This window comes from Bacteroides faecis MAJ27 (genome assembly GCF_900106755.1).
Lineage (GTDB): Bacteria > Bacteroidota > Bacteroidia > Bacteroidales > Bacteroidaceae > Bacteroides > Bacteroides faecis.
Genome location: NZ_FNNN01000023.1, coordinates 1 through 94563 on the forward strand (window position 1 = coordinate 1; position 94563 = coordinate 94563).

General features: G+C 41.2%; 65 protein-coding genes, 3 tRNA genes and 1 pseudogene. 26 read left to right on the forward strand and 43 right to left on the reverse strand.

Features of this window, described 5'->3' with window-relative positions:
- Nucleotides 1-466 precede the first annotated feature (466 nt).
- The 23 genes from BLW31_RS17770 to BLW31_RS17880 form a co-directional block, all read right to left on the reverse strand.
- Complete coding sequence (locus BLW31_RS17770; protein ID WP_029425078.1) at nucleotides 467-1510, reverse strand: glycosyl hydrolase family 18 protein; 1044 nt, start codon at nucleotides 1508-1510, stop codon at nucleotides 467-469.
- 39 nt (nucleotides 1511-1549) lie between these two features.
- Nucleotides 1550-3499 (reverse strand): discoidin/SUN/FTP domain-containing protein, encoded by a 1950-nt coding sequence (locus BLW31_RS17775; protein ID WP_143040765.1) that lies wholly within the window; start codon nucleotides 3497-3499, stop codon nucleotides 1550-1552.
- Nucleotides 3500-3556: 57 nt separating this feature from the next.
- Nucleotides 3557-4030 (reverse strand): hypothetical protein, encoded by a 474-nt coding sequence (locus BLW31_RS17780; protein WP_010535660.1) that lies wholly within the window; start codon nucleotides 4028-4030, stop codon nucleotides 3557-3559.
- A 116-nt stretch (nucleotides 4031-4146) separates the two neighbouring features.
- Complete coding sequence (locus tag BLW31_RS17785) at nucleotides 4147-4695, reverse strand: DUF5043 domain-containing protein (protein ID WP_010535659.1); 549 nt, start codon at nucleotides 4693-4695, stop codon at nucleotides 4147-4149.
- Nucleotides 4696-4708: 13 nt separating this feature from the next.
- Entirely contained in the window at nucleotides 4709-6226 is a 1518-nt protein-coding gene (locus tag BLW31_RS17790) for a hypothetical protein (RefSeq protein WP_010535658.1), read from the reverse strand.
- A gap of 69 nt (nucleotides 6227-6295) precedes the next feature.
- Nucleotides 6296-6841, reverse strand: a complete 546-nt coding sequence (locus BLW31_RS17795) for a DUF5043 domain-containing protein (RefSeq protein WP_010535657.1) — start codon at nucleotides 6839-6841, stop codon at nucleotides 6296-6298.
- A gap of 173 nt (nucleotides 6842-7014) precedes the next feature.
- Nucleotides 7015-7533, reverse strand: coding sequence for a hypothetical protein (locus BLW31_RS17800; protein WP_010535656.1), 519 nt, complete (start codon nucleotides 7531-7533; stop codon nucleotides 7015-7017).
- 83 nt (nucleotides 7534-7616) lie between these two features.
- Nucleotides 7617-8159, reverse strand: a complete 543-nt coding sequence (locus BLW31_RS17805; RefSeq protein ID WP_010535655.1) for a DUF5043 domain-containing protein — start codon at nucleotides 8157-8159, stop codon at nucleotides 7617-7619.
- Nucleotides 8160-8161: 2 nt separating this feature from the next.
- Nucleotides 8162-9706: a hypothetical protein gene (locus BLW31_RS17810; protein ID WP_010535654.1), complete on the reverse strand. Its 1545-nt coding sequence runs from the start codon at nucleotides 9704-9706 to the stop codon at nucleotides 8162-8164.
- A gap of 132 nt (nucleotides 9707-9838) precedes the next feature.
- Entirely contained in the window at nucleotides 9839-10381 is a 543-nt protein-coding gene (locus BLW31_RS17815; protein WP_010535653.1) for a DUF5043 domain-containing protein, read from the reverse strand.
- A 1-nt stretch (nucleotide 10382) separates the two neighbouring features.
- On the reverse strand, nucleotides 10383-10790 hold the full coding sequence (locus BLW31_RS17820; protein ID WP_010535652.1) for a hypothetical protein: 408 nt from the start codon (nucleotides 10788-10790) through the stop codon (nucleotides 10383-10385).
- Nucleotides 10791-10798: 8 nt separating this feature from the next.
- A complete protein-coding gene (locus BLW31_RS17825) occupies nucleotides 10799-11935 on the reverse strand; it encodes a hypothetical protein (protein WP_229035661.1) in 1137 nt (378 codons plus the stop codon).
- A gap of 22 nt (nucleotides 11936-11957) precedes the next feature.
- The gene (locus BLW31_RS17830) at nucleotides 11958-13679 is read right to left on the reverse strand and encodes an O-antigen ligase family protein (RefSeq protein ID WP_010535650.1); all 1722 of its coding nucleotides are present in this window, start codon (nucleotides 13677-13679) and stop codon (nucleotides 11958-11960) included.
- Between the two features lie 145 nt (nucleotides 13680-13824).
- The gene (locus BLW31_RS17835; protein ID WP_010535649.1) at nucleotides 13825-14946 is read right to left on the reverse strand and encodes a DUF4971 domain-containing protein; all 1122 of its coding nucleotides are present in this window, start codon (nucleotides 14944-14946) and stop codon (nucleotides 13825-13827) included.
- Nucleotides 14947-15031: 85 nt separating this feature from the next.
- Nucleotides 15032-16513, reverse strand: coding sequence for a BACON domain-containing protein (locus BLW31_RS17840; protein ID WP_010535648.1), 1482 nt, complete (start codon nucleotides 16511-16513; stop codon nucleotides 15032-15034).
- Nucleotides 16514-16538: 25 nt separating this feature from the next.
- The gene (locus BLW31_RS17845; RefSeq protein WP_029425074.1) at nucleotides 16539-18008 is read right to left on the reverse strand and encodes a BACON domain-containing protein; all 1470 of its coding nucleotides are present in this window, start codon (nucleotides 18006-18008) and stop codon (nucleotides 16539-16541) included.
- A gap of 31 nt (nucleotides 18009-18039) precedes the next feature.
- On the reverse strand, nucleotides 18040-19761 hold the full coding sequence (locus BLW31_RS17850) for a RagB/SusD family nutrient uptake outer membrane protein (RefSeq protein ID WP_029425073.1): 1722 nt from the start codon (nucleotides 19759-19761) through the stop codon (nucleotides 18040-18042).
- Nucleotides 19762-19783: 22 nt separating this feature from the next.
- Nucleotides 19784-22564, reverse strand: coding sequence for a SusC/RagA family TonB-linked outer membrane protein (locus tag BLW31_RS17855; protein ID WP_010535645.1), 2781 nt, complete (start codon nucleotides 22562-22564; stop codon nucleotides 19784-19786).
- A gap of 29 nt (nucleotides 22565-22593) precedes the next feature.
- Nucleotides 22594-24351, reverse strand: coding sequence for a RagB/SusD family nutrient uptake outer membrane protein (locus BLW31_RS17860; protein ID WP_010535644.1), 1758 nt, complete (start codon nucleotides 24349-24351; stop codon nucleotides 22594-22596).
- 11 nt (nucleotides 24352-24362) lie between these two features.
- On the reverse strand, nucleotides 24363-27536 hold the full coding sequence (locus BLW31_RS17865; RefSeq protein ID WP_022301067.1) for a SusC/RagA family TonB-linked outer membrane protein: 3174 nt from the start codon (nucleotides 27534-27536) through the stop codon (nucleotides 24363-24365).
- Between the two features lie 388 nt (nucleotides 27537-27924).
- Entirely contained in the window at nucleotides 27925-29646 is a 1722-nt protein-coding gene (locus BLW31_RS17870; protein ID WP_010535642.1) for a TonB-dependent receptor, read from the reverse strand.
- A gap of 12 nt (nucleotides 29647-29658) precedes the next feature.
- Entirely contained in the window at nucleotides 29659-32670 is a 3012-nt protein-coding gene (locus BLW31_RS17875; protein ID WP_022301065.1) for a tetratricopeptide repeat protein, read from the reverse strand.
- A 292-nt stretch (nucleotides 32671-32962) separates the two neighbouring features.
- On the reverse strand, nucleotides 32963-33487 hold the full coding sequence (locus BLW31_RS17880; RefSeq protein WP_010535640.1) for an NUDIX hydrolase: 525 nt from the start codon (nucleotides 33485-33487) through the stop codon (nucleotides 32963-32965).
- 148 nt (nucleotides 33488-33635) lie between these two features.
- On the opposite strand from BLW31_RS17880, the gene BLW31_RS17885 reads away from it, so the two are divergent.
- The 5 genes and pseudogenes from BLW31_RS17885 (at nucleotide 33636) to BLW31_RS17905 (ending at nucleotide 40396) form a co-directional block, all read left to right on the forward strand.
- Complete coding sequence (locus BLW31_RS17885) at nucleotides 33636-34565, forward strand: dihydrodipicolinate synthase family protein (protein WP_010535639.1); 930 nt, start codon at nucleotides 33636-33638, stop codon at nucleotides 34563-34565.
- A gap of 25 nt (nucleotides 34566-34590) precedes the next feature.
- Nucleotides 34591-36060 carry a sodium:solute symporter family protein gene (locus tag BLW31_RS17890; protein ID WP_010535638.1) on the forward strand — a complete coding sequence of 490 codons (1470 nt, stop codon included), beginning with the start codon at nucleotides 34591-34593 and terminating at the stop codon, nucleotides 36058-36060.
- A 182-nt stretch (nucleotides 36061-36242) separates the two neighbouring features.
- The gene (gene ahpC, locus BLW31_RS17895) at nucleotides 36243-36809 is read left to right on the forward strand and encodes an alkyl hydroperoxide reductase subunit C (RefSeq protein ID WP_010535637.1); all 567 of its coding nucleotides are present in this window, start codon (nucleotides 36243-36245) and stop codon (nucleotides 36807-36809) included.
- Nucleotides 36810-36891: 82 nt separating this feature from the next.
- Nucleotides 36892-38442, forward strand: a complete 1551-nt coding sequence (gene ahpF, locus BLW31_RS17900; protein ID WP_010535636.1) for an alkyl hydroperoxide reductase subunit F — start codon at nucleotides 36892-36894, stop codon at nucleotides 38440-38442.
- Nucleotides 38443-38570: 128 nt separating this feature from the next.
- Nucleotides 38571-40396: pseudogene (locus BLW31_RS17905) on the forward strand (endonuclease/exonuclease/phosphatase family protein).
- 122 nt (nucleotides 40397-40518) lie between these two features.
- Here the strand turns inward: BLW31_RS17905 and BLW31_RS17910 are convergent.
- The 8 genes from BLW31_RS17910 to BLW31_RS17945 all read right to left on the reverse strand — a co-directional run bounded on the left by BLW31_RS17910 (nucleotide 40519) and on the right by BLW31_RS17945 (nucleotide 53170).
- Nucleotides 40519-41523 (reverse strand): GRP family sugar transporter, encoded by a 1005-nt coding sequence (locus BLW31_RS17910; RefSeq protein WP_010535635.1) that lies wholly within the window; start codon nucleotides 41521-41523, stop codon nucleotides 40519-40521.
- Nucleotides 41524-41543: 20 nt separating this feature from the next.
- Nucleotides 41544-42560, reverse strand: coding sequence for a nucleoside hydrolase (locus tag BLW31_RS17915; RefSeq protein WP_010535634.1), 1017 nt, complete (start codon nucleotides 42558-42560; stop codon nucleotides 41544-41546).
- An 11-nt stretch (nucleotides 42561-42571) separates the two neighbouring features.
- Complete coding sequence (locus BLW31_RS17920; RefSeq protein WP_229035663.1) at nucleotides 42572-44179, reverse strand: DUF4969 domain-containing protein; 1608 nt, start codon at nucleotides 44177-44179, stop codon at nucleotides 42572-42574.
- 45 nt (nucleotides 44180-44224) lie between these two features.
- Nucleotides 44225-46225: a RagB/SusD family nutrient uptake outer membrane protein gene (locus BLW31_RS17925; protein WP_010535632.1), complete on the reverse strand. Its 2001-nt coding sequence runs from the start codon at nucleotides 46223-46225 to the stop codon at nucleotides 44225-44227.
- Nucleotides 46226-46237: 12 nt separating this feature from the next.
- On the reverse strand, nucleotides 46238-49489 hold the full coding sequence (locus tag BLW31_RS17930; RefSeq protein ID WP_022301059.1) for a SusC/RagA family TonB-linked outer membrane protein: 3252 nt from the start codon (nucleotides 49487-49489) through the stop codon (nucleotides 46238-46240).
- 12 nt (nucleotides 49490-49501) lie between these two features.
- Complete coding sequence (rbsK, locus tag BLW31_RS17935; RefSeq protein ID WP_010535630.1) at nucleotides 49502-50437, reverse strand: ribokinase; 936 nt, start codon at nucleotides 50435-50437, stop codon at nucleotides 49502-49504.
- A 40-nt stretch (nucleotides 50438-50477) separates the two neighbouring features.
- On the reverse strand, nucleotides 50478-51401 hold the full coding sequence (gene rbsK, locus BLW31_RS17940; protein ID WP_029425071.1) for a ribokinase: 924 nt from the start codon (nucleotides 51399-51401) through the stop codon (nucleotides 50478-50480).
- A gap of 227 nt (nucleotides 51402-51628) precedes the next feature.
- Complete coding sequence (locus BLW31_RS17945; RefSeq protein ID WP_010535628.1) at nucleotides 51629-53170, reverse strand: BT2802 family ribose utilization protein; 1542 nt, start codon at nucleotides 53168-53170, stop codon at nucleotides 51629-51631.
- 815 nt (nucleotides 53171-53985) lie between these two features.
- On the opposite strand from BLW31_RS17945, the gene BLW31_RS17950 reads away from it, so the two are divergent.
- The 3 genes from BLW31_RS17950 (at nucleotide 53986) to BLW31_RS17960 (ending at nucleotide 57543) form a co-directional block, all read left to right on the forward strand.
- Nucleotides 53986-54789, forward strand: a complete 804-nt coding sequence (locus tag BLW31_RS17950) for an inositol monophosphatase family protein (RefSeq protein ID WP_029425070.1) — start codon at nucleotides 53986-53988, stop codon at nucleotides 54787-54789.
- A gap of 33 nt (nucleotides 54790-54822) precedes the next feature.
- Nucleotides 54823-55530 (forward strand): ComF family protein, encoded by a 708-nt coding sequence (locus BLW31_RS17955; RefSeq protein WP_022301058.1) that lies wholly within the window; start codon nucleotides 54823-54825, stop codon nucleotides 55528-55530.
- A 66-nt stretch (nucleotides 55531-55596) separates the two neighbouring features.
- Complete coding sequence (locus BLW31_RS17960; protein ID WP_022301057.1) at nucleotides 55597-57543, forward strand: glycoside hydrolase family 97 protein; 1947 nt, start codon at nucleotides 55597-55599, stop codon at nucleotides 57541-57543.
- Nucleotides 57544-57734: 191 nt separating this feature from the next.
- Here the strand turns inward: BLW31_RS17960 and BLW31_RS17965 are convergent.
- Together BLW31_RS17965 and BLW31_RS17970 are read right to left on the reverse strand one after the other, a co-directional pair.
- Nucleotides 57735-57808 (reverse strand) — tRNA-Asn (locus BLW31_RS17965).
- A 28-nt stretch (nucleotides 57809-57836) separates the two neighbouring features.
- A tRNA-Asn gene (locus tag BLW31_RS17970) sits at nucleotides 57837-57910 on the reverse strand.
- A gap of 77 nt (nucleotides 57911-57987) precedes the next feature.
- Between BLW31_RS17970 and BLW31_RS17975 the strand changes: the two genes are divergently transcribed.
- Together BLW31_RS17975 and BLW31_RS17980 are read left to right on the forward strand one after the other, a co-directional pair.
- Nucleotides 57988-58977, forward strand: coding sequence for an adenosine kinase (locus BLW31_RS17975; RefSeq protein WP_010535624.1), 990 nt, complete (start codon nucleotides 57988-57990; stop codon nucleotides 58975-58977).
- Nucleotides 58978-59021: 44 nt separating this feature from the next.
- Nucleotides 59022-60719, forward strand: coding sequence for a S41 family peptidase (locus tag BLW31_RS17980; protein ID WP_010535623.1), 1698 nt, complete (start codon nucleotides 59022-59024; stop codon nucleotides 60717-60719).
- 77 nt (nucleotides 60720-60796) lie between these two features.
- On the opposite strand, the gene BLW31_RS17985 is transcribed toward BLW31_RS17980, so the two are convergent.
- Nucleotides 60797-62368, reverse strand: coding sequence for a PAS domain-containing sensor histidine kinase (locus BLW31_RS17985; protein ID WP_010535622.1), 1572 nt, complete (start codon nucleotides 62366-62368; stop codon nucleotides 60797-60799).
- A gap of 184 nt (nucleotides 62369-62552) precedes the next feature.
- Here BLW31_RS17985 and ahcY point away from each other — a divergent pair, with 184 nt between their 5' ends.
- Both ahcY and BLW31_RS17995 read left to right on the forward strand, forming a co-directional pair.
- Nucleotides 62553-63971 carry an adenosylhomocysteinase gene (ahcY, locus tag BLW31_RS17990; RefSeq protein ID WP_010535621.1) on the forward strand — a complete coding sequence of 473 codons (1419 nt, stop codon included), beginning with the start codon at nucleotides 62553-62555 and terminating at the stop codon, nucleotides 63969-63971.
- Nucleotides 63972-64089: 118 nt separating this feature from the next.
- Nucleotides 64090-66621, forward strand: coding sequence for a YfhO family protein (locus BLW31_RS17995; protein ID WP_010535620.1), 2532 nt, complete (start codon nucleotides 64090-64092; stop codon nucleotides 66619-66621).
- Nucleotides 66622-66762: 141 nt separating this feature from the next.
- Here BLW31_RS17995 and BLW31_RS24900 read toward each other — a convergent pair whose 3' ends face one another.
- Both BLW31_RS24900 and BLW31_RS24905 read right to left on the reverse strand, forming a co-directional pair.
- Nucleotides 66763-67032, reverse strand: coding sequence for a hypothetical protein (locus BLW31_RS24900; RefSeq protein ID WP_224207246.1), 270 nt, complete (start codon nucleotides 67030-67032; stop codon nucleotides 66763-66765).
- On the reverse strand, nucleotides 67029-67331 hold the full coding sequence (locus BLW31_RS24905; protein WP_109115412.1) for a DUF4890 domain-containing protein: 303 nt from the start codon (nucleotides 67329-67331) through the stop codon (nucleotides 67029-67031). Before BLW31_RS24905 ends, BLW31_RS24900 begins: the two co-directional genes overlap by 4 nt.
- 297 nt (nucleotides 67332-67628) lie before the next feature.
- Between BLW31_RS24905 and BLW31_RS18005 the strand changes: the two genes are divergently transcribed.
- The 4 genes from BLW31_RS18005 to BLW31_RS18020 are packed head-to-tail and all read left to right on the forward strand — an operon-like array spanning nucleotide 67629 to nucleotide 72630.
- Nucleotides 67629-68954 (forward strand): TolC family protein, encoded by a 1326-nt coding sequence (locus BLW31_RS18005; RefSeq protein ID WP_010535617.1) that lies wholly within the window; start codon nucleotides 67629-67631, stop codon nucleotides 68952-68954.
- A gap of 24 nt (nucleotides 68955-68978) precedes the next feature.
- Complete coding sequence (locus BLW31_RS18010) at nucleotides 68979-70070, forward strand: HlyD family secretion protein (RefSeq protein WP_010535616.1); 1092 nt, start codon at nucleotides 68979-68981, stop codon at nucleotides 70068-70070.
- Between the two features lie 5 nt (nucleotides 70071-70075).
- Nucleotides 70076-71713, forward strand: a complete 1638-nt coding sequence (locus BLW31_RS18015) for a hypothetical protein (RefSeq protein ID WP_029425068.1) — start codon at nucleotides 70076-70078, stop codon at nucleotides 71711-71713.
- Between the two features lie 44 nt (nucleotides 71714-71757).
- Nucleotides 71758-72630 carry a helix-turn-helix domain-containing protein gene (locus tag BLW31_RS18020; protein WP_010535614.1) on the forward strand — a complete coding sequence of 291 codons (873 nt, stop codon included), beginning with the start codon at nucleotides 71758-71760 and terminating at the stop codon, nucleotides 72628-72630.
- 28 nt (nucleotides 72631-72658) lie between these two features.
- Here the strand turns inward: BLW31_RS18020 and upp are convergent, their stop codons facing one another.
- Complete coding sequence (upp, locus tag BLW31_RS18025) at nucleotides 72659-73312, reverse strand: uracil phosphoribosyltransferase (RefSeq protein ID WP_010535613.1); 654 nt, start codon at nucleotides 73310-73312, stop codon at nucleotides 72659-72661.
- Between the two features lie 281 nt (nucleotides 73313-73593).
- Between upp and pckA the strand changes: the two genes are divergently transcribed.
- The 4 genes from pckA to BLW31_RS18045 all read left to right on the forward strand — a co-directional run bounded on the left by pckA (nucleotide 73594) and on the right by BLW31_RS18045 (nucleotide 77815).
- Nucleotides 73594-75201, forward strand: coding sequence for a phosphoenolpyruvate carboxykinase (ATP) (gene pckA, locus BLW31_RS18030; RefSeq protein ID WP_010535612.1), 1608 nt, complete (start codon nucleotides 73594-73596; stop codon nucleotides 75199-75201).
- A gap of 124 nt (nucleotides 75202-75325) precedes the next feature.
- Complete coding sequence (locus BLW31_RS18035; RefSeq protein ID WP_010535611.1) at nucleotides 75326-75883, forward strand: chromate transporter; 558 nt, start codon at nucleotides 75326-75328, stop codon at nucleotides 75881-75883.
- Nucleotides 75880-76404: a chromate transporter gene (locus BLW31_RS18040; protein ID WP_010535610.1), complete on the forward strand. Its 525-nt coding sequence runs from the start codon at nucleotides 75880-75882 to the stop codon at nucleotides 76402-76404. The genes BLW31_RS18035 and BLW31_RS18040 overlap by 4 nt, the downstream gene beginning before the upstream one ends.
- Before the next feature lie 82 nt (nucleotides 76405-76486).
- Entirely contained in the window at nucleotides 76487-77815 is a 1329-nt protein-coding gene (locus tag BLW31_RS18045; RefSeq protein ID WP_010535609.1) for a MutS-related protein, read from the forward strand.
- A 40-nt stretch (nucleotides 77816-77855) separates the two neighbouring features.
- Here BLW31_RS18045 and typA read toward each other — a convergent pair whose 3' ends face one another.
- Nucleotides 77856-79655 (reverse strand): translational GTPase TypA, encoded by a 1800-nt coding sequence (typA, locus tag BLW31_RS18050; protein WP_010535608.1) that lies wholly within the window; start codon nucleotides 79653-79655, stop codon nucleotides 77856-77858.
- A 157-nt stretch (nucleotides 79656-79812) separates the two neighbouring features.
- Between typA and rpsO the strand changes: the two genes are divergently transcribed.
- Nucleotides 79813-80082 carry a 30S ribosomal protein S15 gene (gene rpsO, locus BLW31_RS18055; protein WP_010535607.1) on the forward strand — a complete coding sequence of 90 codons (270 nt, stop codon included), beginning with the start codon at nucleotides 79813-79815 and terminating at the stop codon, nucleotides 80080-80082.
- A 78-nt stretch (nucleotides 80083-80160) separates the two neighbouring features.
- On the opposite strand, the gene BLW31_RS18060 is transcribed toward rpsO, so the two are convergent.
- The gene (locus BLW31_RS18060) at nucleotides 80161-82785 is read right to left on the reverse strand and encodes a hypothetical protein (RefSeq protein WP_029425065.1); all 2625 of its coding nucleotides are present in this window, start codon (nucleotides 82783-82785) and stop codon (nucleotides 80161-80163) included.
- Nucleotides 82786-83190: 405 nt separating this feature from the next.
- Here BLW31_RS18060 and BLW31_RS18065 point away from each other — a divergent pair, with 405 nt between their 5' ends.
- Nucleotides 83191-83766 (forward strand): helix-turn-helix domain-containing protein, encoded by a 576-nt coding sequence (locus tag BLW31_RS18065; RefSeq protein WP_008761981.1) that lies wholly within the window; start codon nucleotides 83191-83193, stop codon nucleotides 83764-83766.
- 35 nt (nucleotides 83767-83801) lie between these two features.
- Nucleotides 83802-85451 carry an AMP-binding protein gene (locus tag BLW31_RS18070; protein ID WP_010535605.1) on the forward strand — a complete coding sequence of 550 codons (1650 nt, stop codon included), beginning with the start codon at nucleotides 83802-83804 and terminating at the stop codon, nucleotides 85449-85451.
- A gap of 87 nt (nucleotides 85452-85538) precedes the next feature.
- Here the strand turns inward: BLW31_RS18070 and BLW31_RS18075 are convergent, their stop codons facing one another.
- Nucleotides 85539-86621 (reverse strand): mannose-1-phosphate guanylyltransferase, encoded by a 1083-nt coding sequence (locus tag BLW31_RS18075; protein WP_010535604.1) that lies wholly within the window; start codon nucleotides 86619-86621, stop codon nucleotides 85539-85541.
- A gap of 164 nt (nucleotides 86622-86785) precedes the next feature.
- On the opposite strand from BLW31_RS18075, the gene BLW31_RS18080 reads away from it, so the two are divergent.
- Nucleotides 86786-86872: transfer RNA gene (locus BLW31_RS18080), tRNA-Leu, on the forward strand.
- Nucleotides 86873-87055: 183 nt separating this feature from the next.
- Here BLW31_RS18080 and BLW31_RS18085 read toward each other — a convergent pair.
- The 3 genes from BLW31_RS18085 to BLW31_RS18095 all read right to left on the reverse strand — a co-directional run bounded on the left by BLW31_RS18085 (nucleotide 87056) and on the right by BLW31_RS18095 (nucleotide 90909).
- Nucleotides 87056-88243: a DUF418 domain-containing protein gene (locus BLW31_RS18085; protein ID WP_010535603.1), complete on the reverse strand. Its 1188-nt coding sequence runs from the start codon at nucleotides 88241-88243 to the stop codon at nucleotides 87056-87058.
- Between the two features lie 161 nt (nucleotides 88244-88404).
- Nucleotides 88405-89181: a class I SAM-dependent methyltransferase gene (locus BLW31_RS18090; RefSeq protein WP_010535602.1), complete on the reverse strand. Its 777-nt coding sequence runs from the start codon at nucleotides 89179-89181 to the stop codon at nucleotides 88405-88407.
- Nucleotides 89182-89259: 78 nt separating this feature from the next.
- Complete coding sequence (locus BLW31_RS18095) at nucleotides 89260-90909, reverse strand: sigma-70 family RNA polymerase sigma factor (RefSeq protein WP_029425064.1); 1650 nt, start codon at nucleotides 90907-90909, stop codon at nucleotides 89260-89262.
- Between the two features lie 294 nt (nucleotides 90910-91203).
- Here BLW31_RS18095 and BLW31_RS18100 point away from each other — a divergent pair, with 294 nt between their 5' ends.
- The gene (locus BLW31_RS18100; RefSeq protein WP_029425063.1) at nucleotides 91204-93156 is read left to right on the forward strand and encodes a dynamin family protein; all 1953 of its coding nucleotides are present in this window, start codon (nucleotides 91204-91206) and stop codon (nucleotides 93154-93156) included.
- A 10-nt stretch (nucleotides 93157-93166) separates the two neighbouring features.
- Entirely contained in the window at nucleotides 93167-94336 is a 1170-nt protein-coding gene (locus tag BLW31_RS18105; RefSeq protein WP_010535599.1) for a hypothetical protein, read from the forward strand.
- Nucleotides 94337-94563: the final 227 nt, after the last annotated feature.

The following is a 94563-nucleotide window of genomic DNA, read 5'->3' on the forward strand; positions in this document are numbered from 1 at the left end:
CATGTGCAGTCATATAAGTAGGAATTGATTAATATGAAAGCAAAGATATGAAGAAGTAGAATTAAAGAAAAGACGGCATCGCCGAGACGCTTACTAAAAACAGCTTTAATTTGGCTTATCTCTCATCCTTTTTTAGAGTATCTCTCATTCCCTTTTCTTTTGTAAGTAGATAATTTGAGGGTTAATATCTCATATATCGGTTTCAAATTACAGGTACTTTGTAGCTAGGATACCTTATATCTTTGCCATATTAAGCCTGCATACTTCTGTTTTCTTACCGACATCTTCATCGTTCCACTCGGGTGAAACGATTGTGCCACTAAAGTAGAGAGATCTGTTTACGTTAGTGATGAGATCAGACCACTCGGGTGGAACGATGAAGATCTCCTATTAAAAATCTGATAACAATAGGTGAAAAGCACCACAGGATAGGGTCTTTTGCATGAGAAAAAGCGGTAAAGCTTATCTATTCCATCATTTCTCTGCCTACAACGTTTATGAGTTTTAAGTCATAGTTATCATCGTGGGCATCTTGGAATAATTGCCAGATCATCACGCCGGCATAATCGTTTTCTTTGATGAACTTACATTTGTTGGCTATAGTAGGGCGACCGTTATAATAAGTCTTGCCTATATTATCCTTGTCTGCAGCTTCATTTCCAAGATGTTTGAGTATGCCGCTGTAACGAATTCCACGTACATCGTCTACTGCGCCTTGCAGACTTTCCTCCCAGGAATATCCATAAAAAGGAAGTCCTCCTACTATTTTACTTTTGGATGCCCGGCATTGCTCGTTCCAGTATTTGAGGTCTTTTACAAAGTCCTCGTAAGAGGCATGCTGAACCGGAGTGTCAGTAAACGCTCCACGGTCATAACTCATCAGGTTGATATAGTCGAAGTATTGCTCCCATTCGGTTCCGTAATTAAGCCAGCGGCTGTTGACTGCACAAGTCATCAGCATACCTTTCTCTTTAGCCAGATATAAACCTCTGGCAAAAACCAATAACGAAGGGAAGTTCTTATCCCAGTTGTCATACTCCTCATAATCAATGTCGAAGCCATCCAGCTTGTATTCTTTGGTGAATGCAATCACCTGCTGTATCAGTTCCTTTCTGGCTTTCGGATCGTTGATGGCAGCCGTAAATTCTCCCGGACTGTTCTTTGCCAGTGATATCAGTATCTTGACATTATGTTTGTGGGCTGTTTCCCGTACACTTTCAATTCTTTCCCGGACAGGATCAATGTTCAGAGTGCCATCTGCTTTTACCCTTGCAAAGCTGGCATTGATATGTGTCAGATATTTCCATTCTATCGAAGGGAATAAACTTTCAAATTCCCAATCATCGAGCGGGAGATAGCCGATAACTACTTTCTGAGTGACTTCCGGTTGGGGCTGAGGCTGCGGTTGAGGCACATTGGGCTCTTGTGGGTTGTTGGTACTGGAAGAGGGTCCGCAACTAGTGAATAAAATGCTTACAACTGTTAATAATACGTATAATAAATTTCTCATAATGAATTGATATTAAGTGAATATTGCTTTTTTACTAGTTTATAACCAAATGATTTTTCCATCTTCATAAAGGAAGATTCTATGATGTTCTTGAGTATTTTTACTGCAGTGACTTAGTCTCAATAATGCCTTTCGGGGGACATTGTTGAATATAAGATAGCTGCCATTCCCTTCTTTGCGTTCAATTGTACGCCACTCATTTTCCCAATATGATAATTCATATGTGTTCGACTTGCCAAGCCATGATCTTATATAGGGACTTATTCCTATGGCAGATAATTTGTATTCATTATTTAAATCAAAATCAATATATCCTTTGGAGACTTCTCCACTGAAGGCGGTATCACTCAATCCGTCAATTAGCATTTCCGGTTTCTCATCTTCGTTATTATGCGGTAAAGGAGACAGGATTTGAATGCCGGTGATCAGTTTGTCTGCACTATAAAATGAAAGTTCTCCCAGAGCAATGCCGGGCGATGGTAAATAAAGCCGGACAAATCGATAAGACATCGGGTCGTCTATTCTGAAAAGTTGATGTTGTATCTGTAATGTATCAGTGATGGTATACAATAGTTTATCTTTTTTCCCGTTTTTCATTCCCCAGAGTTCGCCTCCTTTTAATGAAGTCAGATTCTTCCTGTTCTCGTTGAACGGTACTTGACCCGCAAAATTGCGAATTACGACTTGTCCCTTTTCTCCGTTGGCAGACAGACTTTGCAGGGTACCGTCGGATTTTAACCAGAACGGCTGTCCTGCCGGTATGCTTTTCCCTTTTACATAATAAGTAGGAAGGTATACAATATCTTTGCCCATTTTGTCGAATGTCACTTGTTGGTCTTTTATCTTGCCCCACTGAACAGGAATCCAGTCTTGATAGTTGTAAACTGATAAATAAGCATAGCCGGGGATCGGATTAATGGAATCTGTATTCAATATCACTCGTATATCTTGGGTTTCAAAATATTCAGAAGATACGTCTGTTTTCTTTTCATTCAGAAATAGAGGCGGAATATCCTCACGTACAACTTTCTTATCGGATAATGGGCCTTCCGTATGATTGGAGAAAGTCTTGCGATAGACTTTGGGTAGTCTGAACTTCCCCCAAAAGCTATCGTATGATTTGTTATTATAAATACGTTTATATTTCCAACGGTCGTCATCCCAGAATGCTTCAAAAGCATAAGACTCCCCGTTTACAATGATCACGTTCCAGCTGTGCCCTCCGTTGCGATTGCCCCATACGGGAACGAAATCTACGGCGGCAGCCATTCCTACAGATGAAAGTAGCAAGGAGTTGAACCAGCATCGCTGTTCGCATGTACCGGTTTTTATCTTTTCGAATGTAGATGCTGTTAATATTGGGATGAGTGGAACATAGTAGGGAGAATGAACGATATCTTTATAAAGAAACAATAAAGAGTCGGTCTCCTCCATGACATTCTTTCCATGTGTTGTATAAAAGTCTTTATGATGCCGTCGATAATACCTGTCTCTTGAATTGTCGATTACCAACCCGTTCTCTCTTCGATATGGCAAGATATATTCACAAAAATCATGAAAGGAACAATTTTGTGTATATACGTTTCCTTTCCATGCTTTGAATGCCATTTCTATTTCAGAAATAATAGTCGAAGCTGTTAAGTGCTCTGCATCACACATCCTTTTTACCGTTAATTCGTCAGAGTATACAAAACAGAATACTTGCCATAAACTGTCAATTTCTTCTCCGCATTTCTTATTTATTTCATAATTGTACTTCTTTCTGACATTGTCGTATATCTTGTAAAAAGGGGCATATACAGTTTGCAAGCTGGAGTCATCGGCGTATGATCCCTGCATGTTGGAGATTAGAAACTTGGCAGCTTCAAGTTTCAACGAGTCGTTTGCGTAATGTTTTAAAACCTTTTGCAGTTCCGAACGGTTTTCTTTGGCGGATGACAACGTTTTGTCTAAAGGACCTTTTGGAGTGCAAGAAACTAGTAGAAGCATTCCGGAAATATATAAATAATTTAACCATTTCTTTTTCATCATCCTATCTTTTAAGGTCTATTCCCAATAAAATGTATACTCCTTTTCGTAGAGTTCTTTATTCCGTTTTCCATTGTCATCTCTTTTAAAAGTCCAACTATAAACTACACAATGTAATTGTATCTTATATATTGAATCCAAGTCTTTTACATATCCTCCTTTTTTTAGCTCTAATAAACTGATATTACTTTTTTTAATTTCTCCCGGGAGGAAATTAAGATATAACTCTGTTGGATGATACATACATCTGCTATAGCCTATTTTTTTATTGTTCTTATCATAAATATTAAGATCGTAAAAACTTCCTGTATCGCTACCGTCATTCGTTTGGGAATGCCGGAGAATAGCTTCAAGATTCTTATCGTTGTTTTTGAAAGTAAATGTCAGGCATTTCTTTTCTTTGTCAAATGTAACATCGAGGCTCATTTGACGCTGTTGACACATTATTGGTAACATTGTAATTAGTAATACTGTTGTAATAATTGTTTTCATTGTATTTATATGTGCTGATTGTCGAAATTTTAATATCTATAATAAGAGACTATTCTATCTTAGAATAACCTCTTATTATAGAAACTGCTTTTATCACCATTAAAGCTAAAGATAGGCTATTTAGGTTCTATTGCCCACCATTGGTATACATAATTCAATGTTTTAGCCAAGGGGGTTAATGTATACTTTAGACCAATTAACTTGGTCTCTATTTGACGGTAAATAGAGACGGGTATAGTGGCATAAGGTGTGAAATCGGCAAAATTAAAAAGAACTTCGCTTATTCTTCCTGTTTCAGAATCGGTATAAGTAATTATTGTAAGTTCCCATCCTTTCATCTTTCCTTTATAGTTGATAAACGCATTATTAACAATTACTTTGAAAATAGAGTCATTATAAGTCTCATTCTTATCTTTAACGTATAAGGGGGTATAATTTTCTGGAGTTACATAAAATGGGGTATTTGTGCCTTTCTTCATTTGTTTTATGTATGTCCATTTATTATTCTTGTTATACAAATTTATATCCCCGCTCTCAGTATCTACATCGCATTGATAGATGTATCCCTGCTCGTTAAAAGTTTTAGTTGTTGTATAATAATTTGTTTGAGCAATAGCCAATGAAACATTATACAATAGGCTGATTAATATAAATATATTTTTCATATTTCTTTGTTTATTATTGATACAAACTTCTTAAATTGTTGAAATTATCTAATCCTTTTCTGCTATTAAGCCAAGGATAATCAATATTATCATACCCCACGTCTCTGAAGTCACTTATAATTTTAGGAATTATTTTTTGCAATTTTCCAGCAGTTATCCCAGGTCGTAAATTGCCAAACTCATCGATATACCTTACCAAAAGACGTGTTGCATTCCATCTAGAGTCATTCTTACTCTTTTCATACCACCAAGTCCTTTCGCTTTCCTCCAAACTATTTATATATATTTGCTGAATGAGATGTGCTTCGAATTCTTGATTCAACTGCGTTGCATTCCATGTTTCTTGCTCTGTATATGATTGGAGAGCATGAACCATCTCATGCAAAAGAGCACTGCTAGTTATATCCATTCTCATTTTAATACCTCCTAAACCAGGATCGAAATTACTATTCATATTGTCACTAACAAATTGAATAATCAAAGTTTTTCCTTTAAGTGCTTCTTGTAATTTGTGATATAATGCTTCACCAATCTTGGTCTTAGTCATTTTATCAAGTAGATTCTCAATTGTTTTCCAGCTATTATCTGTCATATTGGAATTACGAAATATCGCTTTTGCTTTAGGAGCCACTGGTTGATAACCTCCTCCAACGCCACCACCACTATCTACTTCTGGAGGAAACCATGTATGGGCATTACCATTTTCATCATGGTATATGTTGTTGCATACTAATTTGGTTTCATATTTTGTTCGAGTACGGCACTCGATACCGAAGCCGATTCCGTATTCAGGATCTTCATAAATAAATGGTGTACATTCATCATATTCAACAAAGACACTTTCATAATGACATTCTGAACTTTCGCTACGTGTATCCGCAGTAGCTTGCATTTTTAGTCCTTCTTCTGTCCCCTGGCTAATCGTTGCTACGATTTTTCCATTTTCATATTGCCAACCATTAACTAAGCCACCTTCCGGTTCATAGAAGTAAACACTGCCACTTAGATCAGGAGCACGATACAAGTAACTATTATCTTCAAAGTGTTTAGCTTTCATAAGATAGTCATAAGTACCTACGATATGCATTACAAAATTGATGATTTCCCCTGTTTCCAGATTCTTGATGATCACCATTCGGGATATGTTTCGTATCTTTCCGCGCTCTGTGTCCTTACATTTCTCCATGGTTTCACTATCCATCAAGACTGCGCCTCCTCTTGTCAGTAGAGGAACTTCCACTACTTCAAACTTTCCTTTTCGATTTTCGTAGCCCTTCTTCCAATGCAGCTTAGTCATTAACTCGAAATGAGTAGCAACAGAGCGGGTAGTAACTACAGGTGTCTGATGAGCTTCGTACCAACTCCGTGCTACATCTATACTCAGCTCACGGTTTTTACCTTTAATAATTTTTCCTGTCGTTTCCCGTGAGTCCAGATCTGTTTCGTCCTGTAAGCAGGAATACAGCATCAGACCAAAGACAAGAAGTCCGACAAGGTAACAAACAGGTCGTTTGATTCTTTTTGTTTTCATCTTTTTTATTGTTAAATAGAAATAGCTTATTATAAAAGCGGCTCTCAAAATTACTATTGAGACTACAGATTACTTAGGTTCTATTGGCCACCATTGGTATACATAGTTCAATGTTTTAGCCAAGGGGGTTAATGTATACTTTAGACCAATCAATTTGGTCTCTATTTCACGATAAACTGATACGGGTACTGTAGCATAAGGAGTAAAATTGGGAAAATCAAAGATAACTTCACTAATTCTTCCTGTTTCAGAGTCAGTACAAGTAATAATGATCAGTTCGAATCCTTTCATCTTTCCTTTATAATTAGCAAAAGCATTATTAACAATTACTTTGAAAATGGAATCATTATAAGCCTTACTCTTGTCATTAACATATAACGGGCTGAAGTTTTCTGGTGTTACATAAAATGGAGTATTAGAACCTTTTTTCATTTGGTCTACGTATGTCCATTTATTGTTCTTATTATATAATGTAACGCCTCTTCCTTTAACTACGTCACATTGATAAGTATATCCCTGTTCGTTAAAAGTTTTAGTTGTTGTATAATAATTTGTTTGAGCAAGAGTCAATGAAACATTATACAATAGGCTGATTAATATAAATATATTTTTCATATCTTTTTTACTTTGTATTATATAGCATAACTACATTGGTCGATGTTAATTAATAGCCTACCCCTTATGTGTATGATATAGCAGGATATTTTCTTGGGAAAATAAATGCTTTCCCAAGAAAATATTTTTAGGTTATGTTTTTTGAACTTTAGTTATACTTTGAATCCTTTGCATTAATCTAGATTTAATAGATCGTATGGTACATAGCGTTCGAAAAATAATATGTCTTTAATGTCAGACGTGTTACGATTAAAAGTTGCTTTATCTTCTGTTCTCATTATCTTCTCAAATTTTTCAATTGCTTTTATCGGTATCGTAATTGATGAATTATGAAAGACTGTTATCCACTTAATTTTTCCAGAGGTCAATTCATAAAAGTATGAGATAGCTAAGAAAGAGTTTTCAGAAGTTATATTTTCTTTAATTTCTGATTTGAGATATTTCTTCACATACTCTTTGTCATTGAGTATTGTTTTTATAGGCCATACCTTATATTCTTTTACTGCTACATCAGGAGATGCTACTTTTTCAAAAGATATTTCTGCTCTATATATAAACTTACTTTTGTCTCCTTTCCTTATTTCATAAGTTTCTGTTTCTCCTTTTTCTTGATAGACGACTTTTTCTGTTATCTGGCCTATGACATTTAAAGTGAATGTCATGAGGGTAAAAATGAGACTAACTGTTTTCATGTTTTTTGTTGTTAAATAGGAATAGATAATCTTAAACAAGAGGTTATTCTATTTCGGAATAGCCTCTCGTTATTTGCCTATGGCTATTCGGGAGAAACATCAATCCAATAAAGAATATAATTTAGTTTTTTACCTTCTGTTGTGGGCTTAAAACTCAACTTCTGTTTGATACCCAATTCTATATTACGATACACAGAAATAGGAATGGTGGCATAAGAACCTATACTAAAAAATTCAAAAGCTACTTCATCTATTTTTCCGGTATCTGGATTAATATACATAGATAATACAAATTTAGATCCTTTAACCCGTTGTTTCTCTGTACTGGAAAAGGCTTTATTAATAATAGATTTACAAGTGTAGATAAAGTCGTTATTAACGGTTTCTATGATATCAGGTGTATCATCATACATTATAAAATGTTCTCCTGTACTGCGAATTATTTGGGGAGTATATATCCATTTATCGCCTTTTTTATAAAGAGTTACCATGCCTGATTCTCTCACATCACATTGATAAATGTAATCATTTTCTGTAAATGTTTTAGTTTGGGTGTAGTAACTTGGCTGTGCAAAAAGATATAAGGTGCAGGATATCAAATAAATAAATGTAATAAATGTTTTCATATTCAACAGTTTCTAGTTAATTCTCGTATATTTTCAAAATTTACTATTCCAACTCTGCCTAAATCCAGAGTGTATTTACTTTCTGGATATCCATTTGATTGCAAGGCAGGAATCACTACGTTCAGAAGTTCTAATTCCAAATTATATAGCTTTGTGTTTGGTTGCAGATTTCCCTTTCTATCAATCAGGTTATTCAGATTCGCTATTGCCTTCCAGCGCAGATGTTGCATATCTCGCTTTTTCCAATAGCTGTCACTGGTATATTCTGGTAAGCTACTCTGGTAAAGATACTGTGCATAATGCGTTTCTATTTCCATATTTAATTTAGCACTGCTCATACTATCATAAGTTTCTCTGTATGATTGATATGCATGAAGCATTTCATGGAAGAAATCACCACTTGTGGAAGCTGTGGTTAATCTTATTCCGCTTCCGTTTAAATCGAAACTAGAGTTTTTATCTTTGGTAAATTGAATCGCTAAAGTTTTTCCTTTTAGTGATTCTTTTAATCCATTGTATAGGGCTTTTCCCATACAGCTTTTTGTAATCTTTTCCAGCTTTTCTTCGATCACTTTCCAGTTTTCTTTTGTCATACTTGAATTGCGGAATATCTCTTTGGCTTTAGGAGCTATTGGTTGTGGTTGATAACCTCCTCCACCACCTCCACTCGTATTTTCATTAGGATCCCATTGCCCGCCAATATTACTATCTTCTTCATAAGTAGGTGTTTCGATGCATACTTGTACTTTTTCCCATGTTCCCACCTTGCGACATTCAGAACCGAAGCTGAGACCGTATTCTGGATCTTGATAGGTAAATCCATTACATTCATTATGTTCCATATAGACCGATTCAGTGTGGCATACTGGTTTTAATACCATACCACGTGTATCTATGGTATCCTGCATTCTTGAACCTTCTTCTGTCCCCTGGCTGATTGTAGCTACAATCTTTCCATCTTCGTATTGCCAGCCGTTGACCAAACTACCTTCCGGTTCATAGAAGTAAACACTACCGCTAAGGTCAGGAGCTCGGTACAAGTAACTATTATCTTCAAAGTGTTTAGCTTTCATAAGATAGTCATAAGTGCCTACGATGTGCATCACAAAATTGATTATTTCTCCTGATTCCAAATTCTTGATGATCACCATTCGGGAGATGTTGCGTATCTTTCCCCTTTCTGTTTCCTTATATTTTTCCATGGTTTCACTATCCATCAAGACTGCGCCTCCTCTTGTCAATAGAGGGACTTCCACTACCTCAAACTTTCCTTTTCGATTCTCGTAGCCTTTCTTCCAATGCAACTTAGTCATTAATTCGAAATGGGTAACAACAGAGCGGGTAGTAACTACAGGTGTCTGATGAGCTTCGTACCAACTCCGTGCTACATCTATACTCAGCTCACGGTTTTTACCTTTAATAATTTTTCCTGTCGTTTCCTGTGAGTCCAGATCTGTTTCGTCCTGTAAGCAGGAATACAGAATCAGACCAAAGATAAGTAGTACGACAAGGTAACAAACAGATCGTTTGATTCTTTTTGTTTTCATGTTCTTAGATTTTAGTGAATACTTATTTTAGCTGATTTTCAAAAATCCTCCGTAATTCTCTATGCGCCTCATAGGTTTCAAAACCGTATACTTTTACTTTTTTGATAAGGTGCCTCATTGGCGCAGTTTCTTTTATTTCACTTCATGCCTCCAGCCTAAAAATATGTAATTATATTTGGCGCCTTCCTTTGTAGGTGTAAACCAGATATTTTTTTTCAATTCTGCCTCTATATTGTGATATACAGAAACAGGAATTGTTGCATAAGGACCAAAAGATACAAATTGATATTCTACTTCTGCAATTTTACCATCATCTGGATTGATATATAAAATAATCGTCAACGCTTTACCTTTGACCCTCTGTTTCTCTATACTTGAGAAAGCATTATTAATGATGGAAAAACATTTAGGTTTAGTCCATGTTTCTCTTTTAATATGCTCTTCATTTTCTTCGGCTATAGTTATCGTTTTACCTGTGCTCTTATTGATTTGATCTGCATAAGTAAACTTATTTTCCTTGTTGTAAAGTCTTACAAATTTGGCTTTATCAATTACATCACATTGATAAGTGTAACCTTCTTCATGAAATGTTTTAGTCTTGTCATAATTTGAAACTTGAGCAGAGATTTCTATTATTATAGACACAAGCCCAATAAATATAATCATCCTTTTCATACTAGCAATTTTTAGTAATTTCTCTTAGATTTGCAAAATTAGATTGAATATCCCGATTGCTGTCATATTTATAATCTTTGTATTCAATAGTTCTTTTAAAAGCCTCAACAATGTTAAATTCAACGAATGAATTAACAAGCTCTTGGTCCATTCCTTCATGCAAATAACCTTTGTCATCTAGATAATCATTCAGGGTCATTACTGCAAGATGACGCCTGCTTTTTTTCACTTCAACAGCTTGCCTCCACTCACAGACATCATATTCCAAAGAGCCCTTTAAATAAAGGTATTGTGCATAATGTGCTTCTATGTCAAGATTCATTCTCGCATTAACAAATGATGTATAATTCTTTTCATTTTGGTATTGATAGGCATGTAGCATTTCATGAAATAGTTCATTGCTATCCATATTCTTGTTTAATTTGAGCGTTCGAGTACTGGGGTCATATATTGCTTCCTTTTCTTCCAAAATCGGAAGGATATAAAATTTCCATTTAGTGCAGTACTGTTGTATAATTTTTTATACAAATTTCCTCCCATACAATCATCAGTCAATTTATCTAACATATCCTCTAATTTCTTCCATTCTTCGTCAGACATATTATGATTTGTGAATAATTTCTTAGCTTTGGGGGCTATTGATTGTGGTTGATAACCTCCTCCACCACCTCCACCTGTGTTTTCATTGGGATCCCATTGTCCGCCAGTATTACCATCTTCTTCATAAGTGGGTACTTCGATACATACTTCCACTGTTTCCCATGTTCCCACCTTGCGGCATTCAGCACCGAAACTAAGACCGTATTCCGGATCCTGATAGGTAAATCCATTGCATTCATTATGTTCCACATAGACCGATTCTGTGTGGCATACTGGTTTTAATACTATACCACGTGTATCTATTGTATCTTGCATGCTTGAACCTTCTTCTGTCCCCTGGCTTATTGTAGCTACAATTTTTCCATCTTCGTATTGCCAACCATTAACCAGGGCACCTTCCGGTTCATAGAAGTAAACACTGCCGCTTAGATCGGGAGCCCGGTACAGGTAACTATTGTCTTCAAAATGTTTTGCTTTCATAAGATAGTCATAAGTACCTACGATGTGCATCACAAAATTGATGATTTCCCCTGTTTCCAGATTCTTGATGATCACCATTCGAGAGATGTTTCGTATCTTTCCGCGCTCTTTTTCCTTATATTTTTCCATAGTTTCACGATCCATTAAAACTGCACCTCCTCTTGTCAATAGAGGGACTTCCACTACTTCAAACTTTCCTTTTCGATTTTCGTAGCCTTTCTTCCAATGCAGCTTAGTCATTAACTCGAAATGGGTAACAACAGAGCGGGTAGTAACTACAGGTGTCTGACGAGCCTCGTACCAACTCCGTGCTACATCTATACTCAGCTCACGGTTTTTACCTTTAATAACTTTCCCTGTCGTTTCCTGTGAGTCCAGATCTGTTTCGTCCTGTAAGCAGGAATACAGCATCAGACCAAAGGCAAGAAGTCCGACAAGGTAACAAACAGGTCGTTTGATTCTTTTTGTTTTCATGTTCTTAGATTCTAGTGAATAATTATTGTAGCTGATCTTCGAAAATTCTTCGTAATTCTCTATGCATTTCATAGGTTTCAAAACCGTATACTTTTACTTTTTCAGTAAGCACTTCATTGGCAAGTCGGTTTGCTTCAGAGATACGCTTTTGCTGATAGTACATGAGAGCTAACTTGTATCGTGCTTTCTGTCGGGAGGGTACCATAAAGTGAGCTGCCCAATAAGCTGTTTCAGCCTCTTTTATTTTGTCTGTACGTTGTAGAGCGTCGCCTTTAAGAATATAGGTATGTGTGCTTGGATATAATTGTTCCCAATAAGTGATCTTATCCAGTAAGATGCTGTCTCTCTGTGATTTGTAAAGAGTATGACAATAGTATGGCCAAAATATTGTTTCATTCTTCATTGCTGTTTCCAGCTGTGAAAGGCTCGTTATAATTTCTTCCGGTGATTGGCTGGAAGTACGATGGGATATTTGATATAATTCCCGGTGGCATTGAAATATTTTTATCAGTAAAGCTTCCTGTCCTGCTATGGCAAGGAAAATGACTGCTTTCAGAAATATATATTTGTGAGGAAGTTGTTTAATTACACATTCTCTTTGTCTGTTGGACATTTCTGCTAGTGCTATAGTCATAACAGCCAGAATCGGGAAAGTCTGATCGGGATAAGAAAATAATCCCCAGACAAGTCCGGCTATGTATATCGCCTGGGCGGATAAAGATTGTATCTCGCTTTTCTTATACGAGAAAATGCAATATAATATTCCAATATAAAGTAGCAATCCTGCAATTCCATATTCTACTGTCCAGCGTAAAGGTTCGTTGTAGACATAGTGGTTATTATCTGCTAACTGTTTTTCATATATGCTTCCTTCTTTTTTCAGATATTCACTTTGAAAATGCATATAGTTGGCAGTAAAGCCATGAGGACCAAAGCCGGTAAAAGGCTTCTCTTTTATCATTTGTGCGGTAACTTTCCAGATCAGTATTCTTCCATCAGCTGAGGCCGGTTTGAACTGATATAGCAAGTACGAAAGTAGCGCAATTGTAATCAAGGTTGATATACCCCATCGAAAAGAGATTGAAAAGCGACTATAAATGGAATAGCTGATGATAGCTAATACTGCTATCCAGGCGGAACGACAGTGAGTAAGCCACAATATGGGCAGAGCTATAATACACGTAAGAAAACTCACTAAATAAGTATATCTATGGATTGCATCTGACTTGAAATGCGATAATACCATTATCGGAGCACTCAGTAACAAGCATAATATTCCGGCATAAATTGTAGGGTTGCCATAAGGACCTGTTATATCAAAATGAGGATGATGGGAGGGAAGTATATGCAGTATCTGCATATAACCGATAATTGACAGGACTAAGGTAGTTATGAGGATGATAGTATATAAGAGAGTGCCATTTAATCCTCCTGTCTGACGTATGCTCCAATATAGTATGATCAGAGCAAAACGGGCTAACCCGAAAAGGTTAGAGGTAGGAGGATAAAAGTATATGTTCCCCACCGCTATTAAAATAACTAATAAGTCTATAATAGTTAGTCGGTGAATGAATTGTTTAGTGGGATAGAAAGCTGCAATACCTATTACTGTCGCTAGGAATGTACAGGTAAACAAGAATGATTGATGAGGAACATCAGGTATTTCTTTTATCGGATTGAATAATAAGCCTAATAAAAGGAATCCGATAAGTAAGGATACTATATTTTTTCTGGTTATTGCCATCTTTGTTTTTAGGCTTGATTTTCATTATAGTATATCAAATACTTCCTAATAATGGAATTGGTGTCAATAAAGCGAAAAGAGGAGATTATATAAACCTCCTCTTTTCTTTAGAAGTTCCTAAAAACCTTGGCTCTTACCTTAAAACCTATTTATCTAACTTGGTTATTTTCACCCAGTCAATTTCCATGATGGCAGGTAAGTTGGCATCATCGATAGGGCCTGCCCATGAGCCCTCTCTGTCTCCTCCCAATCCCATGTTCAGGATGAGGTAGAATGAAGAGTCTTTCGTAAACGGCCATTGCTTCATTTCCGCTTCATTCTCCAGTTTCAGGTTCGAATAAGAGAAAGTTTCCTGACCATTGACGAAGAAAGTCAGCTTGTCTTCGCTCCATTCTAAAGCGTAGATGTTCCAGTCTTGATAATTGCAAGTTACTTGTGCGGTGTTGGACGGATCTTTGATGTTCAAATCATACGTGTAGTGAGTATGTATCGTATGATGGATTACGGATTCTTGTTTTACATGTTCCATGATATCGATTTCTCCGCAATTCGGCCATCCGTCATAGATATACTTCTTCGGCATCATCCAGATAGCAGGGAATGCGCCGTTGGGGTAACTGGTGATTTTTGCTTTTACTTCCACCCGTCCGAAGGTGAAGTCAAACTTGCCTTGTGTCTCGATACCTCCGGCTTTGTATTCGTCGCCAATTTTTTCAGCTTTGAGTATCAGTCTGCCGTCTTTTACGTAAGCCTGGTCATAGCTTTCGGACATTTCGTCGTTCCAGTCGGAACCTGCTTTCTGGCAGAGTACCCATTTGGTCGGGTCCGGATTGCCGTCCACATCGAACTCGTCCATGAAGAGAACGTCCTTCATGGTGTCGTCAAACTTGGTCAGTACAATAGTATAGGTCGTTGTCTGATTGTCTTCGGTGGTGACGGTCACTGTCTGCTCTTTTTTCCAGTTGTGTACAAATGTTGCCGGGTCCGGTGAGATGGTGGCTCCGTCGCTCATTAGCGTATAGTCTACGCCGGTGATGGTATTGGCATCCTCGATCGTACCGATTTCCACTCTGTGGGTTGTCTGGTCTATCTTCCCATGATAATAGGAAGTCGTATTCGCTGACACATTATTTATTGCTACGGCAAAAGCGGTGAGCGGATATTTTTTTTCCGGAGTGATGTAATTGGTCTCATCATCCGAACAGGCAGCAGTGGAAAATCCGATGATTGCCATGTTCAGTATAAGTAATATTTTTCTTTTCATCATACTCTTTTTCTTTTTATTGATTTTTGAGTTTGTTAGAAGCGATTGCCTGATTGGGGGAGTTCAGGCAATCACTATCTTTAGAGAATTAGTCTCCCCATACTAGTGGAGCGATGTATTCCCATTTAGTCAGTGTGGCACTGCCGCCGGAAATTGTCATCGAGAAATTACCACCATCTTTGGTATCCGAGAATGGTACTTTGTAAGTATCACTTGTACCGTTAGCGTCTATCACACCGTCGCTGGTTGCTTTTCCTATGACTGTACCGTTGAGAATCCATTCCGAGTAAATCCATGATTGTGTTGGATCATTGGCATCTATAGCTTCGCGTATCTCGAATGATAATACGTTTGGCTTGCTGGTATCAACATCACGGCCGCTGTTCTCATTGTATACGTCACCGTTCCACGGTCTTGTACTTAATTGAGTCCGTTTGCTCAGAATATGGAAGCGAAGTTCTACGTCTCCTCCATCAAATGCTTTTCCGCTCCAAGAGAAGAAAGTAGTCAGACTGGCGTCGCCAAGCGGTTCCCAATAGAAGCTGTAATGACCCGGCATTAAACCACCCGGTCCGTAGTAAGCACCACTGATGGATCTGTTTACTTCAGTAACCACAGGTCTTTGTGGATTCGCTTGTTTGATCTTGATTGTCTTCATAAGCGGAGTAGCGCCTTCGGCAGCTTTGGTGCTCAGTACGATAATTCCAGTACGGACAGAAGAGCCTTCGTGTGCGTCTACGTTAATTACGATATCGGCAGAACCGTTGAATGAGGTCTTTTCAAAGTGATACCAGGTATCATCTGCTTCGTTTTCTTTGGATACTTCCCATTCTGCATTCGATTCTACGTGGATGGTGAGTTGCTGAGCCTGTTCATACATAGCAAACCACTTGCCGTTTTCCGGTGTATCCGGTGTCAGCAATACACCGTCTTGTATGCATTGTACTTCTCTGGCTATTTTTCCGTGCCGGTCATAGATGGTTACAATACCGGTACGTTGTTCGCCTGTGTTCGGTGAAGCGGTGACAGTGATTTCTCCGTTCATTTCGCCCGATGCTCCGGATTGGATGGAGAGCCAAACATCACCGTCTGTTACTTTAGCAGTCCATTTCTGATTGCTGAGTACGCTGAATGTTTCGCTGTTTCCTTCCTGGTCGATCATATCCACACCTTCTACATTCAGATAAGCAGTACCTTTCTGGGTCAGAACGAATCTTTTTCCGGTCCAGTAGTCACTTTTAATGTTGAGCGTGTCTATACGGTCGTCCAATTCAGTGTTTTCTTTGCAGATAACAGTTACGGTGTAGGTTTCACCTGCCTCACCCGTACTGGGTGAGATGGTGTACCAATCATATTTTCCGAATACTTCCCACGGGTCAGTTGACTTGACCTGGAAGGAGACTGGTTCCGGATTTTTCGCTTCAACCAGATAGGAGTCTTCTACTCTATAGCGCAGGTCTACCCATTTCTCTGCTTCACTGTCATCGCAACTCTGCAATAAAGAGAATGCAGGTAGCAATGTGGCGAGAGAAATGCCTGTAATTATTGATTTTCTGATATTTAATCTCATACTCTTGAATTTTAGGGTTCGGTTATTATTCTACTGGTTCCCATGTGATAGACTTCACGGTGAAATTGGAAGCTTTATTTGTGGTATGCATTCTGAAGTATACAGGTGCTCCCGGTTCGGTTGCATAAGGATCGGTTATGTTATTATCTAATACGGCAACCTCAACACCATCAATAATCAGTTTAAGAACTAATGCGTTCGAACCTTCTTCTTTGTTGACAACAAGGAATTCGATCTTCTTCACTACATTCGTTTGTTCCGATGTCCAGGTAAATGTTTTCTGAGTCCAGTTTAAGCCTGAACCTCCACAAGTAAAGTTACTTTCTTTATTTGCGTAGAAATGCAAATGGAAGTTTGTATTTCCTGAGTTGGGCCACATATTAAACTCAATCCAATCTTCTCCGGTTAAATTGATAGATTCGAAATCGAATGCGAGACGTCCTTTTTTGAATAAATAGTTAGTGACTATTCCACTGCCATAGAGTGTCATGTAACCGGTTTCCTCATCCACAACATAGTTATCTGCTCCTCCTTCTTTCCAGAAAGCAGTACCCTGGCTGATGTCGAACGTAATGCCGTCAAATCCGTCGATGACTTCTTTGGTCTTCATAATGATGTGGCCGACACGGTTTACCATCAGATTATTAGTCGTTGTTGTCGTTACTTTCAACTCTGTTTCACTCAGTGCCTCAGCTTTCAGCCAACTCTGATATTCCTTAGGAACTTCAACTTTCCATTCTTTGTTTGCGCGAATCAGTACAGTCTTTTCCATACCACTGCCTGTTCCGGGCATGCTGATTGTTGTACTTTCGGGATCTTCTTCCAGTTCAATGATCACTCCATTTTGAGTAATGGTAAAGGTGTATTCTTCAAACTCAGTTTTTACAGTCAGCGTGCCTGCTCTCTTGGCGCCTGCATTGGCAGGCAGCGTCACAGTTACGGTTTCTGCTATGGCATCTTCATTACCTGTACCGGATGTTTTGTCGATATTGGAAAGGAAAGCGGTGGAAGGAATGATTTCCCAAGCTTTGTTGGAAGCAATGGTAAAGGTGATGCTGCCGCCTTCTGTCGGTACCAGTTCATCGTAAGGAACCACCACCAGGTCTTCTTTCGAAGCCTGCTCGATAGTAACTACCTTGGTGCCTTCAACGCCTTCTGCCTTGATAGTCAGTTTGGCTGTACGTGCTTTCTTTCCTGTATTGTTTTCCATTGTCACCACAATCTCCGACACCAGTGAGCTGGCTGCACTCATCGAAGGAGTCGGCTTGCACCACTGCTGGTCGCTTTCGATCGTCCAGGGAGTGTTGGAGCTGATATTGAACACTACATTGCTCGGAGAAGTTGCCAAAGCAGTGTAAGACTCCAGAGCATCTATCTGGATATTGAGAGGGCCTTCCGGCTGTGAGTCGATGTCAAACTCCTGGCATGCTACAAAACTGAATGTGCACAGTGCAAGAATCAGTTGCATTAACGTGTTGCTATATAACTTTTTCATATATCTTTTAAATATTAGATTAGACAATTAATTACCATCCTGTGTTTTGAGGATTTAAGTTTGTATTCTTGTATAGTTCGCTTTGAGGGATCGGATACAGATACATGCAATCTCTCCAGTTACGGGTTTCGTAAAGGTTCTTGTAGAAGTTGAACGTACCGTCCGCCTGCTTCTCGATCTTTACTCCATATAGTTCCCGCTGGGTAGTATCGGCAATCTTCCATCTCCGTACATCCCAGAAACGATGATCTTCGAAAGCAAACTCTACACGCCATTCATTGTACAGGCGTTCCATGAATTCATCTTTTCCCATGGAAGGAATCAACGGCATATCGGCATTCTTTCTCACTTCATTGATAGCCCACAGAGCAGAATACTTATAAGTCTCATCTGTGTAGTTGACATCATTGAAAGCGTTGACCATAGATTCCGCATACGTTAGTAATGTTTCCGCATAGCGGTAAATCACCCAATGATGCTTGCTGACAGCTTCTTTACCCGGTTCGAAGCTGGTAGCTTCCTGAATGTACTTGCGCAGGAAGTATCCTGTCGGTGAACCGCCTTGTGATACGATTCCGTCGTCGGCGCCACCTTTGAAGGTTTCAATGGTGTAGTCTTTAAACGACATTCCGTTGGCAAGAATAGCGCGGTAGAAACGTTTGTCACGATTCTCATAAGGTGATTGCGGGTCAAATGCAGGGTCTTCGCAAACCCATCCTGTGTTTTCTAGGGTTACTTTGTAACCGTTGACTGTCTCGAATGCGTCCACAAGGTTTTGTGATGGGTAATTGCTGTATGGGATAAGACTGGAAGTGCGTGTTCCCGCAGTCATGCGAAGCGGGAGATTAAACATTTCGAAGTCCGAATTATCACCATTGATCCTCATCAGTACAACTTCTTTTGAGTCGAGGTTGTTGGCACTCTCCTGGGGGTCGAGAGAGTAAAGCCCTGTGTTGATAATATCTATTGCTGCTTTGGCAGACTTTTTCCACAATTCGGTATCCATAGAAGGATTGTGTAGCTTACTGGCAGCATATAGCAGTGCTTTTGACTTTACTGCCATTGCAAAGCCTTTGGTCACTCTGCCGATTTCTGCTCCCGGTTCGTTTACATAGCTGTCCGGCAAGTTATTGGCAGCGTCGTCGCATTCACTGACAATGAAGCTGATTACTTCGCTGAATGGTGTCTTGCCGATTGTATTGGCTTCCTCTTCAGTCAGTACTTCCAATGGCATGGCGATGTCACCGTAGCGGCGTGCCAGTTCAAAGAAGTAGTGTGCCCGCAGCACTCTGGCTTCATAAGGGAAATATTTCAGCTGCTTCATCCAGTTTGTATATTGTCCGTCGTGCTCGTAGCGTGTGAAGTCCACTTGGGCAATCTCTGCTATAAAACTGTTGGCAGCACGTATACCACGATACAGGGTCCATGAATCGTCATAAGTTTTAATAGGCGACCAGTTACCGTTATTGGTATTCTGGATATTATCTGCATAGGCTCCGAATTCGCCGTCATCACTGGCACAGTCGCGCATGGAATATATGTCTTCGGTGAAAATTCCGCCGGAGGTCGCAAACAGTCGGTAGCCTTGTGGCATGTATGAGTATACGTGGGTAAGCATTGATTTGCTTGTACCGAAATACTTGTACATGTCTTCTTTTGTCTTCAGGTTGTTCGTTTCATCAAAGTCAAGGTAGTTGCACGAAGCAAAGACCAACGAAGACAAAATGGTTAAGAGTATGTATTTGGTTCTCATAATGTTCATTTGTTACTTTGCATTAAAAATTAAGTTTGATACCTGCCCAATAACTTCTTGTCGACGGATAAGCGATGCCAAGTTGTTCCGGGTCGGCAAAATGGAGATTGTCTAATGAGAACAGATTGGTGCCTTGTACGAATACTTTCAGGTCGGCAAAGCGAGTCTGCGATTTCGGGAAAGTGTAAGCTACCAATAGGTTACGAAGTTTCAGGAATGAACCGTCACGGTACCACAGTGAGCTGGCACGATAGTTATTCAAGTTTTCTTGAGTAGTCAGTCTCGGCATGGTTGCATTGGTCTTATTCTCCGGTGTCCAGCTTATTTCTTCATTCAGGAATGTATTTGAAATGTTGCCATTGCTTACAAGTGGACTATAAAGCGGACTGTTGAGCAATGAAACAGTGACTCCGGTCATTCCCTGGAAATCAGCGGAAAGCTCCACTCTCTTGTATGAGAAGTTCAGATTGAATCCGAAATAGAAGCGTGGAACAGATGAACCGAACATTTTCACAACGTCTTTCTCGTCGATGCGGTTGTCACCGTTCTGATCTTTGTATTTCACGTCACCGGGAGCTACGTCCGAGAAGGTTTGTTGCGGACTGTTGTTGATTTCCTGCTGGCTGTTGAAGAAGCCGATAGCTTCCAGACCGTACATCTGTCCGATACGGTTGCCCTTGGTATACAAGTAGTCGTACTCCTGATATGCCTGGTTTACATTGACTACCTCTGTATTCAGATATGACATGCTGGCACCAATACCATAATGGAAATCACCGATCTTATCATTCCAACTCAAAGAAGCATCCAGTCCTTTGTATTTATAGATTCCTTCGTTCACCTGACCTACTGTGATACCGATAATACCGGAAGTAGAATTGGCACCTGACACAAGTATATCCGAACGTTTTTCGTAGAAACCTTCTACTGTTGCATTCAAACGATTATCAAAAGCAGCGAGATCAAATCCGAAAGTCGCTTTCTGTGATTTTTCCGCTACCAGGCCGATAACCGGCAGATCGCCTTCGCTGCCACCGGACTGTCCTCCGGCATTCACTCCGAAGTTATAACCGGCACCGCCGCTGCCATAAGACTGACGCCATAGTTCGTGGCTCAGATTGCCGTCCCATCCGGACAGACCGTAAGAGGCGCGAATCTTGAAGAGATTGATCGGTGTCACCTTTTCCATAAACGCTTCGTTGGAGACGATCCATGCAGCAGAAACGGCAGGATAGTTCGAGTATTTGTCTCCGTCGGGCAGGTAAGCTGATCCCGAACGGTTGAATACGGCATTGAGGCTGTAACGGTTGTCGTAAGTATATGTGGCGTTCACCAGCACAGACTGATTCTTCTGAGAGTTGTTTCTGCCGTTTTTGACTACAGACTGCATATCATAAATCAATGCTCCTCCCACCTGGTGTTTGCCAAAAGTGCGGTTATAATCCACCTTTGCCTGGAAATCGCTGCGTAGCATCAGTCTTTCGAAAGGCTGTGTATGCCCCAGTGTTTCGGAGTCTGTACCATAAATGGCGGGAGTTGTCACCAGTGTACCATCGCTGGTGATACTTGCATTGCTGTTCATGTAACGATACTCTTTATTGGTGGTTTCATTCATTCCTCCGATATTATCGAAAGAGACGGATGCTTCGGCTGCCAGTCCTTTGGTCAACGCACTTAAATCCTGACGGATGCTCAGGTCGGCGAGTAGTGTTCCGTATACGTTACGGATGTGTCCATAGTCTTTCAACAGAGCTACCGGATTACCGGTTCCGTACACAGAGCTACCTCCATAAATGCCATTCTCATAACGAATGGGGAATGCAGCAGATGGAATGCCATAGATTTTATTGAAAATAGTGTTGCGTCCATAGCGGGTACCTCTGAGTTCTTTCAGTCTGCCCACAATACCGGCTTTCAGCAATGTGCTTTCCGTCACTTTTACGTCCAGATTGGTACGCACAGTCAGACGTGTGTCTGTAGGTGTAGTGTCGAAACGTGTATCTTCCGTGTTTTTTTTCAACATGGAGCGATCCCGGTAATAGTCTACTACCGTGTAAAAACGGAACTTGTCACTACCTCCGCTGAAAGACATTTTCAGGTTGTGGGTCAATCCTGTGTTGTTCAGCGTTTCATTCCACCAGTCTACATTCGGATAATCATACGGATAGATTCCTGTCCGGAAAGCATCCAGTTCCTGTGCATTGTAGCGTGCAGGCAGACCGTCTCCGCTTAATGCGGTGTTAAGAGCGTTCGCATACGTATAGGCATCTGCGAAGTCCGGAGAACGGAATTGGGTATTGACACCGAAATTATAGTCCACATTTACCTTCAGACCATTGCTTATTCCGCGTTTAGTCGTGATCAGTACTACTCCATTCGCACCACGCATACCGTAGAGAGCAGCGGCTGCCGCATCTTTCAGAACGTAGCATGATTCGATTTCCATCGAAGTGATGTCGCTGATATCACGTGGGAAACCATCAATTAATACTAGCGGGGCATTTCCGTGTATAGAGAGGGTGGATACGTTATCGGCTGACGAGCCTGTACCCTGATATACATTCAGACCTGCCACTTTTCCATACAAAGCTTTGCTGATATCTATGTACGGGGATTTTTCGAATGCGGAAGCATTGACTCCGTTGATAGAGTAACTGCTGGTCCGGGAAGATACGTTCATCTGGTAGCCGATGCTCAGTGTATCTGCCAGCTGCATTTCCGAAGCAGCTTTCGATGTCTGTGCATTCAGGGATACCGAACCTCCCAGGAGCAGAGTGATTAATATATAATTTATTTTATTCATTGTTCAAACGATATTAGTTAACGTGTCATTTACCAGCCCGGGTTTTGGGTCATTCCATATTGCTTGTTGATTTCCTCCTGAGGAATCGGAGCCAGATACCACTTGGTATCCCAGTTGGTAGCCCAGTAATGGTCTCCCAGTTCGATCTTCTCGAAGGTGAACTCAGTCGGATTGTTCAAGTCGTTACCTCTGCTTCTGAGTCCGTACAACTTCTTCTTGAAGTCGCTCTGACGGTCTCTGCGAACGAGGTCGAACCAGCGTACTTCTTCAAATCCTAATTCGAGTGCTCTTTCTCTCAGTACGGCTTCGAGGAACTGATCGTGATTCATTGTCTTGGAAAGTTCCGGCAGACCTACTCTCTTTCGTACGTCGTTTACCATTTTGTAAGCCTCGTCGGTAGGGCGTCCGTTGACTTCGTTGAGTACTTCCGCATATCCCAGCATGATTTCCGCCAGACGGGTGTGTGACCATTGTACCGGACCTTCGCGATCGTTGTTTTCCTGTAAGATGTACTTCATGATCAGGAATCCGCTACCGTCTTTGTAGTCGGCATGGTTGATATAAACAGGAGCTGTTGTTCCGTTGCAGTAGGTGTCTCCAGGACAAGCTACATTTTCATACAGACGTGGGTCGCGGGTGGGCACCATTTCGCCTTTTGTAAAGAACGGTTGCTTGGAGGGTGACTTCCAGTCGAAATTTGCCGGAAAATCAGTTCCGTCTTCCCACGGAAACATATCTACATAGTTCAATGTAGGGCCGCTGTAATAACGTTGGCCGATAAAGCTGCTGTGAACATCGGAGCCATATCCTTGACGGGTAGAGATTAATATTTCTGTTCCGCCGCGGTTGTAGTAGGCCTGACGATAGGCCAGACGTCTTGCCCGGTGCGTCTCTTCCGTAGGTTGAATCAGTTCGTATTCACCCCGTCTCTGTACTTCCGTGAAAAAGGCTGCGCCTGCTTCTGCGGCATCTTTCCATCGTTGGTCGCTGTAATTTCCGTAGCAGGTATATTCGTCTGCCTCCGGATGCCATTTGGTGTTTGAGTTGAAAGTCGGACTGGCTGCCCATTGCAAGACCTTGAACTTTAATGCCATCGCTCCTGCCAGTGTCATACGTCCGTCATCAGCTTTCTCGGCTTTCCAGGCCAGATTGGAGTTGATGGCTTCGTTGAGCAATCCTACGATCTTCTCTACCGTTTCGGCAAAAGTGATACGGGGGAAATTCATTGTCTCGTTTACGTCTACATAGTGGTCCAGCCATGTCACACCGCCTACATATCTCAGCATTTCGAAATAGCAGAGGGAGATCAAAACTTTGGCTTCCGCGATCCGTTCACTTTTCTCGCTGGCTGTCATGTCGGGCACTTTCTCTACGTTCTCGATATATAACCAAGCGTAACGGATGGTGGTCCAGTCGGACTTGCTTCCATAACGGTAAGCGGAATTCTTTGGGACGTTGTTGGCACTGAGTGCTCCGTTGTAATAGAGCTTGACAGGCCCATCACTGATATTGTCACGGAAACTGTAACACAAGTCTGTGATTGATTCAAGGATGTTCACACCCAATTTGTAGTCAGAGCCGGTCGGTAGCCCATAAGGTAATCCGGTATATGCTTTGGTCAGCACCTTTTCGGCATTTATTTTTGAAGAGAACATTTCTTCGGTAGTCGCTCCGGAACTCTCAGGCTGGTCGCCCAGAAATTTATCCCCGAAGCTGATTTCAGAACAAGAGGAGGCTATCAGTACGCAACCTAATGCTATTCCGAGTCCTTTTATTATTCTATTCATACAGTCGTTTTTTAGAAGTTAAGATTTAAACCGAAGCTATATACTTTGATCAGCGGATAATCTCCGAATCGGTTAGGATCACTTTCCGGATCAAGATATTTAAGCGGTGAGAAGGTCAGCAGGTTGTAGCCGCTGAAGTTTAATCCGAGTGAGCTGAGACCCAGTTTCTTCAGGAATTTCTTTCCGGTGATGGTATAACCGAAGCTCAGACTTTTCAAACGGAGATAGGAAGCATCCACTAGCCAAAGAGTAGAGGGCTCGGAGTTCCAGCTTTCCGATTCTTCCGACGGACGTGGATAAACAGCTCCCAGTTGGTTTTCCGGGGTCCAGCAACCATCGTAGAAGTAAGTCAGCAAACCACGCTTTCCGGCATTCGTATAAGGGATGCGGTATTCGATGTCATACATTCTGTTAACGTTCTTGGAACCTACCCATTGCATGGTGAAGTTGAATCCTTTCCAGTCGAATCCCATGTTCATACCGAAAACGTATTCCGGACGGGTAGCATAACCTGCTACGCTCTTGTCATTACCGTCCACGATGTGGTCTCCGTTGAGGTCGGCGTACATGGCGTCACCCGGATACACCTTCTGATAAGGCTGAGGCAGTTCCGGCTTTAAGGTCAGTTCGCCGTCAGCTCCGGTGATGAAGTCGCTGTACTGATAGAGACGGATGTAGTTGTATACTCCGGTCTGGCGTCCGGTAGAGCCACCGGTCTGGTTCATATAAGAGAATTGCTTGGGCACTTCGTCCATATAGAGGATTTTGTTGCGTGCGAAAGAGACGTTGGCATCCACATAATAATTGAAGTCTTTTCCGATTTTATCGCGCCAGCCGAGAGAAACTTCGTAACCGTGGTTGTCTACCTTACCAATGTTCAGGTTAGGCAGTGCAGTTGCGATGATGCTTGGAGTCGATTCCGGAGAGATCAGAATACCTGTGCGGTGTTCGATAAAGTAGTCGAAGGTAGCGGACAGGCGGCTGTTGAAGAATTTAAGATCGATACCGTAGTTCTGCTTGTCGGCTGTTTCCCAGGTTACTGCCGGGTTACCCATACGTGAGATGGCTGCTGCCGATTGGGAAATCGGATTGTCCACACCGAAGCTGTAACTGCCCGATGATCCCCATACGGCAGGCATGTACATAAAGCGTGAGTCCACTCCCTTGTCGTTACCGACACGTCCCCAGGATGCTCTGAGTTTCAGGTAGTCTACGATTTTCTGGTTTTCCATAAACTTCTCGGCAGTTGCGATCCATCCGGCAGAGAAGGAAGGGAATACACCGAAACGTGTGCTGCCCGGAGCAAAGTTTTCCGAACCGTTGTAGCCGACGTTTACGTCGAGCAGATATTTACTTTGATAGGCATAAGTAGCACGTCCTACCAGTCCTACGTAGTTACGGGGCAGATAAGTGTAGCTGTCCGGATAATAGTTACGCGACTGATTGTAAAGGAACAGACCGGATATTCTGTGGTCGCCGAATGTACGGTCATAGTTGATACGTCCTTCCAGATACCAGTTCTGTCCGCGTCCGCTGCTTTCCGAGTAAGTGAGCGGAGTATCGCTGCCGCTGGGTACATAGATAAGTGATTTATCGTAGTCAGGATCGGTCTGTGACATCGTACCGTTGGTGTCAAAGTATGATTTATAGTACACGGTCTGCGCTTCGATGGCGCCTCCCGTACGTACTTTTTCCAGTTTGAATTTATTGTCGTAAGCACCTTTCACGGAAACGCTCAGTCCCGGAGTGATAAAGTCCAGTTTCTGTGTGATGTCCAAATCCAGATTCAATGTCGTGTCATACGTTTGATTGTAACCTTGTCCGTAGAATACGAACATACCGTCACGCATCACTTCTCCCAGCGGAACCATATCTTTAGGAATCAGTGTACGTACTCCGTTGATAAATCCCGGTCCGGCAAACGGATGTGACCAGATCTGTGCGATTACCCAAGGATTCTGGTCTTCTCCCGTACCCGAAACGACGCTGCGCGGTTCCTGTATCTTACCTAAAACACCACCGACACCGAGTTTCATCGAAGTGGTCTTGGTCAGATTGGCATCGATATTGGCGCGGTAGTTATAGCGGTTGTAACGATAGTTATTGTCGTACATTTGTCCGGGAAGTTCTTTCAGAAGTCCGTTCTGATAAGTATAACCTACTGAGATGAAGTATCGTACATTATCACTACCGCCGGAGATGTTTAGGTTGTTCTGGCTTTGAAGATAGATATTATTAAAAATATACTTCTTCCAGTCCATACTGGGATACATGATGGGGTCTGAGCCGGTACGATAGGCTTCTACCTGTTCCGGAGTGAAGTATAACTTAGGATTCGTAACGTGGTCCATCTCCTGCTTCATATTCCAGAAACGTGCGAACTCGTAACTTCCGGTCTGCTCTACCAGTGAGATGGGCTGTTGCAGACCCAGTTTGGTGCTGGCGGAAATCTGCGTTTTGCCTGCTTTACCTCTTCGGGTGGTGATCAATACAACGCCATTAGCACCTCTTACTCCGAATACAGCGGTGGAAGAGGCGTCTTTCAATACTGAAATACTTTCGATTTCGTTCGGGTCGATTTGTGAAAACTCACGTTCTATTCCGTCTACTAAGACCAGGGGCTTGGATTGTGAATCATTTAATGAACCGACACCACGTACGTAGATGGCAGCAGCATCTTTACCTGGCTGTCCGGTGGTCTGTACGGAAGATACACCCGGCAGTGCTCCTGCGAGGAGGTTCGTGATACTTGTTGCCGGAGATTTGATCAGCTCTTTGTTGTCGATGGAGGAGACGGCACTGGTAAGCATGCGCTTGTCCTGATTACCGTAGGCGATAGCTACAATTTCCACTTCACCGAGGTTCTGTGCATCTTCTTTTAAGGAAACATTGATGATTGTTCTGTCTCCGACCACGATCTCTTGGGTTACATACCCGATAAAGGAAATGTTCAATACGGATTTTTTGCTTGGGGCGACGATCGTAAAGTTACCGTCAAAGTCTGTGATTGTCCCAATACTCGTGCCTTTCACAGTCACATTAGCTCCGGGAACGCCTTCTTTGAGTGTTTCATCCGTTACTCTACCCTTAATTGTGATACCTTCCGGGGGCAAGGCATACATCAACGGTATGAATAAAAGAAACGTAACAAGAAAGCAGAATCTTAAATTGAGCGCGTTTCTCATACTGTTTAATTTGATAGGTTAATAATATATTTAGTTTATAGTTAGGTCAACCGGATTGGGGGGTGACTTTTATTCTCTTTATTCTCTCTTCAGTTTCTAAATATATCCTTTGCTTATGTGCAATAAGGTTAACTTCATTTATCTTTTAATGATGATGCAAAATTAGGGACGATGTGAAAAATGGACGTGCAATATTCACCAAATTAGGTGCACAAATAGCTAGAAACACTATCTGTAACAAATGGGTAGACCTTGATGCAAAATTATAGACGGAATGGAAAAGAAGGATTTGTAAGGAACAATGAAAAAGCCCATCCTGTTATGTTGCACATAGGCAATAACAGGATGGGCATCTGATTGGTTCTTCTCTTTGGAGAATATGTCTTGTCTAGAAGCTGAAGCTTAATCCTCCCAGAAAGTTAAGACCTTCTGTAGGATAGCCCAGATAATACTGGTATTTCTTATTGAGGATATTATTAATCCGGGCATACACGGATACTCCTTTGAACACATTATAGCTGGCTCCGGCATGCAGGTCGCTGACTGCTGCGGCTTTAATGCCTTCTACCTTTGTGCGTCCGATATAATCGTAACCGAGATTGATATTCAGTTCTGTGATCGGGCGGAAGTCTGCGCTGAAATTAATTTCGCAGGCAGGCTTCATATACAGGCTGTATTTTTCTTTCGCATCCCAGTTGCGGTAAGTTCCAGCAGCGGACAATGCAATGAGGTCTTTATATTCATAGCTGATCTTCATACCGGTGTAGAAGTTGTTGGCATTGCTGAATTCCAGATTCAGATATTGATGTGCTGTGACCGGAGAGGAGGAATTTCCTTCCTGACCATCACCGGCGAGTGAGGGATCATAGTTGACAAATGTTTCTTCCTGCACCTCAAAGAAATCGTCTTTCAAATCCTGATAACCGCCATACAGATTGATCCATAATCCGGGATAAGGACTCGCTTTAAATCCTATCGCTGCATTCAGCTGTTCGTATGTATCAAGAATAGGGGCTGCCGGCAAGGCATAAGGACAGATCGTTTCCAGTCTGCGGAAATCGTTGACCAGCTTGCCTCCGGTAGCTTGCGCATAGAGTACGTAGCTGTCGGAAAAGATATACTGTGCTGTTATATCCGGAGACACGCGGAATGATTTACCGCTGCCGAATGAGAGATCCACATTGGCTCCTGCACGCAGATTCCAGCTGTCGCTGCTGAGTTTATAATACGGATTCAGTGCCAGAGCGGTACGGTTCTCGTATACCTGGAGGTCGTCAGCAAGTTTCAGGTCTTTATTGTAGATGAGATTACGCATGTCCAATCCGATGTTGATGCTCTGTTCGTCGCTGATAGCACCGCTGATCAATCCTTTGGTATGCACTTGTGTTTCTCCGACTTTGTCATTGAAAAAGAAAGTGTTATTGTTCTGACGGTTGTACATCATCAGGTTGGTTTCCGCCTCGAACTGTATGGGATAATTTTCATCTGTCGATTTTACTCCCAGATGGAAGTCTCCTGAAGTAAACTTCTGCTTGCCGGGTTGAACCGGAGAAAGGTTGAAATTGCTGAGTCCGAAATTAGCGGCGATGTTGAAATCTACCTTGTTGAACTGGTGGATATAATCGATATTCGCGCGGGTACGGTAATAATAAGCATTCCATTTCGTGTCTGCTTCCGGCATAGTCAGTTTGCCATCCATTCCGTCCATCTGAAAGCGGACGTTCAACTTGTCCCTGCCCGACAGACGGAACAGGTAATTGGCAAGGAGATCCAGATTACCGTAGTTTCCATATCCGGCGCGTATATATCCGGGCTTGCTGCCGGGCTGCACTTCCGTTCCTACATAGGGACGCATCAGGTCGGCAGGAATAGAGGTAGCTGGGAAGAAAGTAGTGGCATATTCCACTTCTTTTTTGCTGACGGTAGGTTCTTCCACTTTGGGCAGCACATTCACTTTGGAAGCATCCAAAATGTCCGGATTATATTCCTGTTCTACGACGACCGTGCGGTTCATGGTCGTATCTTTCGGCTGAGTATTCTGTGCCTGAAGGTTGGACTGCATCAGAAATGCCAGTGTAAATCCTCCTGCTATATAAAGAGTTCGTTTCATACTTTTCAATCTTTACTTGTTTAGTTTCTTTAGTCTGTCTTCAATCATGCTCTCGATATCGTCATTGCCCTGGTAGTTCTGTTGCAGGCTCAGCAGATACTGGCGTGCGTCGAGGTCTTTACCCATAGCGACATATACGTCCGACAGGAGGACAAAGCTGCGTGCTAGCCAATAAGCGTGTGGCGTACTCTGTTCGATGTAGTTGAGCAGCTCTTTTTCTGCTGCCGCATATTCTTTGGCATCGTAAAGTGCTTGGGCAACTTGGTATTTAGCTTCGGCACCATAAGAATTGCGGGTATCCTTGGCCAATTCGCGGAAATCATCCAATGCTTTCTTGTCCGCTTTCTGATTCTTATAAGCCTTCGCACGATAATAAAGAGCTTCGTTCTTCAGTTCTGGACTAAGCTTGGCTTCAGCCAGCACCTCGGTTGCTGCATGAATTGTTTCCACGTCGTCTCTCAGCAGGAAGGCACAACGCAGGATGCCGGTTTCGGCAAGCTGGCGGCGTTCTACATTGGTCGCTTTTTCTTTCAGCATCTTGTAGCTTGTCAGAGCTTCTGCCATCTGTTGCTGGTTGAACTGTACTTCCGCACGCATGATCAGCGCTTCTTCTGCAAATGGATTGTTCGGATATTCAAGCAATTTTCCGGAGTGGAGGAGCACCATATCATAATTCTTCTGCTCATTTCCAATCTGGCAGAGATAATAATGCGCATTCAGGCTAAATGCTCCTTCCGGGAAGGTTTGCAGATATTTATTAAGGCTGCTCTTGGCTTCTTCTGTTCTGCCACGTGCATAAATCTTTTCAGCAGCAGCATAGGTCAGAGAATCCTGCTCGCTGGCATCAAAACGGATATGTCCCGGCATCGCATTGGCTAAGGCAGCAAATTCGTCGATGCGGTTCAAATCTACATAGATAGATTTCATATCGCGCATTGCCAGGCGGGCTTCTTCACTGCCCGGATACTTTTCAATTACTTGTTTATATGCATTGATTGCCTGATCGAAGTTACCGTTCTGATAGTACAGCAAACCGATTTCGGCTGCGGCTTTCCGGCTGACAGGGCTTTCGGGATATTTCTCCAGCATTTCCTTGAAGGAGGTAATAGCCTGGCTGTTGTTGTCCATCAATACATAAGAACGGCCTTTCTCGTAAATGGCGTTCACTGCATACGGAGAAGAAGGATATTTGCCCACCAGTCTGTTCAGAAGAGTGATCTTGCCGGTATAGTCTTTCTGCAAACCGGATACGAGTGCCAACTGATAGAATGAATAATCTCCGGAAGGAGTATTCATTTGTTCGGCTTGCGAATAATAATGTTTGGCTTCTTCGAAGTTGCGCACATTCAAGTGGCAGTCTCCGATACGGTTGTAGGCATCTGCAAGTGCTGTTCTGTTCTCTCCTTTTTCCAGCTGGATATATTTTTGGAAGTAATTACTTGCCTGTGTGTAGTCCTTACGGTGGAAGGCAATGTATCCTAAGTTGTAGTTGGCGAGTGCATACATTTCATTATTAGGCTGCGTGGTCAGTTGCAGGTAAGCGTTGAAATCGCGGGCGGCTTCCATCATTCGGTTGAGGCGGTAGTAAGATTCTCCACACCAGTAGTAAGCGTCCGCTTTGGTCTGGCGGTTGTACTGTCCGATGGCAATAGACTGGTTCAGATATTGGAGAGCCTGCTCGAAGTTGGCATTGGCAAATGACTGTGTGCCCAGCTGAAAGAGAATCTTTTGTTTGGCTTCCATGATCTGTGCACTTGGTTTTGCTATTCGTTCGATAGACTTCAAGGCAGCTTCGTAGCTGCGGGTATTCATATAAACTTCTACCAGATAGTTGCTTACTTTCTCGGCATACGGAGATGTCGGGAATTCATTGAGGAATTTCTCAAAGGCGGTTACCGACTCACCGAAAGCTGAATAGGAAGTTTCGTGCAGGCAAAGTGCGTAGTTATAAGCAGCCTGTTCCTTAATCTGGAGATTGGCACTGGAAGCGGCGGCCTGTTCGAAAGCCATACGTGCCTTGTTTTTTTCTGCTAGCTGTAGGTATGAAAGTCCCATGTGCAGGTAAGCATTCTGTGTCAGTGCATCGTTGGTCGTAGTCACTTGTCCCAGCATTTCTGCTGCTTTGGAGTAGACTTTGGTTTGGTAATAGGAGAGGCCCAGCATATATAGCGCATCACGGCGGGGAGCGGAGTGATCTCTGTCCAGATAGCCGGTGAATGCTTCTACTGCCTGATGATATTGGCCGAAGTGGTAGTAAGCATCTCCCAGAATACGGTACATTTCGGCGGCATGTTCGTTGTTAGGATAGGCCGACAGGTAATTCTGTGCTACAATCTGTGCCTTATCGTAGTTCTTCTTGATGGCATAAATCTCTGCTATATAATAAGGTACGAGTGCTTTGTATTTGGGATCGTCCTGCAAGGGGAGGAAATCTTTCAATGCCTCGTCATAACGTTTCTGAGTGTAACGGATGTAAGCAAGATAGTAGCTGCAATCCTTTGCATATTTGGGACTGCTGGCACGCAATGTTTCAAACCAGATGGCGGCTTCTTTCAGATTATCGGTCTTCATGTAGCAGGTTGCCAGTTGGTAGGTGCGGTCGTCACGTTCTTCATTACCCAACAGATCGAGGCGGGTAGAGTTGAAGAGAGCTAATGCCTCATCATATTTCCCTTCGTAGAAATAACAGGAGGCCAACAACGAATAGATGCGGTTGGCATAAGGAGTATCGGGATAACGTTCGAGGTACTTACGCAGTAACTCGATGCGGTTTTTGTCTTTCAGTTCATAAGCCGAACTGACTAACATATATTCTGCGTCCTGAAGGAGACTTGCTGTTGGCTTTTGCTTTACAAATGCTTTCAATGCAGGTATAGCGGCTGCATAATTTTTTTCCTGGAAAAGTTCTTTACCTTCTTTATAAAGGTTGACAGGAGAGGTTATCTTTTCGCTTGTCTGTGCGGAGATGGCAATCGGCGCACAACACAACAAGGTGCAGATAATTCGTGATATTCTTTTCTTCATAATCTAGTGTTTTGACAAAAATACGACTATATCTTCCAACGAAAACCCTTTGAAAGTTATTTTATAATCATTTAAATCTTTATGTAAATTATCTCTCATCGATTTTGAATCCGAGATACTTATTCTTTTTTGACTCTTTTTCATCTTTCTGATGAGGGTAATTAAGTCTGATGTTGAATTTCATGTGATTGTTGTTTTTATAATTAATGGCGGTTACAAAGATAATACGAATCTTAGTATTTTCCTCATTTAAAACGTTTTCTGATACCCGAAAGTTTAGTAAACCCTTTAGTTAACTGTGCTGAGCCAGAAACTGTACAACTCCCCGTCGAATGGAATCCAACCCGAAATCTTCCGGACGTATCTCCGATAACGGCAGAAAGAAAGCATCTGCCACGTCATCCATTGCCGAGAAATGGCTCATGTCTTTTACGGTACAAAGAAAGAACATATCGAGGGTATGCACGGGAAAGCCCGAATAGATATAGATGTTCGGCAAGGAGAACTGATAGACCGCTTTGTCCACCTTCAATCCTGTCTCCTCTAATACTTCTCTGCTTACACCTTCTTCTCCTGTTTCGTTCATATCGATAAACCCTCCGGGAAGATCGAGAGTGCCTTTTGCAGGTTCTTTGGCACGGCGGCAGACTAGCAGTTCGTTCTTTTCATTCAGAATCAGCGCCACAGTAGCGGCAGACGGATTGAAATAATAAACGAAACCACAGTCTGTGCATTTCTTAGACTTTTCATTGTTCACTTCGAAATGTGGAGAACCGCATTCGGGGCAATACAGAAATTGCGCAAGAGGATGTTTCATAATTATCAATTTTATATAAAAGATTGTCTGCCCACAAAAATATAAAATCTTTTCTTCAGATATGGAATAATGTGATTACAAAATAGTAAATACCCCGTCTTATTAGTATCATTAACAACAATCATATACAAATTAAAAGAATCAGGCTATGAATAACAAAATGAATGTTCCTTTATCGGGAATTATTCCTCCGTTGGTAACTCCTTTGCTGGATGATGATGTATTGGATGTGGAAGGTTTGCAAAAGCTGATTGAACATCTCATTGCAGGTGGCGTACATGCTCTTTTTGTGTTGGGAACTACCGGTGAATCGCAAAGTCTCAGTTATAAATTGAGGGTGGAAATGATTAAAAATACCTGTCGTATAGCGAAAGGACGGTTGCCGGTACTGGTATGTATTTCTGATACCTCGATTGTGGAGAGCGTGAACCTTGCCTGTATAGCGGCTGATCATGGGGCCGATGCTGTCGTTTCTGCTCCTCCCTATTATTTTGCGACAGGTCAGCCCGAATTGATCGAGTTCTATGAAAATTTGCTGCCTCAGTTGCCGTTGCCCTTGTTCCTGTATAATATGCCGACTCATACCAAAGTGAACTTTGCACCGTCTACTATTCAGCGGATAGCAGAGAATCCCGGAGTGATCGGTTTTAAAGACAGTTCGGCAAATACTGTTTATTTCCAGTCGGTGATGTATGCCATGAAAGATAATCCGGACTTTTCGATGCTGGTAGGACCGGAAGAAATAATGGCGGAGTCCGTGCTTCTGGGGGCTCATGGCGGAGTAAACGGAGGGGCGAATATGTTCCCCGGACTGTATGTGAGCTTATACAATGCTGCAAAAAATGCGGATATCGAAGAAGTGAGACGTTTGCAGGAAAAAGTGATGCAAATCAGTGCCACGATCTATGCGGTAGGGCAACATGGGTCCAGTTACCTGAAAGGTCTGAAATGTGCTCTCAATCTACTGGGAATATGCAGTGATTATGTAGCTGCGCCTTTCCATAAGTTTGAACAACGGGAAAGAGGAAAGATATGGAAAGCGCTTCAAAATCTGGGAGTGGATGTAGTGTTGAGGTAATTAATTTAACTAAAAATGAACGGCTATGTCTATTCTCGACATTATAATTTTTTTATTCTTCACGGGGGGAGTTGTTGTCTTCGGCTGCTCTTTTTTCAACAAGAAACGTTCGTCGGAGGAGTTTACTTCGGCAGGACGTTCCCTTCCGGGTTGGGTTGTGGGAATGTCTATTTTCGCAACGTATGTGAGTAGTATCAGTTATCTGGCTTATCCGGGCAAAGCATATATGTCCGATTGGAATGCTTTTGTATTCAGCTTGTCCATTCCGATAGCTTCGTACTTTGCTGCTAAATATTTTGTACCCTTTTATCGTTCTATCGGAAGCGTATCGGCTTACAGCTTTCTGGAAGAACGCTTTGGCCTCTGGGCGCGCATGTATGCGTCATCATGTTATCTTTTGACACAAGTTGCCCGGATGGGCTCTATTTTGTATCTGCTCGCATTGCCTATGAATGCTTTGCTGGGATGGGATATCAAAATGATTATTGCAATAACCAGCATCGCTATTATTGCCTATTCAATGCTGGGTGGTCTGAAGGCGGTGATATGGACGGAAGCAATTCAGGGATTTATTTTGATTGGTGGTGCAGTCGTTTGTCTTTGTGTACTGATGTTTAAGATGCCCGAAGGACCTGCCCAGGTATTTCAAATAGCGATAACTGATCATAAGTTCAGTTTGGGAAGTTTCGGAAGCAGTTTGACCGAATCTACTTTCTGGGTATGTCTTATTTATGGTGTGTTTATCAATCTGCAGAATTATGGCATTGATCAGAATTACGTACAGCGTTATCTGACCGCAAAGAGTGATAAGCAGGCTAAGTTCTCAGCTCTTTTCGGAGGTTATCTCTTTATTCCGGTTTCTGCCGTGTTCTTTATGATAGGTACGGCATTGTATGCATATTGCAAGGTATTTCCGGAATTTCTTCCGGCAGGAGTTGAGGGAGATGCAGTCTTTCCCTATTTTATTGTGCATGCGCTTCCGACCGGATTAACCGGATTGCTGATTGCCTCTATTTTTGCTGCCGGTATGAGTACGGTGGCTACGAGCATTACCAGTTCGGCTACTATCATTCTCACGGATTATTATACCCGCTATATGAATAAAAAGCCGACAGAAAAACAGTCGGTGAGGGCCTTGTACATTTCTAATGTCTTTATTGGAGTAATTGGCATTTTTGTAGCACTGGCGTTTTTGAATGTAGAAAGTGCACTGGATGCATGGTGGGCTTTGTCCTCCATCTTTAGCGGTGGTATGCTGGGACTCTTCCTGCTGGGGTATATTTCAAAGAAGGCGCGGAATGTTGACGCCGTTTTGGGAGTGATCTGTGGCATTATCGTTGTCGTCTGGATGAGCTTGTCTCCTATCTTCTTTAAGGATGGTTTTATGAGCGAATATGCAAGTCCGTTTCATGCTAACCTGACCATTGTCTTCGGAACCATTGTTATCTTTCTGGCAGGCTTTCTCAGTATGCGTTTGCTGAAAACAAAGAAGTAGAAAAAGGTAGCTTCACTGGCAGGCATATTGGTTTCATCTATTATCCGATAGAATTATTCGATTGGACTTTTTTTGCAAAGGCGGGGTTTCTGCCTTTATCTTTGCATCAGAAACAAAAAACAAAACGATGTTTCTGATGTTATAAGTCAAATCAATTAATAACAATAAAAGCAATAAAGAGTATGGAACCAATTTTAAATTCTCAACTTCCTGAATTCAGCGTTCAGGCTTTTCAAAACGGAGTCTTCAAGACAGTAACCAACAACGACCTGAAAGGTAAATGGGCAATCCTTTTCTTCTACCCTGCTGACTTTACATTTGTATGTCCGACGGAATTGGTAGATATGGCTGACAAATATGCTCAGTTCCAGGAAATGGGTGTGGAAATCTACTCGGTAAGTACTGACTCGCATTTCGTACACAAAGCCTGGCATGATGCTTCCGAAAGTATCCGTAAGATTAAATATCCGATGTTGGCAGACCCGACCGGCGCTTTGAGCCGTGCACTGGGTGTGTATATCGAAGAAGAAGGTATGGCTTATCGTGGTACATTCGTTGTCAATCCGGAAGGAAAGATTAAAGTGGTGGAACTGAATGATAACAATATTGGTCGTGACGCCAGCGAATTGCTTCGCAAAGTAGAAGCCGCACAGTTTGTAGCTACTCACGACGGAGAAGTTTGCCCGGCTAAATGGAAGAAGGGCGAATCTACTCTGAAGCCAAGCATTGACCTTGTCGGTAAGATTTGATAGATCTTGATAATGTGTGTGAAGGGCCGGTAACGGAGACGCTGCCGGCCCTTCTTTTAAAAGAATGAAAGGAGAAAGAGAGATGTTAGAACCTGCATTAAAAGAACAACTGAAGGGTATTTTTGCCGGACTGGAGGCTGATTTCACCTTTGATATATCCGTGTCAGCCAGTCATGAAAGCCGTGCTGGATTGCTGGAGTTACTGGAAGATGTAGCCGAATGCTCCACCCATATCACTTGCGTGGTAAATGAAGGAAGCGGACTGAAATTTGCGATATGGAAGAATGGGCATCCAACAGGAATCACTTTCCGTGCTATTCCCAATGGACACGAGTTTACTTCTTTGTTGCTCGCTATCCTGAATTTGGACGGTAAGGGAAAGAATTTTCCGGATGAGGCTGTCTGCAATCGTGTAAAAGCGTTGAAAGGTCCGGTACATTTGGTGACTTATGTTTCACTTACTTGTACTAACTGTCCGGATGTGGTACAGGCTTTGAATGCAATGACAACGCTGAACCCTTCCATCACACATGAAATGGTTGACGGAGCGCTGTATCAGGATGAGGTGGACGCATTGAAGATACAAGGCGTGCCTTCTGTTTTCGCTGATGGAAAGCTGCTTCATGTGGGGCGCGGTGAATTTGGCGAACTGCTTGCTAAATTGGAAGCGCAATATGGTATTGATGAAACCAAAGCGGAAACGGAAGTGAAGGAATATGACGTAATTGTGGCTGGTGGAGGTCCTGCCGGAGTATCGGCAGCTATCTATTCCGCCCGTAAAGGATTACGTGTGGCGATTGTTGCCGAACGTGTCGGCGGACAGGTAAAAGAAACGGTAGGTATTGAAAATCTGATTTCTGTTCCCGAAACGACAGGAAGTGAACTTGCCGATAACCTGAAAACACATTTGTTGCGTTATCCGGTAGATCTGTTGGAACAGCGCAGGATAGAAAAGGTGGAACTTACTGGAAAAGATAAATTGGTGACTACCTCCGTAGGGGAGAGATTCATTGCTCCTGCATTGATTATCGCTACCGGTGCAAGCTGGCGGAAATTGAATGTTCCTGGCGAGAATGAGTATATTGGTCGCGGAGTAGCTTTCTGTCCCCATTGTGACGGACCTTTTTATAAAGGAAAGCATGTAGCAGTAGTAGGCGGTGGAAATTCCGGTGTTGAAGCTGCTATTGACTTGGCGGGTATCTGTTCTAAAGTAACGGTCTTTGAGTTTATGGATGAACTGAAAGCGGATAATGTACTTCAGGAAAGACTCAAATCTTTGCCGAATGTGGAAGTTTTTGTTAGTTCACAGACTACTGAAGTGATTGGCAACGGTGATAAACTGACAGCCTTACGCATCAAGGACCGTAAGACGGAGGAAGAACGATTGGTAGAACTTGATGGTGTATTTGTACAGATTGGCCTCTCTGCCAATAGTGCTGTTTTCCGTGATGTGGTAGAGACAAACCGGCCGGGTGAAGTCGTGATTGATGCCCATTGTCGCACCAATGTCACTGGTATCTATGCAGCAGGAGATGTATCGACTGTGCCTTATAAGCAGATCATTATTTCTATGGGTGAAGGTGCTAAAGCTGCCCTTTCTGCCTTTGATGACCGGGTACGCGGTGTCATTTGATAAAATAGATTATTTATACATCCCCCCTCTTGTATAAATAATGGCCACAGAGATTCTGATAAAGTCTCTTGTGGCTTTTATTTTTTTCTTACCTTTGTCATACAAATATTTAACCCCCAATGAAAAACATGAAAAAGATATTTTTACTGATTTCCGCCATTTTATTCATTGTTCCGGTGCAGGCGCAGCATACATTGAAGTTGATGACTTATAATATCAGAAATGCAACCGGTATGGATGGTGTCTGTAATTTCCAGCGTATTGCAAATGTGATAAATAATGCTTCTCCTGATGTAGTAGCTGTGCAGGAAGTAGATAGCGTAACTAATCGAAGCAATCAGAAATATGTATTAGGCGAGATAGCAGAACGGACGCAGATGCATGCCTGTTTTGCTCCGGCTATTGATTTTGACGGTGGTAAATATGGAATTGGCCTATTATCAAAGAAAGCTCCGATCCATTTGCAGACGATGGCTCTGCCAGGTAGAGAAGAAGCACGGACATTGATTCTGGCAGAGTTTGAAGATTATATTTATTGTTGCACTCACTTGTCACTCACTGAAGAGGATCGGATGAAATCGTTGGATATTTTGAAGGCTTTTGCTATATCTTATAAGAAGCCTCTTTTTTTGGCGGGAGATATGAATGCCGAACCGGAATCGGATTTTATCAAAGAGTTACAGAAAGATTTTCGCATACTCTCTGATCCCAAACAACACACTTTTCCTGCTCCCGCCCCAAAGGAGACTATTGATTACGTGGTGGCTTTTAAGCAGAATGATAAAGGATTTGCCCTCGTCTCTTCGGAAGTGGTGAATGAACCTGTAGCGTCCGATCATCGTCCTATTGTTGTGGAACTGCGCACTGCCGAAAAGGCGGATAAGATATTCCGTACTAAACCCTATTTGCAGAATCCGGTTGGAAATGGAATGACCGTGATGTGGGAAACCACTGTTCCTGCTTATTGTTGGGTAGAATACGGGACGGATACGACTCAATTAAAGCGTGCGCGTACTATTTTGACGGACAGGTAGTTTGCAATAACAAGTTACATAAAATACGGCTGAATGATTTACAGCCCGGTCAAAAGTACTATTATCGTGTCTGTTCACAAGAAATGTTGCTTTATCAGGCATATAAGAAAGTTTTCGGAAATACTGCCCGTTCCGCTTTCAGTGAATTTACTCTGCCTGTAACCGGTACGGATTCTTTTACTGCTGTTGTGTTCAATGACCTGCATCAGCATACCCATACCTTCAGGGCTTTGTGTAAACAGATTCAGAATATCAATTATGATTTTGTCGTTTTCAACGGTGACTGTGTAGATGACCCGGCAAGTCATGATCAGGCAACTGCCTTTATTAGTGAATTGACCGAAGGAGTGCACGGAGATTGTATCCCAACTTTTTTTATGCGAGGAAATCACGAAATCCGGAACGCTTATTCTATCAGTTTGCGTGACCATTTCGACTATGTAGGTGACAGGACTTATGGTTCTTTCAACTGGGGAGATACCCGTATTGTCATGCTGGACTGTGGAGAAGACAAAACAGACGATCATTGGGTCTATTATGATTTGAATGATTTCACCCAGTTACGTAACGAGCAGGTCGGTTTTCTGAAGAAAGAATTGGCTGCCAAAGAATTTAAGAAAGCGAAGAAACGCATCCTTCTGCATCATATCCCCCTTTATGGCAATGATGGGAAGAATCTTTGTGCTGAACTATGGACTAAACTGCTGGTAAAAGCTCCTTTTGATATCTGTCTGAATGCTCATACTCATAAGTATGCTTATCACCCGAAAGGTGAATTAGGGAATTATTTTCCGGTTATTATAGGTGGAGGATATAAGATGGAAAGTGCTACCGTGATGATTCTTGAGAAGAGGAAAGAAGAACTCAGAGTCAGGGTGTTGAATGCAAAGGAAGAAACTTTGCTGGATATAACGGTCTGAATAATGTATATGATAACTTGAATCATGGAATTGAATTTCACCCCAAAAGTTAGATATTAAACTTTTGGGGTGATTCTTTTTATATTGATAATACCTATAATTCCTTTTTCTCTTCTTTCATTTTAGTTTCCTCCTGAGATAACAATGAATGTCAGTCCCCAAATGAATAATATAAACATAACTCCCAAAAGTCTGTTTGTGGCTTTGGAGCTACCGATAAATTCTTTCCAGATGAAAACACCCCAAAGAGCAGCAATCATCGGTGCTCCTTGTCCAAGTGCATAGGAAATGGCTGCTCCCGCTTTTCCTGCGGCAATGTAGCTTAATGCTGTACCTAATCCCCAAATGCATCCTCCGAGAATCCCTACCATATGTGTGCTCGCTTTTCCGGTAAAATATTCCTTGTAAGTAACAGGTAAACCGACGAACGGACGTTTCATCACAAGTGTATTGAAGAGGAAGTTGCTTAGGAAGATTCCGATGGCAAAGATGAAGAATGCAGTATAAGGAGTTGCCATTCCTGCTGTTGGTGATTCAAAATTGTTCAAATCCATGGCGGCAGCGACAAACCGGTAAAAGAATGACATCAGTATACCGGCAATAGCAGCAAGAATAATTCCCTTTTTGCTATTATTGGTTCCTGCCTTTTGATTTTTACCGGCTGCAATACCGCTACAAATGATGGCGATAACAATCAGCACGACTCCTGTGAATAGCCAGAACGGATCTCCTTTGGGAGAACTGAAATAATTAATGAATACTCCTAATACTAATGCCAGTCCTACTCCCAATGGGAAAGCTACCGCCATTCCGGCAATGGATACAGAGGCAGAAAGGAGAATATTGGAAGCATTGAAGATAACTCCTCCGATAAGTGCACTGGCAATATATGCCGTTTCCACTTGTTGGATGTCCTCCAGAAAACCTCTTCCCGAATCTCCGAAACTTCCTAGTGTGAATACCAGAAGTAAGGCGAACAACAAGATGCCGATAGTGTAGTCCCAATAATAAAGTTCATAACGCCAATTCTTACTGGCCAGTTTTTGGGTATTTCCCCACGATCCCCAGCATATCATTGTGATAAAGCAGAAGATAATAGCTAAGGTGTAACTATTGACTATATACATAATGATCTTTTTTTAAGATTTCAATTCTCTTTTCCTGTCACTTGTCTTATAAGTGCGTTGCGGGTTGCCCGAATATTTTCTTCCCCTTGAATAGTGAGATATTGGTGTTTACCGCTTTCAGAAGGAGAAAAAATACTTTGTCCGATACTGTCTATGGTGATTGTTCCCTTCTCGGATAAATTGAAATAATTATTTCCCGGTTCTATGGCTTGTAGCACGGATGTCAAATCCCATGTTTCTCTGTCATATGGCATTTCCTGAAATATTTTATATGATACGCACAGAGGATGTTTATAACTGTCGGCAAAATCATTTAATATACTTTGATGAGGATATCGAATCTTGTTTCCTAGTTCCCATCCGCTGGCAATAATCGGAGTAGGCCATTCTTTGAAAGTAATTTGGGCTGCATTCAGATCATTAACAATGTTCCATTCAGGGAAGTTGAATTCATTATCATAGAGTCCTCCCATGACAGATAGTAATTTTACCTTTTGTGCTACCAAGGCTTTTCCATCCAGCTCGCTGTATTCATCTGCTTCCGAGATAAGCAAACGGGCTAGATTTGTTTCCGGACCTAAGGCTATAAATACCACAGAATGATCTCCTTGCTCTGCCAGCAATTTACGCAACAGTTTATATCCTTCCGGAATATGATCTTTTAGGCTTCTTTTTGGATGTAATATTTTATTATTGTCAATAATAGTATCCAGTGTTTGGCGGAGATAATGTCCGTCGTCTGTATTCATCCCATTATAAGCATAGCCTAAGGGTATGTCGTATTTGTCGTTGAAACGACAATAAGCGTCAATATATTCCAGTGAATAAGGATTACACTTGCTTATAGTGATACCTAGCAAATCAATTTTTTCTTTTTTCTCATAATTAAGCAGCATTTGCATAGCTAAAACATCATCGATGTCATTTCCAACATCCGTGTCGAGTATGACAGGAATTGCAGAAGTAGTCTCTTTCTGTTGTGCACAGGAGCAGAATAAAGAGACGGTTATTAGAATGATTGCTATATATTTGAACATATCTTGGGTTTTTATAAGTTATTACCAATATTCTCAATTGTATTGCTGGTTAATGATTGTTGCGAGGAATAAGTTACTTTATAAAGTATGCCTCCTTTGGCATGGAGAGTCTGATTCTCTAAAGTTGCAGTTCCTTCTTTGGTAAATGTGCCATTTACATCATATCTTCCGGAAATGGTTTCTCCAAATTTACCATTCTCTAGTTTGAATTGAGAGTCATTCAAACTATAAATCAGTAAATAATTGTGCATGTCTAATACGAAACCTAAAGAAGCATTATTTGTCTGGAATGTGATTTGTGCTCCAGTAGTACATATTAGTTGTTCTAATTTGTCTTTTGGCTGATTATCGTTAATATTAAATGCTGCAAAATTCTCCGGTTTTACTTTGGCAACGTCTATATAAGCTGCCGCCAAGCCTTTTATGAGACTACGAGTAGGGGGCGTAAAATCTTTTTCTTGTAAATCCCACGTATAAATTCCGTGGTCAATTTGGTCCGGTTCGGTGGTGTTGTTGATAAAGAAGTTGCTGGTAGCCAAATCGTAAATATTATAGCCTCCTCCTAATGCGAAAGATGTCAAGATAAGACTCGGACTGTTTGTATAACTACCTTTGTTCTCGGCAACCAGCGCATAATTTCCAGCAATTGATGCGTATGCCATGACTTCATTTTTGAGATGTTTAATATTATCTTTATAAGCATCAACGCCAATGAAATCAATGCCTTGAAGATCGAATACATCTTTGGGGCGAGCATTAGTTGCCTCTGGAAATGGATTAATACCATCACCGTAAATTAGATTGACACGAGTTACTACTTTGTAAGAACTGTTTTTTACAGCTTTTCCTACAGTGTTTAATGCATTTGTGATCATTGTCCAGGCCTTCTCTTTGCTTAGAGGAGTCCCATCCCGATATTTTAAATCTTTTTGGTCGATTCTCCAGCGCATTAATGCATCAGGTTCATTATGGATCTGCGCTGATATAACGGGATGCTTGTCTCCATTTTGAGAATCCCAGTATCGGATGTGGTTAAATAAGGCGGTGATGGCTTTGGTTTCTCTCTCCAGTACCCATTCATCATCAAGAATCATGGTGTATTGGTAACCATAATAGTTCCAAAAATTTCCTTCATCATTCCGGCTGAACCTTTTGTTATATTCTTGAAGTACATATTGAGGTATCAGGTAGGAGAATGAATCTCCTACCATATTCGTACTGAACCAAAGTAATTCCATTTTCAAATTATACTTGTTGACGAACTGCAAGATTGAGTTTAGGATACTATAATCGTACTTGTTTTCTTTAGGCTCTACCATATTCCATGAAATTGGAATTTGCACACAATTTAGTCCCAGTTCCTGAGCTTTCTTGAAGTAGTTTTCCACTTCATTAATAGTCATCTTGTCACAATTGAGAAGGGCATCAAGGCGTATTTGTGCACCAAGAAACGGAAAAGGTTTACCGTCAACAGAAACATATGTTTTGTTGTTCTCAGTCACTAGTTTACTTACTTCTATTTGAGAAAGTATTGGTTCGACGTATGTTTCATTATTATTGTCAGAACAAGCTGTTGCGAATAATGAAAAGAAAACCAGTGCGTAAGTTAGTATTATCATTCTTTTATACATAATTGGTCTTTGTTAAATTAGTAGATTATTGGATTATTGCGGGGTTCCTCCTCCTGTCATAGGCCAGCCCGGATTCTGATAGATGGGAGAAGAATTCAAATCACCTCCGGATGAAGTAACCAGAAAATGTTCTGCTGCTATCGGATCGAGATAGTGTGCCATATTCCATTTATAGCCGTTGTAAACAATGTTATTGGCTGTGATGTGATAAGGAGCAAGATAAGTACTGAAGCTGCGTGGTGAAACATTTTCTCCTTCTTTAAGAATGGAGTTGCCGTTAGAATCTTTATACCAGTCCCAGCCATACATTTCCTGCCATAAATTCATTCCTAGGATATGGTAGGGTTTGGTAATCATTTGGTCCATTGAACGCCATCTATGTAAGTCCATGTTACGTAAACCTTCCGCCATCAACTCACATCTTCTTTCACGGCGGATATTATAACGTGTGGCATCAATAATTTCTCCGCTGGAATATGCCCCCCAATCAGTTTCTGCTTCTTTTGACATATCTGTAAGCCTGATTGTTTTGGTATAGTCCTCATCAATGCCGGCTCTGCGACGAATCGCTTTCCAGTACTTTTCTGCATAGGAGTCGAGTGAACCATGCAATTCATAATAAGCTTCTATATAGTTGAGATAGGCTTCGGCTGTACGGAATATGATAGAACCGACAATACTTTGAGTGTTATTTGTGTATTTCCCGTCAGGGTTCAATCCTTTGCGTAAGGCATAGCCTGTATTGTATTTCTCTGTGACAGAAGAGGCGGTTATATTGGGTCCCCATTCTTCTACTACCCCATGATCTCCTGCCGGAGTATGCAGATTTTTCTGTCCCGGCTTTTTGATGAAGATGTCTGCACGGGAATCCCTGTTTTTAGTGATGTGAATGATATTATTATCTCCCCAATAAGATGAATTTTCATCTGCCCACATCGGGGAAGCATAAATAGGTTCTCCGTTTTTAAGAATAAAGGCGTCAATCATGCTTTTAGTAGTACCTACTCCATTGTTGCCGACACATCCGTATTGACAAACTTCATTTGCCACTCCTAATCCTGTGTTGTAACGTCTCCATAAAAGTATTTCATTGTATTTCTCCATATCAATATCGCAGAACATACTGAAATAAGGATTTTCAGGTTCCGAAGAAGTTTGTGGAAATACTCCTGTATTGACAGTTAATATATTATATTTTTCTGCTATGATTTGTGCCGCTTTAATAGCTTCATCAAAAAAGAACTCAGATTCTTTATCAATGCTTCCGGATTTAAATGAGTAATTAGCATTATAATCTTTATTTGCTCCCGGCCATCCCGGTCCATTGGGTACAAAAGCTGTTCCTTTAAAATTCTTCAGCCATGAGCCTTCGTAAAGTGCGACCCTTGACTTGAGAAGGATAGCGCAGTCTTTGCTTAGCCGGTTCTTGCCTCCGGAAGGAGCTATGTTTTGCATCATTTCTATAGCTTTGTCCAGATCAGATAAGATAAATCTGGCTACTTCATTTCGGGGGGCTCGTTTGCTGATTTCTATCAGAGCTTCACGTTCATTAGGATAAGTTTTAGTAATAATAGGAAAGTCGCCTAATGATTTTAATCTTTCAAAATACATGAAAGCTCTGAAGAAATACATTTCTCCGATATAGTGTTTGATATTGGTCGTGTTTCCGACAATGACATTGTCTTCATACGATGGAAGCACATTTTCAAAGAAATAATTGCATCGGTAAATATCAGCGAAATACCATGAGCCTCCTTCTTGTCCAACTTTCCAGTATCCGGGTGCATACATTACGTTAGGTTGCATACCGGCCATATTATCTGTGTTATTGTCAATTTCAAAAGTTCCATATCCATAGGTGCCATGAGTAGGTAGCACTTGATATTGGTCAGTAGCAAAAGCTGCAATATTACTTTCTGTTGTCAGATATTCATTTGGAGAAAGTTGATCAAGAGGTTCTTGGTTTAGGAAATCATTGCAACTTGTCAAAAAGAGCACTCCGCTCAATAAGGTTGATATCGTAAGTCTTTTCATAATATCCTGTTTTTAGAATGTGACATTTAATCCAAAAGAGAATGTTCGGGATAGTGGGTAAACGTTTCCGTGTCCCCAACTACCGCCTTCGATTGATTCGGGATCGAAGAAATCAATAAGGCTCGTAATGGTGAACAAGTTTTCACCGGATGCGAATATCCTTAGGTTCTGCATTCCCATTTTTTGTACGATGTTGTGTGGCAAGCTATATCCTATCTGCAGATTCTTCAGACGTAGATAAGATGCATCTTGTAAATATTTAGTTTGTGATTGCTGGTTTTTATCGGTGTTGAATAAGGGTCTTGGATAGTAGGAATTCAGATTCGTTCCCAATGGACTGGTTTCGTCATTTCGGAAATAATCATCGTGTCCTTTTAGTGCTGTGGAAAACCAGGGCCCTTGTCTACCGTTTGCCCCCCAGAAGTAGTAACTACCCTGAAAATAATCTCTTTTCAATGTCCCTTGCCAGAACATTCTGATATCGAATCTTTTCCAATCGGCGGCTAATTCCAGTCCTACATTATATCGGGGCGTGGAGTTGCCTATTCTTTTTAAATCACCGTGATCTTGTAAGGTGCGGCTTCCGGCATCAATTTTTCCGTCTTCATTCAGATCTTTATACATAATGTCTCCGGCTTTCCAGTCTTGTCCGAGATTATTTTGTCCACCGTTGATTAATCTTCCGATGTGTTCAGCCATTTCTTGGTCAGACTGTGCAATGCCTATCGTTTCATATCCCCATATTTCACCCACGTATTTTCCGGCATAAAATCCATCTATCAGTCCGGAAGGATTTGAATAACGAGTAATCTTGGTACGACTGTCGGCAAGTGTAAAGCGGGCACTATAATTCAATCCATTATTTAACCGGTCTTTCCACATTAGTTCCAGTTCCCATCCGAATGTTTTAAGATTTGTATTATTGGAACTTGGAACGGCTGTTCCAAGGACTACAGGCAATTTCTCCGAAGGGCCGACCATATCGTCAGTTTTACGAATGTAATAATCAAAAGAGCCGGTTAGCCGATTGTTAAACAGACCAAAGTCAACTCCGGCATTCCATGTACGGATTTTCTCCCAGGAGAGATTATAGCTGACGAGTGAAGGTGCCCAGGCAATATTGGCTAATGTTCCGTCAATGATCCATGATCCTGTTCCTGTACCGATTGTAGAATAAGTCGGATATAAAGAAGATGTATTTTGGTTACCCAAACTACCATAAGAGGCTCTGACCTTAAATGTGTTGACAACTTTGCTGACAGGCAGGAAGAATTTTTCTCTGGCTATGTTCCAGCCTACTGATGCGGAAGGGAAAAATCCCCAACGACTGTCACTACGAAATCGTGAGGAACCGTCATAGCGTAGATTTACTTCCAGAAGATATTTTTCCAGGTAATCATAATTCAATCTGCCGAAGAATCCGGCGGTAGCCCATCTGTTGTGTCCACCTGCTACATTCGGAGCAACTTTTTGGTTATTTGAATCCATTCCGGTAGAAGTGTTGATAGTCGGTTTTCCCGGATAAATGACTCCTAGCTTCTCAGCAGCTATATCTTTATAATTATTTTGTTCGGCTTGAAACCCGAAAAGAACTTTCATATTATGTGATTTTGCAAAGGTCTTTGCATAATCTGTATAGAGATTTACATTAAAATAATCGCTGGCATAAGTGCCTTCATGTACTTGGGAATCGTTATTCCATGTATTGCCCTTAGTCTTTCCGTCAACACCTGTCTGATGAACAGTTAAGTAATCCCAGTGTGAATATTGTGTGTTGTATCGATAGCTTAAATCTCCAATCAGTCGCCACCCTTTGATAGGTTCTACCGTTATATTCAGTTGTTGGTAGAGCCAAGTGTTTCGTTCTTGTTTTTCACCTCCGTTTTGCATTTGGAGCACATGGTCGTCATATAGTATACCATTCGGGTCATAAAGCGGTTTGGTAGGCCAACATTGGCGTCCGATTTCGGCAAAAAAACTTTCATTAAGATGTGTTGGCTGTACATAGTCACTTCTGATAAAGCGGGTATTGAATCCGACTGATACTATTTTTGATAATTGTGCGTTGATTTTCGCAGATGCAGTATATCTGTTTGAGTATTCATCCCCAATTCTGAGCTCTCCATCCTGACCTAAATAGTTCGCTGATAAATAGTATTGTATTTTGTCTGTCCCGCCAGTAACGCTGATATTGTGCTCGTGTGCAAAGACATTGTCTTTGAAAAAATAGTCATAATAATCAATATTATCATTTCCTTGTGAATATCCGTCTGCCCATAACGAAGGATTATTGGGTACGGGGATGGTAGAATCGGTAATTTTGCCGGCCATATAATCTTTGATGCGGTTTATCCTTTCTTCCGAGACCCAATTGTAAGGTCCCCATCCGGAATTGGCGGCTGCATCATTATAGTATAAGGAGAACGTGTAAGAGTCTAATGAAGAAGGCATATTGATAGGGCTACTTACACGGAAGCTGTTGTTGTAGTTAACTTGCGCTTTACCGGCCTTTCCCTTCTTGGTCGTTACTAAGATTACTCCGAATGGTGCTCTGGAACCATAAATAGAAGAAGCTGCCGCATCCTTCAGAACTGAAATAGATTCTATATCCTGCGGATTAATGGAATAAATATCTCCTTCCATACCATCTATCAAGACTAGGGCGCTTCCTGTAGAACCTTCTCCGATAGTTCCGACTCCACGTACATTGATGGATTGTTTCTGATTGAGACCTCCTCCCTGATTGCTATAAATATTCAAACCGGGAACCTGTCCTTGTAATGCCTGGACTGCATTGGATACAGGGATTGCTTCGAAGGCTTTCGAGTCAATGACTCCGACAGAACCGGTTAAATTAATCTTCTTTTGGGTACCATAACCTACAACGACCACTTCATCCAATAAATTGTCGTCAACTTCCAGTGTTACGTTTATCATTTTTCTATCACCTACTGTAAACTGGACTGTTTTAAATCCGATGTAACTGAATTCGATAGTTGAACTTGGATCCGCTTTCACTTGGTAGTGTCCGTTAAAGTCAGTGACAGTTCCGGATACTATATTCCCATCTTTTACTTTTATGGAAACTCCCAGTAGAGGTTCTCCATTATTATCTTTTACTGTTCCGGATACATAATTCTGAGCATATGTATTCATTGAACATAAAAGTAGGAAGCCCAGCAGGCAGATAAGCTTATGACTTGAGTTATAAGTTATCAGGTGGACAGCTTTCTTTAAGAGAGTAGAATGTCGATTAGTTTTCATAATCCATTAAATTTAAAAGTTGAATGATAAGGCTAATTCTTTTTCTAACATGAAGTGTTTTACTTCATCGAGAGTAGGAATAGACGGTTGGGCACCGGAACGTGTAACAGCGATAGCTGCCGCGGCATTCGCAAAACTCAATGCATCCCGGTCTATTTCCCTTTGGGCACAAATTACAGCCAATGCCCCACAGAACGTGTCACCTGCTGCAATAGTATCAATCGCATTTACTTTGTATCCGGGAAGCTGAATGATTTCTTTGTCGTTTTTCATATATACACCTTGACTTCCCAATGTGATCACAGCATTGCGTGCACCTGCCTGTAATAAGCTTAGAGCGATTTCTTCAAGATTATTTCCTGTATATTCAATTCCTGAGATGAAGGCTGCTTCCAGTTCATTGACGACTAGTATATCAATGGCTTTCATCAGCTCCTCATCAATCAGGCAGGCGGGTGCGGGATTAAACAAAACCTTTTTACCTTTTTGTTTAGCCAGAAGAGCTATTCTTTTAATCGTTTCGTAAGGAATCTCGGCTTGCATAACTATGATATCTGCTTCGTCAATTACTTTTGAAAAATGAATAATTGAACCGGGTAATAAAGAATAGTTAGCTCCGGGAGCTACTGCTATGCAGTTTTCACCACTGTCGGCAACAAAAATGAGCGCAGTCCCTGTGGGCTGATTAACATCATCTATGATATAATCAGTAGCGATACCTTCTTTCTTAAAGTGTTTTTTTAGAATTTCTGCATACATATCATTTCCCAAAGAGGTAATAAACGTTACAGATCCCCCGAGTCTTGCTGCTGCTACAGCCTGATTGGCGCCTTTCCCCCCGAGGGATTGTATAAAACTGGCATCTCCGACTGTTTCGCCAGGCGCCGGGAGATGGTTGACTTGTGCAACCATATCGATGTTTGAACTTCCAATAACTACTACTTTCATTTGAATCAGATTTATGTGTTTAACCTAGGTCTTATCTCGTTTATAGCACAACTTCTCTCTTATAAGGAATCGCACTCTGCGCACCGATTCGCGTGACTGCTATAGCTGCCGCCGCATTGGCAAATTTCACAGATTTAGCGAGTGAATGCCCTTCAGACAGGCAGACGCTGAATGCTCCGCAAAATACATCTCCGGCACCTGTTGTGTCAATCGTCTCTACTTCCTTTGCGGGAATCATGGTATATTCATCTTTCTCTTTTACGTAAGCGCCGTCTTTACCTAAAGTAATGACAACATTCTCTATACCTTTCTCTCCGATAGCCTGAGCGGCACGATGAGCGCTTTCTATATTCATCACTTTGATTCCGGATAACATTTCCGCTTCAATGCGGTTGGGGAGTATGGTGTGCACGTTTTTTAAGAATGAGTTGCTCAGGCTGGACGCGGGAGCCGGATTGAGGATTACCTTTTTCCCATATTTGCAAGCAATAGTAGCTGCATATTCTACTGTATCTATAGGAATCTCAAGTTGCATGAGAATAATATCAGCTTCCTTGACTTTTTCTTCGGCTTTATTGATATCCTCAATAGAAAGCGAACGGCTTGCTCCCGGTGCTACGATAATGCTATTTTCACCGAAAGAATCTACGGAGATAAGTGCAACTCCGGACGGACTTTTCTGGTCGGTAAATATATATTCCGTATTAATTTTCTCTGATCTGTATATTTCCAATGCTTGCAGGCCGAACAAATCATATCCGATTTTGGATATGAAGGTGACTTCAGCTCCCAGTCGGGCGGCTGCAATCGCCTGATTAGCTCCTTTGCCACCGGGATTCATGTAGAAAGTTCCGCCTAGTATGGTTTCTCCGGGAACAGGTAGTCTGTTGGCTTTCACGACCATATCGGTATTGCAACTACCGATGACTACAATTTTGGGTCTATGAATTGATATAGTTTCCATAGTATTAAAAATTAAGACTATGCAAATGAAAGCAATAATCATGCATAGTTTTCTACATTAATAATTGGTTTATATAATCTCAAAAATGATATCTTATATTGAATTTTCCTGTATGGAGGAGAGAATATAGGGGTAATGTGAAATGAATTTATATAATTACAAAGAGAAAATGGAGATTTGAAAAGAGTGTTTTTATCGTCTGAAATACGAATCAGGCACCTTAGTCTTTAACATTCTTTTGCGCTACTACGTGCTCTGAGGACTTCAGACAGTTTCTCTTTCCGGATTTTGGATTCCATCCACGCCGTAAAGTCAAAGAGGCGTAAAAGCTGACTTTCATATTTATTATTATATAATTCATGAATCTCAGGAGACAACTTTTCCCAAAATGCTTCTCTGTCTTTTTTCAGGATGGGAATATTTCTTTTATTCAGAAACCATAAAATGATACGTTCTGTTTTAAAAGTCTGCTCTTTGGGGGAAGATAGACTTCGGGTGATGGAGCGGGATTCATACTGGATCAGCTCATGCTCTTGCACTTCATAAAAGACGATGAGGCGGACCAGACGAATAGTTCTCATTAAAGGCAGATACTTTATGTTATGGTCTATGATAGCGTTGCTGATATACTTTTTAGCAGTTTTATATTCCTGGTTACCAACGTGTACGAGTGTGGTGTAAAGGAATAACTCACTTTTTCGAATAGGGCTTAACCAGGCTTCTTTATCATAAAGTATTTCCTGGTAGTCTACCATAAGTTGGGTACATTTTGAAAAATCTCCTTTATCCAGATAGGGAAATAGTTCGTATTGGAAGAGAAGGCAAGTTGCATTTACTTTAAATTCGAGCGAAGTGCTGTCTGATATAAGTTTTCTTAATTTATCGAGGAAGTAGGGGATTTCGTTATAGTTGCTCACAGACCGCAGGCTGCCGAGTACTCCTTCGAGTACAGATAAATAGTATATAGGAGGATTTGACCAGAACTGTTGATTCTGCTCAAATAATGAGTCCAGTTCTTTGTATGAATTTAGGGCAGCTCTGTAATCACCTGCTCCCATCAGGTAATTAGCCTGAAAAAGTTTATGGTTTCGTGTTAATTCAAAATTACCTTCGGAGTCTGAAGAAGCGGCTATATAAAGTTCGTTGACCATAAGGTCATTCATATCCTGTTTTTGCTTTACTGTCCTGATGGAGCCAATATGAGATAAACGATATTTCAATAAGTTGTGTAATGAAGATTGCTCTGTGATTTTCCGAATCTTTTTCAAAGTTTCATTTTGGATGAAGTGTTTATGAAAAAGCTCCTGTTCTGTCATGTTGGGAAAGTTCAGACGGAGCAGATATTCCAGTTCCAGTTTCAAGGCTATCGTCAGAATTTCGTTGTTTTCATAGAATTGTGCTTGTTTTATCGTATTGGATAGCATTTCGAAACATTCTTCAAACAGAGAACGTTCATAAAGCATTCGGGCTTTGCACAAATCATTCAGCAGATCGTAATATATATCTTTCTTTTTTCGCAGGGTGAGTAACGTATCCGTCAGTTTTTCATATAAGTATTGAATGGACACTTCAAAAGAACCATTGGGGTTACGTCTGTAAAATTCCTCTTTTACAATGTTTCCATTCGGTTGTTTACTCTTTATGATAATATCATAAATCACCAGATAGTCTTTCTCCTCCTTGTCTTTGATTACTTGTAGGGAGAAGTGCTTCTTTTCTGATTTAGATAACGAGTATATCAGGGATATAACGGAATCTACTCTTTTCATAGGAACTCTTTGCATTAGTATTAGGCTGCAATATTCGGGAATTTTTCTTTAAAAAGCAAATTTAGCATTCTGACACTTTGTATTTTCTGTGGCTCTTTGCTGCTTGTATTTGTGGGAAGAAGCCGGACTTGTTCTGAAAATTACAGGGAATTCTCATTTTCATAAATCAGAAAGATGTGTTATGGTGTGATTGGGCGTTTTTTTTGATGAGTGAAAATGTGGATTATGGTTGTTTATGTTGTGATATATGAAATATACTATACGTTTTGTTCTTTTTGAAATGTCGAACATTGAACTCCATTTAGCTAATTATTTCTGTTTTCTTGATGTTTTTAGCAAGTGTTTTGGCTTGTTGGATTGTTCCTTTTAAAGGAACGGTCTGTTGGTTTAAAAGCAACACTTCGTTGGTTTAAAAGGAACGTATGATTTAGTGTAAACATCCGGTTGTTTATTTCTAAATATGAGGTTGTTTTTCTCAGATTATACGATCTTTTTTGTATAAGTATTCGTTGATGTGAATAAATACTTGCTTGTTTTGTATAATATTACAGTGTATTCTGAATATGTTTCCTATTTATACCTTTATTAAAAGATTATCTGTTATCGAATTGGATAATAAATTGTCTTTTTGTTATTCAATATATGAAATTGTGTGCATACCGTTAATTCTAGTGGTGTGAAAAATCACCAAAATTGTATTTGAGAGAATAATATTAAGAATATGTTGATAGTTTATTTGAAAATAATATTCATTTTAGATGGTTTTTTATAAGAAAAGCTATACCTTCGATGTACTTTTTAATATTAAAGATGAAATGTTGGATTTAAAGCAACTTACAGTTGAAGTATGCCGCATAGCTACCGAGGCCGGGCATTTTCTGAAAGAAGAGCGTAAAAAATTCCATCGTGAACGTGTGATAGAGAAGCACGCGCACGATTATGTATCTTATGTTGATAAGGAATCTGAGGTACGACTGGTCAAAGCTCTCTCTGCCTTGTTGCCCGAGGCTGGGTTTATTACGGAAGAAGGTTCTGCCACCTATCAGAACGAATCCTATTGTTGGGTAATTGATCCATTGGATGGGACGACGAATTATATTCACGATGAGGCTCCTTATTGTGTATGTATTGCTTTGCGCAGTCAGACAGAATTGTTAATAGGAGTCGTTTATGAAGTTTGCCGGGATGAATGTTTCTATGCATGGAAAGGCGGAAAGGCCTTTATGAATGGCGAGGAAATTCATGTTTCGGATGTAAGTCAGGCGCAAGATGCTTTTGTTATAACTGAGCTTCCTTACAACTATCAGCAATATAAACAAACTGCTCTCCATTTGATCGACCGATTGTATGGAGTCGTTGGAGGAATCCGTATGAATGGTTCGGCTGCGGCTGCTATCTGCTATGTAGCTGCCGGACGTTTTGATGCCTGGGCAGAAGCTTTTCTCGGAAAATGGGATTATTCGGCAGCTGCGTTGATTGTGCTGGAAGCCGGTGGGCGGGTAACCGATTTCTATGGTGACGATCATTTTATAGAAGGACACCATATCATAGCGACTAACGGACATTTACATCCTTTGTTCGAGAAACTCTTGTCAGAAGTTCCTCCATTGAATATGTAGGACTTCCTTGTTCTCTTATAAATAACTGATATTATGAAACACACATTACTCATTAAAGATTGGCTTTATTCTTTCTTGTTTCTTCTATTCCCACGTTGTTGCGTCGTTTGTGGCAGATCGTTGGTGAAAGGGGAGGAGTGTATTTGTACCCTGTGCAATTTGAATTTACCGCGTACAAATTACCATCTTCGAGAAGATAATCCGGTAGAACGCCTTTTCTGGGGAAGAATTCCTTTAGGGCATGCTACTTCTTTTTTCTTTTATCGTAAAGGGAGTGACTTTCGCCAGATTCTCCATCAGCTTAAATACGGAGGACGAAAAGGAATCGGTGCCATTATGGGACGATACATGGCGTCCGAACTGCTTGCATCCGGGTTCTTTCAGGGAATTGATGTGATTATTCCTGTCCCCCTGCATAAGAAAAAGCAGCAGATTCGTGGCTACAACCAAAGTGAATGGATTGCACGGGGAATTACCGCTGTAACGGGAATCCCTGTAGACACAGAAATGATCGTACGCAGAAAAAACACGGAAACACAGACTCACAAGTCAGTCTTTGAACGCTGGGAAAACGTGGATGGTATTTTTGAATTGCACCATGTTGGTGCATTAGCCGGAAAACATATTCTGCTTGTGGACGATGTGTTGACTACAGGAGCCACCACTGCAGCTTGTGCTGCCTGTCTGGCAGAGATTGAGGGAATACATATTAGCATATTAACTTTGGCAATTGCCGAATAAACTAATATTATAGTCAGTCAAAATTTGAAGAAAGTATTATTAACGACATAAAACAAAATTGAGACCATGAAAAGACATCTATCATTATTAATGATCTTGTGCTGGGGGATATTGTTACATGCCCAGACGGAATCAGAATTATCCTCTCCTAATGGAGAAATTAAAGTGACACTGAATATTACAGATAAAATCTATTATAGCATTGCCTATGATGGGGATGTATTATTGAAAGATAATTCTCTTCAATTGGCATTGAAGGACGAAGTGCTGGGACAGAATCCCAGATTACGTCGTCGGAAATATGTAAGTGTGGATGAGCAGCTGACTCCCGTTATGCCTCTTAAATTTTCGACGGTTACTAATCAGTATAATCAACTGACATTGACATTTAAAAATTATTCGGTTGAGTTTCGTGCGTATGATGATGGGGTTGCTTATCGGTTTGTGACTTCTCGGAAAGGTGAAGTGGAAGTTTTGGGTGAAGAGTTTGCAGTTAACTTCCCGGATGACTATTTACTCCATTTGCAGCAACCGGGTGGTTTTAAGACCTCATACGAAGAACCTTATACACATGTCTTCAGTAATGAATGGAAACCTTCGGATAAAATGTCTGTTTTACCGGTTTTAATAGATACACGTAAGCAATATAAAATATTAATCAGCGAATCTGACTTGACTGACTATCCTTGTATGTTCTTGAAAGGAACCGGTGATAATGGAATAGTCTCTACTTTTCCTAAAGCTCCACTTGCTTTTGGTGAAGACGGTGACCGTAGCCTGAAGATAACTCAAGAGGCGGATTATATCGCTAAAACATCAGGGGCAAGAAATTATCCTTGGCGTTATTTCGTGTTGACAAAAGATGATCGCCAACTTTTGGAGAACACGATGACTTATAAACTGGCCGGTAAGAATCAACTTCAGGATGTATCATGGATCAAGCCGGGACAAGTAAGCTGGGAATGGTGGAATGATGCTTCTCCTTACGGGCCGGATGTGAATTTTGTATCCGGATATAATCTGGAAACCTACAAATACTATATTGACTTTGCCTCTAAATTTGGTATACCTTATATTATAATGGACGAGGGCTGGGCTAAAAGTACACGTGATCCTTATACTCCAAATCCGAAAGTGGACCTGCATGAACTGATCCGTTATGGTAAAGAAAAGAATGTCGGCATTGTTCTTTGGCTGACATGGCTGACGGTTGAAAATAACTTCGATTTATTCAAAACGTTCAATGAGTGGGGAATAAAAGGAGTTAAGATTGATTTTATGGACAGAAGTGACCAATGGATGGTCAATTACTACGAACGTGTGGCGAAAGAAGCTGCCAAACATCATTTGTTTGTCGATTTTCATGGTTCTTTCAAACCGGCAGGTTTGGAATATAAGTATCCGAACATACTTTCTTATGAAGGTGTCAGAGGTATGGAGCAGATGGGCGGATGTTATCCGGATAATAGCATTTATTTGCCATTTATGCGCAATGCTGTCGGACCGATGGATTATACTCCCGGGGCGATGATAAGCATGCAGCCTAATGTATATAGGGCTGAACGCCCCAATTCCGCAAGTATCGGAACCCGTGCTTACCAGTTGGCGCTTTTTGTCATTTTTGAAAGCGGTTTGCAGATGTTGGCAGATAATCCGACTCTTTATTATCGGAACGAAGATTGTACTCGTTTCATTACGAGTGTTCCTGTCACTTGGGATGAAACGGTGGCTTTGGAAGCGAAGGCCGGTGAATATGCCATTATTGCTAAACGGAAAGGAGATAAATGGTTTATCGGTGGTATGACCAACAACGGGCAAACAGAGCGGGAATTCGCCGTGAAATTGGACTTTCTGAAGAAGGACCGTGCTTATCAAATGACATCTTTTGAAGATGGTATCAATGCAGGGCGTCAGGCAATGGACTACCGCTGTAAGTCTTCACAAGTGAAAAATGGAGATGTGCTGACTGTTAAAATGGTGAGGAATGGGGGCTTTGCTGCCGTGATTGAATAAGATAGGTGGATATTGTATTTGAAATAAAAAGGATGTTCTTGCAAATAAGAGCATCCTTTTTAAATATCACATTATGAATTTTTCTTCTATTTGCTTCTTTTAAAACAGTGAAAGGGTTTACTAGATTAGCATCTTGCTTTAATTAGATAGAGCAAAAAAAGAGACATATCTTTCGATACACCTCTTTTTTGCTCTTCCTCTTGGACTTGAACCAAGGACCCTCTGATTAACAGTCAGATGCTCTAACCGACTGAGCTAAGGAAGAATGTTTGCAACTAAGATTTTCAACTTTGCTCTTCCTCTTGGACTTGAACCAAGGACCCTCTGATTAACAGTCAGATGCTCTAACCGACTGAGCTAAGGAAGAATGTTTTTCTCAATTGCGATGCAAAAGTAGTAGGTTTTTTTGAAATATGCAATATCTTTGCAAAAAAAATATCGAGAATGGACAAAATAATAGGATTGGGCAACGCCCTGGTAGACGTACTTGCAACCCTGGAAGATGATATGCTCTTGGACGAGATGGGACTGCCTAAGGGAAGCATGCAACTCATCGATGATGCTAAGTTACAGCAGATTAACGCAAAATTTTCACAGATGAAAACGCATCTTGCAACAGGTGGATCGGCAGGAAATGCCATACTTGGACTCGCTTGTCTGGGTGCCGGAACCGGCTTTATCGGAAAAGTGGGAAATGATCATTATGGCGATTTTTTTCGGAAAAATCTGCAGAAAAATAATATTGAAGACAAATTATTGACCTCCGAACATCTTCCTTCGGGAGTGGCATCCACTTTTATTTCTTCAGATGGAGAGCGTACTTTTGGCACTTACTTGGGAGCAGCTGCTTCTTTGAAAGCTGAAGATCTGACATTGGAAATGTTCAAAGGTTATGCATATCTATTTATAGAGGGCTATTTGGTTCAAGATCACGAAATGATTCTTCATGCCATTGAGCTGGCCAAGGAAGCGGGACTGCAAATTTGTCTCGACATGGCAAGTTACAATATTGTGGCGAATGATCTGGAATTCTTTTCCTTATTAATAAATAAGTATGTCGATATCGTTTTTGCAAACGAGGAAGAAGCGAAAGCGTTTACTGGTGAAGAACCGGAAGAAGCATTGAGAGCGATTGCCAAGAAATGTAGCATTGCTATTGTGAAAGTAGGAGCAAATGGATCTTATATTCGTAAAGGCACCGAAGAAATAAAAGTGTCGGCTATTCCGGTTGAGAAAGTAAGGGATACGACCGGTGCAGGCGATTATTTTGCTTCCGGATTTTTGTATGGTCTGACGTGTGGATACTCGCTTGAGAAATGTGCAAAAATAGGTTCTATTCTCTCGGGAAATGTTATTCAGGTGATTGGAACAACAATCTCTCCGGAGCGCTGGGATGAAATTAAGTTAAATATTAACAAGGTTCTGGCGGAATAACCAAGGTTTGAGTTACTTTTACGTCTCAATTTAATGAAAGATATATGAAAAAATTGCTGAATAGGCGGATAGCTCTTGTGGGAGTGGTTGTAATAGCTACGGTAGCTTTCTTTAGTTTTAAGAGTGGAGACGACCGCAATTTCCAGATAGCCAAGAATCTGGATACATTTAATGCGATTGTGAAAGAACTGGATATGTTCTACGTGGATACCATTGATCCGAATAAGACTATTCGTGAAGGGATTGACAATATGCTTTTCTCGCTGGACCCTTATACAGAATATTACCCGGAGGAAGATCAGAGCGAACTGGAACAGATGGTGAAAGGAAGCTTTGGAGGTATTGGCTCCCTCATTACTTATAATACGAAGTTGAAACGCTCTATGATTGCCGAACCGTTCGAAGGGACTCCGGCAGCCAAAGCTGGACTGAAAGCGGGAGATATCTTGATGGAAATAGACGGAAAAGATCTTGCCGGAAAGAATAACTCAGAGGTTAGCCAGATGTTGCGCGGACAAGCGGGTACAAGTTTTAAACTGAAAATAGAGCGTCCTAATGAGAAAGGTGGTCAGACACCGATGGAGTTCACCATTGTGCGTGAGTCTATTCAGACACCTGCCATTCCATATGCTGCTGTGATGGATAACAAGGTGGGATATATCAGTCTGAGCACATTCTCCGGTAATCCTTCCAAAGATTTTAAGAAGGCATTGCTGGATCTGAAGAAACAAGGAGCTACTTCTTTGGTTATCGACCTTCGTAATAATGGTGGTGGTCTGCTGGATGAAGCAGTTGAAATAGCTAATTATTTTCTGCCCCGTGGAAAAGTGATTGTAACGACCAAAGGAAAGACCAAACAGGCAAGCAATACCTACAAGACCCTGCGTGAACCGTTGGATTTGGATATTCCGATTGCTGTATTGGTAAACAGTGGTACGGCTTCTGCTTCTGAAATCCTATCGGGTTCTTTGCAAGATTTGGATCGTGCTGTTATCATTGGTAATCGTACATTTGGAAAAGGGCTTGTTCAGGTTCCTCGTTCTCTGCCATATGGAGGAATGATGAAAGTAACTACTTCCAAATATTATATCCCAAGCGGACGCTGTGTGCAGGCGATTGACTATAAACATCGGAATGAAGATGGAAGTGTGGGAACCATTCCAGATAGCCTGACCAAGGTGTTTTATACGGCTGCCGGTCGTGAAGTGCGTGATGGAGGTGGTGTGATGCCTGATATTACTGTCAAGCAGGAGAAACTACCGAATATCCTGTTCTATCTGGTACGTGATAATCTGATTTTTGATTATGCTACTCAATACTGTTTGAAGCACCCTACTGTTGCTGCTCCTGAAAAATTTGTAGTGACGGATGCTGATTATAATGATTTCAAGGCATTAGTGAAAAAAGCAGACTTCAAATATGATCAGCAAAGTGAGAAGATTTTGAAAACATTGAAAGAGGCTGCTGAGTTTGAAGGCTACATGACAGATGCTGCTGAAGAGTTTAAAGCTCTGGAAAAGAAGTTGAACCATAACCTCGACCGTGATTTGGACTATTTCTCTAAGGATATCAAGAGAATGATTGCTAATGAAATAATCAAGCGTTATTATTATCAGAGAGGTGGTATTATTGAGCAGCTGAAAGACGATGATGATTTGCAGGAAGCGATAAAGATACTGAATGATCCTGCGAAATATAAAGAAATGCTAAGTGTGTCGGTGGCGAAAGAAGAAAAGAAGTAACGATCATTTTTTGATAAATACAGAAAGCGGTGAGTATCTTTACAATATTCACCGCTTTCTGTAACATATATACGTATTTACTGGTTGGCTAACGGAAATGTGAAATAGAAGGTTGTGCCTTCGTTTTCTTTTGAATATACCCGGATGTGTCCACCCATCCTTTCTACCAATATCTTACAGAGTGTGAGTCCCAGTCCGGTACCTTGGGCGAAGTCGTCCACTTTGCCAAAACGCTGGAAAATGGTAGCAGCTCTTTCTGCCGGAATGCCGATGCCGGTATCTTTCACATAAAATTCTACAAAACTCTCTTTATTGAGAAAACCGAAATGGATTTCTCCTTTCGGGGTAAATTTAACGGCATTGCTAAGCAGGTTGCTTATGATTTGTATCGTTCGGTTCCAGTCAGCGGATATGAATGTGTTGGCATCTCCTCCATCCAGAATCAGTTGTACGCCTGTTTGGGCTTTATGGACATATTGTTGTTCTAATTGCAGACAGATGTCCAGTATTTTGATGGGCTGAATATTGAATTTAAGAGAGCCGGCTTCCAGGCTGGATAAATCGAGAATATCGTTAAAAAGATTCAGCAGCATATCTGAATTTCTTTCAATGATTTCAGCATACTGCATCTTTTCATTTTCGTTGTTTGTGCTGGATATCAATTTAGAGAATCCTACAATCGCATTCAGTGGTGTACGAATTTCGTGACTCATGTTTGCCAGGAAAGCCGATTTTAACCGGTCTGCTTCTTCGGCCTTGATACGGGCTGCGTCCAGTGCTTTCTCCGTTTTCTTAATTTCTGTGATGTCCCACGAGATACCGATAATATAGGGATGTCCGTTATTGGAAGGTACAAGGCGTTTCATGGTGGTTATTGTACGGATTTCTCCGGTAGCGGTCATGTATTCTTCAAAATAATCCAGTTTCCCTTCTTTAAGTACCTTCATATCGTCAAGGTGGAATTTCTCCATATCTTCCGTCCGTTTAAAAATCTCAAAATCATTTCTGCCGATAGCTTTCTCGATGGGGATTCCGGAGTAGTCGGCAAAAGTTTTATTCCAGTATAAGTATCTGAAATCATTTCCGGAATCTTTGACGAACAGATATACGGGAACATTATTCACGATGGCTTGCATTAGTGAGTTGAGCCGCATAATCTCATTTTGTTGTTCGGCATTGGTTTGCTCTGTTTCCCAGAGTTGCGAAACATCACGGCACATGCATAACAGGTATTCTTTGTCGAGCAGAGAAAGCCAGTGTTCGTAGTGATGTGATACGCCATCCTGCATTAAGTCATGCCGGGCGATAGCACTATTTCCGGTGCTGAATACTTTTTCCATATTTCTGCGTATGTTGTTATACGCATCTTCCGGAAGAATATCTTTTATATTGGATTGGGTGATACTGTCTGCTGTAGTGCCCTCTACGTGATTGGTGGATGGAGAGGATACCAGTTCCACAATGTTGGCATTACGGTCGAGAACAGTAAGCATATCAGGCAGATTGTCTAATATACGTTTGGAATATCTGTCTCGAAAACGTTCTTTTCTGCCAGAGGCTGATTCGGAGGAGAGTTGCTCTACTTTTTTCTCGAGATTTTGTATAATTTCTAACAGCTCCGCTTTTGTCTTGTTGTTGTAATCCTCCATAGGGGATAAATAATAACAGTTTTATGGTTGTGAAAAATGCATTTTTATGTTGCAAATATAGAATAAAAATTCAAGAAACGACCGAACTCCCAAGTTATTATAATATAAAAAAGAAGGATAGCTTTTGTCCTACTAATCAGAATGTTCTATCTTTGCACCAATTATATTTTAAATGATTTACAATATGTCTACAGAATTATTCTCTGCGCTGCCTTATAAAGTGGCAGATATTACGCTTGCTGACTTCGGACGCAAGGAAATCGATTTGGCAGAAAAAGAAATGCCCGGCCTGATGGCTCTTCGCGAAAAGTATGGAGAATCCAAACCGTTAAAAGGTGCCCGTATCATGGGATCATTGCACATGACCATCCAGACCGCTGTACTGATTGAAACATTGGTTGCGCTGGGCGCGGAAGTGCGCTGGTGCTCATGTAATATATATTCAACTCAGGATCATGCAGCTGCTGCGATTGCTGCTTCCGGGGTTGCGGTATTTGCCTGGAAAGGTGAGAATCTCGCCGACTATTGGTGGTGTACGCTGCAAGCCTTGAACTTCCCTGGTGGAAAAGGTCCGAACGTAATTGTAGACGATGGTGGTGATGCTACTATGATGATTCATGTCGGTTATGATGCTGAGAAGAATGCTGCCGTGCTGGATAAGGAAGTACATGCAGAAGATGAAATAGAATTGAATGCCATTCTGAAAAAAGTGCTGGTTGAAGATAAGACCCGCTGGCATCGTGTAGCTGAAGAAATGCGTGGTGTGTCGGAGGAGACGACGACTGGTGTACACCGTTTGTATCAGATGCAGGAAGAAGGCAAACTGCTATTCCCGGCATTTAATGTGAACGATTCAGTGACAAAGTCTAAGTTTGATAACCTGTACGGATGTCGCGAATCATTGGCTGACGGTATCAAGAGAGCAACCGATGTGATGATTGCCGGTAAGGTAGTTGTCGTATGTGGCTATGGTGATGTGGGTAAGGGATGTTCACATTCAATGCGTTCTTACGGAGCACGCGTACTTGTGACGGAAGTAGATCCGATCTGTGCACTACAGGCTGCAATGGAAGGTTTCGAAGTTGTGACAATGGAAGATGCCTGTACCGAAGGTAATATCTTTGTGACTACTACGGGTAATATTGATATCATTCGTATCGACCACATGGAGAAAATGAAAGATCAGGCAATTGTATGTAACATCGGACACTTCGATAATGAAATTCAGGTAGATGCTTTGAAACATTACCCGGGTATCAAATGTGTAAACATCAAGCCGCAGGTAGACCGCTATTATTTCCCGGATGGTCACAGTATACTTTTGCTGGCTGACGGTCGTCTGGTGAATCTGGGATGCGCAACAGGACATCCGTCGTTTGTGATGAGTAATTCATTTACCAATCAGACGTTGGCTCAGATCGAGTTGTTCAACAAGAAATACGAAGTAAATGTATATCGCTTGCCGAAACATCTGGATGAAGAAGTAGCCCGCCTGCATCTCGAAAAGATCGGTGTGAAACTGACGAAACTGACTCCTGAACAGGCCGCTTATATCGGTGTATCGGTAGACGGACCTTATAAGGCTGAACATTATAGATACTAATTTAATTGACAATTGACAGTTGACAAATGACAATGGGCAGCTATATAGGAGGTGTGACCTGCCGGGCTGCTATTGTTGACCTTCAATTGTCAATTGTCAATTGTCAATTGTCAATTTTATGAAGAAGTTCCTTCCCGACTTAATTGCTATTTTAGCTTTTATCATTCTTTCTTTTGCTTATTTTTTTCCGGCTGATATTGAAGGTCGTATTTTGTTTCAGCACGATACGGTGGCTGGAGTGGGAGCCGGTCAAGAAGCTCAGGAATATCTTGAACGTACAGGGGAACGTACCCGCTGGACAAATTCTCTTTTTGGAGGTATGCCTACCTACCAGATGTCTCCGAGTTATGATTCTACCAAACCGCTGAAGTGGATAGAAAACATCTATCATTTGTATCTTCCGCCCTATGTAGTGTTGACTTTCATTATGATGCTTGGGTTCTATATCCTTTTGCGGGCATTTGGGCTATCTGTCTGGCTGTCTGCTTTAGGAGGAATCATCTGGGCCTTCTCTTCTTATTTCTTTATCCTGATATCGGCAGGGCATATATGGAAATTTGTCACATTGGCTTATATTCCGCCTACGATTGCCGGTATTGTGCTGGCTTATCGGAAAAAATATCTGTTGGGAGGAATTATAACGGCTCTGTTCATCGCGCTTCAGATTCAGTCGAACCATATTCAGATGAGCTATTACTTCATGTTCGTCATCCTGTTTTTTGTAGGAGCTTACTTTGAGGATGCTTATAAGAAAAAGGAACTTCCACATTTTTTCAAAGCGAGTGCTGTTCTGATATTAGCTGCGGCAATAGGAGTATGTGCCAATCTTTCTAATCTATATCATACTTATGAGTATAGTAAGGAGACAATGCGGGGGAAGAGTGAACTGAAACAGGAAGGCCCTGCCGCCAATCAGACTAGTAGTGGGCTGGACCGTAACTATATTACGAACTGGAGTTATGGAATTGGTGAAACGCTTACTTTGCTGGTGCCGAACGTAAAGGGAGGAGCGTCGGTTCCTTTGGCAAAGAATGAGACAGCGATGGCAAAAGCGAATCCGATGTATAGCAGCATTTATTCGCAGTTAACACAGTATTTTGGCGATCAGCCTATGACTTCCGGTCCGGTATATGTGGGAGCTTTTGTTCTGTTTTTGTTCATACTGGGATGTTTTATTGTGAAAGGACCGCTGAAATGGGCCTTGCTGGGAGCTACAATCTTTTCTATCCTGCTTTCGTGGGGAAAGAACTTTATGGGTTTAACGGACTTTTTTATCGACTATATACCCATGTATAATAAGTTCCGTGCCGTATCTTCCATTTTGGTTATTGCTGAATTTACGATTCCACTGTTAGCGATCTTTGCTTTAAAAGAGGTCTTGACTAAACCGGAAATCTTGAAGGGGAAAGAGAATCGGACAGGTGTAATTATTACTCTGGCGCTGACGGCCGGTGTTTCGCTGATTTTGGCAGTTGCTCCGGGAGTTTTCTTCTCCAGCTATATTCCGGCACAGGAAATGTCGGCTCTACAGCAAGGGCTGCCTGCTGAGTATCTATCTCCGATCGTTGCTAATTTGGCAGAAATGCGCAAGGCGATGTTGACAACAGATGCATGGCGTAGTTTCTTTATTATAGTCGTAGGATGTTTCTTGCTATTCCTCTATCAGCAGAAAAAGTTGAAGGCTTCTCTGGCTGTGGCCGGTATTGCAATTCTTTGTCTGGTGGATATGTGGACTGTCAATAAACGCTATTTGAATGATGAACAATTTGTACCGAAGTCCAGACAGACAGGGGCATTTGTTAAAACTCAGACAGATGAGATGATCCTTCAGGATACGGCTTTGAATTATCGGGTATTGAATTTCGTAGGATTCCCCAATAATACTTTCAATGAAAATAATACTTCATACTGGCATAAGAGTGTTGGTGGTTATCATGCAGCCAAGTTGCGTCGTTATCAGGAAATGATTGATCACCATATAACTCCGGAAATGAAGGATACCTATCAGGAGGTTGCTGCCGCTGGTGGTGCGATGGATAGTGTGGATGCTTCTAAATTCCGGGTGCTGAATATGCTGAACACGAAGTACTTTATCTTCCCTGCCGGTGAGCAAGGACAGACAATTCCTGTCGAGAATCCTTATGCGTACGGCAATGCTTGGTTTGTGGATAAGGTGCAGTATGTCAATAATGCGAATGAAGAGATTGATGCGCTGAATGATATTCTTCCGACGGAAACAGTTGTGGTCGATGCGAAATTTAAGGATCAGTTGAAGGGCGTAACGGAAGGTTATAAAGACTCCTTATCTACTATTCGTCTGACCAGCTACGAACCGAATCGCTTGGTATATGAGACTTCTTCTGCCAAAGATGGGGTAGTTGTTTTTTCTGAGATATATTATCCGGGCTGGCAGGCAAAGATTGACGGACAGCCGGCAGATATTGCTCGCGCTGACTATATTTTGCGTGTAATGAATGTACCTGCGGGTAAGCATACTATTGAGATGTGGTTTGATCCGCAGAGCTTGCATGTGACGGAAAGTATAGCTTATGCATCGTTGGCGTTATTGCTGATCGGAGTGATGGTGTTGATTTGGTTTAGCAAGAAGAAGTTAGTTCCCCAAAAGAAAGATGAGATTGAAAAGTCTTAATTCTACTGTCTGATCTCAAAGACTTGTATATTTATACTATATATTTAAAGCGGCTCCCTTCATCCCGAAGAGAGCCGCTTATGCATTCACTAAAAAATTATGAAAAACAAACGCTGTTATATGTTTAAATAGTTAGAATTTTCAAATTTTATTCGTATGATTGCCTTTATGCATCCTCATCTGAGGGGCCTTTTGGCGGGCAGTAGCCTGTTCGGTTTGCCACTTTGCATATTGTTCCGGAGTCAGAATTTTTTTTATCTTTTTCTTTTTAGCTTCTGCGGCTTTCTTTTGTATATCTTCAACATTCTGTTCTTTGTTCATCATAGGACGTTCCCCCATATCGTCGGGAAAGTTTCCTTCGCCCATTATCGGCGGTTCGCTACCGCCCATTGGCGGGCGACCGCCTCTCATGCCCGGCCTCCCATTGGCGGACGTTGTTCGCCGGAGTTTTGCATAGCTTTGAAATGTTCTTTCTGCTCTTTCAGATTCAGCTTATAGATTTTCTTGTATTGCTTTTCTGTCAGTTGAAGTGACTCTTGCATCCTGTCAGTCATTTGAGTTGCTATCTTTTCAGGATTCGGAACTTCGTGTGGAAGGCGTTGCTCATACTGCTGTCTTTCCTGTGGTTCCGGATGGTCTTGTGCCACAGCCAGACTGCTGCAACTTATCAGGCAGGCAGCAAGCCCTATTAGTCTCATGTTTCTTTTCATTCTTTTTGCTGTTAATTGGTTTCATATTCCAAAGTTAAGTAGTAGTTGAAATAGATGAAAATGAAATCGACAAAGAACGGAGTTTTATCTATAAAACATGGTGTCACTATCCTATGATGATAGTGTAAGCATCCTTGTCGGATGGTGTCACTATGAGTGCCGGATAGTGACACCATCCTGTTTCAAGAAAGAAACGAAGGCAGAAAAAAGGAAAATGTGAACATAAACAGTTGATTTATGGATAGTCTCATTTTATCCTAAGCCATTAAATTTGTGCCTGATTATAGAACGATTATTATGAAAAGACTATTGTTCATTTTTTCCTTTTTTTGCCTGCCTGTTATCGGTGGGAGTGCACAGAATGTTCTGACTCTGGAGAACTGCCTTCGTATAGGGATTGAAAATAATCTCTCGTTGCAGGGCAAACGAAAAGCAATGCAAAAAAGTAAGTATGGTGTTTCAGAGAATCGGGTGAAATTGTTGCCGCAGATCAATGGTTTTGCTAATTTCAATGATAACATCGATCCGCCTGTCTCCGTGACTGACGGTTCTTCTTATGGAGTGCCATATAATATCACCCGGACACTGCAATATGGTGCCAATGTCGGACTGGAATTACAGATGCCACTTTATAATCAGACTCTTTACACTTCGATTTCTATTGCAGAAATTGTGGATGAGATGAGCCGGCTTTCGTACGAAAAGGCAAGAGAAGATTTAATCTTGCAGATTAGTAAAATGTATTATCTGGGGCAAGTTACCGCGGAGCAGATCGCATTGATAAAAGCCAATATTACCCGATTGGAGGAATTGAGAGATATCACTCAGGCCTTTTTCGATAATGGAATGGCAATGGAAGTTGACCTGAAGCGGGTGAATATCAATCTTGAAAACCTGAAAGTGCAGTATGACAATGCGCAGGCGATGATGACACAACAGCTGAATATGCTGAAATATATCATGGATTATCCGGCAGAGAAGGAGATTGGATTATTACCGGTCAATACGGATAGTATTGCTACGGTAGCGTTGACCGGATTATCGGAAAATCTGTATGAACTTCAGTTGCTTCAATCGCAGGTACAGCTGGCAGAGAGGCAGAAACGGTTGATAAGTAATGGTTATATTCCTTCTCTCAATCTGACGGGGAACTGGAGGTTTGCTGCTTATACGGATGAGGCTTATCATTGGTTCCATTCCGGTCCGTCTAATCATTGGTTCCGTTCTTATGGAGTGGGGTTGACTTTGCGTATTCCTATCTTCGACGGTCTGGATAAGAAATACAAGATCCGGAAAGCGATGATTGATATTGAAATGATGAAACTTTCGCAGTTGGACATACGGAAGAACCTGCATACGCAATATCTGAATGCAGTCAATGATTTGATGAACAACCAACGCAACTTTAAAAAGCAGAAAGACAATTATCTGCTTGCCGAAGAAGTGTATGCAGTTACTACTGACCGTTACAGGGAAGGAATCACATCGATGACTGAGGTGCTGCAAGATGAAATGCGGATGAGTGAAGCACAGAATAATTACATTAGCGCACATTATAACTATCGGGTGACTAACCTGATGTTGTTGAAGTTGACCGGACAGATAGCGTCCCTGTTCAAATAATAGATAACTAATTGAATCATTCATATGGAAACAATGGAAAAAAATACAGTCTCCGGTACACATCAGGAGAAAGCTAAGAAGATGAGAAAATTACGTCGTTGGCAGATAATAGTAAGTTTATTTGGAGTCGCTATTATCGTTTGGGGAGTGATTGAAGTTGTTTTTCTCTTTCTGGGCTATAAGCAGACAGAGACCAGTAATGATGCACAGATAGAGCAATATGTGTCGCCTGTCAATCTGCGTGCATCAGGCTATATTAATAAGATTTATTTCACAGAACATCAGCAGGTGCACAAAGGGGATACATTGCTGGTGCTGGATGACCGCGAATATAAAATCCGGGTGATGGAAGCTGAAGCTGCATTGAAAGATGCGCAGGCAGGCGCTACTGTGATAAATGCGACCTTGCAGACTACGCAAACAACTGCATCTGTATATGATGCTTCTATTGCCGAAATAGAAATCCGGCTGGCAAAATTGGAGAAGGACCGGCAACGCTATGAAAATCTGGTCAAACGAAATGCGGCCACACCTATCCAGTTGGAACAGATTGCGACCGAATATGAAGCTACCTTCAAGAAGCTGGAAGCGACAAAGCGTCAACGGGAAGCAGCTCTTTCAGGAGTGAATGAAGTTTCTCATCGTCGTGAGAATACGGAAGCTGCTATTCAGCGTGCGACGGCTGCGCTTGAGATGGCACGGCTCAATCTTTCATATACAGTTGTATTGGCTCCTTGTGATGGCAAGTTGGGCCGGCGTTCGTTAGAGGAGGGACAGTTTATTACAGCAGGACAATGCATTACGTATATCCTTCCGGATACCCAAAAATGGATTATTGCTAATTATAAAGAAACGCAGATTGAGAATCTGCGTATCGGGCAGGAAGTTGCCATCACGGTAGATGCTATCAGTAAGAAAGAGTTTACAGGCAAAGTGACTGCTATTTCCGGAGCGACTGGTTCCAAATATTCACTGGTGCCAACGGATAATTCAGCAGGAAACTTCGTAAAGATACAGCAGCGTATTCCTGTCCGTATTGATTTCACGGATTTGTCGAAAGAAGATAATGATAAGTTGGCGGCAGGTATGATGGTAGTAGTAAAAGCTAAACTCTGATGATCATGCCTTCATGTCCTAGAAATTATCCTTTTTACAATTGGGTGCCCAAACCGGTAGGTATTATCATCCTATTGTTCTTTTTCCTGCCCATTCTTTCAGTAGGCGGAGTTTATTCTGTAAACAGTACCGAGATGATGAGCGGCTTAGGCATTATTTCCGAGCATATTCAGTTTGCTAATTTTGTGACCTCTATCGGTATGGCAGCGTTTGCTCCTTTTTTGTATGAACTGGTTTGCATACGCCGGGAGAAGCTGATGTGCATAGGTGGCTTTGCACTTATGTATGTTTTCAGTTATGTGTGTGCCAAAACTGACAGTATCTTTTTGCTGGCGCTTTGTAGTCTGCTGACAGGGTTCCTGCGTATGGTGCTGATGATGGTCAATCTGTTTACATTGATTAAATATGCTTTTGGTATGGAGGCAACGCGTAATATCACTCCCGGCATGGAGCCGAAAGATGCGGCGGGATGGGATAAGCTGGATATAGAGAAATGTGTCAGCCAGCCGGTAGTTTATCTGTTTTTTATGATTTTGGGGCAAATGGGCACAGCGCTGACGGCTTGGCTGGCTTTCGAATACGAATGGAAATATGTATACTATTTTATGATGGGCATTCTGCTGCTTTCCATTCTGATCCTGTTTATTACGATGCCTAATCATGGCTTTACCGGACGCTTTCCGATCAATTTCCGTAAGTTCGGCAATGTAACTGCCTTTTGTATATCATTGACGTGCATCACTTATGTGTTGGTTTATGGCAAGGTGCTGGACTGGTATGATGATCAGTCTATTTGTTGGGCAACGGCAGTCAGTATTCTTTTTGCCGGTATTTTTCTTTATATGGATGCTACCCGGCGATCCTCTTATTTTATATTGGGAGCGCTGCGGCTACGTACGATTCGCATGGGAGCTTTGCTTTATTTACTACTGATGATTATTAATTCCAGTGCGATGTTTGTCAATGTGTATGCAGGGGTTGGGATGCACTTGGATAATTTGCAGAATGCATCATTGGCAAACTGGTGCATGGTTGGTTATTTTATAGGTGCCTTGATTTCTATTGTGTTGGGGTCTAAAGGGGTACATCTGAAATATCTTTTTGCTCTTGGCTTTTTCTTTTTGGTGTTATCGGCAGGATTTATGTATTTTGAGGTGCAGACAGCCGGACTTTACGAGCGAATGAAATATCCTGTGATTATCCGTACCATCGGGATGATGATTCTATATGCGTTGACAGCGGCTTATGCCAATCAGCGGATGCCTTTCAAATATCTTTCTACCTGGATCTGCATTATGCTTACCGTGCGCATGGTGCTGGGCCCGGGCATTGGAGGGGCAATCTATTCGAATGTATTGCAGGAGCGGCAGCAACATTATATAACCCGTTATGCGCAAAATGTAGATCTGGTCAATCTGGAAGCTTCCTCCTCCTATAGCAATACTGTGCAGGGAATGCAATATCAGGGAAAGAGTGAAACGGAAGCACATAATATGGCTGCTATGTCCGTCAAAGGGCGGATACAAGTACAGGCAACACTCTCTGCTGTGAAAGAAATGGCGGGATGGACTATTTATGCTGGTGTTATTTGTATGATTTTTGTGCTCGTTGTGCCTTATCCCAAACGAAAATTGCTAACTTAGTATTGTTTTTCAAATAGTAATCAGATTATAAGTGTTTTGTTATTATGAATACTTTTCAGGAACGTTTGTTACAACTGGACCGGGATTTATTGAGTGGGAACAATATCTGTAGTTCGAGGGGAGTGCTGAACGCCTTTCCGTCTTCTTTAAAGAAACTCTTTCTCATGAGGGGGCTTGGGCTGATTATCTGTCGGCAGGGAAATTTTCAGTTTGCGCTGAATCAACGCTTATTTCGGGCAAACGCCGGCGAAACTCTCTTTATCCCGGAAGATTCGCATTTCCAGGTGCTTCAGGAATCCGAAGATATGGAGGTATTTATTCTTGCCTATCAGATCCAGCCTATACGGGATATTATCGGTAATTCGGTTGTTTCCATGTATATGTATTCACAACTTATTCCGGAACCTTGCTATGTGTGGACTACTGGGGAAGAAAATGAAATCGTAAAATACATGTCTTTGCTGGACAGTGCTCTGGAAATGGAGGAGAGTGTGTTCAACCTTTATGAAAGAAAACTCCTTTTGCTGGCCCTTACATATCGGATCTGTTCTATTCACAATCGTAAACTGATCAGTGTAGGGCAAGAAACCGGGGGAAGAAAAAATGAAATCTTTGTCCGGCTGATTCAACTCATAGAGCAATATTATATGAAGGAACGTGGAGTCGGATTCTATGCAGATAAGCTTTGTCTGTCTCCCAAGTACCTGTCTGCGCTTGCCAAGAATATTTGCGGATATACAGTACAGGAGCTTGTCTTTAAAGCTATTATCCGTAAGTCGATCTCATTACTCAAAAATACACAGAAAGACATTCTGGAGATATCTAATGAATTAAACTTCCCCAATGCTTCTTATTTCGGCACATTCTTTAAGAAGCAAATGGGGATGTCGCCTCAACAATATAGGAGGAACCTTTAATGGGAAAAGTTTTCTCCTGTATTGACTGTTATTCTTTTTCTCCGTAAGCCAGATCGCCTGCGTCGCCCAGTCCCGGCACAATGTAGGAATGTTCGTTGATTTCAGGATCGATGGCCGCGCACCAGATGGTTGTTTTGTTCTCGGGAAATACATTCATAATATGTTCGATTGCGTGTTGGCTGGCAATGATGGACGCTACGTGAATTTCGGCTGGATGACCTTTGGTGAGCATTGCCTGGTAGCTTAGCTCCATGCTGCCGCCTGTAGCCAGCATTGGGTCAGTGATAATCAGCGTTTTGTCATCAATACGGGGAGAAGCGATATATTCTATGTGTATATCAAACTTCAGTGTGTCCTTATATTTACGATAGGCAGAGACGAATGCGTTTTCCGCCCCGTCGAAATAACTTAGAAAACCCTGGTGAAAAGGAAGACCGGCGCGGAGAATGGTGCTGATGACAAGCTGGTTGTCCGGTGTGCTGACGGGAGCAATACCTAGTGGTGTCTGGATGTTTTTTACAGAGTATCGGAACTCTTTGCTCATTTCGTAGGCCATGATTTCTCCGATCCGTTCAATATTACGGCGGAAACGCAGGCGGTCGTTCTGAACTTCTACATTTCTGATTTCGGATATGTACTGGTTTAGAATCGAATTTGTTTGGCTAAAATCAATTACTTTCATATTATAGTTTAATCATAATTTAATCTCATTTTCATCGTATTGACAACATACTGGCTTGCAAAGTAAACGATAATCTTTCAAATTGCAATATTCAGTTTGCAGATATTGTTAGGAATTTATAAAAGAGATTCAATTAGGGAAAAATTTCTCTAATCCCTTCTTCCTTTTCAAAGAAAGTATTACTTTTGTACCCGGATTTACAAGGGGCATCCAAAGCTCCTTTCTTTAAGCTGGAAAGAGATAATAAAACAAAATACCAATTTTAATTAATTCAAAAGAAAATGGCAAATTTAGATTTGAGCAAGTACGGTATTACAGGTGTAACTGAAATCCTGCACAATCCGTCTTATGATGTTTTGTTCGCTGAAGAAACAAAACCGGGTCTGGAAGGCTTTGAAAAAGGTCAAGTAACAGAATTAGGCGCTGTTAATGTAATGACAGGTATCTATACCGGTCGCTCTCCTAAAGATAAATTCTTCGTTAAGAATGAAGCTTCTGCTGATTCAGTATGGTGGACTTCTGACGAATATAAAAACGACAACAAACCTTGTACAGAAGAAGCTTGGACTGACTTGAAGGCTAAAGCTGTTAAACAATTGTCTGGCAAACGTTTGTTTGTTGTTGATACTTTCTGCGGTGCTAACGAAGCAACTCGTATGAAAGTACGTTTCATCATGGAAGTAGCTTGGCAGGCTCACTTCGTAACTAACATGTTTATCCGTCCGACTGCAGAAGAACTTGCTAGCTATGGAGAACCTGATTTTGTATGTTTCAACGCTTCTAAAGCAAAAGTTGACAACTACAAAGAGCTTGGTTTGAACTCTGAAACTGCTACTGTTTTCAATTTGAAGACTAAAGAACAAGTTATCCTGAATACTTGGTATGGTGGTGAAATGAAGAAAGGCATGTTCTCTATCATGAACTATATGAACCCGCTTCGTGGTATCGCTTCTATGCACTGTTCTGCTAATACAGATATGGAAGGAACTAGTTCAGCTATCTTCTTCGGTTTATCTGGTACAGGTAAGACTACTTTGTCTACTGACCCGAAACGTAAGTTGATCGGTGACGACGAACACGGATGGGATAACGAAGGCGTATTCAACTACGAAGGTGGTTGCTATGCTAAAGTTATCAACCTGGATAAAGAAAGTGAACCGGATATCTACAACGCTATCAAACGTGATGCTTTACTTGAAAACGTAACTGTGGCTGCTGATGGTAAAATCGACTTCACGGATAAGAGTGTAACTGAAAATACTCGTGTTTCTTATCCTATCTATCACATCGAAAATATCGTTAAGCCTATTTCTAAAGGTCCGCACGCTAAACAAGTTATCTTCTTGTCAGCTGATGCATTTGGTGTATTGCCTCCGGTATCTATCCTAAATCCGGAACAAGCTCAATACTACTTCCTGTCTGGATTTACAGCTAAATTGGCTGGTACAGAACGTGGTATCACTGAACCGACTCCGACATTCTCTGCTTGCTTTGGTGCTGCTTTCTTGTCATTGCACCCGACTAAATATGCTGAAGAATTGGTGAAGAAGATGGAAATGACTGGTGCTAAGGCATACTTGGTTAATACAGGTTGGAATGGTTCTGGCAAACGTATTTCTATCAAAGATACTCGTGGTATCATCGATGCTATCCTTGACGGTTCTATCGACAAAGCTCCTACTAAGGTTATTCCTTTCTTCGACTTTGTTGTTCCTACAGAACTTCCGGGTGTTGATCCGAAGATCCTTGACCCACGCGACACTTACGAATGTGCTTGCCAATGGGAAGAAAAAGCAAAAGATTTGGCTGGACGTTTCATCAAGAACTTCGCTAAGTTTACAGGTAACGAAGCTGGTAAGGCTTTAGTTGCTGCTGGTCCGAAGCTCTAATCGAACATAGATATGTAATGCAAAACTGGGCGGTTCCGAAAGGAGCCGTCTTTTTTTGTTAATATGAAGGTAATTCCGTATCTTTGTTAATCTGAATTATATCCGATAAAACGCTGACAAAGAAATGATTATTACTTATTTAAAACTCTTTTATACGTTCGCAAAAATTGGTATGTTTACTATTGGCGGAGGCTATGCCATGATTCCTTTGATAGAACGTGAAATAGTAAAGAAAAACTGGATGAGCAAGGAAGAATTTATGGAAATGTTTGCCTTGACTCAATCACTCCCCGGTGTTTTTGCAGTAAATATTTCCATTTTCGTGGGTTATAAACTTCATAAAGTAAGCGGAAGTCTGGTATGTGCATTGGCGACTATTCTGCCTTCTTTTGCTATAATGATGCTGATTGCCATGTTCTTTGCCCGTTTTCAGGATAATGAGGTAATGATTCGTATTTTTAATGGGATACGTCCGGCAGTAGTAGCGTTGATTCTGTTTCCCTGTATATCTGCGGTCAGAGCTTTGAAATTGAAGTATGTACAACTGGTAGCCCCTGTGATTGCTACTGTCTTGATCTGGCAATTCGGGCTTTCTCCTGTTTATGTAGTACTGGCGGGAATTGCCGGAGGGTTGGTATATACGCTATGGTTGAAAGATAAGATTAAAGATATAAAGGCATGATATATTGGCAGTTACTTTGGGTGTATCTGAAAATAGGTACGTTTGGTTTCGGAGGTGGTTATGCTATGCTTTCACTTATCCAGCATGAAATTGTAGATCTCCACCACTGGCTGACTCCCCAGCAATTTACGGATGTAGTGGCGATTTCTCAAATGACTCCGGGACCTATTGGCATTAACAGTGCTACTTATGTAGGCTATGCAGTGACACAAAGTGTATGGGGAGCGGTGCTTGCTACTGTGGCAGTTTGTTTGCCTTCCTTCATATTGGTTTTACTGATCTCTTATTTTTTCGCGAAGTGTAAGGATAATAAATATATTAAAGCAGCGATGTCCGGCTTACTTCCTATGTCGGTGGCATTGATTGCTTCAGCTGCCTTATTGATGATGAACAGAGAGAACTTTATTGATTATAAAAGTATAGGAATCTTTGCGGCAGCTTTCTTTATTACATGGAAATGGGATTTGCATCCTATTCTGCTGATCTGCCTGGCAGGTGTGGCAGGAGTAATCTTGTATTAAAAAAACTTATTATAAGAAACGTTATTGCTTGTCTGTCATTACTTTGTCTATTTTTGTGAAAGTTGGACTAAGAAACAGAATTATGGTGTATCTGGATACCGATAAGCAAACCTGTGCGGATTTAAGCATAACGGAAAGCGTGTATGACGAGCAACCTCTTTGTTCCTTGTTTCTGAAAACAGAAACGAAACAGGGGAAATCTCTGATGCTGGAGTGGATTATGTATCCGTTGAGTGACTGGGAGACGATCTGTAAACGTCAGAAAGCAATCGACTGGGAGTTTCTGCCGGATCTTCCCCTAAATGAGGAGGAACTGGATTTTATCGAATATTATCTAGGTTACCGCGATCAGATAAGGAGAAATAATATTCTATTTACATGTGCCGGACTTATTGACCGTCTGGTGAGATACGATCCTAATCGTTATGTTATTTGCAGAGGAGTGAAACTCGTTATTCTCATGTTGCATCGTTTGGAAGAATGGGTGACAGGGGCGAGGAGTGATATGCCTAAATTGTTGAAGGAGGCTGCCTGTACTGTGCGGAGTATTTTGCATGGAAGTGAACTGGAAGAAGTGCTGGAGCAAACTTCTGATGAAAAAGCCCGCTTATCGATTTATGCTATTGATAAATATGATTATCTGTTTCGTTCCACCCGTCTTTTGTCTGTCAAAGAGTTGTTATCCATTATTTATTTACTGGATGTTTGCAGAACGGCCCATCGGGTTGCAAAAGAAAAGAAGCTTAATTGTACTCCTAAGATGGTACAAGCAATGGAGTTTTCTGTAGAGGGAGTCGTGCATCCGTTTGTGAAGAATGCGCAGCGAAATAATTGGGATATGTTTCAGGGGAATATCTCGCTTTTTACCGGTTCCAATATGGCGGGAAAGTCTACTACGCTAAAGGCATTGACTCTGGCTGTTTGGCTGGCTCATTGCGGATTACCCGTTTTTGCCGAGTCGATGACTTGTCCGGTTTATGAAGGTATCTATACTTCTATAAATTTACCGGACTCTCTGAGAGACGGGCGGAGCCACTTTATGGCAGAGGTACTTCGGATTAAAGAAATACTGATAAAAGTGGGAAGCGGGAAGAAGTGCTTGGTGGTGCTGGATGAAATGTTTCGGGGAACAAATGCGAAAGATGCGTTTGAGGCTTCCGTTGCAGTCAATGAATTATTGAGAGACTTTCCACATTGTCATTTTCTGATATCGACGCATATTCTCGAGTATGCAAAAGCATTTGAACATGATTGCTCCTGTTGCTTCTACTATATGGAGGCCGAAATCAAGGAGGATAATTTTGTATGCCCTCATCGGTTGCTGAAAGGAATATCGGAAGCCAGGGTTGGGTATTGGATTGTAAAGAAGCTGTTGAATATGCATGAACTTGAGATAGAAAAAGCCCGCTAGATCTCATCTGGCGGGCTTTTAACTTATTTAAAGCGATTGCTTACGATTTGTTCGCACGTTTACGTTCGATTTCATCCAGAATAACTTTGCGCATACGCATTGCTTTCGGAGTCACTTCTACATATTCATCTTCTTTGATGTACTCCAGTGCTTCCTCAAGTGAGAACTGAACGGGCGGAATCAGACGAACTTTATCATCAGATCCGGAAGCGCGCATGTTGGTGAGCTTCTTGGATTTTGTAACGTTGATAACCAGGTCGTTGTCATGAGAGTGCTCTCCTACTACCTGGCCTGCGTATACTTCGTCTTGCGGGAAGATGAAGAACTTACCGCGGTCCTGTAATTTATCGATAGCATAAGCAAAAGCGGTTCCGCTTTCCATGGCAATCATAGAACCGTTGGTACGGCGTTCGATTTCTCCTTTGTGCGGCTGGTATTCTTTGAAACGGTGTGCCATGATAGCTTCACCGGCAGAAGCAGTCAGTACGTTGGTACGAAGACCGATGATACCACGCGAAGGCATATCAAACTCAAGGTTGATACGTTCGCCCGTATTTTCCATCTTCACCATTTCACCTTTACGGCGGGTCACCATATCAATAATCTTGCTTGAATATTCTTCCGGCACGTTGATTGTCAATTCTTCAATCGGTTCGCACTTAACGCCGTCTATTTCTTTAAAGATAACCTGTGGCTGGCCTACCTGCAATTCGTATCCTTCGCGGCGCATGGTCTCGATCAATACAGAAAGATGAAGTACGCCACGACCGGAAACGATCCATTTGCCGTCTTCTTCACTCTTTCTTACGCGAAGTGCCAGATTCTTATCAAGCTCTTTCATCAGACGATCGTGGATGTGGCGTGAGGTAACGAACTTACCGTCTTTTCCGAAGAACGGAGAGTCATTGATGGCAAATAACATACTCATCGTCGGCTCGTCGATGGCGATTGGCGGCAATGCTTCCGGATTTTCGAAATCGCAGACAGTATCTCCGATCTCAAATCCTTCGATACCTACCAATGCGCAAATATCTCCTGATGAAACTTCATTGGTTTTTACGCGTCCCAAACCTTCAAATACATGAAGTTCTTTAATTTTAGATTTGAACATGTCGCCATTGCGTTTTACAAGCGTAATGTTCATTCCTTCTTTCAGGGTACCGCGGTGTACACGACCTACAGCGATACGACCGGTATAAGAAGAATAATCCAGTGAAGTGATTAACATCTGCGGAGTTCCTTCCAGTTGTTTGGGAGCCGGGATGTTTTCGATAATACAGTCCAGTAACGGGGTAATGGTTTCTGTAGGCTTTTGCCAGTCTGTACTCATCCAGTTATTCTTGGCAGAACCGTAAATAACGGGGAAGTCCAGCTGGTCTTCCGTTGCGTTGAGGCTGAACATCAGATCAAATACCATTTCGTAAACTTCTTCCGGACGGCAGTTGGGCTTATCTACCTTATTAACTACCACAATTGGTTTCAAACCGATTTCCAGTGCTTTCTGAAGAACGAAACGTGTTTGGGGCATCGGGCCTTCGAAAGCATCGACTAGCAGAATACAGCCATCTGCCATATTCAATACACGTTCTACTTCACCACCGAAGTCGCTGTGTCCCGGAGTATCAATGATGTTAATTTTAGTACCGTTGTAGTTGATGGATACATTTTTAGAAAGGATCGTTATACCACGTTCACGTTCCAGGTCGTTGTTATCCAGGATAAGTTCACCACTATTTTGATTGTTGCGGAATAGATTTCCTGCCAACAACATCTTGTCAACCAGCGTTGTTTTCCCATGGTCAACATGGGCAATGATTGCAATGTTTCGAATATTTTGCATATAATACCTATTATTTGGCGGCAAAGGTACGAAAATAGGATTAGAAATATATGCTATAACTACATTTTTTTTCTTGTAAAACGTTGTGAGATATAAAGATAATGTCTATCTTTGCACGCTCAAAAGAATAATTTACTATATAAAAATTCTAAAAATTATGTATTTAGACGCAGCTGAAAAGCAAGAAATCTTTGGAAAGTACGGGAAGTCTAACTCTGATACTGGCTCAACTGAGGCGCAGATAGCTTTGTTTTCCTACCGTATTTCTCATCTGACTGAGCACATGAAGCTCAACAGAAAAGATTATAGTACAGAGAGAGCTTTAACAATGTTGGTAGCAAAACGTCGTCGTTTGCTTAACTACCTGAAAGCTAAAGATATCGCAAGATATCGTGGTATTGTTAAAGAACTTGGTTTGCGTAAGTAATCTACTTGCCGCGAAAAGATTAAAAACCGTTTCTCATTGTGAGAAACGGTTTTTTTATTGTCTTCAATGAAGGGTGGATTAGTATTTTATGCTGTGCACATTGATTGCAGCCGGCTGTCCGTTGTATAGTGCTTCACAACTAATTGTCAGGAATGTAGACGAGTTCGCATTATTACAGCGAATGATGGCTTTTCCATTCTTGTCAGTGGTAACTTTAGGGTTCCAATAGATTGTACGGCGGTGGTCATTGCCTTGTCCTTTACTGATATCCGGATAATAGGGTGAATAAAATTCGATAGGTTGGGAGTAACCTTGGATTTGTGTGTTTCGAATACCACGTGACTGGTACTTCTTTTCCGGGTCCCAATTGTCGATAGTAGTGATATAGCAAATTGCATAGCTATTCTTTTTTCTATCAAAGGAAAAGGGGGAATCTAGATAACTTTTTAAGGCTTTTTCTTCAAAAGGGGAAAGTCTGGAAGTTTCCAAATGTTGTTGTAGGCTTTCATCACTTAGATAAAAAGTCTTGTCGTCATCTATTCCGGCTGTAGCTGACGGACCGTCGCAAATCATAACAGATTTTATTGCATCAATGCTTTTATCTATAAAAAGTTCTCGATCAAATATCGGATAAAGGACTCCATTTACCGTACATAGCATTGGATGACCGTTATATGACATGGTCAACAATGGAAAATCTGCATCCCAACTGGATTTTACTTGAATATTAGAATTCAGTGTCGCCATTAACCAAGGAAAATAATCCATGAATCCTCCTCCATCACGTATCTGGTCCAATTCCTTCGGTATATCATAATAGACTCTGACAGATTGTTCAAAAGCGAGAATTTTTTTGTATTTTGTACGCTTGGCTTTCACCATAACCTGATTCAATACGTGGGCATCGTGTCCTATAATAGAATCTAAATAAAGAGAATCGGAGAGATGGCTCCACCAACTAAGAGCACTTATGTCTTCCCATTTTGGATGGAACTCTTCGTAGCTATACTTACGCAAATCAGGTGCAAAGTTACGAAAAAGTAATATGTTTGTTTTCCGATTCAACTTTTTCCCTTTCCGGCGAGTTTGGAAGATTGCACTCATGGATCCAGTAAAGGTATCCATTGGGATATGGAAAAATCCCAAAGAGTCTGTGAGAGTAAAGCCTGCTGCCGATACTGTGTCTTGTCGGGCAATAACACTTACAAGTATATCTTTCTGTTCTTTGTTTCTTAGAAAAGATGTTATCTGTCCGTGTAAGGTTAACCTTGTTTCTGGCAAATAGGCAGGCTTTTGGGGAATACTACTGATGGCTTGGCTTATATCATATTTTCTCCATCCGTGAATCATCAGTAAGATGTCTAGTGCCACTCTCCGCTTGGGGGAATGGTCTACGAAATAATATCCGGGTTGATGGATATATCCTTTCAGATCTGATGTAAGCAGCAAATCTGTATAAATCGTCTGATCGAATCGTTGGAAATCTGATTGTAAAGCGTCTCGGATGGCTACGGAAAAGTGTCCTTGTATCGGTTTACCGGTATTGTCTTTCATTGAGATATGGTATTCAATAGGTTCAAAAGGATAGTACAATGCATTGGGGGATGTGGCTGTTAACTGTAAAGATGGAGAAGGCATCACATAGCAAAAACGCTCGCATAGCGTTGCCCCATTGCTATTCATTAAAGAGAGTTGTATGACTCCTCCCGGCAATCCCTGAGTGGATAACGGGAGATGATATACTGTTTGATCTTTAAAATCAATGGTCTGATACATGAGCGGACGTCCTTGATGTGATATGAATAAAGCCAGTGTATCTTTGAGACTTGTCGAATTTCTGAGAACTTTGATGACTAATGCTTTTTCTTTAGATGTCACATTTAGCACATATCCTCTGGGTAATGCCTTTGGCAGCTGAAATGAGTATTTTTTATCTTGATAGGTCACTACAGCTTTGGCTTGTTTGTCTGTAGGGGTGTATATAAAGCATCCCATACCGTTGTGGAGGGTTGTAAATTGCGCAAGTTCTACATCATCCGGCCCATAAACAGTTCCTGAAATGCCTACTGTACCTTCTTCTTTACTTGTCGCTTCGAATGCAACGACTGAAGGTATTCCCTCTACTAATTGTCCACCTTCCGGGAAGAATCGAATCATGAAATCTTTTTCTTTTGAACGTGGACGTTGCTTCATAGATTCGTCCATTCGGTAGGTGATGATGCTCCGGTTTTCGTCTACTTCGCTCCTCCGTTTTCTATATACAGGGATCGTACGCGAGAAATATTGCTTTTCACTGAATGCCAACATCCATTTCGTATAAGCCCTAATCTCATAAAAACCGGAGAATAAGGCTTTTGTCAGTATGAATTGTCCTTCTCCTTCTCCATCCCGCAACTGTATAATTTGTCGTTCGGCAGTATTTCCTAGTTGGTCTAATAGTTCTACATAAAGTGGGGTACTGATTGGGCTAGGCTGGTTTTGCTCGGCCGTTACTACGTATGCCTTATACCATATTGTGTCTCCGATGTAGTAACTGGTGTTGTCCAAATGTAGATAGGCCTTCTCGCGTGGATATGCATCAGCGTAGGCTTGTGAACGGGCAAAGTAAGTTGCGAATATCGAATCCGCAATTTGCTGGCTATGAATTTGCACGGCTATACTTGATAGGAGGCAAAGGAGGGTGATTATGGGGCACCGATTCATTGCGTTTTGAGTGATTAGTAATTTGAAGGTAGTGGAACGTCAAATGTTAACATAACTATACTTGTTTAGTCACGAATAGTTGCAAAATGAACAGTTGGACCATAATGACTGTGAATTGATTGTGTGTGTTCATAAGCTATATATATTTAGAGGTTTAACAATAAGTACTTATGATCTATAGTTTTACAAGAAAGGAAAAAATAATGATAATATGAAAATTCCGAGTTTAATTAGTGTTAATCTCCAGTCTATATATTACTTAATCCATTTTCAAGGCAGGTAGGTGAAAAGAGATATATTATGGGAGATATTTTAGGATTATAATTGTGTTCATCTAAAGATTTTGCTATTTTTGCAACCTAATTATTCTAATTTATCACCTTTGCTAACTAAAAAACTTTCAATATGGATACGAGTAAGATTGTTGGAGAGAAAATTAAAGCGCTCCGGGAAGATAAATCAATAAGTATAGAAGAATTGGCACAGCGTTCGGGTTTGGCTATCGAGCAGATCGAACGTATTGAGAATAATATCGATATACCTTCGCTTGCACCACTAATTAAAATAGCGCGTGTGTTAGGCGTGCGTCTGGGTACTTTTCTTGATGATCAGGATGAAATCGGTCCTGTGGTATGCCGTAAAAAAGAGGCTAAAGATGCCATCAGTTTTTCCAATAATGCGATTCATTCACGCAAGCATATGGAATATCATTCGTTGTCTAAATCGAAAGCGGACCGTCACATGGAACCATTTATCATTGATGTGATGCCGACAGAGGACAGCGACTTTGTGCTTTCTTCTCATGAGGGAGAAGAGTTTATTATGGTCATGGAAGGGGTTATGGAAATCAGTTATGGTAAAAATACCTATTTGCTGGAAGAAGGTGATAGCATCTATTATGATTCCATCGTTCCCCATCATGTACATGCTTACGAGGGACAGGCTGCTAAAATATTGGCTGTAGTCTACACACCGATTTAAAAAAATATCAGGTATCAAATATTAAGAATAATCTCATGCAATTATTTGAACGTACTCTTGGACAATGGCTGGAACATTGGGCCGAAGAGACTCCCGATAAGGAATATATCGTATATTCCGACCGTAATCTTCGTTTTACCTGGAGTCAGCTGAACCAGCGTGTGGATGATATGGCGAAAGGACTGATCGCTGTTGGTGTGGAACGTGGTACTCATGTCGGCATATGGGCAGCGAACGTGCCCGATTGGCTGACATTGCTGTATGCCTGTGCCAAGATTGGTGCGGTATACGTCACAGTAAATACGAATTATAAGCAGTCTGAACTGGAATATCTTTGCCAGAATTCTGATATGCATACACTTTGTATCGTTAATGGCGAAAAGGACAGTGACTTTGTGCAAATGACGTACACGATGCTTCCTGAATTGAAAACCTGCGAACGCGGTCATTTGAAGAGTGAACGTTTCCCATATATGAAGAACGTGGTATATGTCGGTCAGGAAAAACATCGGGGAATGTATAATACGGCTGAGATATTGCTATTGGGGAATAATGTGGAAGATGACCGTCTGACTGAACTCAAAAATCAGGTAGATTGCCATGATGTGGTAAATATGCAGTATACATCAGGAACTACCGGTTTTCCGAAGGGAGTGATGCTGACTCATTATAATATTGCCAACAACGGTTTTCTGACTGGTGAACACATGAAGTTTACGGCTGATGATAAACTTTGTTGTTGTGTGCCGCTGTTCCATTGTTTTGGAGTGGTGTTGGCTACGATGAACTGTCTGACTCATGGTTGTACGCAAGTGATGGTAGAGCGGTTTGATCCGCTGGTAGTGCTGGCGTCCATTCATAAAGAACGCTGTACGGCCCTCTACGGGGTGCCTACTATGTTTATTGCCGAGTTGCACCATCCGATGTTTGATCTGTTCGATATGTCTTGTTTGCGTACTGGCATAATGGCCGGTTCGTTGTGTCCGGTTGAACTGATGAAACAGGTAGAAGAAAAGATGTATATGAAGGTTACCAGTGTATACGGACTGACAGAAACAGCTCCCGGTATGACTGCAACCCGCATCGATGATTCGTTTGATGTACGTTGTAATACGGTAGGACGTGACTTTGAATTTACTGAAGTCAGAGTAATTGATCCCGAAACTGGAGAAGAATGTTCGGTAGGTGTGCAGGGAGAAATGTGCAACCGTGGATATAATACGATGAAAGGATATTATAAAAACCCGGAAGCTACGGCTGAAGTGATTGATAAAGATAACTTCTTGCATTCGGGCGATTTGGGTATTAAAGATGAAGACGGAAATTACCGGATCACCGGGCGTATCAAGGATATGATTATTCGCGGTGGTGAAAATATCTATCCGCGTGAAATTGAAGAATTTCTTTATAAGCTTGATGGAGTAAAGGATGTTCAGGTAGCAGGTATTCCCTCTAAGAAATATGGTGAAGCGGTTGGTGCATTTATCATCTTACAGGAAGGAGTGGAAATGCATGAGTCAGATGTACGTGATTTCTGTAAGAATAAGATTTCCCGTTATAAAATACCGAAATATGTCTTCTTTGTGAAAGAATTCCCGATGACAGGTAGCGGTAAAATTCAGAAATTCAGATTGAAAGACCTTGGACTGCAACTTTGTAAGGAGCAGGGGATAGAAATTATTTAAATGAAGAACTAAAAATGAAGAATGAAGAATTGCTATGCAGCATATAGCGCAGCTGATTCTTCATTCTTCATTTTTAGTTCTTCATTCTTAAATGAAATCGTCTCCCAGTTGCATCTGGGCGTCATTTACATACTTGCGGATGGAATGTTCTTCGTCTTTACGGCAAATTAGCAGGACATTGTCCGATTCAGCTATCAGATATCCTTCCAGTCCATCGATCACGGCGAGTTTTCCTTTAGGGAGTACGATCATATTATCTTTTCCATTGTATATCAAAGAATGGCTTTTTAACGTTACATTGCCTTCCCGGTCTCTTTCTGACAAATCGTAGAGTGATCCCCATGTGCCCAGATCAGACCATCCAAAGTCGCCCAAAGATACATATACATTGTCTGCTTTTTCCATGATGCCGAAGTCGATGGAAACATTGGGACATGCAGGGAAGTTTTCTTCAATAAATGCTTTTTCTTTGTCGGTGGCATAGATGTTTTTTCCTGGTGCCAGTTTGGATGCTAATTCGGGAAGAAGGATTTCTGTGGCTTTTATGATAGTATTGACATTCCACATGAATAATCCGGAATTCCAGTAAAATTCACCGCTTTCTACGAATACTTTTGCCAATTCCAACTCCGGTTTTTCAGTGAATGTCTTTACTTTGTAGAAGCCATCGCCGGTTGGTTCGTCAATTTGTATATAGCCATATCCGGTTTCAGGTCGGTTGGGTTTGATTCCCAATGTCAGTAACTTCTCAGAGTGAGAAACGAATTCCAATCCTTTAATGATTGCGGCACGAAATTCTTCTTCCTTTAAAATCAGATGATCTGAGGGGGCAACTACGATATTCGCATTCGGGTTTAAAGCACGGATATGATAGGCAGCCCATGCGATGCATGGAGCCGTATTTCTTCTTGCCGGTTCCAATAATATCTGTTTCTCATCCAATTCGGGAAGTTGTTCCTTTACCAGATCGGCATACATTGCATTGGTAACAATAAGAATATTTTCGGTCGGGATTACTTTTTGAAAGCGGTCGAAGGTCTGTTGCAGGAGTGAACGACCGGTTCCGAAGAAGTCAAGAAATTGTTTGGGCAATGTTTTGCGGCTAAACGGCCAGAAGCGGCTACCGATACCACCACCCATAATCACGCAATAATTATCCATGTTTGTCATGATAGTGACTCTATTTTTAAATGTTTTTGCTAATGTACGGTTTATTCTCTAAATACAGAAGTCTTTGGGGCATGTTTTATTATTTTTTGCTCCTTTTTTTACTCAAACTATTGTGGATTCAAAATATTGTCGTATCTTTGCACCGCAATTGAGAAATCAAGCATGCCCAGATGGCGGAATCGGTAGACGCGCTGGTCTCAAACACCAGTGGATTCACTTCCATCCCGGTTCGACCCCGGGTCTGGGTACCACGAAAAGCTAAGAATTGAGTAATCAATTACTTAGCTTTTTTGTTATAGGGCATTTCTTTCTAATGTGCACTATCAGAAGTTTCCCGATATTTTCTATAGACTGTGTTATTTGCAGCAAAAATACTAAAAAGGTGCAATTCACTTTTACGATGAATTGCACCTTTTCTTATCTCTCAGTATCATTTATCCCTTACCTACCTTTATCCAGGTTGCTTTCTTCCATAACCATTCTAATGGACCCTGACGATGTGAACGAAGCCACCAGTTACAAAAAAAGTATTGTAAAAAGAATACGCTTACACCAATAAGGATACACGCTGTAATGCCTGTATGCAGATAAAGCCCTAGTCCCCAGTTGTAAAACAAGAACCCTCCGATTAAAGATTGTGACAGGTAGTTGGTCAAGCTCATGCGTCCATAAGGTGCAAATTTATGAAGAACATTCTTAAGGGTTGTCAGGTAATAAACCAGTATGATACCTGCAAACATGATTCCTGTAAATGCAATATTTGACAGTGACTTGCATAGAAGGACAGAAGGTACAAGTAGTGCTTCGCGACTTATAAAGTCGGGGAGTATATTTATCAAACCATAAATGGGGAAAAAAGCGGTAACGGCTATGATGAATACTTTAATCCAGATTTTTATATTCTTTTCTGAATAGAGAAACGCGTTGCTACGCCCAATTATCATACCTACCATAAACAGACCGGCGGTTTGAGTAACTCTTCCGTGTAATAGCATCCAACCCATATTGGCAACATTACCCGTCCATATGGCAGTTTTGCACATTTCGAGGAAAGAACCTTCTTTTTGAGCAGCATTGACTAACTCCCAGTATGGAGCATCAAGATCAGCATTGATAATATAGTCGGGGTTGATGAGTGCATAAATTATTTGTCCCAACTCAATAGGCTGCAGGAGAAGAATAACTGCTATGATCGTGACTGTGCGGGTAGAAAGCCGACAGACTGCGATCAATACATAGCCCAACAATGCATAGAGTATCAATATTTCACCGGGAAATAGGGCAGAATTGATGCAGGCTATAAAAAGAAGTAATACTAACCGCCAGGCAAATCGACCACGAAAATCTTTTCCTTTTTGTTTTTGTGAGTTGTCTTGAATAAAAAAGCTAAATCCAAAAAGCAATGCGAAAATGCAGTAGGCTTTACCGGAGAAGGTAAAAAACACACTGTCCCAGATTACTCTGTCTGTAAATATCAGAAAGTTGCAGGTTTCTTCCGGAAAGCTATTAAGACTGAACCGTTCGATAAAATGGATAAGAGTAATCCCCATTACGGCAAAACCACGTAATACATCTGCTATTTCGATACGATTATTACTGGGTAGTGTACTAGATAAGTGCATACTTTTTAGAGTTATAATGTTAACATGTTTTTTATTTCAGATGCAAATTTAACGTACGCCCTCCATATTTCAGGAAAAATACTGTTCAATAAAGAACAAAATATGACCTTCAGGGGCTTTGTAGCATCTTGGAAAAGGCAATGTTTTATAGTTGAACCATGCTATGTTGGTTTTATCAAATAGAAACAACTGGTACTGAATACATTTCTTATGAAAGGAATATGTGCGATCATTCTGTTTAGTTTGCGTGGGGCTAGTCCAGATTTAATTTTGTAGTGCGGGTTGATGAAGTATAACTGTTCATTGACGATTTGATAGCCAGTCTGTTTTACTGTTTTTCGCAGCATTTCTATTGTACATCTGGTCTGTTTGATGGTTAGCAATTCTTGGATCGTGCTTTCTTGTTCACTGAAGATTCTCAAAATTCCTTGATATAAAATGCGAGGTAACAGATGGATAAATGGCATATGAGAGATAACTTTACTTCGTGCAATCTGCTGATGACCGCCAAATGGCATTTGCCAGGCAGGAAAAGCGATGAAGATAACACCGTTGGGAGATAGATAATTCTTTAAGCTGTGCAGAAATAACTCTTTGTTGTCGATGTGTTCTATTACATCATGTATGAGGATAAGCGGGAAATGTTTCTGTAAATCATTTAATAAGAAGATATCAGAAGCAATAAAAGTTCCTTTTTGCTTTTTGGTAATGAAGAAGTTTTTTGCCTGTTCAATTCGCGAGACGGCAATATCGATTCCAATGGTGTCACAACCTAGTTCAGCGAAAGGAAGCAGATTTCCTCCTTCGCCACATCCTACTTCCAATACCTTGTTTGGCAGGTTGCCGATATTCTTTTTTATATAAGGTATATAATAATTTCTCGTAGTGTGAGCTTGTTCCTCAAAATAACGTTCGCGGTTTGTATGTCGTTCCTGCATTTGATTTGTCAATTGTTTCTAGGGTTTCTATAGTTATGATTCACGATCGGCCAGAAGACTGCATGACAGAATGACTTTTTACCAGGAAAAACGAATACCTACAGGAACGGTGAACGTAACCGGATGTTCTTTTCGGATGGTACGCAATGAACTTCCATCGGGAATATAATAATTGATAGTTGGTTCTATGTAGATGCTGGTATGGGGTGTAAACTGATATTGTACACCTGCGCTTGCATTGACTGACCATTGTAAAGGCGCCTCTAATGTCTGATAACCTAAATTAATGGGTACACTGTCTGTTACATGGGAAGTATGCAGTGTACTTTTTAACGGGATCTCCATTTGGAAACCGGCTGTCGAGTAGAATGAGAGCCGTTTGTAATTTCCAAGTCGGTAAGAAATACGGAAAGGGATACCGATATAATGGAGCTTCTGTGTTTCCTGAATGCGGTATTCTTTTCCTGTGGTGAACTCTGATTTTAGATAGGTATATTGCAGTCCGGTTTCTATGCTCCAGTGGTGGCTGAGTTTTTTGTTGAATGAGAGCCCGAAAGTGATAGGGGTATCATGATGCTGATGTTCTATAATCCTTCCACTATTGTTCTTGGCAATTGTCATTAGCGTCAGCGAATCACCTAAAGTCCCTTCTTGATGGCGGGTGTTTAAATAGTCATAATATTCTTCCCAGGTATTGACTTGTTGGGGGAGCCCACTTTCCAAACCGTCAGAGTGTGGTGTTGCTATCAACTTATATAGGTTTTGTGCCAGCTGAGGCCCAACTGACCCTGCCAACATTATTTTCCATTTTCCTGCTTTCTTCTTTGGGGGTGAGGCAAATTTTCGGCTTGAATATGAGAAGGCAATCGTTTGGTCTGTAGGCTCCCATATAAAAGACGGTTTTACGGCAGGCAGTTTATCTGCCGGGTCTTTTCTTTCAGAGATGGCAGATGATATTGTTGCGGCTGTGTCTGATGCCAATCGGGGAAGATTTGTTAAAGTGATATTATAACGCTCCTCTTCTTTGTAATGGGGGATATATCTGGAAGAAATTGTATTTTCATTTTCCGGCTTCTTCTCTATTTTCGATTTCCGGATAACATTTTTCGCCCAATGATTAGTTTTAGTATCTCTTCTTTTCCAGTCCAAATAGTCATGTATCATTGGGAAAAGGAACAAAATCACTAATATGAGAATCTGTTTGTAATCAGAAATCATCTTTTTAAGTAATCCTTTTGCCCTGAATAATTGGGAAGAGGAGGAATGCGGAGCTATATTCAGCAGTTTTCCTATTTCCTTGTGAGACAAACCTTCCAATATTGCCAGTTTGAATACTTTGCTATATCCTTCCGGTAACTTCTCGACCATTTCTGCTATCTTATCATAAGGAATGGAATCAGATAATGGAGGATTATCGACAGGTTCCTCTTCTTCCGCAATGTCTGATAGGGAAATAGAAGTGTTTGCGCTATTTTGGTTAAGATATCTTAGTGATATATTCTTCATGATTGCCCCCATCCAACTTTCTAGTTTCTCAGGGGTACGCAGTGAATCAATCGAAGTGAAAATGACAATGAATCCGTCGTGTAGGAGATCTTGTGCGATTTGTTTGTCTGGCACATAATGAAGGCATATTTTCATCATCTTGCCCGAATAAGTTTTATAAAGCAGGCCCAAAGCCAGCTCATCGCCTTCTTTACATAAATCTACAAGTTCTTTTATATCCATGTGCATGTATTATTTTAATATGATGGATAGAAACCCGAAAGACTGCATGACTCTTTCTGTTTTAACATTTATAATATGTGGCAACATGTTGGATACAAAGAAGTGAGACGCTTAGTTACTTCATGATTTTTAGCGGTTTAAGAGTCCGTTCTCATCAAATAATAGAACTTTACCGCCAGTAATTTACTTTTTTGTGGGCTATACATTTTTTATTTCCCGGCAAACTGTTAACTTTATCTCAATATTATAATAATGCATGGAACAGCGGTTGCGCTATCATTGAAATTCTTGTTTATGAGTAAATACAAATTTATAGAAGAAAAAGTAGAAACAATGTCTCTGCCGGAGCTCAGGGTATTCTTGAATATACTGAAGAATAAATCTCAGGAATTGATGTCAACACTGGAGATAGCGGGGAGGATAAAGGACCTGGAGATTGTTTATAAGTCTATTCAGAAACTGACAAATCGTGCTTCTGAATTTGACGGAGGCTCTTTTCTTATATTGGTGGTTGGACCTGTGAAATCGGGAAAATCTACTTTAGTCAATCTGATAGCACACGCTCATGTCAGCCCCACTCATTTTCTGGAGTGTACGGTGCGTCCTTCTATCATATCAAAAGGACAGGAAGAATCCATTACTTCCATCTTCTCTACCGCCGATAAAGTCAAAAAGGTGGAACAGTTTGACTCGGTCATTGATAGTCTGCGCGGATTTGAGAAACTGGAAAACATTCCCGAGATAGGCATCGAGAAGAAAGAACTGAATGATATTAATTTGGATGCCTGTGTTTCACTGGCTTTGGAAGAAAGCGTAATTAATGCGGATCATACGTTGGTGACATCTATAACAACGTCCGGCGGGGAGCTTCTGAAAGATAATATATTTTTGGTGGATATGCCCGGACTGGACGGTGGATATGCAAATCTGGATAATCCCATTTATGAAACGATTTCTCAAAGGGCAGATTTCGTAATATTTGTGCAAAGTTCAAATTCTGCTATATCGAAGGTTTCCAATCGTTTTCTGAAGTTGTTGCAGGAGAATAATCCGAAAGTTCCGGTTTGCCTTTTGCATAACGTATTTGAAGCGGCCTACTGGCATTCGGAAGAAGAGAAGCAGGCAGTCATTAAAGCGCAGGTAGAATTTGCAGAGAATGAAATGGGGAGACGGAATTTCCAGTTAAAGGGGAGTATATACAGCTTGAACTTGGGCAAAGTGGCGGATGCTGCCAGTTATGAAGGGGTGGAAAACCTTCAGGAAGAAGCTGCGAAGTTTCAGGAATTTGAGAAGGACTTGTATGGCAAGGTAATCTCTAATAGTACTGACATACGTCTGCGAAGTGTAATAGGAAGAACACTGAACCAATTGGAAAAACTGGATAACTCAGTCAGTGACCTGATAGACAAACAGGAAGCAATCGATGAAGAATACCGGGCTGCGGCAGCTTCGTTTGACGAATTACTTCATCAGGCAAATGAGCTTGGTTATGATGGGGGTGATTTTAGGAAAATGGTGCAAGTGTATATGGATGATGATTTGAAAGAGTTTGTGGAAATCGTGAAGGAGTATTATGACTCCGCATGCAATTCCGCCTATGCAGGTGGAGCAAAGGGAAAGGAGGCGACCCGCGCCCTTGTCACAAAGTTTATGACTGATTCGTCAGCGGCAATAAAAAGCAAGTTTCTTGATTCTCATGAACATAGCCTGGTCCGGCAGTATCTGCGGAAATTGTCTAATTTGAAAGATGATGTGTCTTTTATAGAGAAGATGAATGCTTTCTTGAAACAAAAAGGTTGTATGACTTTTGATTCAGTGTCGCAAGTAGCAGATTTCCCGATGGTCGATTTTGATTTACAGGGAGCTTTTGATGTAAAGAATATCAATCATCCGACGGTTCCACATATCGGAATCCCCAATCCTTTCGGAACGTATTCGATAGCGGAAATTCAACATTTTCTGAAGAAAGCGATGGAGTGCATCACCGGAATCGATCATACGCATACGGGAAGAACAATCAAGGGGTATCTTCAGTTGACTGTCGGGAAGAGTATATGCAAAGCAGCCAATGATCTTTATGATCAGTATGTACCTGTACGTAAGCAGCGTATCATTGATTTTCTGGAACGGCAAAAAGAGGCGTATCTGGGAGAATTAGTTCCTGATAAAGAAGAATTTGACAGGAAAGATGCATTGCTTCGGTCGATAAACACACAAGTTCAGAGTTTTAAAGATTCAATAAGATAAGAATAGGTCTATGAAACGAAATTTATTAATTATCACCCTCCTGTTTTTAGGCTCTTTTGTGATATTATTGTTGGGTAATATCATTATAATAGGTGAGAAAATCGCTTCCTTATCTCATGTAGCATGGGCAGAGTATGCTTTTTATGTATTGATTCTGATTGTATTTTATGCTGTCGTTATACGTCCGGTGATCCGGGTGCATCGTGCTCCGCAGATTCCGGCTTTGTCTATTGACGGAGAGTGGGATACGGCACGACTTATAGCGTTCGGGCATAAGCTGGCGGATAATTGCAATTATATACCTAAAGATAAAACGTGTCCCGAGTTGAGAAAGCTGCATCAGCAGAAGATACGTGAAGACTTGGAACGTTATGCTACGGATAAAGAAGAATTGGTACAGATATTGAGTGATGAGTTGAAATTGCGTATTGAGGGTGGAGAATTGCGGGAAGCTTCAGGACCACATGTAGAAGATATGCATTCAGTCCGTATCATTGGGATCAACCGTCGTATTATAGAATGGGCAAAATCTGTTTTTATGATTACCGCCATCTCGCAGAACGGGAAACTTGATACTGTCTCAGTGCTTTATATGAATTATAAGATGATAGAGGATGTGATCATTGCCTCCGGTTTTCGTCCCACCCGGCAGCAACTGTTCCGGCAGTACGTTAATATATTGGTTACTTCTCTGATGACTTTTGTTGCATCCGAAGTCTTTAAAGATATGGGTTCGGTTGCTCCCTTCGAATCGTTGGCGGACCCATCCTCGGATGCTGCATCCGATATAGACTTGTCCGATGCTGCTGTTGATGGAGCCGATGTCGATCCGGATGATATTGGTGATACCGTTTCGGGAGGTACCGGCTTTTTGAGTATTTTGTCCGGTGTGAAAATTCCGGGTGTAGTCATAGGTTCGATATGTGACGGAATAGTGAATTCACTGATGACTTTGCGTATCGGTTATGTGACACGTAACTATCTGGTAGATGGAATGAATTCATTAAATGGGATCAAGGCCAAAAGAAAAGCGAAGCGTGCAGCCGTGAAGGAGGCACTGAAATCTTTGCCTAAAGTTGTCGTGGTAGGTACTTCTTTTGTGGGAAAGGGAGCGATGAATATTATTCTGAATATTATTGGCGGTAAGAAAGTGAAGGAAGTTGATGAAACGAGTCATTAAATATAACTTAAATTTGATATAAATCAGAATCTTTTCATTGGAATCGACTCAAAAGGTTGATTCTGTCTCCATTCTTTTTCTTTTGGAAGAAGTAATCTTCGTGGGTGGAGATAATAGATGGAAATAAAAGACGGCACTGTCCACCATTTTGTGTAAATAGAAAACTTCAGGATTCGGGTTTTATACTTGAATCCTGTTTTCAAATATAGTAATAAATTGGTTAAATA

Excerpts from the sequence above, each read along its gene's own strand:
- BLW31_RS17770 (WP_029425078.1), bottom strand. The coding sequence starts at position 1,510 with ATGAGAAATTTATTATACGTATTATTAACAGTTGTAAGCATTTTATTC.
- BLW31_RS17775 (WP_143040765.1), bottom strand. The coding sequence starts at position 3,499 with ATGCTTCTACTAGTTTCTTGCACTCCAAAAGGTCCTTTAGACAAAACG.
- BLW31_RS17780 (WP_010535660.1), bottom strand. The coding sequence starts at position 4,030 with ATGAAAACAATTATTACAACAGTATTACTAATTACAATGTTACCAATA.
- BLW31_RS17785 (WP_010535659.1), bottom strand. The coding sequence starts at position 4,695 with ATGAAAAATATATTTATATTAATCAGCCTATTGTATAATGTTTCATTG.
- BLW31_RS17790 (WP_010535658.1), bottom strand. The coding sequence starts at position 6,226 with ATGAAAACAAAAAGAATCAAACGACCTGTTTGTTACCTTGTCGGACTT.
- BLW31_RS17795 (WP_010535657.1), bottom strand. The coding sequence starts at position 6,841 with ATGAAAAATATATTTATATTAATCAGCCTATTGTATAATGTTTCATTG.
- BLW31_RS17800 (WP_010535656.1), bottom strand. The coding sequence starts at position 7,533 with ATGAAAACAGTTAGTCTCATTTTTACCCTCATGACATTCACTTTAAAT.
- BLW31_RS17805 (WP_010535655.1), bottom strand. The coding sequence starts at position 8,159 with ATGAAAACATTTATTACATTTATTTATTTGATATCCTGCACCTTATAT.
- BLW31_RS17810 (WP_010535654.1), bottom strand. The coding sequence starts at position 9,706 with ATGAAAACAAAAAGAATCAAACGATCTGTTTGTTACCTTGTCGTACTA.
- BLW31_RS17815 (WP_010535653.1), bottom strand. The coding sequence starts at position 10,381 with ATGAAAAGGATGATTATATTTATTGGGCTTGTGTCTATAATAATAGAA.
- BLW31_RS17820 (WP_010535652.1), bottom strand. The coding sequence starts at position 10,790 with ATGGATAGCAATGAACTATTTCATGAAATGCTACATGCCTATCAATAC.
- BLW31_RS17825 (WP_229035661.1), bottom strand. The coding sequence starts at position 11,935 with ATGAAAACAAAAAGAATCAAACGACCTGTTTGTTACCTTGTCGGACTT.
- BLW31_RS17830 (WP_010535650.1), bottom strand. The coding sequence starts at position 13,679 with ATGGCAATAACCAGAAAAAATATAGTATCCTTACTTATCGGATTCCTT.
- BLW31_RS17835 (WP_010535649.1), bottom strand. The coding sequence starts at position 14,946 with ATGATGAAAAGAAAAATATTACTTATACTGAACATGGCAATCATCGGA.
- BLW31_RS17840 (WP_010535648.1), bottom strand. The coding sequence starts at position 16,513 with ATGAGATTAAATATCAGAAAATCAATAATTACAGGCATTTCTCTCGCC.
- BLW31_RS17845 (WP_029425074.1), bottom strand. The coding sequence starts at position 18,008 with ATGAAAAAGTTATATAGCAACACGTTAATGCAACTGATTCTTGCACTG.
- BLW31_RS17850 (WP_029425073.1), bottom strand. The coding sequence starts at position 19,761 with ATGAGAACCAAATACATACTCTTAACCATTTTGTCTTCGTTGGTCTTT.
- BLW31_RS17855 (WP_010535645.1), bottom strand. The coding sequence starts at position 22,564 with ATGAATAAAATAAATTATATATTAATCACTCTGCTCCTGGGAGGTTCG.
- BLW31_RS17860 (WP_010535644.1), bottom strand. The coding sequence starts at position 24,351 with ATGAATAGAATAATAAAAGGACTCGGAATAGCATTAGGTTGCGTACTG.
- BLW31_RS17865 (WP_022301067.1), bottom strand. The coding sequence starts at position 27,536 with ATGAGAAACGCGCTCAATTTAAGATTCTGCTTTCTTGTTACGTTTCTT.
- BLW31_RS17870 (WP_010535642.1), bottom strand. The coding sequence starts at position 29,646 with ATGAAACGAACTCTTTATATAGCAGGAGGATTTACACTGGCATTTCTG.
- BLW31_RS17875 (WP_022301065.1), bottom strand. The coding sequence starts at position 32,670 with ATGAAGAAAAGAATATCACGAATTATCTGCACCTTGTTGTGTTGTGCG.
- BLW31_RS17880 (WP_010535640.1), bottom strand. The coding sequence starts at position 33,487 with ATGAAACATCCTCTTGCGCAATTTCTGTATTGCCCCGAATGCGGTTCT.
- BLW31_RS17885 (WP_010535639.1), top strand. The coding sequence starts at position 33,636 with ATGAATAACAAAATGAATGTTCCTTTATCGGGAATTATTCCTCCGTTG.
- BLW31_RS17890 (WP_010535638.1), top strand. The coding sequence starts at position 34,591 with ATGTCTATTCTCGACATTATAATTTTTTTATTCTTCACGGGGGGAGTT.
- ahpC (WP_010535637.1), top strand. The coding sequence starts at position 36,243 with ATGGAACCAATTTTAAATTCTCAACTTCCTGAATTCAGCGTTCAGGCT.
- ahpF (WP_010535636.1), top strand. The coding sequence starts at position 36,892 with ATGTTAGAACCTGCATTAAAAGAACAACTGAAGGGTATTTTTGCCGGA.
- BLW31_RS17910 (WP_010535635.1), bottom strand. The coding sequence starts at position 41,523 with ATGTATATAGTCAATAGTTACACCTTAGCTATTATCTTCTGCTTTATC.
- BLW31_RS17915 (WP_010535634.1), bottom strand. The coding sequence starts at position 42,560 with ATGTTCAAATATATAGCAATCATTCTAATAACCGTCTCTTTATTCTGC.
- BLW31_RS17920 (WP_229035663.1), bottom strand. The coding sequence starts at position 44,179 with ATGATAATACTAACTTACGCACTGGTTTTCTTTTCATTATTCGCAACA.
- BLW31_RS17925 (WP_010535632.1), bottom strand. The coding sequence starts at position 46,225 with ATGAAAAGACTTACGATATCAACCTTATTGAGCGGAGTGCTCTTTTTG.
- BLW31_RS17930 (WP_022301059.1), bottom strand. The coding sequence starts at position 49,489 with ATGAAAACTAATCGACATTCTACTCTCTTAAAGAAAGCTGTCCACCTG.
- rbsK (WP_010535630.1), bottom strand. The coding sequence starts at position 50,437 with ATGAAAGTAGTAGTTATTGGAAGTTCAAACATCGATATGGTTGCACAA.
- rbsK (WP_029425071.1), bottom strand. The coding sequence starts at position 51,401 with ATGGAAACTATATCAATTCATAGACCCAAAATTGTAGTCATCGGTAGT.
- BLW31_RS17945 (WP_010535628.1), bottom strand. The coding sequence starts at position 53,170 with ATGAAAAGAGTAGATTCCGTTATATCCCTGATATACTCGTTATCTAAA.
- BLW31_RS17950 (WP_029425070.1), top strand. The coding sequence starts at position 53,986 with ATGTTGGATTTAAAGCAACTTACAGTTGAAGTATGCCGCATAGCTACC.
- BLW31_RS17955 (WP_022301058.1), top strand. The coding sequence starts at position 54,823 with ATGAAACACACATTACTCATTAAAGATTGGCTTTATTCTTTCTTGTTT.
- BLW31_RS17960 (WP_022301057.1), top strand. The coding sequence starts at position 55,597 with ATGAAAAGACATCTATCATTATTAATGATCTTGTGCTGGGGGATATTG.
- BLW31_RS17975 (WP_010535624.1), top strand. The coding sequence starts at position 57,988 with ATGGACAAAATAATAGGATTGGGCAACGCCCTGGTAGACGTACTTGCA.
- BLW31_RS17980 (WP_010535623.1), top strand. The coding sequence starts at position 59,022 with ATGAAAAAATTGCTGAATAGGCGGATAGCTCTTGTGGGAGTGGTTGTA.
- BLW31_RS17985 (WP_010535622.1), bottom strand. The coding sequence starts at position 62,368 with ATGGAGGATTACAACAACAAGACAAAAGCGGAGCTGTTAGAAATTATA.
- ahcY (WP_010535621.1), top strand. The coding sequence starts at position 62,553 with ATGTCTACAGAATTATTCTCTGCGCTGCCTTATAAAGTGGCAGATATT.
- BLW31_RS17995 (WP_010535620.1), top strand. The coding sequence starts at position 64,090 with ATGAAGAAGTTCCTTCCCGACTTAATTGCTATTTTAGCTTTTATCATT.
- BLW31_RS24900 (WP_224207246.1), bottom strand. The coding sequence starts at position 67,032 with ATGAGAGGCGGTCGCCCGCCAATGGGCGGTAGCGAACCGCCGATAATG.
- BLW31_RS24905 (WP_109115412.1), bottom strand. The coding sequence starts at position 67,331 with ATGAAAAGAAACATGAGACTAATAGGGCTTGCTGCCTGCCTGATAAGT.
- BLW31_RS18005 (WP_010535617.1), top strand. The coding sequence starts at position 67,629 with ATGAAAAGACTATTGTTCATTTTTTCCTTTTTTTGCCTGCCTGTTATC.
- BLW31_RS18010 (WP_010535616.1), top strand. The coding sequence starts at position 68,979 with ATGGAAACAATGGAAAAAAATACAGTCTCCGGTACACATCAGGAGAAA.
- BLW31_RS18015 (WP_029425068.1), top strand. The coding sequence starts at position 70,076 with ATGCCTTCATGTCCTAGAAATTATCCTTTTTACAATTGGGTGCCCAAA.
- BLW31_RS18020 (WP_010535614.1), top strand. The coding sequence starts at position 71,758 with ATGAATACTTTTCAGGAACGTTTGTTACAACTGGACCGGGATTTATTG.
- upp (WP_010535613.1), bottom strand. The coding sequence starts at position 73,312 with ATGAAAGTAATTGATTTTAGCCAAACAAATTCGATTCTAAACCAGTAC.
- pckA (WP_010535612.1), top strand. The coding sequence starts at position 73,594 with ATGGCAAATTTAGATTTGAGCAAGTACGGTATTACAGGTGTAACTGAA.
- BLW31_RS18035 (WP_010535611.1), top strand. The coding sequence starts at position 75,326 with ATGATTATTACTTATTTAAAACTCTTTTATACGTTCGCAAAAATTGGT.
- BLW31_RS18040 (WP_010535610.1), top strand. The coding sequence starts at position 75,880 with ATGATATATTGGCAGTTACTTTGGGTGTATCTGAAAATAGGTACGTTT.
- BLW31_RS18045 (WP_010535609.1), top strand. The coding sequence starts at position 76,487 with ATGGTGTATCTGGATACCGATAAGCAAACCTGTGCGGATTTAAGCATA.
- typA (WP_010535608.1), bottom strand. The coding sequence starts at position 79,655 with ATGCAAAATATTCGAAACATTGCAATCATTGCCCATGTTGACCATGGG.
- rpsO (WP_010535607.1), top strand. The coding sequence starts at position 79,813 with ATGTATTTAGACGCAGCTGAAAAGCAAGAAATCTTTGGAAAGTACGGG.
- BLW31_RS18060 (WP_029425065.1), bottom strand. The coding sequence starts at position 82,785 with ATGAATCGGTGCCCCATAATCACCCTCCTTTGCCTCCTATCAAGTATA.
- BLW31_RS18065 (WP_008761981.1), top strand. The coding sequence starts at position 83,191 with ATGGATACGAGTAAGATTGTTGGAGAGAAAATTAAAGCGCTCCGGGAA.
- BLW31_RS18070 (WP_010535605.1), top strand. The coding sequence starts at position 83,802 with ATGCAATTATTTGAACGTACTCTTGGACAATGGCTGGAACATTGGGCC.
- BLW31_RS18075 (WP_010535604.1), bottom strand. The coding sequence starts at position 86,621 with ATGACAAACATGGATAATTATTGCGTGATTATGGGTGGTGGTATCGGT.
- BLW31_RS18085 (WP_010535603.1), bottom strand. The coding sequence starts at position 88,243 with ATGCACTTATCTAGTACACTACCCAGTAATAATCGTATCGAAATAGCA.
- BLW31_RS18090 (WP_010535602.1), bottom strand. The coding sequence starts at position 89,181 with ATGCAGGAACGACATACAAACCGCGAACGTTATTTTGAGGAACAAGCT.
- BLW31_RS18095 (WP_029425064.1), bottom strand. The coding sequence starts at position 90,909 with ATGGATATAAAAGAACTTGTAGATTTATGTAAAGAAGGCGATGAGCTG.
- BLW31_RS18100 (WP_029425063.1), top strand. The coding sequence starts at position 91,204 with ATGAGTAAATACAAATTTATAGAAGAAAAAGTAGAAACAATGTCTCTG.
- BLW31_RS18105 (WP_010535599.1), top strand. The coding sequence starts at position 93,167 with ATGAAACGAAATTTATTAATTATCACCCTCCTGTTTTTAGGCTCTTTT.